This is a genomic window from Dendronalium phyllosphericum CENA369 (assembly GCF_016056275.1).
Taxonomy (GTDB): domain Bacteria; phylum Cyanobacteriota; class Cyanobacteriia; order Cyanobacteriales; family Nostocaceae; genus Dendronalium; species Dendronalium phyllosphericum.
Genome location: NZ_JAECZA010000002.1, coordinates 3,133 through 118,475, shown reverse-complemented (window position 1 = coordinate 118,475; position 115,343 = coordinate 3,133). Strand labels below are relative to the sequence as shown.

Below are 115,343 nucleotides of genomic sequence, written 5' to 3'. Positions count from 1 at the left end.
TCAGCATCACTAGCTACAGCTTTATCAATTTTCAAAATGACATCAGCAGCTTCATCAATAGGTTTAAGAATTGCATTCGCTTTCGCATATTGACTTTTTGCGCGATAAAAACGACGGTAGAGTTCTGTTAACTTACGCAGTTGATTCATAGTTGTTCCTTCTGGTTCAAAGTAGTAATAAAAATCCAAGTATAGGCGAAGTTTTGCAATAGACACAGATTCGATTTTGTCTTGCTTTCGCAGCCATTTATTGAGGTAATGAAAGACATACAAAGGACTAGTTTCTAAATCTCGTGCTAAATCTGCTAATTTTCCCCAATCTGGATCGCCATCTTTTTTACGATTCGCTTCTAAATGAATAGAGTAAGCAGCCGTGAGCGCATTTAAAGGTGAAAAAGTTCTCGATTTCCAAGGTAAGATACTATCTAAGCGATAATTATCTTGTTTAATCAGAGAACGAATTGCTTGATGTTCTCCATCAATTACAGTTGTTTCATCAAAATCAGCACCACTAATAAAAGGTGGTATAGGTGATTCTGACGCTACAACTTTCACATCCATAATAAGTGGTAATGTGAATGCTAACCAAACTGGCATTACCCAGGATTCTGTATCTGTAGGTTCTCTTCCTGGTGGTAAACCAATAAAGAAGAAAGTTAATGTTTCATCATCGGGATAGCTAATTTTAAACGTCTTATCATCTTCTGGTGCAATATCCTGCTTAATTAACAAATCATCTACTCGTTGATAGTTGTCAATTTTAAAATTAGCAACTTGTTCTTTATAAACAAAATGTTTACGCAGTTCTGCATCAAATCGAGTTTGAGATATCGCATTATAAGCTTTTTGTAAAAACTTATTCGTTTCTGGAGTAAAGAAATAAGCTGGATAAAGATAGAGATAGCGATATTTACGGCCTTCAAAGTCTGCACCAGTCGCGTTAGTCTTACTCATTAAAATTTGTCTCAACATGATTTCAATTGACCAGATTGAGCAAATTTGTCGCTTTGCAGCTTGAGCATTAAACAAAATCTGACGATTACTATAAACTTGCGGTGCAAATAACGTTGCTGACTCCATTTGCTCGGTTACAGTGTAGGGAGAACTAGAAATAGCACAAACATTTTCTCTACCTCTTCCTGTAACTTTTGCAGCGTTATACCTGCTTATCTCTAGTAAAAATTGGTCTGGCTTCGGTTCAACAACTGCACCTGTTGGTAAAGAAATAACTCGAATTACATAAGTGCGTAAATCACTCCAACCATCAGGTATGAAAAATTCTTCTAAAATAGGTTGAATGAGGTTGGAAGTATAGTTAACCATATCTTCCATCAACTCAATATTTTGCGCTAAATCCTTACCTGAATTTTTTTTGTAATATTGAGCAGCTAAATAATACCAATCTAAAGGAACACCCCCTGTTTTTTTTAAGGATTGGATCTGTCTTAAAGCTGGTATCTCTTCTGATAAACCCAAGCATTCAGTTAGTTTCTCAGTCAGGTTTAATTCAGGAATGTTTTTACGTTCAGCTTTAGGGAATTGTTTTTGATATTCATTTGCTTTTTCTTGCCATTTTTCCCAAATACCTCGACATAAAATATCTCCAAATTCTGCCAATCTATCAATTTGAATTTCATTACCAAATACTACATCTATATTTGGTGATAATTCTCCTTGTTGTTGAAAAGCTTGCAAACTTTCACTCCGCTTACCAGATGAGGCTAATTTAGTATCAGGCAGTATATTTCTAGCTGCATTAATGCTGACTTTCATTAATTCATTAGCTTGAAAAAATAGCCAGTAATAATCTGCAAACTTGAAACCTTTTCCATCTCGACTAAAACCTGTTTGTCGCTTCATTAACTGCCGACTGCATAAGGTTTTAATTTTATTTACAACTTGATTGGGAATATCATCGGTATTAATTGCAGGTGCATTACTACTAGCAAGGTATACTACACCATCCGGCAAATACAACAACTGTGTATAGTATTGCTTAGGATGTACATCCATCAAAGCATTATTAATAATATTTGTAAGAACGCCACGATTATCTGATAAAGCATGGTAGCTAAACTTTAGTTGACCATTACTTAAATCATTTAATAGTTCAGGTAGCTTCTCATTTCTGCCATCACTTTCTACATCACGAGGATGTTTTAATAATGAAGCAAATAAATCAGACATTTTCAACAGTCTGTGCAGAATATTCCGCACTCGACCATCTAAACGCGGTTGTAAACCACGAATTTCTAAACCTCGGTCAGCATCACTTCCATCACCAGCGTTGCTACTTAGCCAAACAATATCGTCTATATAATTTTCCCAATCTTCCCCCAAAAAGCTATCTAAACTAAAATCTTGAATTTTTTGTTTGACATAGCCGCGTCTTAAATTCGGTGCATCTGATTTTTTTGCAGGTTCTTTGCGCCAATCACGGTTTATAAACAGACTATCCGTGTCATTATCTTCTAGCCAAATCGGATAGTCTGGAAATTTTTCAAAGTCATGTAGAATATAAGCAGCTACAAATAAGCGAGTTTCTCTTTCTCCACATTGACGCTTGACCGGATTAGTTTCTAATGCTGCTGACTTTAATTGTCTAATAATTCGATATGTAGGAAATAACCCGTTAAGCAGGTGAGATAACAAGGATTGGTCATGCTTACTACGTTCAACATTTTTGCCTTCGGCTCTACGGTCTTCTGTAAATTGACCACCCTTTGCTGTTGCTCCGACTAATTTATGAATTAATTGAGGTAATACATAATCAGCAAAACAAAGAAGTATAGAATCTTCCTGATTTTCTTGTGCTTCCTTAATTGCCTTTTTGAATAGACTAATAGTTAAAAGCTCTTTTTGTACAGGAGTATCTATATTTTCTTCTTCATCATAGTTATCTAAGTCTGGAATTTCTGGATATTCTTCAAAATTATTTCTATTACTCATTTTTCGTATTCCTCTCCTTCAATATCTTGAAATTCTTGAATATTGCCTTGGCGAATAATCCATAACTTTCCAGTTACATCTGCTGCTTCAAGCCCAGCAATTAAGGTTTCTGTCACTGCACGATAATCTTCAAAAATAGGACGCGGTGGTAAACGAACCACTATAATTCCTGCATATTTAGAAGGTTGGTATTTCAGACGATTTCCAAATCCTCTATCTGTCGTTACTAAACACCTAGCTTCACTTCGACAGATATTAATTAATTCCCCATCAGGACTAGAAGTTAAACCTTGTTCTCTTACTGTTGCAACATCATGTCCTGCAAGCCTTAATAAGGTAGCTACTCGCAAACTACCCATATTCTCATCAAGTTTAATATTCAATTTTTTGCTTCCTTTTGCACTCCAATAGGGATTTCTACATAGTTCTCTCTTGCCATTTCTGCACCGTATGCAATACAGGCTAGAATATCTTCTCGTTCTAAGCCTGTATATTCTTCTAAAATTGCCTCCATTGTTTCTCCGCCTGCAAGAAGGTCGAGAATTAAAGCAACCGATATACGATGACCTTTAATACAGGGTTTACCAAAACAAATATTTGGGTCAATGGAAATTCGGGACAGTAAATCGGTCTTGGTCATAACTACTTCTCCAAATTTGTCGTAATTCTTCTAAACGAATCCATTGGTTGTCTTTCTTTACTTCAATGTACTCCCACCCATTGGCTGCACCGCCATTAAACTTTGCTGCTAAGGGACTTGGTTTATCAAATTCTTCACCGTTATAGACGATAGTTCCTGTAGCAGAGATTTCTAAACCATCAATATAGTCACGTTGTAATTTTTTTGCCACTCCCCGCTTTAGTTTGACTCGTACAGACATTCCCTTCCGGGTGATACCTGCATCGAATAGTTGACTCAGCCTTACGTGCGAGTTTTCTGCATTCTCCTCTTGGGTTATATTGTCAAAAATCTGTAACTGCTTAGAAGAGACTTCAGGTTGAGATGGTTTCTGAACTAATCTTTGGCTAAGGCTAAAATTTTTGGTTTTCAGATGTTCTGGCAACCACTCTAGAAACAAGTGGCGTAAGCTTTCTGGCATTTGTGAAATATCGCTGTCGTTCAGGTGAATGTACATAGGAAGGAAGTCTCCATGAGGCGTTTGTTATGACCATTTTGGCATTGACCTCATAAAAAAGCAATGTCTCTATAGCTCTTATGATTAAGATGTTTCTATTGCCATCTGAATAGCCTTTTTGTTTGAACAGGGGTAACATGGTCTACTATATATATGGAGAAAGGAAAGCAGTTATAATGCTGCATGAGTATAAATACTCAAATAATACCTTTTAGGGATTGAAATTCTATTGCCTTCTGATTTCGGGCTAGACCCTTTCTCCACAACTTTTTAACAAATCCAGCCTTCATCGTTTTTAGGCTTGCGAAACCAAAGTAGAGTTTCCAGCATGAGTGCAGATTTACCAAATGCTATGGTGTAGGGTGGTGACTTTTTATCATCGCTGCTATATTTATCTGCTAAGGAGTATGCTTGAAAGTGGATAGGTAAACCTAACTTGGCTCTTAGGTAAGCGCGATCGCAATCTGAAATAAAGCATACTAAACCCCTACCTGACACAGCATCACTTATTTTATTAATTCCGCTACCTTGAGGCTGGCGAATCTCTAAGTTTTTGAGAACTTGGACTTTACCAGACTTAGCAATATCGTTGATATCTTCTGGATAGTAAAATCGCCAGTCTTCTCTTACTTCTCGATAGCCAGTCAATTTCAAACAGCATAAAGCTTCTTGAAAACGAGTAGTTGTAACTCTAGATTTCTCAGCCTGTTGTATAAATTCCTTTCTATCTACCCATTCAAACTTAAAGTTGCTGAGAATACCCGGTAAGTTATAAGTTTTAAAACGTTCATTTTCTGGTTCTTCTGGATTTGTATCATCGTAAATTGCACAATCTAACTGGCTACTTCCCCGAAAACTTCGTGCTTCATCAATAACTTTCTTTTTCTTTTCTTCTAAACATTGATTTATTTGGTTATATTTGTGCCAAATGTTGACATCAAGCGCAGCTTCAATAGCCTCTTTGAAGTTTTTCTCTGCTTCAGGATATTGATGAGTTAGCCTTCTTAATTCCTGATGAACACAAGCTGATTGAATCGCACCCCAGCGTTTTGGATATTGCTTAAATTCATTTACAAATGGATAACTTGAACGAATAGCTTCTGTAAAAGTTACTCGATCGTAAGTTTCATTGTCTTGAAACGGGGATGAATTAATTTCAAATAATCTTTGCACAATAAACTTAGGGATTAAAGCATAAGCATGATAAGGATGAGGGTGAAAATCTTTATGTCTACCTATTCTGCCAAGGCGTTGAATAAAATTACCTGCATCTGCACCTTCAAATACCAAGAAATTGATTCTAAAATCTACACCTACATCGATAGTGGATGTTCCTATCAGCAAATCGGCTTTCTCAACTGACTCAGCTTTTTCTGTCTCGCCAGTTAAACCAGTATTTTCTCTAACTTCTAAGTCTAAAGGTTTGAAAATACCTTTGAAATGCTTAACCAATTTCTTAACCGCAGCAATTGAATTGAGAATAATCGCACCTTTGCTACCTGGATAATCTTGAAAAAACTTTAAAATGACTGATTCAGAATTTTCTATTAACCAATCATAACTAGATGAGAGATTAGGTTCTAGTGTTTTTGGAAAGAATAAAGTTATTGGTTGACTAATTTGCCGCCATTGAGTGCCATTTACCGAAAAACAATATTTCTCTTTTTTAGCTGGCTCAATTGGTTTATAATTAAGTCCAGACTTATCACAAAAATCTAGCAATAAATCATCGGGCGTTGCAGATAAAAACAAAAATTTTTTACCTGGAACAGTATGCTTAATTAACAATATTGCATTAAATATACTTGCAACTTGAGCCGAAGAAAACACATGAAATTCATCAAATATAAACAACTTATAATTATCATCTATTTTACTGAATAGCTTATTGGCGTTTTCTCCTTTTGTTTTACCGTCTTTTTTAAAACGCCTCAGATAGCGAAAATCGTGAATATAGTAAAAAATATCGGGATTAGTCAACAAAATTTCAGCTTGGTTAGAAAGATTAGTTAATCCAGACTGTTTACTTGGCAGTTTATTTGTTTCGATAAAATCTTCCAAAATAGCTGCATTTAGTCGATAAATCTGTGGATCTTTCTCTGGTTGAAATTTGTCCTTATAGTTTTGTACTTGCTTTTGCTGATCTCTGGCTAACTCGTTAGTTGGGTAAGTAGCCATTGTAGATACACCATCTACCATTGCTAAGAGAAACGCGGCCAAACTTTTACCATCGCCAGTCATTGCTGTGTTGAAAACTACATCAATATTGGGGTCACGTAACGCTTCTAACGTTTCTCTCTGATGCCAAGAAAGCGACCAATCATCCGGTAATTTCACTCCAAGCGTGGATACAGTTTGTGAGTAAACGGCTTTCAGATTTATGGTGTAATTTTCAGACATATACTCAATGAAGTTCCTAATATGCAGAGTCAAAAGAATTTCTGCCACCAATGGTGGCAGTTTTGATTTATGTGCTAAAAGACCCGTCTAATTTCTGCAACCATTGGTTGCAGTTTTTTATATGAATGTAAAAATCTTCAGTTAATTTCTCGCACTATTGGTGTTGGTGCGAGTTTTTTGCTTTCCTGAAATAGTGTCCGTAACTGGTTGTTAAAACCTATATTGGCACGCAAAATAGAAGTTGGCAAGATAGTAAGCGTACAAAGTACACGGACACTTTTGATGAGTCGAAAAGGTCAATCTATTACCCTGTCGATATCAGAACACGATAAAGCTGAGTTAGAAAACTTAGCTCTGGAATTTGGTATGATGTGGGGCGATCGCCCGAATATCTCCAAACTCATAGAAGCGATCGCTCGCCATCAGTTAATTATTGGTAAAAATCATGACTGGTCAGAAGGGCGTATCCGTGCCCTTGACCGCGCAATGCGCCTATTAACAGACAATGGGCAAAACGAGCAAGCGCAGATAATAGCACAATTATTACTGGAACGTAGCGAAATACCGATGCCTCTACGTGCCGAAATCGAAAGTTTCTTAGGGAATTTAGCCCCACAGTGGCGTTTGGAAATTGACCGTTATATCCTACGCCAGCAAGCGTTTCAACTTAGTTATCAAGATGCGGCACAACGAGTGTTTAATTTTACTGTTCGCTATGCCAAAGTTACACTCCACGAAAAGCGTCAATACTTAGATTGCTGGTGTGAAGAGACAGAAGGTAATTTGGATGTCGAAGAATTGCGGCATAATTGGAGTTTGCGTTTAGACCGTATTCAAGACGCTGCTGTTTTACCTATTGCTGGTGAGTGGCGTACTACTGGGTTAGCACAGTTAGACGTAGAAATGCATTTACTAGGTAATTTAGGTTTTGCTTATCAAGCCAAACTAGAAGACAAGACCAATGAATGGCTACCAGACACACAACGTATCAAACGAGTTGTCAGAAGTGTCTCTAATACCTTTTGGTTCATTCGGGAAGTTATGCAATATGCACCAGATTGTGTAATTGTCGCACCAGAAAATGTCCAAGCCCTCATCCAAAATAAAATTAAAGCTCTTTATAAAAATTATGGTTTAGATGTATCTTCTTAAAATCTGCTGTCATCTAAATCGCTTTCCCTGCTTACTGAGGTGTCCGCCAAATTTTGATAATGTTATCAGCACTACCACCACCAGCGATCGTCTGTCCATCGGGACTGAAAGCTATGGAATAAATGTAGCCAGAATCCTGTTTCAAAGTGCGAATTTCTTGCCCAGTTGCCAGATTCCATAGTTTGATAGTGTTGTCATTACTTCCACTGGCAAGGATCTTGCCATTTGGACTGAAGGCTACAGAATTCACTTTCTCAGAATGCTGCTTGAGAGTGCGGATTGTCTCTCCTGTCTCCAAATTCCACAATTTAATTGTCTTATCTCTACTGCCACTAGCAAGAGTCTTGCCGTCTGGACTAAAAGCGACAGAAAGCACTAATTTGCTATGACCTTCTAGAGTGCGGATTTGCTTGCCTGTGGCTAAATTCCACAGTTTGATCGTCTTGTCCCAACTACCACTCGCAAGGGTCTTGCCATCTGGACTAAAGGCGACAGATGCAACCGCTTGGCTATGTCCTTCTAGGGTACGGATTTGTTTGCCTGTGGCTAAATCCCACAGTTTAATTGTCTTATCCAAGCTGCCGCTAGCAAGAATCTTGCCATCTCGACTAAAAGCGACAGTAGTAACACCGTCGGTATGTCCCTTTAAGGTGCGGATTTCCTGGCCAGTTGCCAGATTCCATAGTTTAATTGTCTTATCTTTACTGCCACTAGCAATCGTCTTACCATCTGGGCTGAAGGCAACAGTCCAAACCCATTCAAAGTGACCTTTAAGGGTGTTGATTTCTTGTTTAGTTACGAGATTCCACAGTTTAACAGTCTTATCATCACTACCAGTGGCAAGGGTTTTGCCGTCAGGGCTAAAGGCGACGGAATTCACATCACTGGAATGTCCTTTAAGAGTAACAGTTTGGGAAGAATCTGAAGACTGAGTAATTTGTTGTGGCAAAAACTGCAAATAAGAAATTCCTACTAATCCCAATAACACAATGGCAACATTAACCAACAAAGTTTTTTTGAGTTTGTTATTGAGTAATTTTGAGGAAACTAATTTATGAATTGTTGGCGAAACTGTTAGTACGGTTGGGGGCGCTGTTTGTAAGGTTGGGGGTTCTAGTAATAATGAGGGCTGTTTCAAGTCCCGGATGACTTCATCAACCGACTGATAACGCTTTTGGATGTCTATTTTTAACAGTTTGTCCAAAACTTCAATCAACTTGATGCTGAGAGCTGTTTTATTTTTACCCGAATTCTGTAAATATTGCTGCCAAGAATCAACCCAACTATAGCCTTGTTTAAGCCAAAGTTGCGATGGGCGAACCCTAGTCCATAAATGAAAGCAAGTTACACCTAAACTAAAGAGATCGCTTGCAGGGGAAGCTTTGCCATCCTGCATTTGTTCGATAGGGGTATAACCATGCGAACCGATGGTCGTTCCCAATTGAGTGTGTACTTTTACCGTCAGCTGTTTTGCAGAACCAAAATCAATTAGTACTAATCGCCCATCACTGCGACGACGAATAATATTTTGTGGTTTAATATCTCGATGAATTACGCCGCGATCGTGGATAAATTTCAAGACGGGCAATAAATCTAGCAACAGTTCTAAAATTTTGCTTTCGCTGTATCTTATTCCTGAGTGCAATTCTTGGAGTAAATTTTGCCCATCAATAAACTGCTGTACTAAAAACAAGTAATTATCTTGCTCAAAGTAAGCTAAAAGTGCAGGAATTTGGTCGTGTTGTCCTAAATATTGCAATTTTTGAGCTTCTTCTTGAAATAACTCAACTGCTTTTCTCAAAGCTGCACTTTCTCTCACTTTTGGTGCAAATTGCTTGACAACACACCATTCATTCAACTTATCTACGTCTTCAGATAGATACGTTCTGCCGAATCCACCTTCATCAGATATGACTTTGATGACACGATAATGTCCCCTTAATAGCGGTGTTAATGGTGTGTTGCAACTCTGGCAAAGCAGATTGCCATCAGGATTTTGAGGTTCGGGACAATCGGGATTCAAACAGCAGAGCATACTGGGAATCCATGTGCGGGTTGTGTATATGTTAATTGCTTAAGTATAATTTTGCTATGAAATTGTTATTATTGTGATTTTTAATCAAAAAAATAATATACATGTAACTAAACAATTTAAAATTAAATAATATCTGGCTTTTTCAGGCTATTATTAATATCCTGGTTGTTTAATATGTATTACTACACTTAAACTATATGTTCTCAAGAACCCACGAACTTAACTCTGACTGAGAAGATGCTGTAACGTTGGCTTGTAAAATTTATATCATATATTGTGATGTTTTAGTGAAGTTAATTTAATATATTCCAACTTGTTTTTCTGGTCTTTAGCATTAGTAAGTAAATGCAAGTATCTCTCTAAGGGAATAAAACTAGCTATACCGATAAAAATGAGGAGTGAAATTATGGCAGAACAAGGGAACAAAAAACACCGATTCAGATTTAAATTAGCTTTAATTTTTTCCATGAGTAGTATGGCGATCGCAGCAAGTTATATCCTGCCTATAAGTGCGATAGAAAGCCCAAAGTACTCTGAAGAATTCAGACTTGCTAAAACACCAGATGAAAGGGAACCAGATGCGGTACAACAAGGAATCGACCAAATTCCTACTTCTCAACCGCCTGTATCTCCCCAACCCAACCAAACTATTGATTCGCCCATACCTGCTAACGTACCGTCTTCACCAGAAAACACCGCTCCAACACCTCAATCTCCAGAAGGTGGTTCTACTCCCGCCCCATCTGCGCCGATAGATTCCAACCCAACGCCTCAGCCTTCACCAGATAATTCGACTCCCGCACCATCTACACCTAGAAATTCCAACCCAACGCCTCAGCCGTCACAAAATAATACTCCAAGACCTTCTAGAAATAGGAACTCTTACCCCACGCCTCAACCTTCACCAAATAACTCTACTCCCAGACCATCTAGACCAATTAATTCCAAACCAATACCCCAACCTACAGGAGGTCGCAAGCCAGTTACTCTACCGACTAGAAATGGCAATCCAAATCCTGAAAGTTCGCCTGTTTCTCAAATACCTAATGCTAAGCAGATTAACTTTGTAGATATTGCTTTTGGTATTTTATCTAAAGGCGATTATAAATCTAAAGGCAGATATTTCCACTTCTACCAGTTTGAAGGCAGAGAAAACCAATTAATTCAAATCAGGCTAGTTGGCAGTGCCGACCAACGCCGCTCTAATAACTTGAGTTTACGTCCTTTCATGTTTCTGCTCGATCCAAATAATAACGTGGTCTTGAAAAGAAGCAGTACGCAAACAAATGATGACGCATTTATATTTGCTCGACTACCGATGAAAGGTACTTACACAATAGCAGTTACCAGCCAAAATCCTGGAGATACAGGTCGCTATAGTTTGGCTTTAAGAAATGATAGAGCTAGTTATAGCCTAGATGAATCAGATCGATTGACTGCCCAAAGCTCAACTCTCAAACAAAATGGCAGTCCATACAATGTATCTAAATTTGAAGGCAAAAAAAATCAGCTTGTAAGTATTCGTGTAGATAGTGTCAATGAAGAATTTTCGCCTTATATAGTTTTACTCAATTCTCAAGGAGAAAAAATCGCAGTAGATAATGAAAAAGATGGTGTGTATAGTGCGTTCATTGACAGAGCCAAATTACCTAAAGATGACACATACTATGTAATTGTCACATCCAACAATCCACGAGAACGCGGCACATACCGATTGACTATTTTTTGATATTGCAGCCATTTCTGAGTCAGGGGTAGTAGGAGAGCAGTTTGGTAGGGTGCGTTACGCTGACGCGATAACGCACAATCAATCATGTTCGGTGCGTTAGGACTTGCGTCCATAACACACCTATAAAACTACTAGAATTGAAACTATGCTGGCCATACTTGTGTATACACCGTAGGGGAGCAGGGGGAGAAATAAACTGTTACCCCAATCTCTAATCCCCAGTCTCTTTTAAATATCAACAACTGATTTTTTAGAATTTAATGTTAGAGCGCTATCCATAATCAATGTTCTTTTGGCAACTGCATTTATGAATAGCGCTTCGTACTGCTCAATTGCTTGCTCAAAAGAATAGCGCTCTAGGGCAAACTGTCTTCCTTTGTAACCGAGCTGTGCTGTCAAGGCGGAATTATTATATAAGTCTAGTACTGCTCCTGCCAGTGCCTCTGGTGATTCTGGCTCAACAATTACACCGCCGCCACTTTCTCTAATTGCTTTGGCAGCAGTACCATTAGCGGGTACTGAACCTACTATGGGACGACCGCTTGCTAGCAAAAGCGGTATTTTGGAAGGCATATTAAAGGAAATTACATTACGCTTTTGCACAATTAAACCCACATCGGCAGCTGCTAACATTTGCGGTAGCTGTTCTCGTGGCTGCAATGGTAGTAGCAAAACGTTATCAGCCTCACAAGAGTGACAATATTCCTGCAATCTTGCTAAAGCGGTTGATTCGCCAGCGATGACAAAGGCAATTTCTTTTATATGACGCAAGCGAGCAGCTGCGGCGACTACTGTCTCTAAACCTTGCGTTAGTGCGATGTTGCCAGAGTACATTACGACAAATTTTCCATCAAGTTGATGGGCAGTTCTCCAAGAGTTTTTCTGTTTTGATAGGGGGCGAATAAAATTGACATCTACCCAATTAGGAATGCAAACGATTTTCCTCGCAGGTACACCCTTACTGACCAAATTCTTAAAAAAACCATCAGCAATGACGCTGATGTTTTGTGCATTTCGGTAAGCAAATTTCTCTAGCGCTTCACAAGCTTTAATCATCCATTTATTTCGTATTAATCCGACGCGCACGGCTGCTTCTGGAAGAATATCTTGGACATTTAGCACTACTGGGCAGTTGTATAATCTCCCTAATAAAGCTGCTGGCAACGCAACCATTAATGGCGGCACTGTTAAAAGAATTACATCTGGCCGTTTGCCTCTGAAAGCTTGCGGTAAGCTAGTAACGATAAAACTTAACTCTAAGAGAATCCGATCTATCAGATTGGGTTTGGATTTTATCCGTAAATAACTGCGCTGAACAGTCACGCCTTTTTTTTGTTCTGTAACATACCACTTACCCTGATACCCAGGATAGATTTCGCGTTGAGGATAGTTAGGCATCCCTGTAATCACCCGCACTTGATGACCTCGCTCTACCAGTCCTTCTGCCAGTTCGGTCATCAGGGGTGCTATTCCAATCGGCTCCGGATGATAGTTGTAGGAATAAATCAGAATGTGCATGAGCTATTTATAAATTTTTTGCAATCGGTCTAAGAGTGTCAGGTGTTTTTTTAATCCCAATAGATACTACCATTTACTGTAGCGATCGCCTGTACCAAAGTTAAGATAAATACAAACGTTACGTTCTTGCCTTGACAAATCAAGCATATAAAAATTAAAACATCAATTTTGTTTGTACAGTTTAAAGATTGTCTATTGGGTATAGGCTTCAACCTCTAAGCTTAACAACAATCAGCTAGAAAGCTTATTTTAATTAATACTTAAATTAAGTCGTGTAGATTGTAGCATTGTATGCAAAATTTTTTAAATTTTGACTTTTTGATTCATAAAAACTTTAGATTTTACTAGAATAAATACTGAAATACTTCAAATTAAAGTAGCCATATTTAGTCAGGATTTTGTCTGCAACATATTTGCTTTAATGAAGATGCGATCGCCTGCAATGCCTTGAGCCTGCAAACGAGAGATCGTCTGCTCGTCTAGCGGTGCAGCTGGCCCGTAGTTCAGCGGGCGTTGCTGAATAAGGGGATGATTGAGGCTGACACGGGGACGCGGAGACACGGAGAAGCGGGGATTATGGTTGATGTAAATTCCAAAATCATCCCACAATTATGCAACGCTGTTCAGCGCAGTAGCAACCTCACTAGCAGCAGCTAAGTCTGCGTGAGGAAAGAGATTAGGATCGGCTAGACCGCAGACAAAGCTAACAGCGATAATCTTAGTTAACTCTGTGGCATGGGTTAGTGGCGCAATATCTTTTACTCGTTGAGCGAACAAATCAGCAATTCGGTAAGCAGACATTGGTGAAGGTGCGATCGGGCGATTATGCTTAATTATCCAGAAAAATGTATTAATGAAAGTGAAAAGAGGAAGAACTTTGTTTAATTCCCTTTCTCCTCAAAGCGAAGCCAGGCAACAATCGCAGCATAATAGCCAAGTTAGGAACAGTTAAAAGGAAAAAGCTCAATGGTTGACGAAAATGGATCGATTCGCACTCTCTCAGTTGATATTGGCGGTAGTGGTGTCAAAGCTATGGTTTTGGATATCACAGGAAATCCTCTAACGGAAAGAGCGCGTGTGGATACACCTCAACCCGCTAAACCAGAGGTTGTAATTAATGCAATTGCAGTCTTAGCCGCAGCTCAAGGCGAGTTTCATCGGGTTTCAGTGGGGTTTCCTGGTGTTGTGCGCTGCGGAGTTACAGAAACAGCAGTCAACTTACATCCAGATTGGATAGGGTTTGACTTAGAAACAGTCTTATCAAACCGTTTAAAAAAGCCTGTACGCGCAATTAACGATGCAGATATGCAAGGATTTGGAGCGATCGCAGGTAAGGGTGTAGAACTAGTAATTACCTTGGGTACGGGATTTGGTTCGGCTTTGTTTGTGGATGGTAAATTAGTGCCAAATATGGAAATGGGACATCATCCATTTCGTAAAGGTGAGACTTATGAGGAACAACTCAAGCGTGCAGAGTTAGAAAAAATTGGTGAAAAAAGGTGGAATAGGCGTTTAGAAAAAGCGATCGCATCTTTGCAAAAGCTATTCAACTATGATTACCTTTACATTGGTGGTGGTGAAGCCGTAAAGGTAAATATCCAGCTACCTTTAAATGTGAAACTTATTCCTAATGTCACTGGCTTATTAGGCGGTATTGCTTTGTGGCGCGATCGGGAAAGTTGATATCCTCCTACCACTAGACATCTGATAAAAGGGAGTAGGGAGTAGGGATTGGGGAGTAGGGAAACTAAGCCGTCCCCTTCGGGGCGGGGTTTCAACCTATCTTGTGCAATACAAGGATTTTTCGCGCCACTTGCGGGCGAGGCTTTAACCTTTTTCGGGGCTAATTTCTTCCCCTACTCCCTACTCCCTACTCCCCACTCCCGCCCCGAAGGGGAGGTGAAATGCTGTCAGGGCGAACGACCGTTCGCCCCTACTAAGGGTTTCGGGCAATGCAGAATTGATTTTCACTTTTATGTCTACTGTATTGCGAGTAGCGAATACAGTGGGGGATTTTAAGAATTACCCAAATACTGTTGAGTAAAAAGTAAAATTAATTCCACTCAGCATCTTTTAGATCGGTTCTCTGACTTTATCTGACACTGTTGTAAAGATAATATTTACGCGATAGAGTAAAATAAATCTATCCAAATTCAACTCTTTAATTAATAATGCTAGCAGCAGAGAAAGTTGAATTTGGATAAGATGAAATCCGCACTTAAAATTTATGGTATCGATATTGCTACAGTTTCTTATCGTCCTCTAGAAGGATATAAATTGTGGATAAGCTCTTCCGCTTTGAAATTGCACATAGACTAAAGTTGACTGTTGACAGCCAATAGTCAGCGGTCAACAACCACTATGAGTATTTCTAAAAATAAAATGCGCTTTAGCTTATCAATGTCAGGCAAAGAAACTGAAACTAAAAGCCAAATTTCTCACAAAATATCTAGGGCGATCGCTATTATTGAATAATGCCTGGTTGTACTGAAGTAACTCTGACTTGACCTGTACAAGGGTTAATTTGTTCGGGCAATGTAAAGTGATGGTAGGCGTTTGGAGGTGTAATCTGAATTTTTTCAGATGTTGGACAAGATTGACCGACATCTCTGACTTGATTGTAAGCAATCTCGAATGAAGCTTGGCCGTTTGGGGCCAGAGTTACTTGTCTTGGAGACTGCTGTTTTGAAAAATATGTACCTTGAGAACGAATAACTTTTACACCTTTTAGAGGTCGATCTTTGGAGTCTAGCAACGCAAATCCCGGATAACCATAGAGGTTGCAGGGCGACGATCCCTTATTCGTAAAAGCATAAATAACTGCGACATTTCCCGCACCAGCATTTGTAGACACCTTACTCACCGATAATTGGGCAGTTTGGCAACGTGGAGGTTGAGAAGCGAGGTGCGTTTGTGGGCTAAAAAGTTGTGTAGTTGCTGGTTGTTGTTTCGTAGCTAACGAGGAATTTGTACAACCAGCGATCGCGGCTGTGAAAATCAGGAATATACTGCTAGAAGTAGCTAACTCTCTGTAACATTTAGGAAAAGATTTCGCATTATACCTGAAAAATTGGCGTTGCATATTTGCGAGATGATTTTGTTCGTGTATTTTCTGGTCAACATTCTTAACTACAAATTACGAATTACGAATTACGAATTACCCTTCGGGTTCGGCAGTTCCTCCACTTGGGGAGACCCCAAGACCGGACTGCCTCACGAATTACAAAACTGTAACCATATAATTGCGTCCTTCCCATTTACTGCTTTCAATCCAGAAAAAAGTAAAGCTGATGGACTGTTGCTGCTTTTCAGAAATAGAGATATCTACAAAGTTTATGCCTAACTTTGTGGAAATAGAAGGCGTATCTTTTACGCTTTGCCAATTATCATCTGACCAATGCAATTCAAAAGCTGCTAAAGCGTGAATTCGCAATGTCTGACCTTTTTTGACTTGGCTTATCTGTCGGTTAAACTTCCAAATTTCTATTGATTTACACTCTTGTCTTTCACCTAAATAGCGATTTGCCACCTCTGGAATAAAATCGAACACCCGACCGTCATGATTTGACCGTAGCAGCTTAATATACTCTGCGTGCGCCCACATCAAAGGCATTGCAGAACCTGTGGGTTTTCCTAAATACATGTGGACATCAGGCCTATCTGCTTCATCCCAAACTTGCTCTGGCAGCAAACAAGTATGTGAAGCAAATCCTTCCATCGCCTTAATATATGTTTTGACATCGCCACCAGCAGCTAGTTCGTAATGTCCTCGTTCCCCAGCCAAGAGAGGCCAAGCACGTCCTTTGCCCCAACTAAGATAAGGACTGCCATCTTCTTGCTGTCCGTAGCCGTCGTGGTTGTAGCGATGCCAACAAGGGCCAACGGGTGTATCTACTTTTAAAACTGCATCGATTACTTTGACGGAATCAACAATAATCGGGTCATCAGGTTTGCGAATTCCATAGCGCACTAATTGCAGAAATCCGCCATCGACAATTTCCTTTGCAGGAAATTCTGCTGGTTTACCAGGTGACTGACTGCTAATGAAAATAGTTCCTTGGTTAGGATTTTCATTGGGGTGGGGATTATCAATCTTCGCCGGAGTAATCCGAATATAATGCTGTTTAATGCCAGGAACTAAGGTTCCTTCGGTAGTAACCGTCCAAGCTTCAATGTGAGATTCCAAAAAATCGGCGTATTCTTGGATGAACTTTGCTGTTACTTCATCCCCACGTTCGCAAGCAAATCGAGCAGCGCAAATGAGAGCGGCAATATTAGATGCCAGTGTTGATGGTGAATAACCGCTGTTTTCTTCCCAGCGTTCTTGATGTGTAACAGGGCCGTATCGGATTAAATAACCCGCCGCCCGTAGAACCATTGGATAGACATCGAAGTTTGAGCAAGCATTTTTCTGATGCAATAGCCGTGCTAGGAGAATGGGAAACGCTACCTCATCAAGCTGGATACCTTTCCAGTAAGGTTCGCCATCAACCCAAAAATTTTGGGCAAAACCCCCGTCTTCCTGTTGGCTAGTCGCTAGGTAAATCAGCGATCGCATTGCTGTATCAGTTTCACCAGCAGCGACCAAACCTGCAACACTGCTAACCAGATCCCGCGTCCAGACAAGGTGATATCCTCCTTCGTCTTGGTCGTCCTTGGCTTCACCCCAAGGAATGGCAAGGGATGCAATTAAAGCACCTGGATAAGCTTTGTCTTCATGGGCCAAAAGCAGACTAATGCTGTTGTGATATAACTTGCCTTCATCGTAAGAAACATCTTCTAACGAGTGGATGCCGTGGCGCGATCGCTTCCACTGTTCGATATAGTGTTGCTTCTGCTGTTGAAAAGGAACGTTGAGCGACTGAAAGAGTGTAGAAATTGCATTGTGCAAGTTTGTGCCAAATGCCAGCCCTAAAGTGAACTCATTACTATCATCTAAATCTAGTTTTCCAGTCAAGGCCACATTGCCATTCAAAGCACTGTCAAACTCCCAATCCATTTGGAAATTGTCAGCTAAATCAGTCCAACCATCACTTTTACCGACGTAACCACAGGAAAGACGGCTAAAGGGAACTGTTGCACCTAACGCCAGCCATGTTCCTTCTTTTTCGGCTGCTAGGATATGATATCCGCTAACTTCTACAGCGTAACCATTATTACCTTCACCTCCAACATTTAAATGCGGCGCACACAAAGCGTATAGTTGGAGTTGGGAAATAAACTCGTCCTCTCCTGTTAATTTTGTGTGTTGTAAAATACAGGACAAATGCGGATCGGCAATTACTTCTTTAATTACAGCATAACGTCCTTGGGGGTCGGAATTAGTGATGCGGTATCCTAACCCATGAGTCCACATAAATTCCATTTTGGATTCGAGGCGTTGCTCTTCGTGAAAAAAGCTTTTCCCATCAGAAATTAGATACTGTAAATCCCGAATTTGAGGTTTGTCTACTGTCGGATAGTAGACTTCTGTGACAATCCCGTTCCAGATAGTAAACCAAACGCGACTTGAGGTAGAGTAGGCTGTTCCGACTCCATCTTTACTAGCATGAGTCCACCGAGGAGTAATACCGGGTGAGCCAAAAGCCTGTCCTTGACCAAGAATTTTTACCATAGTTTGATTGTAGCGATCGCCTTTGAGTGCTTTTTGATAATCGTGTAGTTGATATTTAGCTTAATTAAGAATTGATTAAGGAAATTTGTGAGTGGCGGCTAAAGATTTAGCTTCAATAAAAATTTGTTTGATTTCCGGATGTTGTTGGCGAATTTTTGCTTCTAAACTTTCTACAGTTAATGCTATTTCTTCACCTGTAAGATTTTTAGAAAATTGAATTTCTAAGTTGAGTAATACTTCTTGAGGAGCAAGCTGCATTGTGAGCACGCGGATAACTTCTTGCACTCTTGGTTCTGTTTTTGATAAATAACGAATATTGGCTATAGTTTGAGGATTGGCACTTTCACCAACTAATAATCCTTTACTTTCCCTAGCTAACAATACTGCAACGACAGCCAAAATAACACCAATCAGAATTGAGGCAATACCATCAAAATAAACATTGTTAAATAAATGTCCTAAAAAGATTCCGAGGAAGGCGACGAGTAAACCTAAAATAGCCGCAGTATCTTCAAATAACACGGTGAATACTGTCGGGTCTTTACTGTTTTTGATTGCTGGCCAAAATTTTTGCTTTCCTTTGGTTGGTAAAAACTCTCTTAAAGCTACAGTCCAAGAAAAACCTTCGAGTATTATTGCTATACCCAAAACAATGTAATTCCACATTGGGTTTTCTAAAGGACTGGGGTTAATTAAATGAATAATTCCCTCATAAATTGACATGCCACCACCAATGGCAAAAATCAAGATAGCAACGATTAAAGTCCAGAAGTAAAGTTCTTGACCGTAACCAAAGGGATGGCTATCATCTGCTGGTCTTTGGCTCATGCGAATTCCCAGCAGCAATAACAATTGGTCGCCAGTATCTACAATTGAATGAATCCCCTCAGATATCATGGCAGAACTGCCAGTAATGGCGGCGGCGATAAATTTAGTAACTGCGATCGCTAAGTTAGCCCCCATCGCCGCAAAGATTGTTTTTTTGGATGAATCAGTTGCCATGAATGTAAATATTAGCTATCCAGAAACTTGCAATTCGCCTATTTTATCGGTAATTTCCCAGAGAGTTTGTTTTCCTTCCCGCCAAAAGCGCAATGCAACTGTAGCATCTCCCACACTCAGATTTGTCAATTCTAAATCTGGCAAACACTCTGGAAGTGAGGGCTGTACTTTTAAATGTCGCTGTGGTGCATCAGCTTCGAGTCCCAAAATGGTACGCATGAGTAAAAGAATCGAACCAGCAGCCCAAGCTTGGGGAATATTAGCATCTGGGTAAGGTACGGGAAAGTTGTTATCTTGGCGTTCAATACCAGCAAACAATTCTGGCATCCGCCCAGCTTGAAAATAACTAGCAGCAGCAAAAATACCTTCAGCGATGCGGTTAGCTTCTGCGTGGTAGCCGTATTTTTTTAATCCGGCGGCAATAATGGAGTTGTCGTGCGGCCAAACACTTCCCCGTTGATAACTAATTGGGTTATAAGCTGGATTTTGGGCGCTAAGAGTCCGCACACCCCAACCACACCACATATCTGGTTGGAAAAGTCGCTCTACCAGCTTTTGCGCTCGTTCTTGGGGTACAATACCAGACCAGAGAAGATGTCCGGGATTGGAAGCAATCGATTGAATTTGCTGTTTGTTTTTATCTAAACCAAGACAGTAAAAGCCTGCTGATTCCATCCAGAAGGAATCGTTGAATCGTTGATAAAGTGCTTCGGCTTTTTGCCTGAGCTTTTGCGATCGCTCTTTTTCTCCCCAGACATCATAAATTAAAGCTGCTTTTAGCCAAGCATCGTAGACGTACCCTTGTACCTCACATAAAGCTATTGGCGGTTCGACTAACTGGCCATTCGGATAAACCATTGAGTCACCCGAATCTTTCCAGCCTTGATTGTCTAATCCTTTGGACGAACGAGTTAAATATTCTACAAACCCGTCTCCATCAAAGTCGCCGTATTTATCAATCCAGGTTAGTGCTTTCTCTAATGGCGCTCGACATTCATCCAGCATACTGCTGTCGGCGTTCCAAGAATAAGTTTCAGCTAAAGTCACAATCCAAAGAATGGTTGTATCTACCGTGCCATAGTAAGGATAGTAAGGCAATTGCTTGATTTTAGTTAGCTCGTCTTGGCGCAGTTCGTGCAGCATCTTGCCTGGTTGGGCATCGCGCCAGTCGTCTATCTCGGTTGCTTGTAGTTGAGCTAGTCTGATCAGCGTACCGCGAGCAAAATCGTGATAAACTGCCATCGTTTGCAAGCTGGCAATAATTGCATCTCGTCCAAAGACAGCTACAAACCAAGGAATACCAGCCGCAGGCATCCAAAATTGCTGGCCGTTGTCATTTACTTCAATCCGCAGCGCCCCCATATCGATTAGCGCCTGCTGATAAAATCCTTGAATTTCAGCATTAGACGATCGCAACTTTGTCGCATGAGTCAGAAATTCGTCCCTAATATTTCCGGCTTTTGTGCTGTGAGACACAGTGCAAGTTTGTTGAGGTTTGAGAACATGTCCGTTGGCTTTGGCTGTAAAGTTGATACAGGTATGCCATGTTTCGTTAGGAGCGATCGCTACATCAAACATTAGCCGACCATTAGCATACCTTGCTGTTGAAATCGTGCAGACTGTTTCAGTTTCAATACCTCGTAGAAAAGAACCATTTCGGTATTCAGTCGAAAGTATGCCATCTTTCCATATTGTTGCTGTCTCTCCCCGCGTCACAATGTTCTTGGCTTTTACTTCAAAAATATCCGCAAAATCCGAACGAATCGCCAGCATCAGTTGAAACTCAACTGGTTCTAAATGATAGTTTGTAATATCGATATCTTCGTGCATTCCCCCAACAATGTCACGCCGAATAGTTACAAGCAAACTACCATCAGGTAAAATGCCTTTGACAGTGGTCAATTGCGGGTTAGTAAATTGGTAAAGCGCACTATGATGTGTGATGTTACTAGAAGCTAGCAACGAAAGTGGGTAACGATTCAGAGAAATCTCATAGTAAGAAATTAAGCGCGTATCGCGGACAAAAAAACCTTGAGCTTGATTGTCATCGATGGAACCATCACTAGCTGTAACTAAAAATGAAGAACCATCGTTAATCGTAATTAAACCAGAATTGACAATAACTTTTGTTGGCATCAACCATTCCCCGCAAACCCTGGATACAAAGTCATGCCACCGTCTACAAAAATTGTTGCCCCGTTGACATAATCTGAGTCATCAGAAGCCAACCAAACTGCTGCTTTAGCAATATCTTCCACATCACCAACTCGTTTTGCTGGAATCAGTTGTAGTAACTTTGCCTCTGCCTCTGGAGTATCCCAAGCTGATGTATTGATGGGGGTTTTAATTGCACCAGGGGCAATACTATTAACGCGAATTTTGTGGGGAGCAAGTTCTTGGGCAATACTTCGCATCATCATATTAATACCGCCTTTGCTAGCAGCATAATTAACATGACCCGCCCAAGGAATCACCTCATGCACTGAACTCATGCAAATAATTTTACCTGCCGCACAAGAAATATCAGGTTTCACACCTCGACGCAAGAATTCTTTTGCAGCTTCCCGCGCGCACAAGAATTGTCCGGTGAGATTGATCCCAATGACTGCATTCCATTGGTCGAGGCTCATATCTACAAGAGGTGAATCTTTTTGCAAACCTGCGTTGTTTACCAAAATATCAATAGTACCAAATTCCTGGAACATCTTGCTAAACATGGCTTTTACTTGGTCTTCTTTGCTGACATCCGCTTGAAAAGCAAATGCTTCTCCTTTTGCAGCCTTGATATCATCGACAATTTTTTCGGCTGATTCACCTTCAGAATGATAGTTGACAACTACTGCTGCACCTGAAGAAGCTAAATAGCGAGCTATAGCTTCACCAATGCCAGAACTAGCACCTGTTACAAGTGCTTTTTGACCTTTGAGGAGGTAAGGAGAATAGCTCATAGTGTTTATTTAGATTGTAGGGCTTAAGTATAATTAATATCGAAAAACTGACAGTAAAATTTAGGTGGGATAAGCGATCGCACAGCCTAATTGATTATAGAGCTGCTTGCCCAACTGATTCTGACATTACTATACTAAATTATACTTTTAACATACTTAAAATATTACAGCAGTTTATGTGAATTCTGGCATTACTGTAGAGGTTGGCAGCGGCGATCGCTTCTAGCTGTTGGGGTAATAAACATATCTAACTAAAGATTGAAAAAAATTTCATTTTTATTTCATTATTTGATGATATTTTTATTTTAAGTAGTCAGTAGCACTTTGTATTTCCATAAAAATATAGATTTGATGAAAATTAATTTTTTTATATCGTTTTATTAATAAAAAAATTAATTTTTGTGCTCAAAAATTAAGAGATTGAAGCAGACTTCAGAAGTAAAAATAAGAGCAAGGGATATTCAAAACCACAAATGTATTCATGAGTTTTCTGCCAAAAGAAACCTTACCGCAAAATTTTTGCTAGTAGCAGGCTAAAAATCATAGATTGGATGAGGAATTTAAAATTAAATTCCGGACAGCAGTTTTACAGAGGAAACTTCCCTAACCATTTTCCTCCTGAATCTTAAATTTTGTTTTGATAAAAATTGTTTTAAACTCTATTTATCGACTTTTCATAGTGAGTTTTACAATAATAGATATAGTCAAGTTTACTAATATTTATTTAATTTTAGATAAATCATACCTAGGACAGTGTGTTTTCTTCTATTTTTTAGAAAAAATTTATTTAAAAATAGATACTTTTAAAGTATTGTTATTCTACTAGCATTTGTAAAAAGATACATAAAAAACTTAACGCTTAATCTTATTTTGACTAAAAGAAGCCTTCATAGCCTTTTGATACCATCAGGAAAAAGCAATGTCTGCTCTGCCTCTCAATAGCCAAAATCTGCCATACCCCGACCCTATGCACCCCATCATCGTCCACTTTGTGATTGCGATGGTGTTTTTTTCATTTTTCTGCGATCTAGTTGGCTATTTTACCCGTAATACGCGTTTGTTAGAAGTAAGTTTTTGGAATATGTTTGTCGCTTCGGTAGCCATTTTCCTAGCGATTATCTTTGGTCAGTTTGAAGCAGGTTTAGCCCAAGCCTCTCTAGCAGCCCAACCAACCCTAAATTTTCATACAGTTCTGGGTTGGTCGCTAGGGGCGCTTGTTGTTGCTATTACAGCTTGGCGTTTTGTGATTCGCAACCGCAATCCTTTGAAGATATCACCTGCTTACCTTGGTGTAGCAACATTTTTGATTTGTTTAGTGTTCTTGCAAGAATATCTGGGAAGCAAACTCTTTTGGGTATACGGGTTGCATGTTGAACCTGTAGTTGAAGCTATGAAGCAAGGAGTCTCACGATGAACTCGCAACTAATCGACCAATTGAGATTGCGGCTGGGTGCAAACGGACTACCTTACGAAATTCCTATGCATCCGCAGTTGGTGCATTTAACGTTAGGTTTATTCATCATTGCCATCTTATTCGACATAGCAGGAACGCTTTTTCCTATAGAACGACCTATCTTCAAATTTCTGGCCCTTCCTGCCATTCGTTCTAGCTTCTTTGATGTTGGCTGGTACAATCTAGTAGGAGCAACCGCTGTCACCTTTTTCACCGTTGCATTTGGTTTTTTCGAGCTACTACTAGCAAACCCAGCAGTTAATCAAAAGAGCGATTGGGGATTGAGTCCTGGTTGGACAATGCTTTTACATGGTATAGGTGGTATTTTACTGCTGGGGATCTTTGTTGCCATGACTGTATGGAGAGGTTTGCAACGCTATCGCTGGCGCAAGGATACCTCAAGACAAGTGCAGTGGAGCTACTTATTAGCAGGTGTTGCCATATTAGGTATTTTGTATGCCCACGGAACTTTAGGGGCGCACCTGGGTGAGGAGTTCGGGATTCACGTTACGGCGGCTGAGTTAATCCGAGAAGGCGCAAACCAAAATATACTGCTCAAATAATTAAACGAGAATTTCTCGAATTTTATGTTTAGATTTTTGGAATATTTAGTAATAGCTGCTTATATAGCAGTGTTGCTCGTTGTCAGTCACTGGATTGGGCAGTTGTCCTATTCTTGGATGCCTCCTGAAGCTACAGCAGAAGCACAAAAGGTAGATTATTTATTTAGCTTTTTAGTCTCAGTAGGAGCGTTCATCTTCCTTGGGCTTGTTGGCATGATGGTGTATTCGGTACTTTTTTTCCGAGCATCTCCAAAAGACTACAGCGAAGGACACCCCTCTAGAGGTGATGTGAGGCTAGAAATACTGTGGACAGCAACCCCAACTATACTAGTGTTGTGGATTGCTTTCCAAGGTTTCAATATTTATCAGCAGTTAAATATCTTAGGTTTACAGCAAATTGTACATTTGCATCTGCCTCTAGAGACTGAAAAAGTCTATGCCGCAGAAATCAGCGATGTTCCTAAACCCGCATCTGAAACTATTGAAGTCTTTGTAAAGCAGTGGGATTGGTCTTTTCGCTATCCAAATAATGTCACCAGCCACGAATTACACCTACCCGTAAACGTTTCTACTCGTTTAAATATGCACGCCAAAGACGTACTCCACAGTTTTTACGTCCCAGAATTCCGCTTGCAGCAGTATATTGTCCCGGAACGCAATATCGATCTCGTACTAACGCCTATTCATCCAGGCAAATACCATTTAAAAGATTCTCTATTCAGCGGTACTTACTTTGCTTTGATGGAAACGAATGTATACGTTGAATCTCAACAAGCATATAACCAATGGCTTACCCAGACTGCTGCTGGCGAACCAACTCCAAGCACAAATCAAGCAGTTGCAGAGTATACCCAACCACCAAAGACATTTTTTAAAACTAGTTGGTACACTGTCACACCAGCTCGATCTTCCGTTGTTGCTGGTGAAAGGAAAGTGAATAATGACACATGATTCTCCTGAAAATATGACTGGGGCTAGCCATTCGGAAAACTCTCACAAAAATCTAAATAACTGGCGGTCATACTTTAGCTTCAGCACCGATCATAAGGTGATTGGCGTTCAATACATACTGACAACCTTCATTTTCTTTCTCATCGGTGGGCTGTTGGCAATGATTATTCGTGCCGAATTACTCACCCCGGAATTGAATGTCGTTGACCGTCCTTTGTACAACGGCTTATTTACCATGCACGGGACAATCATGATTTTCTTATGGATTATCCCGTTCAACGCTGGTATTTCTAACTACTTAGTACCGCTGATGATTGGAGCGCGGGATATGGCATTTCCTCTGCTGAATGCCATCTCTTTTTGGATGATTCCACCAGCGAGTATTTTGTTATTATCTAGCTTCTTGCTACCCAATGGAACCGCGCAGTCTGGTTGGTGGTCTTATCCACCAATTAGTTTGCAAATTCCGCCCAATCAACCTATTAACGGTGAATTCCTGTGGATTGTGAGTTTGCTGCTGATAGGTATTTCTTCAATCATGGGAGCCATCAACTTTGTCACTACCATTTTTTGGATGCGCGCCCCAGGAATGACATTTTTTCGGATGCCTGTGTTTGTTTGGTCAGTTCTCAGCGCCCAGTTGTTGCAGCTAATTAATTTGCCTTCTTTAACAGCTGCATTGCTACTGCTTTTATTTGACCTCGCTTTCGGGACAAACTTCTTTAAACCTCAAGAGGGTGGCGATCCAATTCTTTATCAACACCTATTTTGGTTTTACTCTCATCCAGCAGTTTACATCATGGCGCTGCCAGCCTTCGGGATTTTTGCGGAGGTTCTACCTGCTTTTTCTCGCAATCCCTTGTTTGGCTACCGGTCATTAGCAATTGCTTCTTTAGGCATTGCTTTAGTGAGCATCTTTGTTTGGGTGCATCACATGTTCACCAGTGCTACCCCTAGCTGGATGCGAATGACTTTTATGGTTACTTCGATGTTAGTTGCTGTACCTACTGGGGTAAAAGCATTTGGTTGGACTGCTACAGTTTGGAAAAGCAAGCTGCACTTAGAGACACCCATGCTGTTTGCGATGGGAGGTGCAGCGATGTTTATTTTCGGTGGTGTGACTGGTGTGATGCTTGCAGCAGTGCCATTTGATATTCACGTTCACAACACCTACTTTGTAGTGGGTCATTTCCACTACATTGTTTTCAATACCATCACAATGGCAATCTTCGCAGCCATTTACTTCTGGTTTCCCAAAATCACTGGAAGAATGTACGCTGAAGGTTGGGGCAAGCTGCATTTCTGGTTAACCTTTATTGGTGCTAACCTCACCTTTTTCCCTATGCACCCACTTGGCATACAGGGCATGGTGCGCCGAATTTCCTCCTACGACCCACAGTATCAAGGATGGAATGTTATCGCTAGCCTGGGGGCATTTTTACTAGGGGTATCTACGCTACCCTTTATTGCTAACATTGTGGGTTCGTGGTTATACGGCCCAAGAGCGGTTGATAACCCTTGGCACGCCACCGGTTTAGAATGGACAACCTCCTCACCCCCCCCGCCAGAAAACTTTGAGGTGATTCCAATTGTCAAAAGACCTCCCTACGACTACGGCGATCCCAAATACTCAGTAGTGGAACCTACTGACGATGACTAGTCAGGACGCTAGGGATTGGGTATTGGGAAAACTACAGACGCGATTCATCGCGTCTCTACTGCGAACTCTTGTACAGATGCGATTAATCGCTTCTTTCCAAAATCATGCAACGTCGCATATTTCAACTTCGTAACATCCAACAAAGTGGCTCCATTCATATAGATGAAAGTCCCATTCGTTTTGAGCGGTGGCGACGACGTTTACCAAATTGGTTACAACGCTTTTTGCCAAGTGGTGGTGGTAGTCATGAAGACCATCATGGCAAAGGAATGTTTGGGTTTACGGTGTTCTTGCTCTCTGAAAGCTTAATTTTTTTGAGTTTTATTTTGATATATATTGCGCTGCGAACTACGCACTCAAAAGATTGGCTACCACCTGGTGTGTCGGGGCCAGAATTGTCTCGTGCTGTAATTATTAGCACAGTGGTGCTGCTTTCCAGTAGCTTTGTTATTCAACCAGCAGAAAATGCTCTCAAGCGGGGCAGGCTAAATAAATTTCGCTGGCTGTGGCTGATAACGATCGCCATGGGAACCTACTTCCTAATTAATGTGTTAATCGAATGGAAAAACCTCGATTTCAAGCTCACTACAGGGCTAGTTGGTTCTACATTCTATTTACTAACAGGCTTCCACGGTCTGCACGTTCTTACTGGTGTTATTCTGCAAATAATTATGCTTGTCCGCTCCTTCATTCCCAGTAACTATAATAAAGGTCACTTTGGTGCAAGTGCGACAACTCTATTTTGGCACTTTGTTGATGTAATTTGGGTCTTTTTGTTCTCACTTCTCTATCTGTGGAAAGCATAAACATATTCAATTTTAATCACTTTTAGGAGGAAAGGTATGAAGTTACTAGCACAAGAATTACCATCCCAAAGAACAGTTCAAGAAACTCCACCTCCTGGTACAAACCAAGACCCGCTGATTGCACATAGTCTCCAAAAAGAACAGTATATCGGCATTTTTGGATTAGCGATCGCTCTAATTGCTGCTGTAGGATTTTTTAGCCGCAGAGTTGAATACGCAATTATATTTGCTATTGTTCTCAGCGCCGTTATTATTGCTTTCTTTTTACTTGTATAGCCAATCATTTATTATTTATTTTCTGCTGATTGGCAGGATAAAAAATATGAATTGAAATGTTTAGCAATTTAATCCTTGGAGAGTATTTTATGAGCAGCCAAGTTTATCAAACAGTGATTGTCGGCGGTGGTTTTACTGGGTTATTTACAGCATTACACCTAGCTCACGAACATTATCCTCGCTCTGTTATTTTGATTGATAAAGAGGAGCGCTTTTGCTTTAAACCGTTGCTTTATGAGTATTTTGATGGCGAGATGGATACCTTCCAAGTAGTACCGCGTTTTTCGGAATTGCTTAAAGGTAGCGGTGTGATTTTTGTTCGAGATACGGTGCAGTCAATAGACCTGCATCAAAAGGCAGTCAATTTAGCTTCAGGAAACTCCTACAATTACAGCAACTTAGTATTAGCTTTAGGCAGCGTCACTGGATATCATCATGTAGAGGGAGCCAAAGAAAACGCCTTTCCATTCTGGACGCAAGCAGATGCGATCGCGCTCGATCGTCATTTACGCGATTGTTTGCAAAAAGCAATCCAAACGGAAGATATAGAACAACGCCGCAAACTATTAACAGTAGTTGTAGTTGGTGGTGGTGCTTCCGGCGTAGAAATGGCAGCCACTCTAGGGGATTTTCTTCCAGAGTGGTATGGTGCTTTGGGAGGCGATTTTAGTGAAATCCGGGTGATTTTACTCAATCACGGTCAAAACATTCTTGATGGCGATATTAACGATCCACTACGTCCAACTGCCGAAAAAGAATTACAAAAACGCACTGTACCAATTGAAATCATTACGGGAGCAGAAGCTACTGCTGTCCGCTCCAACGCAATTGAATATCAGAGCAACGGTCAAGTTCAAACATTGCCAACATACACCACAATCTGGGCAGCTGGTACTTCCATCCATCCCCTGATTCAAGAGTTACCGATTCCTAAAGAACATCGGGATCGGCATAACCGTCCCTTAGTCACTCCCACCATGCAATTGCTCGACTTTCCAGAAGTTTTTGCTGGCGGTGATTGTGCGGCAGTTCGGGATTATTCACTACCACCTACAGCCCAAGTAGCTTATCAACAAGGAGCTAATATTGCGAGGAATTTGAAAGCGATCGCTTTCGGAGAAGAACTCAAACCTGTTAAAGTTAATATCCGAGGAACGCTTTTGAAATTGGGAATAAATGATGCTGCTGCTAACTTATTTAATGTTTTTGAAGTTGCAGGCGAACCCGCACATTTAATCCGTCAGGGCACTTATTTAACTCTATTACCAACGCCAATTCATGATTTTAAAGCCACAACTGAATGGGTAGATGAAGAGATTTTTCACCAACACATCGACCCGCAAGATGTAGGTAAAAAAGTCGTGCAAGCAGTGGAAATAGTTGGTGCAGGAGTGGTTGGTGTTTTAGTGGCGAGAAAATTATTGCGAATGTTGGGAGACGAGGAGAAAAAAGAATAGAGAAGAGGAATTAGGAACAGGATAAACCTTTTATCCTGGGCTTAATTCCTAATACAAATATTTTTTAACAGAAAATTGTCAGTACAAAGGCTGTTGAGTATGCTTAGTCAAACTCACGTACAAGTGCAACGAATTCGAGTTGTTAAATTAACAGTGACAAACTGCGATCGCTCTTTGAATTTCTATACACATGCACTCTCGTTTGAACTCGTTTCCGACATCACTATTGCAGGACAGGATTACAGCGACTTAGAAGACTTGTCTGGAGCCAAAATTCGCATTGTCACCTTGCGACTAGGTGATGAACTTATCGAGTTGATCGAATATCTCAACGTTCCGGGGAAGCCTATCCCCAGCGATTCCCAAAGTAACGACCTGTGGTTTCAACATTTGGCAATTGTCGTCAGTGACATAGATCGCGCCTACGCACAAGTGCGTTCATTTCCCATCAAATTCATTTCAGTTGCTCCCCAGACTATACCACCTGATAATCAAGCATCTGCTGGTGTGCGTGCTTTCAAGTTTAAAGACCCTGACGGCCACGATCTAGAGTTAATTTGGTTTCCTCCTGACAAAGGAAAAGATAAATGGCATCAAAACAGCGCTCGCTTGTTTTTGGGAATCGATCATAGTGCGATCGCAATTTCTCACACCGAGCAAAGTCTACACTTTTACTGCAACCTTTTGGGAATGCAGGTGAATAGCCGCAGTTTCAATAAGGGTGCGGCTCAAAATCGCTTGGATAATTTGCCAGAAACCGAAGTCCGAATTACAGCACTGCGGCCAGTTCAAGATGGTATGGGAATTGAATTACTCGATTATATTGTGCCTGGAAAAGGTCGGCCGATACCGAGTGATTGGAGGGGTTACGATATTGCGCGGGTGGAAATTGAGCTTGTTGTCAATGATATCGAGCAGGCGGTAGAGATACTGCGGCAGAATGGGGTTCATACTGATAGTTCATTGCCTTACCCACAAGGTTGTTTAGTTAAAGACCCTGACGGACATGCAATATTGATAATAGGCGATCGCTCCATTGCAAGGTAATGATATTCAAATATTCTCAATTTGAAATTCTCGTGGGTTTTTCAAAATAAAAATCTCATTTTCTTTAACTAAATCACCCGTACATCTTACAGGTAAGCGTTCTTGATAAGATTTTATTGCCAAAATATAATCATGGTCGAGCAGTACAGTTTTGATTTGGCGTAATTTCTCAAAAACTGGACAAACAATAGTAACTTCACCACTTAATTTATCTGCATTAGGATTTGCTATTTGCGTAACAAAGCCTTGAATTTTGAGATGAGGATAATTATTAATAAATTCACTTAAGATTTCGAGGTAAGAAAGATTTTCTGAGGATGCTATTGTTTGAGTAAGTTCGCGAACTCTCGGAACATAATCTCCTAAATTTTTTGTATTTGGTAGTAAAATTTCAAATTCTCCTTTTTCTGCTTGCTTGTGCCAAATTGTCGCATTATCAAGAAATGGTCGGTCTTCCTGCCAACCGTGAGATTGTAAATACTCTTTGAGTTGTTGTGGTTCTATATTTTTGATAATTTCCGCATCTTGCACAGTAACTTTCATGGTTGTACTCCTTGACCGATACCTTGCATAATTGACTGGAGAGCAGCGACTGTAAATTGATTATTTCTTGGCATGGTGACAGTTACAGTCAATGTATTTTGTGTTTCTGGCATGAATCGCAGCGATAACCAATAGCCACAATACCTCATACAAAGTTCTGCTGATGATTGTTGCACCCACTCGCCTAAGTTGTTGGGAAGTAAAACTACAATTAAGATTCTAGGAACGGCAAAGTCAACCATTCGTAAATCATTGTAGTTTTTCAGTTTGACAGGGTAGCGCATAGCGTTATCGTTGAGGACATCCCTTGATGTTGATTTTAGCTGTAATTCTAAGCGAGGCGCACGGATGCGCCCCATAAGACCCGTGGCTGCTATTCCCCAGTCTACGCTGTCGTCGTCTACGGCTGGTTTGTAGAGAGAATAACCTGCAACACTGGTGATGGCTTGGAGATACCCCTCTTCTGTCACTCTCCGTGAGGGCGATTGCTAGAAGTCTCACGAGGCAATCAATACAACCTATACTATTAGAAAAAAATTGCTCTTGAATTTGTTATTAGAAAATAATCGCGCGATCGCTTGCTGTACAAAAGCTCTAGAATTCAGAAATGGCAAATGTTTTCGGAGACTGACAGAAGAGGGGTATGCGTTGCTAAATTGTTCTTTCTGTTGATTGATGTCCATTACACTACAGGTACGGTTACTTAGTTCAATATCCTGACGGACATGCAATATTGATAATTGGCGATCGCTCTACAATTGCTGAAGACTGAATCAGTCGTATGCTGTTGATTGCAGAAGAATATGCGAGAAATTCTGAGAAATCAAAAGCAATGCATTAGACGATACAACCCTTAATAAATAAATCATGCTTTTGTCACAATTTTGCAATACCTTTGTCAATACCATGTGTGATGCTATAGCTCAAGGTTAGGAAATAGGCTGACTGCATACCAAACCTAAATAATTCAGAGGCTAACGAAGAGAATCACTATAAGGTACAAACCCTTATAAAGATGACTCTGCAAATTAAAGTTGCAAAATCTCACATTGTTGTAAGGAGCATAAAGATGAATTGGAAAGTACTTGCTTGTCTCCCTGTTTTGACTCTAGTTACCGCTCTACCTGCTTACTCTTTAACTAGTAATAAAACTCACAATGCGGCTACTGCTACCCGCGTTGCTCAAAATACCCAGCCAGCTAGCACCATGAAAAAGCCTAATGCTGTGCAAAAGGTTAGTGCCAAGCGCAAGTCTAATAATGTAGCAAAGCGTAGTAACGTCCTTACAGTAGGTAGCAAGGGAGAGGCAGTCAAAACCGCTCAGAATTTTTTAAAGCAACAAGGATTTTATACTGCTAGTGTAAATGGTGTCTTCGATCGCAAAACACGTGCAGCAGCGATCAAATTTCAGAAGTCTAAAGGATTAAGAGCAGATGGAATAATTGGCCCCCGGACTATGGCACTTATGAAATAAAGTAATTTACTTAATCTCTTGGCTAGAGTTCGAGTAATCCCGTGAATAGGCACTAGCAACTAAAACCGCGATACCTTCGGTTAGCTTTGCTAAAGCAATCAACAATTAAGTAGATAAACAGAAATATTTACGAAACTCAGTGCTGAGTGCTGAGTAACAAGAAGATTACTCAGCACTCTTCATAGTCATTGCGAACGAAGTGTTTGGGGACTATTCATCCGAACATGATATTACAGCAGAATTCAGAGATCAAATGCTGTATGTTTAACTACTTAAGCAGTAAATCAAATTATCTTTGTAGACGGGCAATTACACAGTGCATAACTTTAATTTCATTAACAATTCGATCCAGTTCTGTGGATAAGAGAGTTTGTTCGCGAACGGCTTGTAATGTAGGAGTTAAAGTGTTGGAATTTGTAGCAATTTCTGATAACCGAGCGGTATGCAGCTGTTGAATTTGTTCGTGAATTGCTTCTAGATAGCTATCTAGGGCTGGTAACGGTTGGGGTAGCTGTTTTTGCCGAAGGGCATCTGCTAAGTTTTCTAAAATTTGGATAATTGTATCGGCAAGTCGTTTGAGTTCGGTAAATTGGTAGTCGCCGCTAAATTCTCGCAGATGTTCTGCCAGGGTTGTCACCGAACTAAAAAAGCCACGAATATATACCATTAGCGTCATTACAGGTTCGATTTCTCCTTGAAGGTGACGAGGTTCGCTGAATAATCGTTGAGCTGCGGCTGTAGCATTGACGTTCTCTAGTGCAGCTTGATGGCGTAGAGTATTAATAGAATCAACAGATGCATCCTTTTCGGGATGAAGATAGTTAGCTATTACTTGCTGAAAATAAACAAGATTGGCTCGAATTGTTTTTTCCAGTTGTGCGGGAAGTTGCTGTCGTTCCCAACGAGGGAAGAGTAAATAGCTGCCAAGCAGTGCTAAGATACCCCCAATAAAGCTATCAACGATACGCAATAGTCCTACTTTCCAGTCACCTGCACTAATAAGATGGAGTAGTAAGATGATGGCGGGAGTCAGTAGTATGATGAATATGCTGTAGCTTAACGATCGCACTGACATTGCAGTAACTACAAGCAGTAAAAAACAAACTGCGATCGCCAACTGATTTTTAATGAGTAAAACTAGAGTAATACCGACGATTCCGCCTAAAATAGTACCGATGACTCTTTGAACTGTTGTCTCAGATGTTCCACCAAAGTTGGGTTTCAGGGCAACTAAAGCAGTTAGCGTTATCCAATAACCTCTAGGTAATTGCAATATCGAAGCAATTAATTCCGCGAGCGTTACGATTAGCGCGAGGCGCAACGCATGACGCAAGAGAACTGAATCAAAAGTGAAGTTATTTCGCAGCGTATCAATAATTATAGAACGCTGCGATTGCGTTGGAGGGGCAATTTCTCGCCGGGCTATGCTACGCTTGCCCTGTTTTAAGTCTTTAACGATGTCTGCATCAGTATGAATTTGTTGTGCCAAGTTTTTCAGGCTAGCTTCAATCTTCTCCAAATTGACTAAATCGAGATATTGAACTGCTTGAACATCTATCGTTTGTTTGAGGACTTGAGAGCGTATAACTTGCCGCTGATGTTTTAATGCCTCGATTGTCCGATCTAAATCTCCCAAACTAACTGAGTTTTTGCCTTTAGCGATCGCTTTTGCTAACATTGCTAGAGCAATTGCCAACTGTTCTATAACTTGCTGAATTTCTTTCTGTAACCGAAAAAATAATTGACCTTCGGATGCAATCGCTAACAGTTCGTTCAAAGCGATAACAGAATTGACAATTTGATTTACATCCTCGATTAATACGAGTAAGTGATTCCCTAGGACGTTAGCTCCTTTTTGGCGAGTCCAGATAGTTGTCCAAACGCTACGGGCGGATGTCAAGTCTTGAATGACGCTATCTTGAGCTTGCAAAAATCGCTGTGCCCATTCCCGATTATTTTGGGAATCTAATACTCTCTCGCTTGCCAAGTCCACAAATTTGCTCAACGAGAGATAACTGTTAGCGACTAGCTGTCTTGTAGATACATCAGGATGTATTGCCCACAGTCCTGATGACAACGCAGTTGTCCAGACACCACCAGCCAGACATAACGCACAATTTTGAATCAGAGTAGACAAATTAGAAAATGAAGCAAATTTAGCCAGCGCGATGACAAACATAATTGAAGTCACCAAGCTGACAGATGCAGCTACGTTACCATATAGACCTGCTAAACCTGCTATAAATATTACAAAAAACGTCGCTGGGATAGATAACCAGAGATTACTGCTAACTAAACTGGCTATGAGGAAAACTACAGTTATCCCAATGGTAGCTGCGATCGTCGCAGTTACTTTCTGACGATAGGTTCCGTCAACATTTACCATCCCAACGAACCAAGCTGCCATAGTAGCGATCGCACTTGTCGCAGCATGACCAGTAATAAATCCAAGTCCAATCGGCCCAACTAGTATTAAAAGACTACGCAATCCTGAAAAAATGTCCGGCTTACCCGGCTTGAGTTGAAACTGCTGCAAAAACCAATTGAGAGGATGTTTATTTGTAGGTGGCATTATATAGCTGGGGACTGGTGACTGGTGACTGGTGAGACAGCGCTGCGGGAGGGTTTCCCTCCGCAGGCGACTGCGTTAGCAAGAGCGTTAGCGAGCTTGCGAGCGTCACCCGAAGGGTGACTGAGTGAAAAGTCTTTTTGTGTCTAGGTTTGATCGCCTGTTGATGTCTTAACACTACTGGCGACGGCTATATTAATTGGTAATTCGTAATACCCTTCAAGAAGCCGCGCAGAGCGCATCTACGTAATTCGTAATTAAGACATACTTAACAAGCTTGCTACTAGCAGCAACAATCTGTTATTTTACTGCCCAAATAATACATCTTTTCCCAATTTGGCATTATTAGGCTGACGACTATAAATCAAAAAAGTACAAAGTGCATCTTAGAGAATTTTAGCCAGATATAACTCTGTAGAGGAATATACCTTTGAGATGATTCAGCTAGAATTTTTCAGATTAATTTTCATCTTCTCAAAATAAGAGCATCTAGCGAATATGCACTAAAGGCTAAAATTGCGATCGCCCAATGCTGCGATTATCATATGCGCCATAGGTACTACAAATAAACAATAGTTCTCCAAAAAGTGTCTTTCATCACTTAAAAATCGGGAAAACAGAACAAAGATTTTCCTACTCTCATTGTGGACGCAATCTACCGTTGGGTTCTAGCTTCTGTTGGACAACTCAAGTAAATATGAAAAGATTATGAGAATGACGTAAAATATGAAAAAATTATAAAAATGAAAAAAAAATGAAAAAAAATGTGGAAATGTTTTCCGCTTCAGATCCGCCTAGCTTACCTGAAGTCCATCGCAGTATCCCAGTACCGACTCAACGAAATTTCTGGCGCAAGCTTGTAGCTTATGCCGGGCCTGGATACTTGGTAGCGGTGGGCTATATGGACCCTGGAAACTGGGCTACCGATTTGGCAGGAGGTGCTCAATTTGGGTACACTCTTTTAAGTGTAATTTTGCTATCAAACTTGATGGCAGTATTGTTGCAATCACTGTGCGTTCGCTTAGGTGTAGCAACGGGTAAGGATTTAGCACAAGCCTGTCGGGACTATTTCCATCAACGCGTCAGTTTTGTTCTCTGGGTGCTTTGTGAAATTGCGATCGCAGCTTGCGACTTAGCCGAACTTTTAGGGAGTGCGATCGCTCTACAATTATTGTTTGGCATTCCTTTAGCAATTGGTGTATGTCTGACAGCGGTCGATGTCCTGATGGTGCTGCTATTGCAAAACAAAGGGTTTCGCTACATTGAAGCAGTCGTTGTCAGCTTGATTGCGTTGATTTCTTTGTGCTTTGCAGCTGAAATAATTTTTTCTCGGCCTCAAATCGAGAATGTCATGCAGGGCTTTATTCCCAATTCCCAGATAGTCTATAACCCGCAGATGCTCTACATTGCAATTGGCATTTTGGGAGCGACTGTAATGCCCCATAACCTTTACTTGCATTCGTCAATTGTACAAACTCGGCGCTGGCAAGAAAACTCACAGCAAAAGCGGGAAGCCATCCGATTTGGCACACTTGATTCAACCATTGCACTCACGATTGCTCTATTTATTAATGCTGCTATTCTGATTTTGTCCGCAGCTACCTTTTATACTTCTGGAAATCATCACGTAGCCGAACTCCAGGATGCTTACAAACTGCTCTCTCCGACATTGGGTGTGCCATTAGCCAGTACTTTGTTTGCATTTGCGCTGTTGCTATCTGGGCAAAATTCGACGCTAACCGGAACCTTAGCCGGACAAATCGTGATGGAAGGTTTTCTGCGATTGCGTTTGAAGCCATGGTTGCGTCGCCTATTGACTCGTTTTCTGGCAATTGCACCAGCATTAGTAACAATCTTATTGTTTGGGGAAGGCAGCACAACCAATTTGTTGATTCTGAGTCAGGTGATTCTGAGTCTGCAACTGCCTTTTGCAGTCATTCCCCTAGTGATGTTTACAAGCGATCGCCGCATTATGGGTGAGTTTGTTAATCCTCGTTGGCTGAAGGTACTAGCTGGAGGCGTTGCAACCTTGATTGTTGGGCTAAATCTTTGGCTGTTGTGGCAGACGGTTTCAGGTGGTTTTCAGTAAACTAAGCTAATCTAATCTGCCTTTAAGTTGCACAATCCTTTGCCTTAGAAAGACGCGGGGACGCGGAGAAGGGGAGACGCGGAGAGAAGTATGGAATCATCTAAAAATGAGAGCATCTAGCGAATATGCACCAGGGCCTACAACTGCGATCGCAATCAACATGACGCAGTACATAAACGCTTTTTCCCAACTTGGCGGTTCGCCTTGTCCTAAAGGCCCTTGATATTGATCGGCAGGAATTAAGTAAGGATCTTGGGCAACAAACGGCTTACCTCCAGAGATGTGTAGATACGCAGCGAATACCATTGAGCAAAGAATGGGTAAGGTTGCTAAGAGTGTGAGCAATCCAATAATCAGAAAAATTCCACCGCCGATCATGGAAGCAGCAGATAGAAAGCAAAAAAGTACAGGCATTTTTAGAGATTCAGCCCACTGTCGAAGATGCGTTATCTTTGGATACCCGTGTAGTATAAACAACCCGCCAACGCTGACTCTTAACAGTAAAAGTGCCAAGCCTGGGAGTCCGTTAGGATACACACGATCGAGCGAACTTAACAGGTATGGCCCTAGCTGTGGGTAATTAAATGCAGCTAGAAAAAAAGCGATCGCCACACCCAGCGCAAATTTATAAATCATTGCTGTACACCACGGGTTTTGAGGTCGATAGCATATAAGGATTTGCCCGCTGTGATAAACAAGCGATCGCCTGACTTCCCGCCGAAAGTCAGATTAGTGCTTGTCTCTGGCACGAAAATTTTTCCCAAGCGAGTACCGTCAGGGGCATATACCTGCACGCTGTCTTGAGAACTACTAAAAACATTACCATGTTCGTCAACCCGAAATCCGTCAGGTTGTCCTGGCTCAATGACTGCAAAAACGCGACCATTTTTTGCCCATCGACCATCTACAACTTCGTAGACGCGGATATGATGAGGCCCGCCAGGAATATTAAACCCAGCTGTATCTGAAACATATAGTAAGCTTTCGTCTGGACTGAAAGCTAATCCATTAGGACGCACCATGTCCGTGACTACAGGATAAATCTCATTAGTTGCTGGGTCGAAGCGGTAGACGTAACTTCCGGGTTGTTCTTGTTCGCCGCCATAACCTTGGTTTGGCTCGGTGATACCATAGGGCGGATCGGTGAACCAAATTGTGCCGTCACTTTTCACTACCAAGTCATTGGGACTGTTAAGACGTTTGCCTTCGTAGCGATCGACTAAAATCTTCCATTCCCCATCGCCTTCGCGGCGGATAATGGCACGCAAACCAGAGGAACACGCAACCAAACGACCCTGCAAATCGCGGTAATTACCGCTTTGATAATCAGATGGGTCTCGCAATACACTCACGTTGTCGTTAAAACTCCAGCGCAATAGGCGATTACCGTGAGCATCACTCCACACAACACTATCGTCTTCGTGAAAGTAAACAGGGCCTTCGCTATGGACTGCACCGTTTGCTAGCTTCTGGAGTAAAGCCTCTGGAGCTACAATAGCACGCAGGCGATCGTCGTAAATCTCAATGACTTCAGCCATAATAATCTCCTGTTATTTAACTTGGTTACCGATAATAAATAGCAGGTTCAAGCTCATACCAAATTGCTATTAAGGTACACTGGCATTTTTTGTAAAAAACTGGGCGTATAACTTATGACTATATGTTTATTGCTAATTTTTCTCTTTAATTCTTCAAGGAGTTGGTATAAAGATAATTTTATTTAATGAATCTTGATTTACCTCAAACTATAGATATAGATTTTGTGAGTATTTTATTAGTCTTGAATTCCTATGGCTAACAAATAATTTATTTTCTAAATAGAAATAGTTAATAGTTAAAATTATAGTTTTTATAGCATATTATATAAAAAGTTATAGAATAAGTTATCTATCAAGCAAATATTAAGTTGTAGTGGCGTATTAATCCTTAAATGTTGCAATAAATTTTCTTTTGTAGGGAGCATATTACCCGGCGAATAGGACAAAGTAGAAGCCGATATTACAAGAGGTTGCTAATGAACAAAATCAACTGTGTCAGTTTTTTAGAGCGCGTTAACCGTTACTTAAACCACCACTAAATTGATGCTTTACCCCTAATTCTGTACTGTCTCAAACTATTAAATACTTACATAGTCATAAAACAACAGTAATATAGCGGGAGGATATATCCGCCGCTTTTTGGCTTCCCTACTTAATCTTTACTGCAAAAATCACTTTTAAATATTAAATATGCCTGATTTATATGATATACAAACAAAAATGAAATCAAAATGAAATATTAGCCCACCTTTAGTTATAAACAAAAAATAGACCGTTAGAGAGAATCTAAACTTTTAAATATAAATTGATAGTTTTAATTAACAGTAATCAATCTAGTGCCAAAACTTCCTAAAATTAAAGTTAGAGTCTTAGTAGAAACAAGTATTGTCAAAATTTCTTCTATATCCCCAGGCTGAATTTATTATTTTAGAGATATATTATTCATAAATTGATAAAATCAGAGATAATGACACAAAGTAAAGCTTCTCAGCAAAAACTATCTGAATATTTCCTAATAAAATTGCTGGGGATAAAATTACTCATAATTACAGAAAAAAATGGCGTATGGTTGGTCTTCAAGGTAAAGTCGCTGTAGTTACTGAAGCAGGCTAATAGGTTCGAGATAAAGATAATTTGCAACTACCGCATATATGACAAACATTACTGAGCGCTACGACATCATCATTATCGGTACGGGAGCTGGTGGGGGTACACTGGCTCATCGTCTCGCACCCACAGGTAAAAAAATTCTCGTGCTGGAAAGAGGCGACTTTTTGCCAAGAGAAAAAGCTAACTGGAATCCACAGGAAGTTTATCAAAAACATCGCTACCATACAGATGAACAGTGGTATGACAAAGAAGGCAAAGCTTTTAAGCCCCAGACAGGTTACTGGGTTGGCGGTAATACTAAACTCTACGGTGCAGCCTTAATTAGATTTCGGGAGCGAGATTTTGAAAAGGTAATTCACAAAGGAGGAATTTCTCCAGAATGGCCGCTCAAATACTCAGACTTTGAGCCGTATTATACACAGGCAGAAAAACTGTATGACGTGCATGGCAAGCAAGGAGAAGACCCCACCGAACCACCTCGTAGCGAGCAATATCCTCATCCGCCAGTCAGTCACGAGCCGGATATGCAGCAATTGGCTGATGGCATCCGCGAACTAGGTTATTACCCATTCCATTTACCACTGGGGTTAAAGCTGAATGAAAGCGATCGCGCAAATAGTCCTTGCATTCGCTGCGATACTTTTGATGGGTATCCCTGTCTCGTACACGCAAAAGCCGATGCTGATGTCAACGCCATTCGTCCTACTCGCGAAAAGTACGCCAATTTCACCCTCAAGACCAATGCCAAAGTCTTACGTCTGCACACCAGTGAGTCGGGGCGAGAAATTACGAGTGTAGAAACTGAAATTGCCGGAGAGCGGCATTGGTTTTCCAGCGATATTGTGGTTGTTGCCTGTGGTTCTATCAACTCGGCTGTCTTGCTGTTACGTTCTGCTAACGACAAACATCCCAATGGATTGGCAAACAGTTCCGACCAAGTGGGGCGGAATTTCATGAAACAGTTGGAAACCGCGATCGTTTCCATACATTTAGATGTAAATCGCGCCAGCTTTCAAAAAACGATCGCCGTCAACGATTTTTATTGGGGAGAACCAGATTTTCCTTATCCAATGGGGATGGTGCAGAATACAGGCAATGTCTTAGCTGATATGATTCCTGCCGAAGCACCACCACTGATGGCTCCTTTTGTCAAGTTGGTTCCCCACTATGAGCTACATTTGCTTGCCGAGCGTTCGGTAGGTTGGTGGTTGCAAACAGAGGACTTACCAGACCCAAATAATCGCATTCGTGTAGTGGGTGATAACATTCACATTGACTATACGCTGAATAATACCGAAGCAAGCGATCGCTTAATCCACCGCTGGACATCTGTATTAAAGTCAATCCCTAACTCTGCTAAACACGTCCTGCCATTTAGCATTTATCCTCGTACTCATATACCAGAACAAGCAGTAGCCCATCAATGCGGTAGTTGTCGATTCGGTACAGATCCCAAAACTTCAGTCCTCGACCTGAATTGCCGTACCCACGATATTGATAATCTCTATGTGGTAGATAGTAGTTTCTTTCCGTCAAACTCCGGTGCTAACCCGACGCTGACGATTATGGCCAATGCATTGCGAGTTGGCGAGCTGCTTGCAGCAGAGCTTCGCTAACGCATCGCTGAACGAGTGAAATAGATACAAAATGTTACAGAATGCAGCCATCCCCCGAAGCCTCTAGGTTTCTAAAGCGATCGTCAGGTTTTAGGGACTGACATAAATTAAATTATTCCATTTGGAGCGCGAAGACGATGAATAGGCTCTTTCTCCCCCAGCTACCCCAGCCTCCCCAGCTCCACGCCACTTGCTCTATGCCGGGAAACCCGTCCACCGCAGTGGCTCCCCAGCTTTAACAGCGATGGAATAGTTATTTACTTGGAATTCCCTTATGAGAGAGCCACCCAGAGATTCATTGCTTAATTTGCTATTACCGCTGGCACTCATCTTCGGGTTAGTTTTAATCCTGAGTTTGAATGTGGGAGAAGGTAGGGGAGACGCTTTAACAAGTCCTCTGGAGATGTGGCTGAAAGTCATTGTCGGTTATTTGGCAGCAGGGACAGAAATTGCAGCAGCAGTTGTGATTGGCACAGCGGTAATTCGAGGTATTGCTACCTATGGGCGAATATTGTTTGCTCGTTCTAAACAACATTTCGATGCCACAGAAGCAATTCGTCTACAATTGGGGCGAGTACTAGCATTAGGGCTAGAATTCACCGTTGCCAGCGATATCTTGCGGACAGCAGTAGCACCTACTCGCCAAGATATCTTGAATTTAGGAGCAATCGTTCTCTTGCGAACGCTACTAAATTATTTCTTAGAGCGCGAGATTCAGCAGGGGGAACAACGCCGCTTGCCTGAGCCAGAGCTTGATAGGAGTATACGATGAAACCTCACCGTTCCAGCTTAAAACCTTTGGAAGGTGCGAATCGCTCGCTCCGCAGCCGCCTTGATTGGAAGGGTGAATTGGCACTAGCCACTGCTCCGACAGTGGTCGTATTGAGTATGTTAGCTCTAGTTGAGGTACTAACCCGCCAGCGCTTGTTGTTTGCGTCCTTGGCCTCTAGTGCCTTTCTGATTTATCTCGACCCGCAACACGGTACAAACACAGCGCGAACTCTAGTCATTTCTCAAATGATGGCAGCTGCGATCGGTTTTACGACTTACATCGTGCTAGGTTCGGGCTATGTGTCTGGTGGAACCGCAATGCTCATAACAATTGTGCTGATGATTCTGTTAGATGTAATGCATCCTCCAGCAGTCGCTACATCCTTAAGTTTTGCCTTCAAAGCTGGTAATGAAAACAACTTAGTTTTGTTTGGTCTAGCAGTGGGTATCACAGGTCTATTGGTTGTACTAGAACGCTTTGCCCTGTGGCTTCTGGCATACCTAAGCCCGAAGTAGTTTCATGCTTGTCTATTGTCAATACTTACGAGTTCAATAGTTTTAAGGAGAGAATGATGAACGAAGAACACCCTCTTACTAACCCGGAAAATGAAAGCCAAACGACTCCAAATGCTCATCCTATCGCCACAGGATTAGCAGCAGCAGGAGGTAGCGTATTAGGAGCTGCACTCGGTCGCTCAATCGGTGGTAAAGTTGGTGCTGCCATTGGTGGAGTTGCAGGAGCAATTACTGGTAGCGTTGCAGCCAATCAGCTAGCAGAATATGTCGAGGAATTTGCTGAAGAACTCCAGCCCACAATTGGATTGGGATTAGGAGCCGACCACAAACCAATTGAACTACCCCGTCACTATACTTGGGAAGAACTACAAGCGCTATCAAAACCACAGGGTGGAGAGATTCAAGTCATGGAATAGAGCAGGGGGAGATGGGGGAGATGGGGGAGGCGAGAAGAATACTAGAATGTCTTGGATGGAGAAATTGAGTACAGTTCTTTTTGGAGTTGCCAGAACAATCTGATGTTATACCAATTTGAAAAAAGAATCTGAATAGATGCAAGCCTGGAAACCCAAATTGAGTCTAACTTTCTTAATTACGAATTACGTAGACGCGCTCTGCGCGGCTTCCCGAAGGGTATTACGAATTACGAATTAGTATTATTTCATACCTTGTTGTTTAAACATTTCCATTAATTTCCGCTTGCGGGCGTGGCTTTGTACTAGTTGTGTCCGATAACTTAACCAGTCTGCTTTTTTCCCAGATGCCAAATAAGCAGCACGTACTTTTTTTAACCACTCAACAGCATAATCATAGTGTTCTGCTTTACCCCGATCCATAATTTTTTCGGCACGGTGACGGGCATTGACAATCACCCAATCAGGATTGTGAGGGATAGCAGCATTCATCACTCGGTGTATTAATTCAGAATAATAGGAACTCAGTTCGGTAACGATCGCGATCGCTTCATCAATTAATCCCTCATGCAAAAAAATATCTACCTTCGCTGCTACTGTTTCCCAACCTTCCAAGGTACGGATGATTTTCAGTAAGTCAATTTTGACACTTTCCCAGTTTTTCCCAGCTAGTTCTGCTATCTTTTGGTAATCAAAAAATGAAGGCTTAACTTGAAAAGCAGCTTTGGTAGCTGATAAAGCAGCTTCACGATTACCCAACTCCAAGGCTAGATCGCTTGTCCAAATTCCCAATTCATACTGACAATTTCCTGGCAACTTTAATCCACTCAGGGCTATGTCTAAAGCTTGCTGCAATGAGCCTTGCTCGGCAAGTGTTTTCGCTAGGGCAAAGGCTTCTTCGATTGAGTTCATCTCGGTTTGAGCAGCCTCAATAGCTTCTTCTACCCTGCCTAACCTACCCAGCATTGTCAGATATTGTTGAGTTTGTCCTTCGGCTGAGGCTAAGTACAAGTATTCTTCGTAACGTTCTTGACGTTCGAGGATTTTCAGGCGAATTAAAGCTAAATCATCGGCGTAATCTGGTACTTCTGCTTCCCAAACTCCTCTTTCGGTGATATTTCCTTCTAAAACACTCACCAATGCTGGTTCATCCCAGCCTTGGTGCAAAGCCTCTAAACTCATGTTAAAATCAGCATTCCATTCATCTTGCCATGCTTCTAAATTCACCTGGATATCAACTTTTTCTTCTGGGGTAAGTTCAACACTGAGAATGGCTTCACACCAAGCATGATTTAATTCCTTAACAGTTTCATCGTTGTCACCACCATATTCTGCAACATCCTCCCAATTATCTACACAGGCAGAAGTTATCGCTGACAAAATAGCGATCGCACTATAACCGTCTCCCCGTTCGCAAAAATCTCTAGCTGTTTGGATGACGCTGGGCAATTCTTCACTAATCGGATCGTCCTCGTAGCCATCTTCCCAGTAGCGCACTGCATCTCGAAGAATTTGGCGTACTTGCTGTCCATAGGGCTTGGTATTAATACTATTCAAGCGTATAGGTTTGTGATGTTGCTTGGAAGCAGGAGCGCCCGTCCAACTGATATGGCGATCTATCGCCTCAATCAACTGTGGGTATCGGGCTACTAACTCTTGTACCAGCCTTTGGGTTTGCAGGCGATCGAGTGAATCGAGTAGTTGTTCTAGGGTGGGGCGTTGCTCAATAATTTCTGGCTGACGCACGCAGACGAGGATCGTCGCTACGATGTGTTTGCACCAACCATCAAAGTTGTAAGCACAGGTACAATTTGCTGAAGTTACACTTTGCTCGTCAAAACTCAGGCTGACGCGATAAGGTTTAGCTTCACCACCTTCAACTTCTGCTTGCAGCTGGTAACTTCGTTGAGTAACGGCAGTGACAGCACCTGCCTCATAATAAGCCTCACCCCGTTGGAAAGATTTGGTGTTGGTATTACGACGGATGGTGAATTCACTGATTTTGGGAATAGACATCGAGCGATCGCCTGTGAAAATCTTATACGTGAATGAATTTTATATCTAGCTTAGGTATTAAGATAATCTGTTGTTAGGTAACTCAAAGTAACAGAAAATCTTTCATCTAGTAGTATTGGTATTTTATGTCACTAATTACTTAATTTTTAGCTCAATATATTTTGGCATCAGAGGAGAAAATTGTCCCAACTAACATGACATTCTTCAAGAAATAAAAGGATTATCTGCAACCTGACCTGTATATCATACTTTGTCAGCAAATTTATAGGCGTAGTATTAAATAAGATAAGTACATATTTTTTACTATAATAATACTCAAAACATAAATCTCTTCACCTGCTAACGTAAATCATAATTTGACTTAGCAACTCTTAAATGATGAAGGGGTTGCATTGATTGCTTGTCAAGTTGAGAATAAATATGCGAAGCACACGGGGAAACTAACGTGAGTCATGAATTTGATTACGATTTAGTGATTATAGGCGCTGGTGTAGGCGGACATGGCGCAGCCTTACACGCTGTCAGCTGCGGTTTGAAAACAGCAATTATTGAAGCCGCTGATATGGGAGGAACCTGTGTCAATCGGGGCTGCATTCCTTCTAAGGCGCTGTTAGCAGCCGCTGGACGTGTGCGGGAGTTACGCAATGCCCACCACCTGAAGTCGCTGGGAATTCAAATCGGTAGCGTAGATTTCGATCGGCAAGCGATCGCCAATCACGCTGGCAATCTCGTCTCGAAAATCCAAGGCGACTTAACCAACAGCCTCAAACGGCTAGGAGTTGATATCATTCGGGGTTGGGGGAAAATAGCTGGAACGCAAAAAGTCACCGTGACTAGCGATGGCGGTGAAAAAACCATCACAGCCAAAGATATTATCCTTTCCCCTGGTTCAGTCCCCTTCGTGCCTCCAGGCATTGAAGTAGACGGCAAAACTGTCTTTACCAGCGACCAAGGCGTGAAATTGGAATCTCTCCCGGAATGGGTGGCGATTATTGGTAGCGGTTACATCGGCTTAGAATTTTCTGATGTTTACTCAGCTTTAGGGTGCGAAATCACCATGATTGAAGCCCTAGACCAGTTAATGCCAGGATTTGACCGCGATATTGCCAAACTCGCCGAACGGGTGCTGATTACTCCCCGCGACATTGAAACCAAAGTGGGGATTTATGCCAAAAAAGTCATTCCTGGTTCTCCGGTAGTCATTGAGTTGGCAGATTTCAAAACCAAAGAAGATTTAGATGTCATCGAAGTGGATGCTTGTTTAGTTGCCACAGGACGCATTCCCGCAACCCAAAACCTCGGTTTAGAGTCTATTGGTGTAGAACTAGATCGGCGGAATTTTATCCCCGTCGATGACCGCATGGCGGTGCTAAGTGCGGGTGAAGTCGTACCGCATTTGTGGGCAATTGGCGATGCCAACGGCAAAATGATGCTGGCACACGCCGCTTCTGCCCAAGGCATCGTCGCTGTCGAAAATATCGTCGGGCGATCGCGCATAGTAGACTATCGCAGCATCCCCGCAGCCGCATTTACCCACCCAGAAGTTAGCTATGTCGGGATGACAGAAACCGCCGCTAAGGAATTGGGTGAAGCTGAAGGCTTTGAGGTCGGCATCAGTAAAAGTTACTTCAAAGGCAATTCCAAAGCCTTAGCAGAAAACGAAGCCGACGGCATAGCAAAGGTTGTGTATCGCAAAGACACAGGTGAAGTCTTGGGCGTTCACATTTTCGGATTGCACGCCTCAGACTTGATTCACGAAGCCTCAGCGGCAATTGCCAACCGTCAATCTGTGAACACCCTCGCTCATTTAGTTCACGCTCACCCCACACTATCAGAAGTGCTGGACGAAGCCTACAAACGAGCGATCGTTTCTTAGTTAGTTGTCAATTGTCAGTTGTTAGTTGTTCTTTGTTTACTGACCACTGACTACTGACTACTGACCACTGACCATTGTAAAGACGCGATTAATCGCGTCTCTACTGACTACTGACCACTGACTACTGACCAAATTATGCAAATCCGCCGCCGTTCGCCAAGCCCCGCTATTAATGTATCCGTATTGCGCTACCAAGTTGCTGTGCCAGATGCAGATCCAAATAATATCTTGGAAGAAATAGTTTGGCATAAAGAAATCGAAGTAGACCAAATGCGGGAAAAAACACCTTTGGTGGAATTGCAAAAACAAGCACTCACAGCACCCCCAACCCGTGATTTTGTTGCAGCATTACAGCAAGGTAAGACAAATCCCGCGTTAATTGCAGAAGTTAAAAAAGCTTCTCCTAGCAAAGGTATTTTACGAGAAGATTTTGACCCGGTAGCGATCGCCTTATCATACGAACAAGGCGGTGCAAGTTGTCTTTCTGTATTGACTGATGTCAAGTTCTTTCAAGGCAGCTTTGACAATTTAACCAAGGTTCGCGCTGCCGTAGATTTACCATTATTGTGCAAGGATTTTGTTATATATCCTTACCAAATGTACTTAGCTCGCGTTCGAGGTGCAGATGCTGTTTTATTAATTGCAGCTATTCTTAGCGATCGAGATTTACAGTACTTTATTAAAATTGCCAATGCCCTTCAGATGGCAGCTTTAATTGAAGTCCACAGTCTAGAAGAACTTGACCGCGTACTAACATTAGATGGTGTATCTTTAGTAGGAATTAATAATCGCAATTTAGAAGATTTTACTGTTGACTTACAAACTACTAGTCAACTGGTAGCAGCCAGAAAAGAGCAATTACAGGAACGGAAAATACTGATTGTCAGCGAATCGGGATTACATAATTCAAATGATTTGAGTGTAGTAAAAAAAGCAGGTGTATCCGCAGTTTTGATTGGAGAGTCTTTAGTGAAACAACCAAATCCAGAATTAGCGATCGCTAATCTCTTTTCTAAATCTTCATCTGCATCTACATCAAGTCAATAACCAAATATTTGTTTATTATGTAACAATTCATTAGCAAGAGACAAAATATCTTGACTACAAAATCCAACATGTGAAATCTCAAATGAACTACATGGAGCAAATTCCTCTTCCTTCACCTGTCCACTACGAACTTCTACTGCAACTCTTAGAAAGACAAACTATGTCAGCAGTCAGTCAAAACCCTGATTTGCGCCGTCAGGTAAATCAACTAATTATTACCCTCAGGAAAGCAGCAGTGCAACAAAAACAACTAGAAGAAATTTGCCAGTTTTCTTCTGTAGGAGTAGATCATCGTTGGTCAATCAACCATCATAACGCCGAGAAAGTTGTCACTTCTGATTGAAACAAAACAAAGTTAAAATTTCAAATTCAAAAAATCTTTTTTATCATAGCCATACAGATGTTAACAATTAATTGATTATTTTTGTCCAACTTTTATTAGTTGGATAAGTTTTCTGCAATCGTCTGAGGAGTTCTAGATAAAAATAGCTAATCGCTGAAATTACCAAAATTAAAAGAGCGAGTTAATTATTTAACTCGCTCTTTTAATTTGTATTTAAATGAGTAGAAATGGTAAGAGACAATTTTCCGATCTATCAGCCTTAATATAAGGCATGGATGTGACATAATTTAATTCTCCTGCACGAGCTACTCATACCTAGGCTGTCTCTAGCCAATCGTAGATTTGTTCTAGCTGTTCTAAGGTAATCAACCCGTACTGCCAAAGGATCATTGGTAAAGGGCCGGGATCTTGCTCGCGGTGACGCAGAGCGACCGCCAGCGATGCTGCGGAAATTGATAAATCTTCTTGCAAAAAATGAATCAGTCGAGAATACGTTGATGGTGACATTTGTAACTCACCTCCTTGCCAGTTTTGTATTGTCATATATGGATTTACCATTACTCAGTAACCCGCAGCTAATATTTCATTTGTGACTAAACAATGACCGGATAAACACCCCTACAGTTTTGCCTAATATTCTTCAAAAAGGTGGTTTTATCTAAAAAATAGGAGATATCGGCCCCAGTCCTGCTTATTTGCTCAGTTCTTTAGCTGCAAGTTAGTCAGGTCAAGTTTGTTTTACCTTTGTTACTTTAGTGTTTTATTTAATTACACATACAGTAATAAAGATTCCATAGCCTATACTCTCCTATGAGCGACTATTTATACGTACACCAAAAGGAGGATCTTTATAGCTAAACCTTTGACATGTGATTTTACATTAGAAATAGGACTATTTCCTATTTTTGACATGATACTAAATAGTAGCCTCACAATTTAGCGTTTTACATGTACTTGATGCTTTTTTTACAGAAAAATCATGAAGTGAGATTTTACCAATTCGTACAGGAGAAGGCATTCCAATATTTATCTCCGCAAAGCTCCAGATACTTGAAATTCAATTTTGACGCGATCGCCTTTTTTCAACTTTAATTCTTTAGCTCGTCCAGAACGCAGTTCAATCACCGTGTCGATAGCAACATTAGGCCCATAGGTAGGACAAGGCTCACTAGCGCAACCAGGTGCAGAAGCTTCAATATACTTCACCACTCCATTTTGTAAAAATACCATATCCAAAGGAACGGGCACATTTTTCATCCAAAACCTGACTGGTTGTGCAGAAGGAAACTGAAATAGCATCCCCCGATTATCTGGTAAAGCTGGTCGATACATCAACCCTTTTTCTTGCTGTTCTTGAGTCTTGGCTACTTCTAACTGAATCGTCGTCCCATTAGGCACAATTGCCTTAGCGGAAATTGGTAGTGTTTGCCCGACAGGTGCTTGTGCTTGCACTGTAGTGTTTGGAGTTGCCGTAGGAGATTTAGCATTTGTCTGTATAGAACAGCCCATTAGAAAAATACCCAATAGCATTGGTGCTATAGTTAGCCAACGTATCATACAATTTTCGATTTTGTAATTTAGATTTCGATTTTACAGAATTTGAGCCAGAAAGCCCACGGTTTTTAGTTGTTTTATTTGGGGCTGGGGATTGAGGAACACAAATTGAGACACCTAGCAGAAACTTTGCGAATAATCTGCCTGGATCAAACTTTGTACTATGTGTCTTAATTACGAATTACGTAGACGCGCTCTGCGCGGCTTCCCGAAGGGTATTACGAATTAATATTTAGGATTCTCTCAACACGTACCCTACGCCTCTAACTGTTTGAATTAACCGCTTTTGACCTTCATCTTCGATTTTTAAGCGTAGGTAGCGAATATAGACTTCAATCACATTCGACTCGCCCATAAAGTCGTAACCCCAGACGTTCTCTAGGATTTGTTCGCGGGTTAAAACTTCGCGGGGATGTTCCATTAAAAACTTTAATAGTTCAAATTCCTTCATTGTTAAATCAATTACCCGACCGTTGTGTATGGCACGGCGGGTTGCTATGTCTAAAACGAGTTCGCCAAAGCGTAACTGCTCTGTTGTGTCGACATCAGGTTTTAAATAAAGGCGAATTAACTTTAAAAAGTCTTCTGGGCGGTAAGGCTTGAGGATGTAGTCATCAGCCCCAGCTTCTAAACATGCTACGCGATCGTCAACTGTATCTCTTGCCATTAATACCAGCACAGGCGATCGCGTACCAGCACTTCTCAGATTTTTGCATAAAGAAAGCCCTGATTCGCCTGCGAGCATTCGGTCTAAAACAATTAAAGCAGGTTGGCGATCGCGGCAATATTGCAAACCGCTTGTCGCGTCGTGAGCTAAAATCGCTTCGTAGCCAGCTTCTTGCAAATCAAAAGAAAGCTGATTTGCCAGACTATCATCGGTTTCAATCACCAAAACACAGGGATTATGAGCAACTGTCATAACAATATTAAAATGTTGGATTTTGGAGCCAGTTCGTTCTAGTCGCGCAACTGGCGCGATTATACAGACTTTCGAGAGAAAATCTGTACATCAGCTAGAAGTTTAATTGCAGGTTTTATGCAATGGATTAATCCTGAGTCGAAATGTTGCCTAGGATTTTTTGGTAGATTCAGGTATAACCTATTCAGTTCCCCAATGCAATTTTAGTCACTAATTCCAAATACCATTTTTACAGTAGTAATTCTGGAAAAAAGTCAACAGCCTAGACTCATAATCACTGAACTAAGGTAATTCTACCGAAGTGGGTTTGGCTATATGCGGCAGACCCCAACCGAGTTTTTCTCGCAAAATGCGGAAAAATTCTGGCGGTTGTAGCCGAATAAAGCGAACACTGTATTGCGATCGCTCTAAATATACCCGATCCTCTGGAAAAACATAGCACCCTCCATTTCCATCTACCACCATCACCAAGCGAGGGATATTGACTGGGTAGATAGTCACTGGTTCTGTATCTGGAAATACTAACGCCCTAGAAGCTAAGGAATGGGGACAAATGGGTACTAACTGCAATACAGGTACGCCAGGAGTCACGACTGGGCCGCCAGCACTTAGGGAATAAGCTGTAGAACCAGTTGGTGTAGAAACGATTACACCATCTGCGGCAATATCTACTGGTGCATGTCGCCCCACTGCAATTTCAAAATGGCACATAGAGGTCAAGGGTTCTCTATGTAACACCATTTCATTCAAGCAAAGGGCCTCCCACAGTACAGACTCTTCACGCAGTACCTTAACTGTGAGCATCGCTCGTTCTTCAATTTCATACTTACCTGCCATTACCTGTTCCATTGCTTGGGGCAGTTGGTTTAGGTAAGCTTCCGTCAAAAATCCCATATGTCCGGTATTCACTGTCAGCAGTGGGATGCCGCAAGGAGCAACCTGGCGCGACGCTGCTAAAACAGTGCCATCTCCCCCTAGAACTACTGCAAACTCCATTTCTGAGTCAAAGCCAGGGGGCGTTAGACCGTCAATTGGAGTGTGGCACACAGGGCTTTCTGGGGTAGAGTAGCCCAATATGCCACCGATACTCGATGTAATAGATACATTCCAACCGGCTGCGGTTAGCTTGTCTTTCAGCTCGATAGCAACGCGACTCGCTATCGGTTTTACGTCATTGTAGATAATGCCTGCTTTCGGCACACTTAAATATCCAAGTTTTGGCGATGCTCTGTCTTATGTAATCGTTACATATTTTGGTCAATATTGTTAACTGTCAGTTGTTTTGTTATTAGTTGCCACTGACCACTGACCACTGACTATTGACTATTGACTTTTTTAAAAGGAGTCTTTTTATTTTTCTCCTTTTTGGTTTGATTTTTCTCGTAGTCTAGCTCTTTGAGCTTTTTCATAATTCGACTGAAGTACTCTTGCAGATAGCTTTCGAGAGTGGTGGTTTGTTGTTGGTCTACTCCAAAGACTTTGTATACTTCATCCATTGGAGCATTTAAAGGTTTACCACTTGCTAAGACTTCGGTAAACTCCAGTCTGTCTGCTACGTTCCATCCCCACTGAAAGAAGCGAATAATGCGGCGCACAAAACGCAGTAGGTTGATTGGCATCCGCGTTACTCTAGCTTCTTTGCCAGATAAGCGTTCGCAAAGACTAATGATTTCTTCTGCACTCCAAGCGCGAGTACCTACAACTGGGAAAGCTTGTTTTTCCGTTTCTGGCACGTTCAAAGCACGGATAGCAAACTTAGCAATATCCTGAGTATCCATGTAGGCAATAGGCGAAGAATTACCAGTTACCCAAACTGGTTGTGCTTCCAAAATGGGAATTCCATATTGACCGATTAACCCTTGCATGAAACCAGCCAACCGTAAGATGGTGTAATTTAGACCGGACTCAGCTAAAAAAAGTTCTGTACATCGCTTAATTTCCATCAGCGGTACTTCTGGATACTTCTCGGCATCAAGAATAGAAAAGAAGATAAAACGCTCTACACCCGCAGCTTTTGCCGCTTGGATTAAGGCTACTTGACCATCCCAGTCCACCTGTTTAATAGTCAGAGAATCTGTAGCACGAGACGTTGCAGCATCAATAACAGCGGTTACACCTTCCAGCGCTTCCGTAAGACTTTGGGGATTACATAAATCTCCCCGTACTAATTCTGCACCCCATTCTTTGAGAAAAGCAGCTTTTTTGGCGCTCCGCACAAGACAACGTACTTTATACCCCTCATCGATAGCGCGACGAGCCACTTGTCTTCCTAAGGTGCCAGTAGCACCAACGATTAATAATGTCATGAAGGTCGTAATATTTTTTTAACTTTTATAAAAAGAATCTTAACAGAATTATTTCTAGTAACAAAAGGTTACATTTTTTTTAAGAAACTGAATTAATACAGAGATACTAGCAGGAAAAGCGTAGTCCGTTTTCCGGACACGCTATTTTTCTGGAGAGGAAAGCCTCTCCTTTGTTGAAACACCTTGCTGGCAAGACTATTCTTCTGCTCCCTGAATTTTTAGTAATAAAGCGCCTAAAGCCCAGCCGACAAAAATTAAACCGAAAGACAACAGAGCTGCATTTAAAATTTCGCCGCCCATTAGCGTGTTTCTCCTTTGCGAATGATTATTTGCAATTTTTCTAAAGGTCGTCCTTTAGATTTCCTGTTTTTTGGACTTGACTAGACTTGATGGTTCAAATCTAATTTTTCATAGTCCTCCCAGGTATTTGAGTTTTACGTCTACCAAGTGCTCTAAGCAAAATCGGGTAAACTAGGTCTACCAGAAGCTTTTCAGCGAACAGCGACGTTGAATTAGACCTGTGTAAATAATTCTAAACTAGTTTTACGGTCAATCTGGAATTTTCAAGGTAAGGGAGCAAGGAGGAAGACAATACCTGGGTAAAGAAGAAGATCCCGTGCTTTTGGTTTTGACTCCTAATTCAGCACTTTCAAAGCAAGAGTCAGAATTCAGGAGATGTGGCTCATAAGTTGTACTTTAGCTTTTAACTTTTGAATTTTAGATTGTCAGCAGTTAAATGTATCAAACAAATCAAACTAAAGTGGTAAATTTACAAAATAAAAATAGACCAAGATTAGCGCTGACGCTAGGAGACCCAGCAGGAATTGGGCCGGAAGTAATTTTGAAAGCTTTGGCAAATCCAGATGTGATGCAAAACTGTGATGTGGCAGTGGTAGGTAATCGCGATCTGCTGGTACGGACTTATAAGCAACTAAGTTTAAATGGGAATTTAACGCCTTTGGTAAATCCCGATCGCTTGACAATCGTTGATGTACCCTTAAACAGAGAAATTGAGAGTGAGATTGTCAGCGGAACGGGTAATGCAGCCAGTGGTGCGGCTAGTTTTGCCTATATGGAATATGCGATCGCCCAGACTCTTGCTGGTAAATTTGATGGTATTGTCACAGCCCCGATCGCTAAATCTGCTTGGAAAGCCGCAGGGTACAATTATCCGGGGCAAACAGAACTTTTGGCAGAAAAGTCTGGAGTTGAGCGCTTTGGGATGTTATTTGTAGCGCGATCGCCTTATACTGGTTGGACGCTCCGTACTCTGCTTGCTACCACACATATACCCTTACGTCAAGTAGCCGACACATTGACACCGCAGTTGCTGGCAAAGAAACTGGATTTACTGGTGGAGTGTTTAGAGAAAGATTTCGGCATAACTAAAGGGAGAATTGCGATCGCAGGTTTAAATCCCCACAGTGGCGAACAGGGACAACTGGGAACTGAGGAACAAGAATGGTTAATTCCCTGGTTAGAAAAAGAACGGCAAAACCGCCCAAATTTTCAACTAGATGGGCCAATTCCGCCGGATACGATGTGGGTTAAACCCGGTCAAGCTTGGTATGGCAATTCTCAGATTCAAAATCCTGCCGATGGATATCTGGCACTTTACCACGACCAAGGCTTAATACCTGTGAAATTGATGGCGTTTGATAGAGCAGTTAATACTTCTATTGGTCTGCCTTTTGTAAGGACTTCACCCGACCACGGGACAGCATTTGATATTGCAGGTAAGGGAATTGCTGATGCAACGAGTATGCAAGCAGCGATACATTTAGCAGCGGAGTTGGTGAGTCAAAGACTGGCTACGAAAAATTAGGACTTATTTATTGTTTTAATTTGTTTTGAGGAAGGAATTAAGCCATGACCCAAGCCTTACGCAAACTAGTTACATTCGATGAATTTGTTGCTAAATATCCAGATAACACTCTAAAACGTTACGAACTACATGATGGAGTAATAGTCGAAATGCCCCAACCAACAGGCGACCATGAAGAAATTATTGTATTTTTAACCACAAAGATTACTTTAGAATATAGTCGTCTGAGTCTGCCTTATGGCAGACCAAAAACAGTATTAGTTAAACCGCCTGAAAACGAATCAGCTTACTCACCAGATGTACTGATACTAAATCTTCCTAATTTGGTTAACGAACCTCTATGGAAAAAAGAATCTACTGTTACTCAAGCAGCATCAATTCCTTTAGTAATCGAGGTAGTGAGTACGGCAGTTGCTTCAAGCCGGGAAACCCGTCCAACGCACTGCCTCACTAATTGGCGTGATGATTATCATAAAAAATACGCTGATTATGAAGAAATGGGAATTCCTGAATATTGGATTGTTGATTACGCTGCTTTAGGCGGTAGAGAGTTTATTGGTAAACCCAAACAGCCTACTATCTTGGTTTGCTGTTTGGATGAAGGTGAGTATCAAATTAACAAATTTCGAGGGAATGACCGTATTCAGTCCTTAATATTTCCTGAGTTGAATTTGACCGTACAACAGATTTTTGAAGCTGGAGGAACGATTATAAGTTAACAAATATGGAAGTACAACCAAGGCAGATTAGGGCTTATCTCACAGTAGATGGAAAAAATCTTTTTGATGAGTGGCTTAATTCTCTGCGCGATAGAAAAGCAAAAGCTAAAATTAGAGCAGGACTTGACCGAGTTGAAGATGGTAACTTAGGAGACTATAAGTCTGTTGGAGAAGGTGTGTTTGAGCTGAGAATTGACTATGGCCCTGGCTATAGGATCTACTTTGCACAAGAAGAAACAACAGTTATTTTGCTTTTATGTGGTGGTGATAAAAGTACTCAAGAACAAGATATCAATAAAGCTCAAGAATATTGGCAAGACTATAGGAATAGAGACGATGCCTAAAAGTACAAGTTATCACGAAATACTTATTGAAGATTTAAAAGACCCATTAGAAGCAGCATCATATATTGAAGTTATTCTAGAAGAAGGCGACCCTATAATATTAAGCAAAGCGCTGAGAAATCTTATTGAAGCGCAAGGCGGAATTGATAGGTTTTCTTCTCAAGTTCAGCAATTCTACCAACAACTCGACCAGATGCTATTAGAAAAAGGAAAAATTGAATTTGATTATCTGAGTAGCTTATTAGATGCATTGGGATTATAGCTTGCAGTCAAAGTTAAGTCAGCTTGAGAGTTTTTAGATTTGAATATAGCCGAAACGATACTTACATAAGTTACCAGTTTTTTATTTATATGATTTTATAAATTATTATCAAAGCTATTTTTTACATATTCAGTAAGAAGTCATTTTTACTTTACCAAATAAGTTTTAACAAAAATAAAAAAGCAGCTAAGAACTGCTTTGATAAAATTGCTAACTTTTTTGTACGCCAAATCTACTATTAGCTAACCAAAGCTAGCCTGTCAGTATAATCTTCAGCTTCAGGAAAAGACTCTGAATTGCAATCTAACTTTGACTGAATATCTTGTATGATACCTTCCCAATCTGCATTGGGATTCCACTTGCGTTGAATCCTGATTTTGGTTGCTGGATCGTAAAGCCGACAGAACACGACGTTTTCTTCTCCTGGTGTTGCAGCAATAATTAGAGGCTTAGAAAAGTCTTGCACTTGCGATGCAGCTAGCAAGAACGTTTTAGCAAAGTTTGTTTCAATACCAGTTCTCACAACATAAATTTCATCAGCACTGACAAAAATATTTAACTTTTTGTTGTCTTGACCTCTGAACTCTTTTGTGGTTACTCGCAATTCAGTCACATATCCAGTTAAACCTCTGTACTGAACAGCAGTCTTCGTGTCTTGCTCGTTATTGTAGCGATACCAAACATATTTTTCTCCATTAATTTCTCCCCGATCAACATACAAATAAATAGGTTCAGGAGGATTACATAAGCCTAATTCAATTTTATAAACCATTAAATACTCTCCAAATCGTCTGAAGATCGATTATTAGTTAATCTTTGTTAATGTAATGTCACTTGTCTCTGCTATGAATATTCAAAAATAACACTATGATTAAATTTTGACATCGGTAAAAATATTGGCTTGAATAGTCTTCTGATTAAAGGAGGCGATCGCAACTACCTTGATATCTACGTAGCGATGCAGAAGACATATAAACTCTTCCCGAACCTATACCCTGCAAATAAGAATCAAGTCTCTGAAAACCTTATCGGTTAATCGCTTTAGGTCTTGAGTACATTATTAATATCTATTAAAAGATGGTTGATTAAGGATGAGATACTAATCTATGCAGTATTTCTGTAATTTAAAACTAATAGCCGAAAGCCCTCACAACAATCATTTAATTGAATATTTAATTTGAGACTCCAATGTAGAAGATATAATGCATTGACTTCCTGGCTATTTCTAATTCTTCTCTTCACGGGTTCTCTTCATGCAGTTTAGAAGACTCAGCAATCAATAGATAAGACAGGGAGACAAATAATGAACAAAACATTTGCAACCATTGACGGCAATGAAGCTGTCGCCCGTGTGGCTTACAAATTGAATGAGGTAATCGCTATTTATCCCATCACCCCCTCTTCAGCAATGGGTGAATGGGCAGATGCTTGGTCAGCAGAAAATCGTCCCAACCTCTGGGGTACAATTCCCAGTGTTGTGCAGATGCAGAGCGAAGGCGGAGCTGCTGGGGCTGTGCATGGGGCGTTACAAACAGGTTCTCTGAGTACTACCTTCACGGCATCTCAGGGGCTGTTGTTGATGATACCCAATCTCTACAAAATTGCTGGTGAATTAACTAGCGCTGTAGTTCACGTTGCCGCACGTTCTCTAGCTACTCACGCCCTGTCAATTTTTGGTGACCATAGCGATGTGATGGCAGCTCGTGCCACTGGCTTTGCCCTGCTGTGTTCGGCTTCGGTGCAGGAAAGTCAAGATTTTGCGCTTATTGCTCATGCGGCGACTCTAGAAGCACGAGTATCATTTATGCACTTCTTTGATGGTTTTCGGACATCTCATGAAGTGCAAAAAGTCAAGCTGTTGTCGGATGAAGAATTGCGATCGCTCATTCCCGACCACCTCATAATAGAACACCGCGATCGCGCCTTGACCCCAGACCGCCCAGTATTACGCGGTACAGCCCAAAACCCCGATGTCTACTTCCAAGCCCGTGAAGGCGCTAACCCTTACTACAACGCTTGTCCCGAAATTGTCCAGCGCAATATGGATAAATTTGGCGAACTCACGGGAAGGCATTATCAAATTTATGAATACCACGGCGCTAGCGATGCCGATCGCATCATCGTTCTCATGGGTTCTGGCTGCGAAACCGTACATGAAACCGTAGATTATCTCAACGCCCGTGGTGAAAAAGTGGGAGTTGTGAAAGTGCGACTCTACCGCCCCTTTGATGTGCAAAGATTTGTCGCAGTATTACCAAACAGTGTAAAAGCGATCGCAGTTCTCGACCGCACCAAAGAACCAGGTAGCGCTGGGGAGCCTTTGTATTTGGATGTGGTAGCGGCAATTCATGAAGCGTGGGGAGAGGACGCGGGGACACGGGGATGCGGGGACGCGGGGAATGTTTTTAATAGATTCTCCGCGTCTCCTAAAATCGTTGGTGGTCGCTACGGTCTTTCTTCTAAAGAATTTACGCCAGCGATGGTGAAGGGAATTTTCGACAATCTTGCCCAGGCACAGCCGAAAAATCACTTTACTATTGGTATTCATGACGATGTTAGTCACACATCTCTGAATTTTGATGCTAACTTCTCCACTGAACCCGATAACGTTGTTCGCGCCATGTTCTACGGCTTAGGTTCTGATGGCACTGTCGGGGCGAACAAAAACTCAATCAAAATTATTGGTGAAGAAACTGACAACTACGCCCAAGGTTACTTTGTCTACGACTCGAAAAAATCTGGCTCGATTACTGTCTCACACCTCCGCTTTGGGCCGCAACCAATTCGTTCGACTTACTTAATAGACCAAGCTAACTTTATTGGTTGCCATCACTGGGGATTTTTAGAAAAAATTGATGTTCTCAAAGCTGCGATTCCTGGGGGGACTTTATTACTTAATAGTCCCTATGATGCGGATAGTGTTTGGGAATATCTTCCTTTGAATGTGCAGCAGCAAATCATTGATAAACATTTGAAGTTTTACGTTATCAATGCTAGCCAAGTTGCCCGCGACAGTGGCATGGGCGGACGCATTAATACGATTATGCAAGTGTGTTTCTTTGCCTTAGCGGGGGTCTTGCCCCAAGAAGAAGCGATCGCTAAAATCAAACAGGCAATTGAAAAGACTTACGGTAAGAAAGGCGCGGAAGTTGTCCGCATGAATTTGCAAGCTGTAGACAATACTTTAGACAACTTGCATAAAGTAGATGTCCCAAGTCAAATTAGCAGCGCTATCCAAAAACAAGCTGCTATTTCCAACAATGCGCCGGAATTTGTTCGAGAAGTTCTCGGACGCATCATGGTGTGGGAAGGTGATGAACTGCCTGTTAGTGCATTACCCGCTGATGGTACTTTTCCTACAGGTACAGCTAAGTGGGAAAAACGCAATGTCGCTGAAGAGATACCTGTGTGGGAGCCGGATGTCTGCGTGCAGTGTGGTAAGTGCGTGATGATTTGTCCTCACAGTGCCATCCGCGCCAAAGCTTATCAACCGAATGAATTAGTTAATGCACCGTCAACCTTTAAATCAATTGATGCCAAAGATAAAGACTTTGCCAATCAAAAATTTACCATTCAAGTTGCTCCAGAAGACTGTACGGGATGTACCATCTGTGTAAATATTTGTCCTGCCAAAGATAAATCTGAGCCATCGCGCAAAGCAATTAATATGGCACAGCAGTTACCTTTGCGCGAACAAGAGCGGAAAAACTGGGATTTCTTTTTAAATTTACCTAATCCCGACCGACGGCAGTTGAAATTAAATCAAATTCGCCAACAACAACTGCAAGAACCTTTATTTGAATTCTCTGGTGCTTGTGCGGGTTGTGGTGAGACACCTTATTTAAAATTATTAACACAATTATTTGGCGATCGCTCCGTAATTGCCAACGCTACAGGTTGTTCTTCAATCTACGGCGGTAATCTCCCCACGACTCCTTGGACGACGAACTCCCAAGGACGCGGCCCGGCGTGGTCGAATAGTTTATTTGAAGATAACGCCGAATTCGGTTTCGGCTTCCGCCTGTCGCTGGATAAACAAACAGAATTCGCCACAGAATTACTGCAACAGTTGAGTGGTGAAATAGATGAGAACCTTGTTCGCGCGATACTCAACGCCGAACAAAAATCTGAGGCTGATATTTGGGAACAACGGGAAAAAGTAGCGCTGTTACAACAAAAGCTGCAAGAAATTGTTAGTAGTCAGTGGTCAGTGGTTAGTGGACAACTGACTACTGACAACGGACAACTGACAAAAGTCAAACAACTCCTAAGTGTTGCTGATTACTTAGTAAGAAAAAGCGTTTGGATTGTTGGCGGTGATGGTTGGGCTTATGACATTGACTTTGGCGGTATCGACCATGTGCTAGCCAGCGGTCGCAATGTCAACATCTTAGTCATGGATACAGAAGTATATTCTAACACAGGCGGTCAATCTTCCAAAGCCACCCCACGAGCAGCAGTGGCAAAATTTGCCGCCAGTGGTAAGCCTGCGCCGAAAAAAGACTTAGGTTTGATTGCCATGACCTACGGTAATGTCTACGTAGCGAGTGTAGCTATGGGTGCAAGGGATGAGCATACTTTGAAGGCATTTTTAGAAGCAGAAGCTTACGATGGCCCATCATTAATTATTGCTTACAGCCATTGCATAGCCCACGGCATTAATATGACCACAGGCATGAATCATCAAAAATCGTTGGTAGAATCAGGTCGTTGGTTGCTGTATCGTCACAATCCAGAATTACAAAAACAGGGTAAAAATCCCTTGCAATTGGATATGCGATCGCCTACACAATTAGTAGAGCAATCAATGTATCAAGAAAATCGCTTCAAAATGCTTGCTAAGAGCAAACCCGAACTAGCCAAACACTTACTAGGACAAGCGCAAGCAGAAGTAGATGCGCGCTGGCGGATGTATCAATATTTAGCAGAGCGTAAAATACCTGAAAGCAACTCTAATATCGTATCCGGTTAAAGACTTATCATTTAGACTGACGCGGAGATGGGGAGACCCAGGGAGGCGGAGAATTTTTAATTTTAAGTGATTTACCGGACACCATATAACAAATAAAGATGCATTCACAATGTAAGCCAATGCATTAATAATGCAAGCCGACGCATTCACAATGTAAGCCAATGCATTAATAATGCAAGCCGACGCATTCACAATGCAAGCCGATGCATTCACAATGTAAGCCGATGCATTCACAATGCAAGCTGATGCATTTACAATGCAAGCCGATGCATTAATAATAAACATAGTAGCGATCGTTAATTCTGCATTGCCCGAAGTAGGGGCGAACGGCCGTACTCTACGAGAACGCTAAGAGCGAACGCCCTTACATCATTCTGGAGATGTCTGGTATAACTCTAATATTTCACAAGCGAGCCAGATTCCTGTGTGCGAATACTTGGTTGCGGATAGTCTTCTTCGGTGAAATAGTAGTAGCTGTAAGGTTCGTTTTGAGAAATTACACCATTCACAACTTGTCCTAGGACATTCTGACCTGATTTTTCCAAAAGTTCTTTAGCAAAAGCTGCATTAACCGCATCAACCACACCTGGACGAACTACAAATAAAACACCATCTGCCATTTGACCCAGAGTAGCAGCATCAGCAGCAACATTCAATGAAGGAGCGTCAACAATTACAAAATCATAGTTGGCTACAAAAGTTTCCATTAAGGCTGCCATTCGTTTCGAGTCCAATAAAGAAGCAGGACTTGGAGGTACTACTCCAGAAGTTAGAACATCCAAATTATCCATCACATTTTTGATAGCCTTTTTGATTTCAGCCTGCCCTACAATCAAATTGCTCAAACCTTGGCTATTCGTTAATCCCCAGATTTTATGCTGAGTTGGACGGTGTAAATCTCCATCAATTAGTAAAACTTTACGCTCCGTCTGAGCCATTGCTACAGCCAAATTAGTTGCAACTGTTGACTTACCTTCTTTGGGTACAGAACTAGTGACAACAATAACTTTTAATTCTTTATCGGCATTCATAAATTTCAGATTTGCCCTCAGCATCCGGTAAGCTTCACTCATGGGAGAGCGAGGAGTATCTCTAACAACAATCTTTTGGCTATCCAATTCCAGTTCTTCATAACCGCGAAGGGCTTTTTTCGGCTTACCAGCAACAGGAATTATTCCTAATAAAGTCAAGTCGAGTAATTCTTTAGCCTCATCAACAGTTTTAATTGACTTATCTCTTGCTTCCAAAACATACACACTTGCCAAAGCAGCTATACTGGATAATAGCCCTGCAATTAAGTACAACATCTTCAGAGAAGTGGTTGGTTCTTCTGGAACTTCAGCTGGAGATATTAGACTTGCATTACCTACGTTTTGATTTTCAGCTATTTGGCTTTCTTGCAGCTTTTGGAGCAAAAGTGAATAGGTAGATTGCGCGGCTTGTACTTTACGTTCTAACTGGCGCTGATATTGTTCTAATCTTGGTAAATTGTTGAGCCTTTCTTTATAAGCAGTTTGTAATCTGAATAAAGTATTAACTTGGTTTGCTAAACCTAAACGAGTTGATTCTAATTCTACAAGTTTTCCAGAAAGTTGTTGTTGCAACAATCCCAATTGAAAGTTTTGATTTGGTTGTGGTTGAGTTGTTCCTGCAACCATTGTTATTCGTTGTTGCAGTAGTTCTTTTAAAGATTTTAATTTTTCCTTTAAATCTATAATCTGCGGATGGTCATCTTGCAAAACAGTGCCTTTAGCTGCTAATTGTGATTCTAGCTGTTGGATTTCTTTGAGAAGGTCTTGCACCCCCGAACTTTGACTAAGAGAGGTCATTGTTACTGCATACTGAGCATTCATACCCAATTGCTTGCGGATGGCTTGAGATTGAGCATCGACATTAGCTAAGTTATATTGAGTTGCACTAATTTGTTTTTGTAATTCTGCAATGATTCCCACTGCCTGATTTACTTCTTCTTGTAGAGAAACAACTTGGTACTTTTCTTTAAACCTTGCAAGTTCTGCTTCTGCTTTACGAACAATTAATTCAGCATTGGGTACTTGTTTTTCTAGAAATTTGCGAGCTGCTGCTGCTTGAGCTCTATGAGCAGATATATTATGTTCTAGATAAATAGCCATTATGGTATTTACAACCTTTGCGGCCGTGCCTGGATTCATATCTTTAAAAGATATATCGAGCACATCTGCTCCTGTACTTTCTTTCACAGTCAGTCGCTTCAAGAAAACCTTTGATTTTAACGGTAGCCCATGCTCATCTTTCAGTTTTAGCGTGCTTAAGGTTTTGTTTACAACTGGAACAGAGCGAATAACTTCTGCCTCTGTATAGAGAGGATTGCTTTTATCTTGGACTAATGGCTCTAATTTACCTATTTCTGTTCCTACACCCGTGAGGGTAGAAGTAGTATTTGTCCTTTCAAATTTTAACTTTCCTTCTGCTAAATAAGTAGGCTTCTTGAAAATTGCAACAATACTCAAAAGGACAAAAACAGATACGAAAACAGTTAAAGCTGACAACCAACGGCGTTTAACAATCAGCCAATAATGTTTAAAATTGGGAGATGATTCGATAGTTTTCATAAATACCTTCTGTGTTTGATGATTGATGAATGCTAACTAATAACTCCTGTAGCAATCCTAAATGATAGCTACTAAGTAAAAATTCAGGAGTCAGAATAGTTTAAGAATCAGGCGAAGATTTGATACATGAGTATCTTACTTGATACTAAAATCCTTATAAATTCTGACTTCTGACTCCTGGGTGCTGAATTCTTACGTTACTAACAACTGACAACAAATTTTATGTTGCCAACACTCGCTTCAAAGTTTTAAGTATAATGACTAGATCGAAAACTAGACTGAATCGAGTAATATATTCCATATTTAACTCTAGTTTTCGAGGCATAATTTCGTGAATGTAGAAATTTTCTGAGTTATTCATATCTTCTAGTAATTCACTTTCATTGTGGAATTTCATTGAAGCTAGATCGGTTATCCCTGGAAGTACTTCTAAAACTCGGCGCTGTTCAGAAGTATACAAAGCAACGTATTTTGGTACTTCGGGACGGGGGCCTACTAAGCTCATTTCCCCTTTAATGACATTAAATAGTTGAGGTAATTCGTCTAGCTTATACTTTCGCAAGAATCTACCACTTGAGGTAACTCTTCGATCGTTAGCAATTGTAATTTGTTTGCCTATTTTTTCGGCTCCCTGTATCATGGTACGGAACTTGTAAATTTTAAATTCACGCCCAAAACGTCCGATTCTAACTTGCCGAAAAAATATAGTTCCTGGAGAATCTATTTTTATCCATATTGCGATCGCGATCAATAAAGGCAGCAAGATTACAACACCTAGCAAGGAGAAAAATAAATCAAAAACTCGTTTTGACATAATTCCTAGTAATTCGTAATTTTTAATGAAGGGCAGGGTTTTGAAGTTGCTCAAAGCAAAGTTTTTTTCACGACTTCAATGACACGAGTTTGGTCTGCTTCGGTCATTTTTGTATATATTGGTAGGCTAACTATGCGTTCGTAAGCATGGGAGGCGCAGGGAAATTTTTCTGAGTGCAAGTGATATGTGTCGCGCCAATAGGGCTGCAAGTGCAAGGGAATATAATGAACGCTACAACCAATGCCTTTTGCAGCCAGCTGTTCAATGAAAGTGTTGCGATTCACTTTTGCAGATTCATCCAAACGAATCACGTAGAGATGCCAAGAGTGAGTATCGCCATTGAGGGGTTTTGCTGGCAGATGTAAAGGCAAGGCGGCTAATTCTGCATCATATCGCTTGGCGATCGCAGTTCTTTTTTCCTGAAATAACCAAACTTTCTTTAGTTGATGAATACCCAAAGAAGCCGCCAAATCAGTCATGTTGTATTTAAAGCCAGGAGCAACTACCTCGTAATACCAAGAAGGTTTGGTCGAGCTGTAACGGTCGAACACATCGCGGCTGATACCATGCAACCGCATCACACGACAGCGTTGAGCAACTTGCGGATTGCGGGTAACTAGCATTCCTCCTTCACCAGTGGCGATTGGCTTAGTGGCATAAAAACTATAGACTGTGGCATCGCTATCTAAACTGCCAATTAATTTACCTTGGTAGGTTGTTGGGATAGCATGGGCAGCATCCTCAATTACTTTCAATCCATACTTGCGAGCGATCGCCAGAATTGGCTCCATGTTACAAGCAAGTCCGCCAAAATGCACGGGTATAATGGCTTTGGTTAGGGGAGTAATAGCTGCTGCAATTTTGATAGGATCGATGTTGAGAGTCACCGGATCGATGTCAACAAAAACTGGATTTGCTCCCAGATAGCGAATTACTTCCGCAGTCGCCGTAAATGTATGGGTTGTAGTGATGACTTCATCGCCATGACTAATACCCAATGCTTCTAAAGCTAAGTGTAATCCGGAAGTGGCAGAATTAACTGCGATCGCTTCGACTCCATACCCAATAAATTCAGCAAAATCTCGTTCAAAACGTTTTGTTTTTGCTCCTGTTGTTAACCAATTAGATTTTAAAGAGTCAACAACTTCTGCAATTTCTTCCTCTCCAATATCGGGTAATGCAAAAGGTAAAAAATTCTCCATATAATTATATTTTCACGTTCCCCAACGTTTCATAACCCTATAGATAATTGACTTCACTTCTAGATTTATTTAATTGAAGCTGTTCTGAATGCGATAATCCTAAAACACGGTAGTAGATGTTTGTATAAGAATCAGCTACCTTTTGCAAACTGAAGTTTTCCCGTACATGCATTTCACTGCGAGTACCCATTAAAATCCTCTGGTCTGGAGATTTGAGAAGTTGCAGAATTGCTGTAGCTAAAGCTTTGGCATTGCGAGGAGGAACCAATAACCCATTCCAACCATCTCGCACTATATCCTTACAACCAGGTGTATTCGTTGTAATCAAAGGCAGTTGCATTGCACCAGCCTCTAATAAAACCCGTGACATTCCCTCACGATAACTAGGTAAAACAAAGATATCGCTCAAAGATAATAATGTCGTGATGTCATTACGAACACCAAGATAAGAAACAAATTCAGCTTGTTGTTGAACTTCTTTGATTGGTATCGCTTGCCGTCCTTCTGAAGAAAAAGGGCCAATTAAAATAAACTTGACATTTGGCATTTTCTGGCAAACTATTCTCGCTGCATCCAGATATTCTCTTACGCCTTTAGCAACAACAAGACGCGCAATCATGGTGACAACTAACTGTCCTTCTAAACCTAATTCTTGGCGAACTACTGCTAGTTGTTCGGGGTTGGGACGGTTTTTTATTAACTGTTCGATATCAATACCCGAACCTAAAACTAAATCATCACAGCCATCTTTGACCATTTGATGCTTGCGGAAATATGCGCGATCGTCAATATTTTGAAATACTGTGATTCCTGCTGCCGCAGAAGCTTGTTTTTGCAAATGTCGATATATAGGTCTCAGTGTCAGTGCTAATGGAGAATTAGAAGAGAAAATGTAGCCCATCCCATTAATTGTACGCACTCTTCCTGGTATTTTAGCCTTCATACCGATAATAGGTGTTATCATCGCTGGCTTAGTATCAAAACCATGCACAACATCTGGTTTATATTTACTAAATAAGTTGAAAATTTGAGTGCGAGCTTGTATGTCTGCTAGTGGATTTATTTCCCGTTCTAGTGTGTATTGAAAATAGGGAATTTGATACTTTGCAAAAGCATCGCCATTTTCCGAGCCAACAGCTCCAACATTAAAGCCTCTATCTCTAAGTGCTAACAACAAAGGAATGCGGAAACGTATATCTTCTCCACCAACATGCCAAATAGTTTTTGGTACAGTATTCATGTCATTTTTAAGAAGCTTTTCTTAACTAATCTGAGCGCCCAAAGATAGCGATCGCAATGGTATTTGCACTCGATAATAAGAACAATACCAAGCTACAAAACGTTCAATTCCTACTTCAATTGGCGTGCTAGGTTTAAAACCTACATCTCTAATCAAATCATCAACATCTGCATAGGTAATGGGAACATCACCAAGTTGCAGCGGCAGCAAATTTTTTTCTGCTTTCATTCCCAAACAGTTTTCTAACACTTCTATGAAGTGCATTAATTCGACGGGTTGATTATTACCTATGTTGTAAATCTTGTAAGGAGCCTTACTAGTTCCTGGGTCGGGTGCATCTCCCAACCAAGCAGTATTTGCTTGAGGTATTGTATCTGTCACGCGGACAATACCCTCTACGATGTCGTCTATATATGTAAAATCTCGCTGCATCTTACCGTAATTAAACACATCTATTGGCTGTTTTGCCAAAATTGCTTTGGTGAATAAAAACAGCGCCATATCTGGACGACCCCACGGGCCATAAACAGTAAAGAAGCGCAATCCAGTTGTAGGCAAATTATACAAATGGCTATATGTATGAGCCATCAACTCGTTGGCTTTCTTTGTAGCAGCATACAGACTAACTGGATGGTCTACATTGTCGCGAACAGAAAAGGGCGTTTTGGTATTAGCACCGTAGACTGAACTAGAAGAAGCAAATACTAAATGTTTAACACCTGAGTGACGACAACCTTCAAGAATGTTAGTAAAGCCTACCAAGTTGCTATCTATATATGCATGGGGATTTTTAAGTGAATAGCGGACACCTGCTTGAGCTGCTAAGTTAACGACAATATCGAAGCGTTGTTCTGCAAACAACTGGGAGATACTTGCATTGTCTACTAAATCTAGTTTGTGAAAACTAAAGCCTGATTTTCCCTCTAGTTGGACTAGGCGCTCTTTTTTGAGGGAGACATCATAGTAATCATTGAGATTATCTAGTCCTACAACCTCGTCACCTCTGGATAGTAACCGTTGACTGAGATGGAATCCAATGAAACCAGCAGCACCAGTAACTAAAACTTTAACCATACATTTTCTCCTATAGACTTGAGTAATGAATATTGCTTGGCAGAGTCAGAGAATCAAAAACAGATTTGACATCTAACAAAACTCCTCCGGGACGCAGACAAGCAAGCAATTTGTCGCTAGACATGTCTAGGTAAGCTTGATGACTGACAGCCAAGACAATTCCATCTAGATTGGATAATTCTTGCCAGTCTGTAAGCTGGATGCCATACTCTCGCTCGGCTTCGTGGCTATCAGCTAGAGGGTCGTGTACGAGGGGATTAATCCCAAATTGGCGTAACTCTGCAACGATATCGGGAACGCGGCTGTTTCGCACATCAAACACATTTTCCTTAAAAGTTAGACCGAGAATTCCGATGCGCGCTCCTTTAATAGATAGGTTAGCTTTGATTAAAAGCTTGACTAAATGACGAGCAATATGGATTCCCATACTGTCATTGATCCGACGGCCAGCAAGCATAACTTCCGGATGATATCCTAGTTCTTCTGCTTTGGTAGTTAAATAATAGGGGTCAACACCAATACAGTGGCCGCCGACAAGTCCTGGAGTAAATGGCAAAAAGTTCCATTTGGTTCTTGCTGCTGCTAATACATCGTGAGTGCGGATATTCAGGCGATCGCAAATTAAGGCTAACTCGTTCATTAAGGCAATATTCAAGTCTCGCTGAGTATTTTCAATCGCTTTCGCCGCCTCAGCTACCTTGATGGAAGAAGCACGATATACGCCAGCATCAACAATGGTTGCGTAAACTCTCGCCACCTTTTCTAAGGTTTCAGCATCTTCGCCAGCTACAACTTTCACAATCTTTTCTAGAGTATGAGCTTTGTCACCTGGATTAATTCTTTCTGGAGAGTAGCCCAGTTTGAAATCAACACCCTGCTGTAAGCCCGATACCTTTGCCAGAGTCGGGCCGCAGATGTCTTCTGTCACTCCTGGATAAACTGTAGATTCATAAACTACTGTTGCTCCAGGTTGTAGTACTTTACCAACCAGTTCGGATGCTTTAATCAAGTAGGATAAATCTGGTCGATGGTTGCGGTCAACAGGGGTTGGGACAGCAACTACAAAAAAGTTACTGTCTACTAAGTCGAATGGTTCTGAAACGATATTCAGAGTCGTGTTGATTAACTCCTCTTGGGAGATTTCACCTGTAGTATCAATGCCTTTTCTTAAATTTGCAACTTTCTCGACATTGACATCAAACCCAATAGTATAGGGGAATTTTTTGGCAAATGCTAAGGCTACAGGTAAGCCAACGTAACCCAAACCGATAACTGCAATGCGATCGCTCATATCTTAAAAGTGTAATCAGAGTAAATATTGATGTTTGATTCGATGGATTTGCTCAAAAATGTGAAATTTCAAAAGTATTGGATTCAGGGTACAGTCGCTAATTCCAGAGCTATCTATCCGAATGTCAGTCTGATTTAATCACGCTAATCGATTAAATTTCTCCAGATTTAATCTAAATATGCTGAAATTATCAATAACAATCTAGCTGTTAAAAGTTATTTTAACCTCAGTCAAACTAATTTTATTATCAAAATAACAGCATTACTTATTTAGCGTGTAATGTATTATTGTTGCTGAATAATTAAACAATTTAACAGTCAATAACAGTGGATAGATGCCAATTTGGCATTAGTTTTAAAGATTATTTTTGAGTTTCACATTATCTGTTATTAAATAAAAAACGATAAAAAAAATTACATCTTTCAGACACAAAATATGAATCAATACAGTTCAGTTAACGTTTTTATCTTTTAAAGAACCCCCCAACTTCCTAAAAAAGAGGAGCTTAACTAAACCGTATTGAAATATGAGTTTGAAAACGAATCTTCAAAGATTGAGGAATATCAAGCAATCTTCCCTTTTTTTTCAAATAAATTGTTGGCAGATGAACGTTATCAGTTAACACTTAATAATTTTCTTCTAACCATGCTTGAAACATCAATACATTCCAAAGAATGTATTGCCAGTCTTTTTCACCTGTAATATGCTCTATCCACTTTTGTCGAATTGATTGTGGATTCAAAAACCCTTCTTGTGTTAGCCGATGTTCGTCCAGCAATGCTTCTGCCCAATCTCGTAAAGGGCCGCGTAGCCAAGTATGAATCGGGACGCTAAACCCTTTTTTGGGACGCTCAATCAAGTGTTTAGGCACATATTTATATAAAACTTGACGTAATAGCCACTTGCCTTGGTTGTTACGAATTTTCATCGAAAGTGGTATGCGCCAAGCGAATTCCACTACTCGACTATCCAATAGTGGTACGCGTGCTTCTAAACTCATACCCATACTGGCTCGATCGACTTTCACCAGGATATCATCAGGTAAATAGTTCACTGTATCGAGGTACATCATACGTTGAGTAAAGTCGCTTAATGGGCAATGGTAGCGATTGCTAAAGCTTGTTGGAGGTTCTAAAGCACCTATTACTACTGGTTCTTGACAGTGAGAGATCAGCCTTGTATAGATAGCGTCGGCATTGGGGAGGATCAAAATCTCAGCGAGTGTCTGTAATTTATTCCCAAAAGGCGAATGTTTGAGTTTAGCTAATGATGGGCTTGTTAAAGCACGTGCAGCAGTCTTGCGTAACGTTGGAGGTATCCAGCCGATTGTCTGCCAGATGTTGCGAGCTTTGAAATAACGCTTATAGCCTGCAAATAGTTCATCCCCACCATCGCCAGAAAGACTGACTGTTACATATTGTCTAGCAAGCTGAGATACGAGAAAAGTAGGGACTTGAGATGAGTCGGAAAAGGGTTCGTCGTACAAAATCGGTAGCTTAGGGATGACTTGCAGTGCTTGTTCTGGAGTGACATACATTTCTGTATGGTCTGTATTTAAGTGCTTGGCTACTGCTTTGGCATACTGTGCTTCGTTATAAGCATCTTCATGAAAGCCAATAGAAAATGTTTTCACTGGTTGGCTACTTTGAGCTTGCATCAGGGCTACTACAGTTGAAGAATCAACTCCCCCAGATATAAAAGCACCCAATGGTACATCTGCAACCATTCTTAGACCTACTGCTTCCAATAGCAGGGCTTCTAGTCGAGCTACTGCTTCCGAGTCTGAACCGCTAAATGGTTCTGCAATTCCTAACTCTGCAACTTCCTTTATAGACCAATAGGTTACAGGATTGGGATGAAATTGGCTACCATTCCAGGTCAAGACTGTTGCTGGCGGTAACTTATAGATACCTTGATAGATTGAATATGGTGTGGGAACGTAACCATACTGTAGGAACAATTTTAAAGCATCACGATTGATTTTAGCTTTAAAAGCCGGATGAGCTTTTAGGGCTTTTAACTCCGAGCTAAATAACAAGGTTTGACCCATCCAACCATAATAGAGAGGCTTTTCACCTAAGCGATCGCGTCCTAAATGCAAAAGCTGCTCTTGACGATCCCACAAAGCAAAAGCAAACATCCCATTGTAGCGTTTGATTGCCCCATCAACTCCCCACTGACTAAAGCTAGCCAGCATTACCTCTGTATCAGAATGACCTCGAAAACGATGTCCTAATGATGTGAGTTGATGTCGTAGTTCTAGAAAATTATAAATCTCGCCGTTAAATACAATTACATAGCGATCGTTAGCCGATAGCATCGGCTGATGCCCTTCTGGTGAAAGGTCTACAATCGCTAGTCGTCGATGTCCTAAAGCAATCCCTGCCGATTCATCTACCCAAATTCCTCCATCATCTGGGCCGCGATGAATTAGCGAATCTGACATCTGTCTGACTATTGCTTGCATGATGTCATCAGAAGTTTGTCGGGAAGAATCAAAAAAACCAGTAATGCCACACATAAATTACTGCTGATATCCACACATGAGAAATTAAGGAAATGCCTAAAACTTTTCACTTCAGCATCTCTGAATAAATTGCCTCGTATTGATTTACAACAGCGTCCAAAGAAAAGTTTTCTATCGCCCGCTGCCGCGCCAACAATCCCAGCTTTTGCCGTTGTTCGCTGTCCAATGCCAGTAATTCTTGCCATGCATTTGCCAGTGCCTCAGAATTTCTTGGAGGTACAACCCGTCCGCTATCTCCCACAATCCAGCCAGAATCTCCCACATCAGTAACGACACAGGGTACACCACAAGACATTGCCTCTCCTAAAATTAGAGGCCATCCTTCACCATAGGCTGAGGAAGAAGCAGCAATATCTAAAGCTGCGGTCAAACGAGCTATATCTGTGCGTTCTCCAAGTAAGTGGACTCGATTAATAATTCCTAACTCTTGAATTAATCGATACAAAACCTGATTCTCTAGAGTCACATCCGTTCCAATTAACAAAAAGTTGGTTTCTGGATATTTTTTCAGTAAAATTGCAGCAGCTTGGAGAAAATTAGCATGATCTTTCATTGGATGATAACGACAAATCAATCCAATCAAAAAAGCGTTTTTAGATAAACCTAGCTCTTTACGAACGCTCAATCTCGCTTCAATTGAGGGAATGAATACTGAAGTATCAGTTCCATTCGGAATTACACAGCCGTTTTGGTTATCATAGCCTAATTTTTCATGCTGCAATTTCCCAATTTGAGAAACATAAATAATTTTGTTGGGAACTTGAGACATGGCAGCACATAATTTAATAATAGCTGCTGTCATTTTTTTGGTCAGGGCTAATGAGTAAATCGAACAATGAATACTCCATAAAATAGGTATTTTAGGATAAATGAAATAACTCACTAATAGAGCTGCGAGATTGCCATGATACATCCAGCCTTGGATGAGATTTGGTTTAAGTTGACGAACTATGTGAATTATTCGCAAAATATTAGCTGGCGTTGGTAGCATTCCTTGTTTCATACCAATGGTATAAACAGGAATCCCCAAGGCTTCAATGCGATCGCCCAATCTCTCACCATCCATTAGAGAAATTACAACTGGATTAAAATTCTCCCGATTAATTTTAGAAAGTATCCGATAAAGGATTATTTGAGCACCACCAGTTGACAGTCCGGTACTAATATAAACAATTGAAAATCTACTCATACTTGAATCTCCATTGTCCCTCAGCAAGTCCTAACATTAACGACCAAATAATAACTGACTTTGGCTGATAAAAAGTAAAGTCAGCACTTTGGCAGATCAGAAAAAATGCAAAAATAAAGAATGATGGATAACAATTACTTTGAAAGGTTTGCCATACTCTTTTCAATAGATAATAAAAGATAAATAGAGATAGAATACCAAGTCCAAAACCATACTCTATCCAAATGTTGTGAAAATGTTCCGGTAATTGAAGCTGTCCATAACTATCGACAAATAAAATGTTTGCAGATTTAATTAAAGAAGGTGTGGCATTAAATCCTACTCCAAAGATAGGAATGCGTTCAGATTGCAATAATTTCAGAGCATTATTCCATATTAATTCTCTTGAATTTAGAGTAGAAATTTCATCCAAATTAGTACGGTTAGCAATCAAAGATGCATATAAATCTCCACCATAAGTAAGCAAGATAACAACAAAAATAGATACTAAAATTCCAATTGCAATGTAATACTTAATTTTATTGGCTGTTGATAGTTGTCTGGAATATATTAAAAATAAAATCAGACTCACCAAAATTGATGTTCTACTAAATGTTAAAAATAAATAAGTTAGAGAAATGAATATTATGAGTTTGTATTTTCTCATCAATGCAATTAAGCAAACTATACTTGCTACTTGACTGGAACTCGCTACAGTCATTCCCGCAGCATAAATTCTATTCAATTCTCCTAACTGTTGTCGGGCAACAAATATGCTACTCAATACTAAAATAATGAATAAAAAGATTAATACGCTCTCACTTGTTTGAATGCCGAGTCGATAAACAAGTCCCTTCGCTAAATAAAAAACGATGATAAATCTGAAGAGATAAACTAGAGCATCTATAATATATTGTTCGCCTAAGTCGAGAGCATTGAGAAAACTTAGTGAAATGATAAATGTTAAAATTAATATAAATAAAAAATCATTTTTCTCAAGTTTTATTAAGCCTGAAAAAAAACAAATACCAATAGAACATATAAGTAAGAAATCGTACCAGCCTAGAAATGCTTCATGCCACAATTTATTGACAAATATTAAGCCTTCATCTGGGAATATCTGTGTACTACGGAGACTCATATAAACAACTAAAGACAAAATTGCAAATGGAGCTAATTTCAAACATTGATTGAATCTTTCTAAAAGAGAAATTGATTGATATGAATCAGTTTTATTGTTAATTTTGCTATTGAAAATCATATTTTGCTTGTAAGATTTAATTTTTTGTCAAGACAAGTTTTATTTTGAAAACAAACTTACTCAGAAAACTCGATGATGATTTTGGATTTAAAACTTGTAACAATTATTTTTTTTGAGTTTAGAAAAAGTTCTTTTTTGGCTTTACTAAACTCTTTCACGTTTCATTTGCATATATCATATAGACGTTTACAAGTTATATGCAAAAAATATGTGTTTTAGTTTGGTTTATGACTTATGTATTTTTCTCATCTCTCATTTTTTTTGCTTTTGTTATCATATTTTCAATGCTGAATCCCAGAGGCTTTTTATTCTTTATCTTTTTTTGAGCTGAACGAATTGCTTCTTCAACTCCAGAGGCTATTTTGTTCTTCCACCAATTTGTTTGCTCGCTATAACACCAAACATACTCATCTGTAGTTGAGAGTGCATAATATGTATTGTGTTCGAGCCATTTTGCTCTTTGCTGCGGAGTCAGGTAATAACTGATAAATGATTTTTGCGGTTGGCGCAAAGCGAATAATTCATCTATGAAGACAGCTTGCCCTACTTTAACCTGACGGGCATATTTTGTCTTATTTTTTGAATCTATCAATGTCAATGCTAATTTTTTTATTAAATTATATCCCCAATAAAAATCCTTTTTACTTTCATTGTAGTAAGCATCTTCGTCCCCATCAATAATTAACGTATTTGGCTCAATGGCATCTAACATGCCGTTAACAAATGCTGGGAAAAGTCCGTAATTATTTTTAGAAAAATCAGGTAAATCGTCGCGATCTAATTCTACAAACTGGCTCAATTGAAAGAGGGTAAGAAGCTTAACACCTGGTAATTCTTGTTGGATAGCTTGAATAAACTGTGCGCCTCGCTTGCGTACTTGTTGCTTATATTCTTCAAAAGATTTCTCCGTAGCATGAGGAAGCTTTGGATATAGCCACGGATTTACACCATAAGATTCATAAGTTTCTGGATCGAAAGCAATACCTACTAATTTTCCATTACGTGCCGTTTTTGCAAATAAACGGAGATTAGATTCTGATGCTTTCCAGTCACTTTCGCTAAACCAATCCCAGCCTTCATCTGTCGTTGCCCACATCGCCAAAAAATTATCGGTGAACTTAGAAAATTTAGTGGTTTTAAGACTTTCTATATCTTGAGTAAAATCTTTGGGATTGTAAGGCTCGTGTAAGAAGACTTTCTTTCCAGCTTTCAGACGAATAATAACACCATCAAATGGACGTTTTTCCATTTGTTGAATATTTTTATTCAGAAAAGCAGGATATGGTGCATCCCAGCCATAATGAATAAATTTATAGGGTTTTGATTTGGGTTGGGCAACTGCAAAACAAAAGTAGAAAAGTGTTATGCACAAAGTAAGTGCTACGACGTTATAAAATCGTCGTCTAGGGTATTTGATTCTCAACATAACTTCCTTTTTATCTCGATAAAAATGTGTTATTAACTCTTTTTTCCGCTTTAGATATGGGATTGCAAAATAAACTGAGCAAAGCAGCTTCAGTTTTTAAAACTAATTGTTGTACTGAAAAATGTTCAACGATTCGTTGTCGAATATGCGCTCCATTGAAATTGTTAGTACCAAGATTTTCTATTAATTTCTTCATCCCGTTTTTCAATGCCTTTGGATTTTTAGGTGGCACAACTATGCCTCTATCACCAACAATCCAAGCAGAATCGCCCACATCTGTGACTACACAAGGTACACCACAGGCCATCGCCTCTCCAATTACATTAGAAAATCCTTCGGTATAGCAAGAAGAAGAAACAGCAATATTCAGAGCATTATGTACCGCAGACATGTCTGCACGTCCTCCTGTCCAGAGAACTTTATCAGAGATGTTTAATTCTTTTGTTAACTGATACAGTTCGCGTGTATAAGTTTCTGAACCAACACCCACACAGACAAAGCGTACATCTGTTCTTTCTTCAGCTAGTAAAGCTGCTGTTTTGAGAAAAGTAGGATGGTCTTTTATCGGGTTTATTCGTCCCACCAAACCAATCAAAATTGTATTTTGGGAAATTCCCCATTCCGCTCGTACTTTTGCCCCAGCTTCTCGGTCGGGCTGAAAACGCTCGGTGTCAATACCATTAGAAATGACGAGCATTTTGTCAGCAGAAACTTGATGAGTCAGGTAATATGCTTGACCTGCATAGGAATTGACAATAATTAAGTCTGTCAAGTGTGATAAAAAATTCTCTAATCTAAAAATTAGCTTGCTCAACCAATCATAATCTTGAAGATTTCCTTTAGATTCACGTATTCCCCAAATTATTTTTGTTGCAGGTAAAAAAGGCTTTAATAATATAGCAATCAAATTTGATTCTGCAAGATATCCATGCAATACATGAGGACGTATTTGCTTAAGATGCCAAATAAGCGACCAAAAGAAACTAAATAAATGCCAACGTCCTCGTTTCTCTAAACAGATGACTGATATATTAGTATCTTTTAAATCTTTTTCTAATGGCCCGCCAGGGTAAAAATATAAAATACTAACATCAAAGCCTTGCCGATCTAAGCCTTTTGCTAGCGTCACTAATTGTCTTTGTGCTCCGCCGAAGTTAAGATCCCGGATAATAAAAGCAATTTTCTTCATTTTGCTAAATAAATTCTCCAAAGAATTTTAATTTTTTAGATAATAGTTGGCAACATAGCCTCGCTAGATTCGATAATTTACTATGTCATTTTTTGTAATTTCGGTTTGATGGATATTAGTAATTACCTGAGTTAATAATTCTTCCCACATTCCCATGATTTTTTCTAGATTGAAACGTTCGGTTACTTCTGGCGCACGAGCAGCTAAACGTTGGCGTTCTTCCTCATCAGATATCAGTCGTTTAATTGCTGCGGCTAAAGCTGACACATTTTCATTAGGCACTAAAATGCCATCTATTCCATCACGAATAATTTCTCTTGGCCCATTGGGACAATCTGTAGAAATCACAGGTAGTCCACAAGCCATTGCTTCGCAAAGAGCGTTAGGAAAACCCTCAAAGCGAGAGGACATGATAAAAATGTCTGCTTGCTTGAGAAATTCATAGGGATTACTCACTGCTCCAAGAAGATAAACGCGATCGCTTAGTCCCAACTGATTACGCAATAATTCCAAATCTGAGCGCAACGAGCCTTCTCCGAGAATGGTTAACGTCCATTCTGGATAACAATCTTTAAGTTGTGCAAAAGCTTGTAGTAATAAATCAAAACCTTTTGCTCTAACTAAACGCCCCATCGCAATGAGCGATCGCTCTTTCAAAAGTTTGGGCGATGACTCTTTGGCGATCGGCGGTAATAAAACCATGTTAGGGATAATACAACCACTAGCTTGCACTTGAGATGGAAAATAATTCTTGGCTCTCTTAGTTTGAAAAACGATTCGAGCTGCGAATGGATAAGTCCATTGCCTTAGTTGTCTCCAATTCCTACCTAAAGATTTCTCTGCCGGATCGTTACGTTCAGAAACTATTACTGGTATTTTTAATCCTCGTGTTGCTAGTAAAGTTAGTATATTTGTTGTAGACATAAAGCTAATTACTGCATCTGGGTGACTGTTATTAATTGCATCTCGCAGTATTTGGATACGTTGGAAATTATTCCAAATACCAAGAATTGTGTTGTTAGAATCTTTCGCTATATTTAAAGGAATATAAGAAACTCGCGGATCTAAATCAAACTGGGCTTTTTTTGGAGCCTCAAATGTCAATAAACTCACTTGCCATCCCCTAGCTGCCCAGTAATTTGCCATGATTGATATCACGCGTTCGGCCCCACCATAGCTTAAAGAATAAATAATCAGTGTTAATCTCATTTAAAACTTAAATTTCCTTTACAGGTTGACGATTTTTGAGTTTTTTATTAGCGTTATACGTTAAAAACAAGAAAGAAAAAACATAAACACAGGTTGTTGACAAAGCAATACCTGCAACACCAAACCATTTCATAAATAAATAGTTCAAAAATATATTTATAATTAAATTACCAGCAGAACCCCACATTAATATATAACTGACTTGCATTGCTGAAATTAAACGTACAACTAAAATACTTGCTATATAAAAAGGTACTTGTAGGGCAAAACAATTTTGGATTTGAGCTACTAAATGAGTATCATTAGCTGTAAACGAACCTCTTTGAAAGAGTACCCGAACTATTAACTCAGAAAACACAAGTAACAAAGCTGTGAGTATGGTAGTAACGATAAAGATCGACTGCATATACTGCTTAAACGTCCGACGTACACCTGTCCAATCGTTACAGGCTATCATTTTGGAAAAATAGGGAATGACAGCAGTACTTAATGCGGTAGTGGCTAGAGTTATCGGCAAGGCAATTACCTTGTTACCGTAGTTCAATGCTGCTACGCTACCAGCCGGCAACATTGCTGCCATAGATTGATCCACTAAACTTGTACTACACATTAAAAAACTTCCTGCAATCATGGGACAATATTGACCGACAACTTGACGCAGGTTAGTATCAATCCCATACCATTTTGGCCACCAGGAAATGTTTTGTCGGTGTAGTCCTATTCCTAAAATAGTTATTTCTAGTACGGCTCCGCAGACTAATCCTATTGCTAAAGCAAAAATGCCCCAAGATTTCAGCATTAAGAGCAAGATGATGCTAACAGTTGGAGTGAGAATTGGCGATAAAGCTGCTAATGCGAAACGCTCTCCTGCATTCAATACAGCACCCCAAATGATAATAATCCCATTCAGTAAAACAAGAGGCGCGATCGCATAGAACAAATGAAAAGTCAGCTCTAACTTTTTAGGACTAAAGCCAGTTGCAATGTATGGTAAGTACATAGGTGCTGTAACTACCATCAATATCGTCATAATTCCTAGTAGCCCTAAGCCACTGATTGTAGCTCCAGAAAAAAGCCTTTGAGCAGCTTTTTTACCTTCTTGCTCCCGTACTTTCATATAAGTAGGTATGAGAGCGCTATTAAAAGAACCAGCGATAACATTGATAATAAAATAAGGAACTAGTAAGGCAATTAAATAAGCATCTACGTCGTCTCCGGTACCATATCTTTGAGCAACCACTAATTCTTTACCAACAGCTGCCACTTTTACCAATGCTGTCAATAAACCAACTGTTATTGCTGCACCAAAAATTTGGCGATTGATAGAGCTACTTGTTAGCTTCTTCCATAAATAAATTAAGCTTTGCAAACGCCACATGCTCATATCGCTGTTCAGAAAATTACTTGACAATACCTGCGTCTTTGCCTAGATACACATTGCTATTAATCTCACCGCTGAGTCTATAGCTTTTCAAATAACCACCCTATAGTAGGCGCGGTAAGGGTAATTTAGATAAACTTGTATACATCTTTAGCAAGTGTAAATATAGCTTGCCTTTGATTGTAATACTGCTAATGCAATTGAAATTTTTGACAACCTCTCCACCAAATTTCTCTTTAAATTGATTAATCCCTAGTTTTTGGAGGTCTGTATTTCCGGTATACCAGCCTCCAAAATCATAAATCCCAATTCCGTCATTTTTAAATCTCAATATATCCTGCCAGTGATGATAACGATTTGCTCGTCCTAAAAGTGACTGATAAGATGTATTCTCGTCATTTTTGATAGATGCAGAATGTAAAAAAAAACTCTATTTTTATGTACATAGTAAGCGTGCCAAACAAAAGGACTACCGTTTTTTAACTTTACATGTGAAATGTCAATTAAACCAGCATCCGCGCGCTTTTTTAACCATTGCCTATCAATTTTTACTAATCCTTTTTGGATAGCGAATAAATCGTAAAAATCAGCAAATTTATTGATTAAATCGGAGTTAATATGATTCCAATACTCATAATTAACTTCATCTTTCTGTTCTGCTCGTCTAATTTTATATCTGTCATTACTACTGATCCTGTGCCAAAGCTCATTATGGCTTTTGGTTAGGTCTATCAATCTTGTTTGTACTTCCTGAGATTGAGCGCCTGCAATTGGATACTTCCATTGTTTGTAATAAATTACGTCTACATTATTTAATTTTTTTGGTTCTTCATCAAACCAAACTTCTCCTACTGAAAAAAATAGTTTTCTTTTGAGTACTAACATATGCTTTACTTGAAAGTATCACTATTAATATGGTTGTTTTATTCCAACTATTTTTATCTCTTTAAGCCCAAGTATTAGTCTTAAATTTGACTTTCAAGCTAATTTGAGTACTCCTTCCATCTACACAAGCTATCCACTTATTTCGATCGATCTGATGAGGATCGATATTGTGCATACCTGCTTTATTCCAACCGTATCCACTTGCCTTAATAATTGGATTGTTTTTTACTGCTTTTTCTTGATAATTTGCTGTTGTTAGCTCTGTTATTTCAAATGCTAGAACTTGTTTTCCATAGATATACTTGCAATCTTGGGTATATCTAAAAATTTTTTCATCGAATACTACGACTCTACCCGCTGGTCTAGCGATTTTTGCATTCCCATTGACTACAGGACTCTGAGGATGTTCAACCCAAGGGCCAGTTGGTTGCTGAGAATAGTAGAGACGTAAAATATTTCTTTTTTTTGATGTTGCTATAAATAGCCACCATAAATCATTATGTTGAAAAATTGTAGGATCTACAAAGTCTTTTCCAGAAAGTAAAGTTTTACAAAATATCCATTGTGTTGGAAAACTGGTTGCTTTGTATAAACGAACCGAACTTGTTTGAGCAGTTTCTGGAATCATATAGTACTCATGATTCCATTTAAATACATATGGGTAAGATAAATGAAATGGTTCTTCCAAAACAATTCGTTGATAGTTCCAATTAAAACTATCTTGGCTAGTTGCTAATCCAATATCTCCTTTATTAGTATGGGCATTGAGAACTTCAAAAAACATATACCAAGTTTCATTTTCATGAATCATGAATGGATCGGCAACAAATTCTGCTGGTACATCTGTGACATCTTTAGCAGTCAAAATCGGATTATTTATACTTTTGGGAGAAACCAAGTTTAAAGGCGATTCGCCCGTATAAATTGCAATTGACCACTCTGAATCGATGTTGATAATTTTTTGGAGCAGCTTTTTTACTAAATTAGTTCCTTGCACAATAGTTCTCCTTAATTACACTTATCTTTTCACAACAGAAGCTTCAATCTCTTGAACGTAGTTCCTATTCATATTATTTTCTTTTGCAGCATCAGCTTGATGATTTGCTGTTGAATAATCAGGGGTATATCCAGGGATTAGCTGTTCGAGTAGAAATAGGATAGAAAGTGCATCATTATAGGCTGCTGCTTTACACAAATCTTCTACAATAACCATTAAGTTTTTAGGAATAATCCGACTAGCGTTTTTAACTACAAATAGTTTTTTATGTTGGGTTGGTTCGTATTCTTCTCCTTTAATAAAGAGTTCTTCAAATAACTTTTCTCCTGGTCGTAATCCTGTAAATACAATGTCAATATCTTTGTTTACTTCATACCCGGAAAGACGAATTAATTCTTGTGCTAAATCAACAATTTTGACAGGTTCGCCCATATTCAGCATTAGAACCTCACCACTGTGACCAAGTACCCCTGCTTGTAAGACAAGTTGCACGGCTTCTGGAATGGTCATGAAATAACGACAGATATCAGGATGAGTAACAGTTACTGGCCCACCTGTAGCAATTTGTTTTTTAAAAGTGGGAACTACACTACCACGACTACCCAAAACATTGCCAAAACGCACAGTAACATAATGCTTTCCACTTTCTTTTGCAGCTTGTAGTACTAACATTTCAGCAACTCTTTTACTAGCACCCATTACATTAGTGGGATTAACTGCTTTGTCTGTGGAGATCATGACAAAATGTTTGACATCGTATTCTAGCGCTAGTTCTAGTAAATTTTTTGTCCCAATTACATTGTTAGTGATTGCTTCTGGTGGATTTAATTCCATTAAAGGGACGTGTTTATGAGCCGCAGCGTGAAAAATTACATCAGGTTGGAATCGCTCGAAAGCATATTTTAATCGAGAACGAAACCGAATATCAGCAATAAAGGTGTAAATATGAGGAGCCTTTTTTAGCGATTTGCCATCTTTGTTGAGTACTTGAATAAGTTGTTCTAGTTCTTGTTGGATGTTGAACACAGAATTTTCTCCATGTCCAATCAGTATGATTCTGGCAGGCTGAGATTTGAAAATTTGACGGCACAGTTCGCTACCAATTGACCCACCCGAACCTGTAATTAGTACTGTTTTGCCGTTGAGAAATTTAGACACTCGCTCTATATCGGTCTGTATCGGTTCTCGTCTGAGCAAGTCCTCTATCCTGACATCTCGAATGCTGTCTACTCGCACGCGACCATTAAGTATTTCATGTATACCAGGTAAGGTGCTAGTTTGCACTCCAGTAGCTTTGCAAATATCTACAATTTCCCGAATGACTTTCCCCGTAACTGTAGGCATTGCAACGATCGCTTTCTGAATATGCAGAGATTGCACCCACTTAGGAATTTGGTAGCGATCGCCTAGTACAGGAATCCCCCGAATACGTGCGTTTAATTTTCGAGGATCGTCATCAATGAAGGCCACCGGATAAAGTCCCAGTTGGGGATTTCTTTGCATTTCTTGAAGGAGGGACACTCCAGCACTGCCAGCACCAATAATTAGCACTCTTTGTTGTGAGTTAAATACTGGTTCTCGTTGGCTAACTCTTTCCACAGCTCGAAAACTGAAACGAAGTGCCCCAATCAAAATACACGATAATAATCCATCAATAAATGGTAGCGATCGCGGTAGTGTATCTGTAAATGGAAATTGATTTAGAATATTTGTCAGAACATCAAATAGCATGATTTGGATGACTACTGCACCCACCATCAACATAGCTATATATATTAGTTCCTCAATACTGGCATACCGCCAATAACGCCTATAAAAACCAAAACTTCCAAATACACTTAATTTGACTACTAAAAATAATATTGTTGCAATTGCTAATTCTAATATATATGTTTGGATATCGAGATCGCCATCTAAACGTAGGAGCAGAGCTAATAAGGGTGTAATTGAAAAAATAATCAGATCGCAAATTAACAAATGACTATTTTTCAGCTTTAGCAGTTTGTTCAATAAACTGTTAATCATTTTTTTTCCAATTATATGAGGAATCAAGGACAAGAGATTCAACACTGTCAAATCCTCCATAGCAATTTACAGAATCATCTTATTTGTCAATCAAGCTCAGTGTCAGATTATCAAGCCTCATTAATTAGGCGATCGCGCTATATCTGACTTCGCCATACCAGACTTATTTGTAGGCAGTTTTAGTCTGTAAGTGTTTTAAGGACTTAGCTCAAAATCCCACTAATAACTACCTAAAAATTCCATCAATATATCTAAAAATAGACGCATTAACTGTAAAACATTAACAATTGTCTATTTCCAAATCTACTTACTATGTGGCAAATATTTTTAGTTAAGACCACATAGGAATAACTGACATCCAAAATACATTTTTCTGGCTATTGATACTGGAAAAATTCTGATTTTAGCCGTTAAAATTCCTTGCGATGCAGTTTTTCATCTTCGTTTTGCAACTGTTTCTATCAATATCTAAGGTAATGAAGCAATAGGAATTCGGTTTGATTTCTGAAACTACTTGCGTAGGGAAGGAACAGGAAACAGAAAAGAAAGCTCTTTGATGTCTACTGAGTTTTTTCAAAAATCAAATATTGCGTCATACTAGACTTTTTATTTTCATAACCTAACACTTAAAGTTAACTAATATACATTAACTTAGTTATTACCAACCATAGTATTGTTATTGTTGTATGAAACCATAAATTTTGTACCAGTTTTATCCTAATTCTGTCACGCCAATTTGACACAAACTTTTTGAAAACATAAAAACTATTCAAAATAAGCTGTCGCGCATTTAATTTGCACATCTTTTCGTGTTGACTGTTGAACGCCAGTTTGCAAGGGCGGAGGGAACTTCCCTATCCTTCGGGTTCTGCTTTAGCAGTACGGGTTCACAGTCGCCTGCAAAGGAGCAGGTTAGCAGGTTTTGCCTAAAAGATGATAATGCAACTTGTAGGTGCGACAGTTTAGCTTACAGCAGTTTGTAAGTAAATAAAGAGGAGTCAGAATAGAATGTCACGCTCGAAAAGATGAAACTTCGCTTTTGGCAGGGTGTAGGGGGTGGCGCAACGGGTGTAGTGGTTTAACACGATTGAATTTTAGTGCCTCAAACAAAACGACACTCCAATTTATTCCCTACACCCCACACCCCACACCCTACACCCGCTCATCCTTATAAATACTAGGTTTACCGTTAACAAGCGTGCCATTCGAGTCAGAATACCCCATACCTGAAATCAGGGGTTTCAAATACGATGCTCTGCCTTTTGATTACTCCATGCTTAAAAGCACTTTCTTTAGAACTCGACTCAGGAGCGATTCGCACATTTGCCATTCTGGCTCCTGAGTTCTGAGTTCTGAGTTCTTTTTAGTAATGATTTATTTCTTGGAGTTCTACAAAAATTACATAGCAGCATACTTCGCAAATTTTTACTAAGTATGCTGCTAGATTAATTGGTGAATTTATTTCTGCCACCAAATATAGAACTTACGCTTTGTTTAGCTATGTGTAAAAAACAGGCAATACCTAATGACAACTACTAGTTGTTTGCGTCTTTGTTAACTAACCTTTGCTTCCAAAGACTTAAGTAATTCAGTATTCACCCCTGATTCACGAGTCAGAGCAATTTTGCCAGTACGAGCTATTTCCCTCAAACCAAATTTTTGTAATACTTGAACGATCGCCACCATCTTACCAGGATCTCCAACAACTTCCAGGGTTAGAGAGTCTTCTGCCACATCTACGACTCGCGCCCGAAAAATCTGAGCCAATTCGATCACTTCTGAGCGGTTGCTGCTAGTAGCATTCACCTTCAGGAGCATCAATTCTCGCTCTACGCATGGAGTTTCGGTAATATCCTGTACCTTAAGGACATTGACCAGCTTATATAGTTGCTTAGTGAGTTGTTCGATTACGCGATCGTCACCAGGTACAACCATCGTAATCCGGGAAACTCCTCCCTGTTCGGCTGGGCCGACAGCAAGGCTTTCTATATTGAAGCCGCGACGGGCAAATAAACTAGAAATGCGGGATAGAACACCCGCCTCATCTTCTACTAAAACTGAAAGGGTATGTTTCATCTTCGCCAACACAGAGTCAGGCAACATCTTACGTAATGCAAACACTAGCTAAGAGTTGCCCTAAACGTACTGTTTTAAACTGCTAAATTGTAAATGCGATCTTTTATCTTATACTTAATCTTTGCACTGATTACACCCTCAAGAGAGAAGTTATCTACAAATCTTACCGAAAGTATAATCTTCCCAGAGTGCATATCTTTTCAACGGCAGATGTGAATTGTCTGTAAAACACTTATCTTCATAATGTCATGAACCTTTGATAGGAGCACAAAAATTTATGGGTTGGTTAAAAAGACTTTTTGGATTAGAAAAACCTGAAAATGCACAAGTGAATCCTGCTCCCCAGCCAGTACCACAAGCTGTTAGTACTGATGTTGCTACCGCTACTCAATCAATTCCACCAGAGCGTTTAGGATTGAATGGAGAATACGACCAAAGTGGGTTAGCAAAGCGAGTAGCGTTAGCATTCGATCAAGACCAGCAACTGGATGATGTTAATACCCTGTGGGTTGCTCAGACAGGCAGTACTGTAGTATTGAAAGGACAAGTTCCTAGCCAAGATATTCTTAACAAAATGATTTCTGTAGCAAGATCGGTGAATGGTGCTACAGATGTTGATACTAACCAAGTTACCATTAGCTAATAAAAGCAGGGGAGCAAAGGCAAATAACTCCTAACTCTTGTACAGACAAGGGTTAATCGCGTCTGCACAAGAGACGCGATTAACCCTTGTCTCTACTTATTGCCAAAAGATTTATCGAGCCAAGCCAAAATAGCTTGGTTAACTTGTTCTGGGCATTCATCGTGAGGACAGTGCCCTACATCCTCTAATTCAAGTAGTTCCAATTTATTGTTGTACTGAGTAAATCGATTCGCAAGTATTGGAGGAACAAATCGGTCTTTTTGTCCCCAAATCAGCAGCATTGGAATTGTTAAGGTTGGTAATACTGTTTTGACACTAGGGCTAAAGTTAACAGCGATCGCAGCTTTGAATAAAGCGCTAAAAGCACGGGCAGAACCTCGGTCTTGGGGAGGGCCAGCTAAAATTTCTATCAATTCATCAGTAATTGCCTCTGGATTAGCATAAGCAATACTAGCCCAACGGCGGAGAATACCGGGTCGGCGCACGAAATGAAACACTGGTTTGAGTAACAGTGGAGAAGCAACGACATTTTTGATCGCTTTGACCACAGGTCGCAAAACAATAGGAATAGCTTCTTGTTCCAAAGATGGATCGGGCAGACTCATCATGACTATTCCTTGCACCATATCGGGATGTGCAGAGGCAGCAGCCATAGAAATCAGCGAACCATTAGAATTCCCCACTAGCACCACTGGCTGACGGATAAAAGCTTTCCAAAAATCATACACCTGCTCTACCCACAGTTCTATACTGTAATTTACTGGAGCCTTTTGCGAAGCCCCAAAACCCAACATATCTAAAGCGTAGACTGTGTGGCGATCGCCTAACACCTCTAGATTATGTCGCCAATGACCAATGGAAGCACCAAAACCGTGCAGCAGAATTAAGGGCGTTCTATTTTGCTGTTCTTTCACGGGTCGGATGTAAGTATAGCGAGTTTGCCAGCCGCGCCATACCCAATCTCTTTGATTACCAACTCTTTCTTGCCAGTGTACCGTAGCGGTCACACTCGATCTCCTATTCATTAGCATTGTTCTAATTCCAATATAGGGGATTGGGGATTGGGGATTGGGGATTGGGGATTGGGAACAAGAGACAAATAATAACTACCTCTACCTTCTGACTTGAAAAAGGGTGTGGGGTGTAGGGTGTAGGGTGTGGGGTGTAGGGGAAGAAACCTTTTTCATGCATGGCGGTGAAACTTGTTTTATTGGGACTGCCTCCTGACAACTGACCACTAACCACTGACTATAAAATAATCGTTACAATATTTAACAGTTCTCTAGGTTGTGTAATTTAGATTAACTATTGCAGAGAAATTCTCTCAGAGTGAGTAGAATGACAAATACAACAACTAACTACTCTAGGAATTAGCTACCCTAGAATATAGACCGATTTTGAAGTCCTCAGTTATTTTTAAGTATTGTGCTTCTGAGGCATACCAATCAAAACCAAGTCAATCAAGTCCAAACACATACCTAACTAAAGAGCTCCCACTAATCATAATGCCTGTGATTGAGAAAAAAAGAACTCGCGATCTGCCCCAAATTAACGAACGCATCCGCTTCCCGAAAATTCGTGTCATTGATACTGATGGCTCGCAACTGGGAATCATCACTCCACAAGAAGCACTACAACTAGCTGAGGAAAAAGAGCTAGACCTAGTGCTGCTGAGTGACAAGGCTGACCCGCCGGTTTGTCGGATCATGGACTACGGGAAATACAAGTTTGAGCAAGAGAAGAAAGCGCGGGAAGCCCGGAAAAAGCAGCACACAGCTGATGTCAAGGAAGTGAAGATGCGCTACAAAATAGAAGAACACGACTATAACGTGCGTGTGAAGCAAGCAGAGCGCTTTTTAAAAGATGGTGATAAAGTCAAAGCTACTGTGATGTTTCGGGGTCGAGAAATTCAACACAGCGATCTGGCAGAAGATTTACTCAAGTGCATGGCAACTGATTTGGAGCCGTTTGGTGAAGTACAGCAAGCGCCCAAAAAAGAAGGGAGAAACATGATGATGCTCCTTTCGCCCAAAAAGTAATCCTCTAGATTTTCTAGACACCAACTGTAATGCACCACTGAAAATAACAAAACGATCGCCCGATCGTTGAAATTTGTCGAAAATTGATAGTCCTGAGCGCTGAGTGGGAAACATAATACTCAGTTGCTTGGGACTTTTGCCATTTTCAGGGGACTGGGGATTGGGTACTGGGGATTGGGTACTGGGTACTGGGGATTGGGGATTGATTATTTTTCTTGTCTCCCTCATCTGCCTCATCTCCCCCATCTCCCCTGCCCCCTGCTCTCTTACATTGTGCGGTGACATCTGAAAGTAAAACTGCATGGAACTCAAAAATGACTTGTTTGCTGCCAATAGAGGCATGGCACGGCTGTTACAGTGGGTGAATTTAAGACCAGAAGAAGGCGATCGCACTTTTTTGATGTTTGCCTTTTATACAACTGTCTGTGTGGGATTACGCTGGGCAGAGGATAGTACAGTAGCGCTATTTTTAGATCAATACGGGGCGGGGCCGCTGCCTTGGATGTACATTGCCAGTGCCGCGATGGGTGCGGCAATAGTCTTTATATATTCTTGGTTGCAAAAGATTTTTCCTTTACGCTGGGTAATTGTGGCGATCGCACCCTGCATGGTCGTGCCCTTGATGTTATCAGTTTTATTGCGTTGGGGAATACATTTTTCATATTTATCTGTAATTCTTGTATTTCTGATGCGGCTGTGGGTAGATGCACTTTACGTCGTCAATGACCTCAATACATCCATCGTCGCTAACCAACTATTCAATATTCGTGAGATTAAGCGTACCTATCCACTGGTAAGTAGCGGTCTATTGATGGCAGATGTAATCAGCGGCTTTAGTTTGCCTTGGTTGCTGCAATTCGCCAAGCTTAATAAAGTGATTGTTATCGCCTGTGCTGTGATTGTTTTGGGAGCGGCGATTTTAGCCTATTTAAGTCATCACTATCAAGCATCTTTTCCTGATGCCCCACAACGACTAGTTACTCAAGAACAAGCTTCTCGACACCGACGCATTCAAGCTCCACTCAGGCGCTATACATGGCAGTTATTTGCTTTTGTCGGGCTTTTGCAAGTGATTGGGCTATTGGTAGATTTTCAATATCTTCGGGAATTAAAGTCTAATTTAGGCGAACAAGAACTTGCTAGTTTCTTGGGTTTATTTGGTGGCATTGTGGGGCTGTGCGAGTTGACAACGCAGTGGTTTGTCTCCAGCCGGCTGATCGAACGTATAGGAGTGTTTTTCACTGCTGCCCTTTTACCAATATCTGTAGGTTTTATAGTACCAGGAGCGATCGCATTACTGAATCTAGTGCCAGGAGTACAAGCGCAAGGTATTTTCTGGGGATTGGTAAGTTTAAAGTTCTGTGATGAATTGCTGCGCTACACCTTTGTCATTAGTAGCGGCCCGGTACTCTACCAACCGATTCCCGAACGAATTCGTAGTCGGATGCAGGCATTATCTGGTGGAACTGCCGAAGCGATCGCCACCGGTTTTACAGGATTATTAATTCTGGTGACTGTGTTTGTTTGCGAGCGGTTTGTTCCGTCATCACTCCAAAAATGGGTATTGGTCATAGAAACGGTACTAGCAGCAGCCACCTGTTTAAAAGTAGTTTGGGTACTGCGATCGCGCTATGTCGATCTGCTAGTGTTGAGTGCAGAGCGAGGCGAACTGAGTGCCACAAATGTCGGTTTGCGTGTCTTCAAACAAGGGGTAGTCAAAGCTTTAAGAGAAAAGGGCAGTACGGCAGATAAACACTCTTGTATCGAACTTTTAGCTCAAATCGATCCCCAAGGAGTGTCCCAAGTTTTAGCACCTCTGCTGATCGACTTAAATCCAGATTTGCAGCGTCAAAGTTTGGAAGTGATGCTCGTGACAGGCGCAAATCATACTTATGTGGTGGAAGTCCGCTCTTTGTTAGAACAGCCTCAAGGAACTGTCGATCCCGAAGTTTTTGCCCTGGCATTGCGTTACGTATGGTTGGCTGAGGCTAATCCTAATTTGAGTCAATTGGAAGATTACCTGCAAGCGCGACACCATTCACTAATCCGCGCTACCGCTGCTGCCTTAATCTTGCGTCAGGGAACGCCTATACAAAAGGTAGCAGCTACCAAAACTATGCGCCGGATGCTGACTCATAAGCAAGAACGAGAACGAATAAATGGAGTCAAAGCCCTTAGAGAAGCAGTTTATTTACAGGCTTTGCGGATTCACATCCCGAATTTGTTGCAAGATGAATCTTTACGGGTGCGCTGTGCCGTCTTGGAGATGATTGCGGCTACCCATTTAGAGGAGTACTATTCTGCACTGCTGGCGGCACTTTACTATAAGTCAACCCGCACTACCGCTATGCGTGCTTTAATTCGCCTAGAAAACGAAGCTTTGGCAATGCTGCTGCAACTAGCAACTAATAATTACAAGCCGGAAATAGTACGTATGTATGCATGGCGCACCATTGCTCAAATCTCCACTTTAGAAGCAAAGGAAACTTTGTGGCTGCACTTAGAGACATCTTGGGGTGCTACTAGGTATCATATTCTCCGCAGCTTACTAAAAATTCAGAAACAACCAGATATTACTGTACTAGACCGATTCCAGCACAGTCGAGTAGAACATTTAATTGACCAAGAATTAAAGTTTTTAGGTGAGATTTACGCTGCTTATCTAGACTTGCAAACCCACCAGACATTAGAAAATCATCAACCATGTGAGAGAGTGACGATTGTTTGTGAGTTACTAGAACGCGCTCTCCAAGAATTGGAATTGGATGTTAAGGAAAGGTTGCTGTTGCTATTGAGGTTACTTTATTCTCCAGAAAAGATGCAAGCAGCAGCATTTAATCTGCGCTCTCAGTCAGCAGTAAATTTAGCGCGGGGATTAGAAATTTTAGAGCATACAGTGAATCTGCCCACAAAATCTTTACTGTTGAACATTTTAGATAAGCGATCGCACCAAGAAAAACTGCACTATCTAGTGGAAGCAAAGTTCGCCCAATACGAACAAATGGCAGTTGGTGACAGGCTTCGCAAGATATTGACACTGGGTAATTTTCTTTCTGACTGGTGTTTAGCTTGCTGCTTTCATGTTGCTTTAGTTAGCCGTATCCGACTCACCAGTGGCGAGATTTTGGTAGCGTTGCGCCATCCTACTGGCTTTGTGCGAGAAGCTGCGATCGCATATCTTAGTGTAGTTTCCCACCGCGTTATGCTAGAACTATTACCCAAATTACAAAAAGATTCCCATCCACTAATAGCAGCTCAAGTCAAGGAGTTAATGAAAAAATATCCGATCAAAAATTAAAATCTTTATTCCTTGTTAACTTGGTAAGTGAAGTCAAAAATCGAAGAGTATCAGGAACAGCTATGTATGTACTTATTGGTGGAGCGGGCTTAGTGGGCTTAAGTTTAGCGCAAAAACTGGTAGAACTGGGGCATACTGTTGCTGTGATTGACATCGATCCTACCGCTTGCCGCTATGCCCGCGAACAAGTGGGAGCAATGGCTTTTGAAGGTAGCGCTGTGAGTACAGAAGTCTTGTTAGAAGCAGGGATTCGCAAAGCTGACTCCTTAGCGGCTGTTCTCCGCAGCGATGCTTTAAACTTGGCGATGGTGACTCTCGCTAAACACTACGGCGCACCCCATATTCTGACTCGTATGCGCCACCCCGATTTTGCCGAACCGCTGAGTCTAGCAGGAGCCAATCATATCATTAGTACTGTCGATCTAGCAGTTTCAACGATGGTGAATGCGATCGAATATCCTCAAGTAGAATCGATGATGCATTTTGAGCAAGGACAGATTGAAGTGTTAAAACTTTCTATCCCCAATAATTGCTATGTTGTTGGTCGTAGCATTGCCGAAATTGCTCAAAATTCAATGTTTCCTAGTGGCTCTTTAATTATTGGCTATCAACCCCACCCCCACGAAGATTTGATGATTCCTAATGGTAGTACGGTAGTGGAACCAAACTCGACTGTGCTAATGGTGACAAAACCAGGGTCTTTACATCAAGTTATCGATTTTATTCAAGGTTGTAAATAGAAGGCAGGAGGCAGGAGGCAGGAGGCAGTCCCGATGAAAAAATTTTCATCGCGATGCATAAAAATGGGACTGGGAACTAGAAACTAGTATTTTTACTCAGCACTCAGCTATATCAATCATCTTCTAGTTGAAGTAATTGTTCGTCAAGGGTTTGGATGCGCGATCGCACTATTTCTTCTGAGAGAATTCGCTTACGCAGTGCTTCATTGAGCGCTCCTTTTTCTGCTAGTAATAAACGGCGGCGGATGGCTTCGAGTTTACTAAGATTACTATTTTTGCTTTTCAAATCCTCTGGACGGCGATTATATAATTCCCGCAATGCCTTTTCGGCTGCTGCGATGCGGACTTGATAACCCGAACGCATCTCTTCATAGACAGCTTTTGGCAATACCCCAGACCGCAACAAGCTATCTAATTCATCCTGTGCTGCTTTACCTGTCATCAGTTGAGCTTGCAATTCTTCAACTTGCTGTTGAGCTTCTGAAAATTGAGATAATTTTAAGCGTTTTACCAGCCAAGGCAAGCTTAAACCCTGACCGACTAATGATATTAGCACGCTGCCGAAAACTAAAGTGATGAAATATTCTCGTCCTGGTAGTGTGGTAGGTAAGCTCAACGCTAAAGCCATGGAGAGCGAACCTTTGATGTTGCCTAAAAAGAGTAAATGTTGCCAAGGCAATGGAATTGGGCGGTCAATCCAACGAGCCACAGCCATCAGCGGATAGACTGAAAGAATTCGCCCCACTTGATAAGCCAAAACTGTCAGTAGAATTGCAGGTAAAGTCCTCAAAAGCATTAATGGGTTTATTTGTAAACCAATTAGTAGAAAAATAAAGGTGTTAACACTAAAACTGGCATATTCCCAAAAACTGAGTAAGGTAATGCGATTAGAAGCGGAAGTATCCCGAAAAAGCCCAAAATTACCGAAAATTAAGCCTGCTACAACTACAGCCACAGCACCTGAGACATGCAGAAATTCTCCGACTTGAAAAGTTCCTAATGCTACTGCCACAGTCAGTAAAAGACTGCTCAGGGGATCGTCTAAACGGGCAAATATAGGTATGCTCAAGTAGCCTAAGACTAACCCCAAAAGGCAGCCTCCTAAAGCGATAAATAGCAGTTGTTCGATTCCCTGTAATAAGGTGAGCGAACCTGTGGAATATATTTGCGAAATTAGATTAAACGAAACTAAAGCAGCAGCATCATTAAATAAAGTTTCTCCTTCAACGATGGTTGAAAGCCGGGAAGGTACAGGTATATCTTTAAAGACAGCAATCATGGAAATTGTATCAGTGTTCGCTAGGATTACTGCTACAAACACAGCGGGTATCCAAGCTAGCCCCAGTTCAAATTTCAAGAGAACGGCAATAATCACAGACGAAAGTATAGCTCCAGGGCCGGCCAAAAGGGCAATAGGTTTGAATGTGCTTCGCAGGCGGCTAATATCTGTATTAATACCAGCTTCAAAGATCAGAATCGGTAAGAAAAGATTCAAAACTAATGAAGGATCTAAACCAATGCGACGAGACAATAACTCAGTAATTGGTAATCCAGCCAACACTAAACCCGTAACATAGGGAATATGAAGCCGCCGGGATAGCAAGGCTACAGCAGTGGCAATCAGCAGGAGAATAATGGAAATATTAACTAATTCAGCAACATTCACTTTGATTGGGGAAAGTTATTTTGACTTTGCGAGAAATTCTCACCTTACTCATGCTACATTAGCAGCCTTAAGGCTTGATTTCAGGTATTTGGCAAGAATGTAGAATCAAGGCTTACCAAAACTAGTGGTCTGTCCCATTAGTTGTGAATGATATGGGGACGCGGGGAATTTTAAAGCTAGCAAAATTAATGCGATAGTCCAGTAGGGGTGAAAAGAATAATGTATTTTTGTACGCCCTGCCCTGACATCAATTGGCTTCAAGACCCGATTAGTTTTCCCTATACCCTACTCCCTACCCCCCACACCCTTCTGATTGACTGAGCGATCGCAAATATTCAGCATACTTGGTTTAATCAAACTCTCACAATTTTGGAAAATAATAGATTAAGTGGGGTATCACAAAACTCACTTAATTTCCTCATTTGCTCTCGGAAAATATGACTCATCCTTTCCTTGAACGCTTGCGTAGTCCAGATAGCCCAGTTATCGTATTTGATGGGGCGATGGGAACGAACTTACAAACGCAAAACCTCACCGCTGATGATTTCGGCGGGCCGCAGTATGAAGGTTGTAATGAATACTTAGTCCATACCAAACCCGAAGCTGTCGCTAAGGTTCACCGCGACTTTCTCGCTGCGGGTGCGGATGTGATTGAAACGGATACTTTTGGGAGTACGTCGATTGTACTAGCAGAATATGACTTGGCAGACCAAGCCTACTACCTCAGCAAAACAGCCGCAGAACTAGCAAAGCGTGTCGCGGCTGAATTCTCGACTCCCGAAAAGCCTCGGTTTGTGGCGGGTTCCATTGGCCCGACAACCAAGCTGCCAACTTTGGGACACATTGACTTTGACACAATGAAAGCATCTTTTGCCGAACAAGCCCAGGCGCTGTGGGATGGTGGTGTCGATTTATTTATTGTCGAAACTTGCCAAGATGTGCTGCAAATTAAAGCAGCGCTAAATGGGATTGCAGAAGTCTTTGCCAAGAAGGGCGATCGCCGTCCGGTGATGGTGTCTGTAACAATGGAAAGCATGGGTACAATGCTGGTAGGGACAGAAATCAGCGCAGTACTGACAATTTTAGAACCTTATCAAATTGATATTCTCGGTCTCAACTGTGCCACTGGCCCAGACTTGATGAAACCACATATCAAGTATCTGGCAGAACATTCACCTTTTATTGTTTCCTGTATTCCAAATGCGGGTTTACCTGAAAATGTCGGCGGTCAAGCTTACTACCGTCTAACGCCGACAGAATTACGCATGGCGTTGATGCACTTTGTTGAAGATTTGGGTGTCCAAGTGATTGGGGGTTGCTGTGGGACGCGTCCAGAACACATTCAACAATTGGCAGAAATCGCCAAAGACCTCAAGCCAAAAGTTAGACAGCCTAGTTTAGAACCAGCAGCAGCATCAATTTACACCACTCAACCTTACGACCAAGATAATTCTTTCTTGATTGTTGGCGAACGTCTCAACGCCAGTGGTTCCAAGAAATGCCGCGAATTGCTGAATGCCGAAGATTGGGACGGACTGGTGTCAATGGCTAGGGCGCAAGTCAAAGAAGGCGCACATATTCTCGATGTTAACGTCGATTATGTGGGACGCGACGGCGTGCGAGATATGCACGAGTTGGTTTCGCGGATAGTAAATAATGTTACATTGCCATTGATGCTCGACTCCACAGAATGGGAAAAGATGGAGGCGGGTTTAAAGGTGGCTGGGGGTAAGTGTTTGCTAAACTCCACCAACTACGAAGATGGGGAACCGCGTTTTCTGAAAGTCTTGGAGTTGGCGAAAAAGTACGGTGCTGGTGTAGTCATTGGTACTATCGATGAAGATGGCATGGCGAGGACAGCCGAGAAAAAGTTTGCGATCGCCCAGCGCGCTTACCGTCAAGCGATAGAATACGGTATCCCGGCTACTGAAGTATTTTTTGATACCCTGGCTTTACCAATTTCTACTGGAATTGAAGAAGACCGAGAAAATGCCAAGGCAACAATTGCAGCCATTCGCCAGATTCGTCAAGAATTGCCAGGAAGCCATGTAATTTTGGGTGTATCCAATGTTTCCTTTGGTTTGAACCCGGCGGCGCGAATCGTCCTCAACTCAATGTTTTTGCACGAGGCGACGACAGCAGGAATGGATGCAGCCATTGTTAGTGCTAGCAAAATTCTACCGCTGTCCAAAATTGAGGAACGGCATCAAGAAGTTTGTCTGCAACTGATTTACGATGAGCGGAAATTTGAAGGAGATGTCTGCGTTTACGATCCCTTAGCAGAAATTACCACATTATTTGCGGGAGTATCGACAAAACGCGATCGCGGTGTGGATGAAAGTCTACCTATCGAAGAACGCCTGAAGCGCCATATTATCGATGGCGAACGCATCGGTTTAGAACAACAGCTAGCAAAAGCTTTAGAACAATATCCTCCCTTGGAGATTATCAACACTTTCCTACTGGATGGGATGAAAGTTGTCGGGGAGTTATTTGGTTCGGGAAAAATGCAGCTACCCTTCGTCTTGCAGTCTGCGGAAACCATGAAGGCGGCGGTGGCATATTTAGAACCGTTCATGGAAAAATCAGAAGCAGGCAATAATGCTAAGGGGACGGTGGTAATCGCTACAGTCAAAGGTGATGTCCACGATATTGGTAAAAACTTGGTGGATATTATCTTGTCGAACAACGGCTACAAGGTGATTAACCTGGGGATTAAGCAACCAGTGGAAAATATTATCCAAGCTTACCAGCAGCACAAAGCTGATTGTATTGCCATGAGTGGTTTGTTGGTGAAATCCACTGCTTTTATGAAAGAGAATTTGGAGGTATTCAACGAAAAAGGCATTACCGCCCCAGTAATTTTAGGTGGTGCGGCGCTAACTCCCAAGTTTGTCAGTCAAGATTGCCAAAACACCTATAAAGGTAAAGTTGTTTATGGTAGAGATGCCTTTTCTGACTTGCACTTCATGGATAAACTAATGCCAGCAAAAGTTGCTGGTAAATGGAATGATTTCCAAGGATTTGTCGATGAATTCGTTGAAGAATCCCAAAACGGACATCAGGAAGTAGTTGAGAAACATAAGGCTAAAAAAGAAAAATCTGCTGAACCCAAGGAAGTAGATACAAGGCGTTCGGAAGCTGTAGCCTTAGATATCGAACGTCCGACACCGCCTTTCTGGGAAACCAAGTTGTTACAGCCTAGTGATATTCCTTTAGAAGAAATATTCTGCTACTTGGATTTGCAAGCTTTAATTGCTGGACAGTGGCAATTCCGCAAACCAAAAGAGCAATCTAAGGAAGAATATCAGGCTTTCTTGAATGAGAAAGTATATCCAGTTTTGGAAAACTGGAAGCAGCGAATTGTTGCAGAAAATCTGTTGCAACCCCAGGTGATTTATGGGTATTTTCCTTGTCAAGCTGAGGGGAATTCTCTACACATATATGATTTTGAAAAGCGATCGCAGCAGGTTGCAAGTTTTGAGTTTCCCAGACAGAAATCGGCAAAAAGGCTGTGTATAGCAGATTTCTTTGCACCGAAGCAGTCGGGGTTAATTGATGTCTTCCCAATGCAAGCGGTAACTGTAGGGGAAATTGCCACAGAGTTTGCCCAAAAGCTGTTTGCCGATAATCAATACACAGATTATTTGTATTTCCACGGCTTGGCGGTGCAAATAGCGGAAGCATTAGCTGAGTGGACACACGCTAGGATTCGTCGGGAGTTGGGTTTAACTGCTGAAGAACCGGATAATATTCGGGATATTTTGGCACAGCGCTATCGTGGCTCGCGGTATAGTTTTGGGTATCCGGCTTGTCCGAATATTCAGGATCAATACAAGCAGTTGGAGTTGTTGGGAACTGACAGAATTAACCTGCATATGGATGAAAGCGAACAGCTTTATCCAGAACAATCTACAACAGCGATTATTACTTACCATCCAGTAGCGAAGTACTTCAACACGTAATACCAATTCGTAATTCGTGAGGCAGTTGCCGTCTTGGCGCTTTGCGTCGATGGCAAACTGCCGTTAGCGCAGCGTTAGCGAGGTACGAGCGTCACCCGAAGGGTAATTCGTAATTAAGAAATTCGGATACGATCTGGATTTAGGGGTTTGAATGTGTTGCCCTTGTTTGGCGAATTGGGATAACTTCTTGAGCTAGTGGAAATAGAAGAGGGGGAAGGTTAAAGGGATAGTTTTTCCCACCTTCTACCTCTTTACAAGTTATAATCGCGATTTTGCAGTAAGTTAGCGATCGCTTCTACTAAGCGAGCTGGTTCTACTGGTTTGGCAATATGCTTGTTAAATCCGGCTGTTAGTACTTGTTGTTCGTTCATTTCTCCAGCATAGGCGGTAAGGGCGATCGCGGGAATTTGCCCTCCCTGTTCTGGTGGTAGAGTTCTTACCTGTCGTATTAACATACAGCCATCAACTTCTGGCATCCCAATATCGCTTAACAACACATCTGGTAGGGACTGGCTTAAAGCAGCTAAGACCTCAGTTGCTGATGTTACTGCTGTTACATATGCGCCATACTGTTCTAGCAAAAAGGCAATGAATTCTCGCGTATCCGCATCATCATCGACGATTAAAATCTTGACACCATTTAAATTTGCAGTTGGTTCAAAATCTTCACTATCGAGTTTGCTTTCTGATAAATCTTTGAGCAGCGGTAGCCTGACGCTAAAAGTTGCCCCTTGATTTTCGCCTAAGCTTTCTGCTTTGACTGTACCTCCATGCAGTTCGACTAAGTGACGGACAATCGCTAACCCTAACCCCAGCCCGCCAAACTTTCTAGTAGTGGTACTGTTTTCTTGACGAAAGTAGTCAAATACATAAGGCAGAAAATTCGGGTCAATGCCTTTACCTGTATCATTAACAGTTATCTGGGCTTGAGTAGCGATTTTTTCGAGTCGGATATCTACTCGTCCGCCTTCGGGTGTAAACTTCACGGCATTTGAAAGCAGATTCCAAACGATTTGCTGCAATCTACTAGAATCACCTACAACTTTCCCAATATTTGGTTCTAGCGCTGGATGTATTTGAATGGACTTAGCCTCTGCTGACAGGCGTACCGTTTCCATTGCTGCCGAAATCACCAATGTGAGATCGACGGGAGAACTATTCAAGCTGAGTTTGCCTTGGAGAATCCGGGAGATATCGAGTAAGTCTTCGATTAGTTGAGCTTGTAGCTTGGCATTGCGCTCAATGGTCTTGAGTGCTTGCGAAATTGTTTTTTCATCGAGTTTTTTAGTTTGGAGTAGCTTCGACCATCCAAGAATTGGGTTGAGTGGCGATCGCAATTCATGGGAAAGCACTGCTAAAAATTCATCTTTAATTCGGTTGGCAGTTTCGGCAACTTCCCGTGCTGTCTGCTCGGCTTCATACAGGCGGGCGCGTTCCATCGCTTGGGCGCACTGCTGTGCTAGCGATCGCACAAAGGCGCGGTCGTGCTGGCTAAATTCAGGCATTTCGGCAAAAGCTAGGGACATGCCACCTACAGTTCGTCCTTCAATTGTTAAGGGAATTGAAATCCAACTGTCATAGTTGTATCGAGCATAGGCGTAAGCTAGATGTGAGTAACGAGTTGTCCTAGTTGTTGTCGGCTCTTGCCACACAGGTTCTCCCGTTCTGACGGCTTCTGCTAGGGGTACGGGTGCATTAATCGAAAATCGCCGCCATAACTCTATTAGTTCCGGTTGATGGCCAACAGCCCGAATAATTTCCAATTCTGTGCCACTTTCTGTTACTAATGCCACTAAAGCAGAACTAGCCCCCAAAGCTGCCATCCCTTGCTCGACAATTACCTCAGCTACCTGTGCTACACTTAGAGATTGCGAAAGTGCGGCAGTTAAAGCTTGCAGACGGGCAGTCCGAGCCGCAGCTAGAACAGCAGCTTGTTGCGATCGCTGTGCTTGCGCGAATAGTTGAGCGTTATCAACGGCTATGGCAGCACGGCGAGCCACATCCTCAGCTAACATCAAATCGTTATGGTTGTAGCGACGACCCGAAGAAGATACTAAAGTTATCGCTCCCAGTATTCGTTCGCGGATCGTCAGCAATACAAACATCGCAGATTTAGGAGCTAGCTGTTGTAATAGTTGTAGATGCTCGGCATCACAGGTTGCTGCTTGCATCTGTTGCTCGGAAATGTCATGGTTAATTTGTGACTTTCTCGATTGGATTACCCGACCAACACCTCCAGCTTGGTTTAAATCTGGGGGATAATTTTTTAATTGTTCTACCAATTTTTGTTTCGAGGCATCGGCGTGAGCTGTTGCTACCCGACGAACTGATTGATTGTCAGCAATAATATCAACTACACACCAATCAGCAATTTCTGGCACTACCAACTGTGCCAAACTGGTAAAGGTGGTTTCGTAGTCGAGCGATGCAGCCAAAATACTAGTAGCTTGAGCCAAAAAGCGCTGCTTGTCTTCTTCGCGTTTGCGATCGGTAATATCCCTAGCAGCTGCCTGCATCTCGATAATTTCTCTAGTTTGGGAGTCGCGGATAGCTCGAATGGTTGATTCTAGCCAAATGTAATGTCCGTCTTTGCGTTGAGCTCGATGAGTAACGGTGAAGATGTCTGGCAAATTCGCATCAATTGGATACTTTTTCACAATTTCAGCTAGATCGTCTGGATGAACCAATTCACTGCTAGGACGAGCTATTAGTTCTTTCGGTTTGTATCCTAATAATGTGTAGCAGGCTGGTGAGATATACAGCAAAATTCCATCTACTGTATGACGCGAAATAATATCAGTGGAATTTTCTGCCAGCAGCCGAAAACCTGCTTCATTTTCTCGTAGCGCTGCTTCTGCTTGTTTGCGGCGATTAATGTTGCGGAAATAAAGGGCTAACCCTGTGGGAGAAGGATAGGCGCGGACAGCAAACCATGCCGCAAATGGTGGATAGTAATCTTCTAGTTCTAGCGGTACTCCTTCGGCAACTGCTCTTTGATAAAGTTGACCAAAGCTGGTTTCGGTTAGTTCGGGAAACTCTTGCCATAAATTCTTGCCCAGCAGTTCCTCGCCAGAACGCCCTAAAGTTCTGCTGCCTTCGTGATTGAGGTAAGTAAAATGCCATTCGCGGTCAAAAGCGAGAAAACCATCGCTAATACTTTCTAAGATATTAGTAATTTGTTCTTTGGCCGCTTCCGCCTCAACACGGGCTGCTTGTTCGCGCTCAAGTAAGTTTTCGCGCTCGGCATCAGCAAGCTTGCGTTCTGTGATTTCTTCGCAGATTGCACCTACCCAAGTAATGTTACCCGGTAGTTTAATTGGATAGTAAGTCACCGACCAATACCGCTTTTTGCCTGGGGCTGCGGGTGTTTCGCCACTGGCTTCTTGGGCGATCGCGGATTGTCCTGTCTCAGCTACACGACGGAAGGCAGCTATCACCTCAGCACCAATTCCAGGCAGCACCTCCGCAACAGTCTTACCAATATGTGCTGCTTGGGGCAAACCGTTAATTTCAGCTAAAGCATCATTCAATCTCACATATCGGAGTTTTTCATCCCAGATGCCAATGCCTATAGGTGCGTTATTCACAAGCGTATCAAGCAAAGTATTACTTGCTACTAAGCGGGTTCGCTCGATTTCTAGTTGCGCTAACAGCTGTTCGCGTTCTATCTCGGCTTGCTTGCGTTCGCTAATATCTACGCACATCCCTACCCATTCACAAAGTTGGCCTGTGTCGTCGAGTATGGGTACGCCGCGAGCGACTACGTAACGATATTCACCGTCATACCGTCGTAGCCGATACTCGCCAGATACGTGAGTGCGGTTAAAAAACCCCTGTTTCCAAACAGCAAGCATGGATGTGCGGTCTTCTGGGTGCAGGGCATTAACCCAACCCCACTGTTTATATTGTTCGAGAGTTTGTCCGGTAAATGCCTGCCAAGTGGGAATTTCTTCTACAATGCTACCGTGAGGTGATGCTGTCCAGACGATGGACGTAGTTGCCTCTGCCAACGAACGGTAGCGAGCTTCACTTTTGCGTAATAATGACTCTGTTTGCTTTTGCTCGACGAATTGACCGATTTGAGTTGCGATCGCCTTCATCACTTGCAGCAAATCAAAGTCAGGCTCTGGCATTTCCCGGCTGAAAAACTCAATCACACCTAAAATCTTATTGCCCGCCTGAAGCGGAAATCCAATGGCGGCGCGTTCCTGGCTCCAAACAAATTGACCGCTGGCCCAAACCTGACCGGGTAAGCCTTCACCAAAGGCAAAGCTTGAGCGTTGGTAAAAGGTGGGAAAATCTTCTAGTTTAAAGGAGGAGGAACGCCAACTGCTGATGCAGTGCAGAGAATTAGTTTGATGGTCTACACTCCAGATTCTACCAACTTGCCATCCTAAACTTTCGCATAGAGCTTGCAAAATACTAGGAATGGCATTGCTAAACGCGATCGCTTCTGCAAGAATCCGGGTGACTGCATACTGTGCTGCTAAAAGTTGTTGGGTACGTTTGTACTGAGTAATATCCTTAGTTAAGATTGATACGCCTTTGTGTGAGGGATAGATACGCTTTTCCAACCAAAGATGCCGTTTGGCATCGAAATACTCAAACTGCACGGTGACTTGCTCTGCAACAGCTCGATGCAACTCAGCAGCAAGTTGGCTATTGACTGTTTCCGGAAACAACTCCCAAATACTTTTACCTAAAAAGTCTTGTTTATCGATCTGGGCTAGTTCGGCTAGTTTGTCATTGACATAGACGTAGCGCCATTCACAATCCAACATCACAAAACCATCGCAGATCCTAGCCAAGACCTGTTCGATGTCTTCGGGAATAATTCCCCAAACTTCAGCACTCACAGTTTCTGTCCTTATGCTTAAAAGTATTTGGCTAATAGCTCCTCACCAGCCTCTCCCATCTGATGGAGTAACTCTTGAATCTGTTTCATAGCCAGTGGCGAAGGTTGCGTCCGTCCGTTTTCCCAACGATTTATGCTATGAAACGAAACTCCCAACATCGTTGCCAGCTTTACTTGTGACAGATTCAGGTGTTGCCGAGTCTCACGAACTAACTGGGCAACTCTTGGCTGTTCGATTGCAGGCATAAGGTAATTATATTTTTAATTTTTTCTAGCTTATGGACTATAGCAGCTGCTATATATCGAAATACATCCATCTAAGGATATAAAACTTGTGAACAGGGTGTAGGGGATAGGGTGTGGGGTGTAGGGAGTAGGGAAATTAAGCCACCCACAAGGGGGAGCCAGTCTCGTGGGCGGGTTTCCCACGCCACTTGCCACAACGGGGGGAACCCCCTTTCGGGTGACGCTCGCAGGCTCGCTAACGCTGCGCTTCTCTCCGCAGCACTGATTCACCGCAAGGCAGTGGCTCGACTTGAGAGAACTGGCGTTGGGGTTTCAACCTTCCTTGCAATATAAGGATTTTTTGTCCACGAGGGGGAGAAACGGTGACACAGAGATATTTATTGAATGAATTTTAAGAGCGTCCCCGCGTCTCCGTGTCCCCGCGTCAGCTTATCTTAGTGCCATTCACCCAAAACTAAAGTTTTATTTCATCCCCCACACCCCACACCCTGCACCCCACACCCTGTTTTCTGTAACGGTAGCTTGACTGTAAAAGTTGCGCCTTGTCCTTCTCCGGGACTTTCTGCCTGAACTGTACCGCCGTGAAGTTCTACTAAATGACGCACAATTGCCAGTCCTAAACCCAGTCCGCCAAATATCCTGGTTGTCTTAGTATTTGCTTGCCGGAAATAATCAAAAACGTAAGGCAAAAATTCCGGGCTAATTCCCTTACCTGTATCAATAATTTGGATTTGGGCATAATTGTCAGTTGTTTGTTGTACTTTGCAATCAACTGCTGCCGCGTCTACGTTATCCTTCATCGCCGATCGCTGACTGCTGACTACTGACAATTGCACCTCTATTTGTCCCCCTGTGGGTGTAAACTTAACAGCATTCGAGAGTAGATTCCAGATTACTTGTTGCAAGCGATCGCTATCGCCTAGCACTGGGGCGAGATCGTTGCTGAGTGCTGTGTGAATTTGAATTGACTTAGCTGCTGCTGCTAAACCCACCGTTTCTAGGGCGGCAGCAATTGGAGTTCTTAAATCCACCTCACCAACATTTAAACTCAGTTGACCTCGTAAAATCCGCGAAACATCAAGTAGGTCGTCAATTAGTTGAGTTTGTAACTTGGCATTGCGCTCAATTGTTTCCAGCGCCCGACTTCTAGCAGTTTCATCAAAATTGCGAGTTCGCAGTAACTTTGCCCACCCCATGATGGGATTGAGGGGAGTTCTTAACTCATGGGAAAGAATGGCGAGGAATTCATCTTTAACGCGGTTGGCTGTCTCAGCCTGGGCCCGTGCGGTCTGTTCTGCTTCGTAAAGTTGAGCGCGGGCGATCGCTTGGGCACACAACTGCCCTAGAGTCAACATAAATCTCCGGTCTTGTTCGTTAAATGTTTGAAAAGTAGCAAAGTTTAATCCTAGTGCCCCAATCGCTTTTCCTTCTTGGATTAAAGGAATACAAGCGTGAGCAAAATGCCCGTGTTTAGCTGGAATATCAGCTAAATTGGGATATCTTGCGATCCAAGCTGTTTTATTTTCGACAAAGATCGGTTGTCCGGTTTGTACTGTTTCCGCAGACGGGCCAGCAATAGTCAAAGGATAATTTGTCCAGGCATCTACAGTTGATTGCGGATAGCCGACTGCTTGCACAATCTTTAGAGAAGTACCTCGCTCATCTAAAAGCAGAACAGAACCCGCTTTCGCTCCCAAGGCGGCAATTCCTTGCTTCACAACTACTTCAGCTACCTGCTGGGGAGTTAATGCTTCATTCAGGGCAGCGGTGATTTTTTGTAAAAGCGCTGTGCGGGTGACAGCTTGTTCGGCTGCTTGTTTAGCTTTTTGAGCTTCTTGGTAGAGTCGGGCGTTATCAATTGCTGTCGCCGCCCGACGAGCAATATCTTCTGCTAAGGCTAAATCAGCTTGTTCGTAGTGACGACATGAATCGACTGTGACAAAAGAAATCGCTCCGAATACTTGTCCGCGAGAACGGAGTGGAATCACCATAAAAGAAACAATTCCGATGTTTCGCAGTTGCCGTAAATATTCTGCTTCTTGGCTGTCTCCTCCAAGAGAGTCAGAATCAGCATAAAAAATCGATTGTCCTTGGCGCAACTTCTGCAAAAAAGGATGCTGTCCGCCGACTAGGGAAGGAAAACGCTCTCGTAATTTGAGGAGAATATGCCGTTTTGTCGGGTCAGCTGTGGCGATCGCAATTTGTTGAATTGAGCTATCTTCTCTAAAAATATCTACAATACACCAGTCAGCTAAGGTAGGAACTGCCATATTCGCTACGCTAGCGAGGGTGATTTTATAGTCCAAAGAGGCAGCGAGTGAGGCGCTGGTTTCAACTAAAAATTGTTGTGCTGCTTGCGCTCGTTTGCGTTGGCTGATATCTTCAATAATGCCTAAGGCATACTTCGGCTGTCCGTTAGCATCGCACACTACCGATGCAGTTAAGTTTACCCAAACAATAGAACCATCTTTACGGATGTAGCGCTTTTCTAGAGAATAACCCTTAATTTCCTTAGCTAATACTCGTTGAGCTTGCGTCCAATCGGCTTCTAAGTCATCAGGGTGAGTAATTTCCTCAAAGTTCATCTGGGTTAATTCTTGATGACTGTAGCCAGTAATCTCACATAGGGCAGGATTAATCTGAAGAAATCGCCCATCTAATGCGACTTGGGTGATGCCTACAGTTGCTTGGTCAAACATTGCCTGAAATCTTTCTTCGCTCTCGCGTAAGGCAACTTCTACTTGCTTGAGCGCTGTGACTTCTGCCAAAATAATCCCCACTCCTACTGTTTCTCCCAGTGCATCGCGGACTGGATAATAGTTACCCAACCAGTAACCGTAACGTCTGGGTTGCTCTTTCGTCTCACCGCTGATTTCCACATTCAGCAGAGGTTCTCCCGTATCTAAAACGCGCTGTAACTGTGGTTCAAATTCAGCTGTCATCTTGGGTAAGACTTCTGGAAATTTGCGTCCGAGATGCTGTTCGACGCTCAAACCGTTCATATCAGCAAAGGCCTGATTGATCCGGATATATCGCAGTTCCCGATCTAAAAAACAGACGGCGACGGGGGCTGCTGCTAGCAAGGCATCAAGCAGAGATAGCGATTCGGCGTAATGCAATAAAGTCTGATGAATATCTTGATAAAGTTGAGCATTTTCAATTGCTAAGGCAGCACGCTGGGCAATATTCTTTGCTAAAGCTAGGTCGCGTTCGCTGTAACGACGAGCTGATTGGGCGCTGACAAACGTGATGCTGCCAAGTACTTGTCCTCGTGTTACTAACGGCACAATCATTACAGACTCTATCCCCATTTGGCGAACGACTTGTAAGTGTTCGTTATTTCGAGTTATTGCTACTAGTAATGAGTCAGATACTTCTGGGATTAATTCGCTTTGCCCGGTTTGCATTACTTTCGCAATTGGAGTTGCACCTTTAGGATCTGGTGCATATTGTTGCAGTTGAAGTGCCAGATCGGCTTTTGATGGGTCTGCGTGGGCAACGCTGAGGCGACAAATGGAACCATCTGCGTTTAAAATTTCGACGCTACACCAATCAGCTAGTTGGGGAACTGAGATTTTACTAATCTGTTTTAAAGTTTCTTCGTAATCTAGTGATGTAGAGAGGGTACTATTAATTTCGGCGATGCATTGTAGCGCTTCCTCAGCTTCGTGCAATGCTTGCTTGGTTTGTTTTAGTTGCTTAATATCTATTTCTGTTTCTCGTTTGATATCGCTAATATTTACGGCTACAGAGGTAATGCCTTGAATGCTATTTTCTGCATCCTTGAGCGGTTCAACTCGCACGTAGTAACGGGTTTCTTCATCCAGCGTTACACAAACCTCTTCACGAGTTGAAACACCTTTTTGCACTACTCCTTGCTTGATTGCCGTCAATTGTTCTGCTATTGGCGTGGGGAATAATTCATAGTCAGACTTGCCTAGTGTTTGCTCAGTAGTTTCTGTATTCTGAGGATTGTAAATCCATTGATAAAGCAAATCTCGATCCTGCTGAGAGACAATGATATCTAAACTGCTTAATGCCGATCGCAAGAGTTCTTCACTCACTTTCAGCTTCTTGAGATTCACCTCTACTTGCTGTTTAGCAGTTCTCAATACCTCAAATAAAAGGCTCAAGAGCAATCCTTGCGAAATAAACAATTCGACTCGCAGAAGATCGCGGGGGTGGAAATTTAGGTTATACGTTGGAGCAAGAAAAAAGTAATCGCTGAGTAGAACTGATAATAAAACTGCTAAAATACCTGACTTTAAACCTCCATACCAAGCACTCACGATTACGGTGCTAAAAAACACCAAAAAAGGAGTTCTGCTAATGTTCAGCCACGGGTCTAGTACCAGCATCAACACTAGCGTTAATGCAACAATTAATACAGTACTTCCATAGCTTCGTAATGTAGAATAGTTAATATAAAGCATGAAAAATAAACTTGAAAATTTAGAACAACCAATGCTTTTCAAGGGGATTAATCGTACATTAAGCTAGTTTGCAAATTTTAGTAATTTATCTTCAGATAGATTTATACGTAACTTTAAAAATACTTTAGCTAGAGGCTACTTCTTGATTCTATTGGTATTTTATATTAAGTAATTAAGATAATTTGCAATAGCAATTTGTTGTTAAATTTGCAAATAATTATTTGAATAGAGGCAAATAAATAAGATTTACCGCAGGTGAGAACACATTTAAGGCAGTGCGGTATTTAGGAATTTACCTATGAGCCATAGCTATAGCCAAGTCAGAAATCAAAATATATTTCAGTAACCAGCGATCGCTGAGAAAGAATTTTTGATTAACATCAAACAATGTGGATAGAAAAAATCATCAATTTAAATTAACGTATTTATTCTGATTTCACAAAAAATTCTTGAATGCAATCTCACCAAACAAAGGATAAAGCACCAAGAAGTATTTACAAGTTTCATCCAATGCTCTTGTGCAATTGTGCTACTAATTTATCGATATGTTGCGCTTGGTGAGTTGCCATCAAAGATATTCTTAACCGACTTGTTGGCACTGTAGGAGGACGAATCGCTGGTGCAAAAATTCCAGCTTTTGTAAGTTCCTTGCTAACTCGCAGCGCCTCTGTAGCACTTAGCAATTGCAAACAAAGTATAGGTGATTCTGAAGGTAGCAGTTTCAGGTTTGGTAACTGTTGTTGCAGTAACTGTTTTAAATAATTTAAATTTCGCCACAATTTTAGCCGCCGTTGTGGTTCTTGTTGCACTATCTCAATCGCTGCTAGTGCTGCGGCTGTATCTGCGGGAGATAGTGCAGTTGTGTAGATCCAAGTGGGGGCGCGATTTCGCAAAAAATCAATTAAGGAGGCGCTTCCTGCCACGTAACCCCCCAAACTACCCAAGGCTTTACTCAAAGTACCAATTTGAATTAACTGCCTTCCCGTACACCCCAAATGTTCGACACATCCTGCGCCAGTTTTTCCTAATACTCCAGTGGCATGAGCTTCATCTACGAGCAGCATACAGTTAAACTCATCAGCCAGATCCAACAATGGTAGTAAAGGACATAAATCGCCATCCATACTGAAAACACTATCAGTCAGAATCAAACAGCGTCGGTAGTGCTGTCGTTGCTGACTTAACTGTGCTTTCAGTGCTGCAACATCACAGTGGGGATATTCGATAACTTTTGCACCACTGAGAATTGCCCCGTTTTTCAGACTCGAATGGTTGTAGCGATCGCTTAAAATTAAATCGCGTTTACCCACCAAAGCCGTAATTGCACCCAAATTCGCCAGATACCCGGAACTAAATACCAGCGCATCTTCTGTTTGCTTGAGAGATGCGATCGCTTCTTCTAACTTTTTGTGTAATTCTCGATGTCCGCTGAGTAATCGAGAACCAGTACTACCAGTACCACATTCTTGAATAGCAGCGATCGCCGCCTGTATCAAGCGTTCATCCCCAGCCAATCCCAAATAGTCATTACTGGCAAAATTAATTACCTCTTGCCCGGCTAAAAGTACCGTTGCACCCGATTTTCCGTGGATTGTCTGTACCGAACGATACCAATCTGCCCGATGAATAGTTGCCAAAGATTCTTCTATCCAAGCATAAGGGTCAGTCATGGGAGGATGGGGGCAGAGGGGCAGAGGGGAAAAATTATAAATAACTAAATCAATAATGGCTATTTACAACTGACAACTGACCGTTGTACAGACGCGTGTACGCTCGGAAGAGCGGTGAGGGAGTCGCAATCTTGGCGGTTCCCGTCGATTGTGAACTCTCGAACCCGGAGGGCTTCTCGTAAGAGTATAATCGCGTCTCTACTGACCAACTTCGCTGCTGCTGAGATGGGCGATCGCTTGTTTGATCCAGTCTTCCACATAGGCATCTTTCGGTAGTCCGATGTCTTCGCTAACCACATGCAAGGCGTGACTAACTTCATGGGCAGTATATCCCAAGGCAAAGAGAGTCATTTGCACTTCTTCGAGAATTCCCGGTGCTGGGCCGCCTGTGGCGACGAAGAAGCCTGCTGATTTGCGCCACTCGATTAACTTGCTTTTTAATTCTAAACAGATGCGTTCTGCGGTTTTTTTGCCAACACCTGGGGCTTGAATTAAGACTTGGGTGTTAGCTGCAATAATTGCTTGAACTAAATCTGGCAATTCTAAAGTGTCCAACAAAGCGATCGCTAAAGCTGCGCCAATACCGCTAACAGTCAACAATTGGCGAAATAAATCGCGTTCTGCTGGCGAAGCAAAGCCATATAGTAACGGCACTTCATCACGAATTTGGAAATGGGTAAAAATTTGCGCGACTCCTCCTGAATCAGGTAACTGCTGTGCTAAACGTTGCGGAATTTGCAAATCATACCCCAATCCATTCACTTCTAAAGTCAAAACAACGCGATTACCGCTAATTGTTTGAATACCTGCGACGATTCCTTTGAGATAGCTAATCATAAGAAACCAAAATATTTTAATCCTTCCAGAATTCCACCCGCACAAAAATTTTGTGCTAAGTAACGATGGTCGGCAGGATGCTCGTTGTGCCACTGGAGTAACTCTTTTCGAGCATTTCCGACTATGATTCCCCTTTCATTGCCTACAGCAAATAAAGCAATATCATTACCTGAATCACCGCAGACAATTGTTTGTTCGGCTGCAAATTTCCACTTTTGGCGCAGAAATTGCATTGCTTGACCTTTATCGCTGGTAAGGGGTACAATGTCAAGGTCTATTTCGCTACTATAAATTAACTTTACATTTAATTTATTTTTTTGTAACTCTGTTTCAAGCCGTGGTAAAATTCCTGCTACAGATTGTTGAAGGAAGAAGCTGACTTTGAAAGGACGCTGTTCTGAGTCTGGTTGCGGCTCTAACTCCGGAAATTTTTCAGTAATAGATAAGATAGTTTCGCGGTTCCAGCCAGGAGAGAGGATTTCTGACCAGCTGGAATCTGCATTCTCAGGGCCATTGAGGTAAATTTCTGTACCCACAGCCAGAACAAGAGCATCTGGTTGCAAGAGATTTTTTTTTACTTTAAGTTCTTGGTAAAGTTGAGGCGATCGCCCAGTAGAATAAACAATCTTAGTGCCGAATTCTTGACGATGTTGACTTAGCAATTCATTCAGCTTCGGTAAAGCGTCGTCATTTCCCACAGTGCGATATACGAGGGTATCATCCAGGTCGGTTACAAAAAGAAATGGTTTCATAATTTTGATTAACTCAAGTTAGTAGTTGCCAAAATACCTGAAAATATCAAAACGGGCCAAATGTTAAGATGCGTAAACTAATTCTCGCTCGTGCAATCCGAGTTAACTTACCAGATTTTGGCTCTTATGTATTCGTACTAATGTAATAATCCTTTCGCAAATAAAAAAATAACCAGACTTTTTCATCTGGTAAAAAGTAAACGAGTCATTTATTTTCCACAAAAAGTAGAACTTTAAAACCTTGTGGCACTTCAATATTATTCATCGCTCAAAGTTTCAATCAACAAATCTACTTGTTGCTGTCGCTGCTGCAAAAAACTTTCACACTGACGCAAATACTCAACAGCTTTGGCAAATCGCTCGAAAACCTCTTCCAATTCCAACTCACCCGCCTCAATCCGAGCGATAATTTCCTCTATTTCGACAACCTTTGCTTCATAATTCCAACCTTCCATCGAATCAGAATTAGAAGCACTCTTACGTTTAACCATGCAAAACTTGGTGTCCTTGGCGGTTAGTTTATTTTCATATTTACTTTAACCTCCACGATACAATCAATTTAACCATCTCTAGCACTTGCGATCGTGGTTAACACCTCCCCACAACATTCGACTCCAAGCAATCCTTCATATATTCCGCCTCTTGAAAGTGGCGATCGCCTCACGCGTCCGGAATTTGAGCGTCGCTACAATGCCATGCCTAATCTCAAGAAAGCCGAACTGATTGAAGGAGTCGTTTACGTGGCATCACCTTTGCGCTTTGAACCCCACGCCGAACCGCATGGTAATTTAATGGGCTGGTTGTGGTCTTATAAAATTGCAACGCCTGGTGTCAGATTAGGTGATAATCCAACTGTGCGGTTAGATTTAGATAACGAACCCCAGCCTGATGCCATTTTATTAATCGATGCAGCTTGTGGCGGATTGTCTTATATCGGTGTTGATGGTTACGTAGAAGGTGCGCCAGAATTAGTAGCGGAAGTTGCCGCAAGTAGTGCTAGCAAAGATTTACACGAGAAAAAACGCGCCTACCGTCGCAATGGCATCCAGGAATATATTGTTTGGCAGGTTTTTGAAAGTACTGTGAGTTGGTTCAGCTTGCAGGATGGTGAATATGTAGCGCTCTCACCAGATGCGTCAGGGATAATTCAAAGTCAAGTATTTCCAGGATTGTGGCTGGATGTCTCAGCATTAGTTGCGGGAAATATGCAACAGGTGTTGGCAGTATTGCAAAAAGGGCTAGCTTCAGATGAACATCAAGCGTTTGTTCAGCAATTGAACAATAGCTGATAAAGTGCTGAGTGCTGAGTGCTGAGTAGAAAGCCAATTTTTTCAAGGTTTTGAGCAATCAACAATGTCCTAACTGTCTTGGCGGTTGCTATACTTTAACGTGAGTCCGAGATTAGGATACTGAAGCATAGCGATTGCATTTGTTATTTCGGCGATTGCATTTGTTATTTCGGCGATTGCATTTGTTATTTCTGCGAACTCATTTGCTATTTTGGCGAACGCATTTGTTATTTCTGCGATCGCATTTGTTATTTCGGCGATCGCATTTGTTATTTCTGCGAACTCATTTGCTATTTCGGCGATTGCATTTGCTATTTTGGCGAACCCATTTGTTATTTCGGCGAACGCATTTGTTATTTCGGCGAACTCATTTGTTATTTTGGCGATCGCTAGTTCAATTCTCATCTAATGAAAAGCGGGCATCATTTCAAGCTATGCGATCGCCTCTGGAGTGAGAAAAGTCTATTTACCAGAGGGAAGCTTTAGTTCGATGTTTAATTTGTTCCCTATTTCCATAACATTGTTTGCAAAGTCTGTCATACCTGCGATCGGGGCAGCAGCTACACTAGCAGCAGTTAGTAAAGCTAGTAGACGCTTTTTGAGTTTGGGTAAATTGCGTTCTTTTTCTGGCTTTTGAATTTCTGCTTCTACATCATCAATATCAATGATGATGTCTTCGCGGGTAATGTCTTTGCTGATTGCTTCCGGGAATTGGGCGGCAGTTTGGCGCAGGTTGCCGATTAGTTGCAGAATTTCGCTGATGTTTGCGCCGCTTGTTTGGTTGAAGTTAGAGGCTTGCTGTCTGGCGTTGTCTTTGACTTGGTTGGCAAAGTTGCCGATGTTTGCGCCTTGAAGGTTGTTTGTGAATTGAGGATTTTCTGACACAGCATTTGCCTCGGCTTTATTATTATTATTAATTTTAATTTCTCTGCTGACAGCTAGTTTAGCAATATCTCGCATATCTTCGTATGCAGTCCTATCATCTAAATCATTATCTCTTTTTTGTGATTTTCGACGCGATTCTAATGATTCATAGCCATCTAAAAGTTGACGCAAATCGAGTTTTAATTTTAGTTTGCCAATGGTGATTGTGCTTTCACCCATTGCCTCAAGTCCTAGAAGTTCTTGGTAGTCAAGGGGCGGATGTTTGGGATGGTTGGGGACGGGAACCCATTCGGTGATTTCGAGATTGGGAAGACTTTTGTGAATTTTTTGGAAGACATCGCGGAGGATGCCGAGAAATAAGCGGCGGGTTTCTTTATGTCCGCTAATGGTGATGAAGATTTTTTTGTCTTCGGGATCTGCTTTGATGCGAGCGATGTTATAGATTTCGTTGTTTTCTTGATATTGCAGCATTACGCCACTGCGCCAATAGATTTGGTTATGAATTTTTTCGTGGGTGATGACTATGAAGCGGGAGATGATGCTTTCGGGGAGAACTTTGTAATGGTATTGAAATTCCAAGGTTTCGTCGTCAAGTTCTGTTTCGTCTGGTTGGTCTTTAGGCAAAAGTCCCGGAATCAGAAATTGTGGTGGGTAACATTCTAGTGCAAAGCAAAGCTCAAATTCTTTCATCAGCCCGATCAGATAGTCGTGACGCTTGGTGGGGTATCGCTCTGGATTGAGGATGCGGGTGAGATCGGTGGGGGTGAAAATGCCTTTGGTTTCAGTTTTGAGGTTTTCATCGCTCAGGAGCGCGTAAATGCCTTCTGTCACCCAGTTGGGTTTGAGGACGTTGGTATCTTTGAGGATGGGATGATCGCGGAAGTTGAGAACTAAGCCGAGTCGATGCAGCAAGTCGATTAGTTGCTCTTGGTTTTGTTCTTCGGGAATCTCTTTTTGGTGGCAGATGCCGATGTAGCGGTTGTAGCTGATGAAGTCTTCAGTCATGGATTCGAGTTTTTGTTTAACCTCAAACCATGTCAGGGGTAGAAGGTCGTAGACTTCTTTGAGGTTGGCGATTTGCTGCAAAATTGCGGTGCGAAGTTCATCAATGCCGATATTGTCTTGGCAGGAGGTTTCGATTATCGCTTGGATGTTAGGATATTTTTCGCGTAATGCTTTGCGGTTGATGTCGAGGGGTTGTTCGTCTTTTTTGTTGCCAACGATAATCACGGGGGACTGTCCGCCGAAGCTTTCGATTAGTTTCAGCCAATATTCGATGCGGTTTTCTTCTTCGCTGGTGCGACAATTACAAACGAGGAGATAGAGGCTGCGCTTAGTCAGAAAAAACTGATGGGTGGCATGATAAATTTCCTGTCCGCCAAAGTCCCAAACATTCAGGCGGATGTCTTTGCTATTGACCTGCACGTTCCAAGTTTCTACATTGAGTCCGTCGGTTTGGGGTTGATTTTTATCATATTCATTGCGGATTAGTCGCTTGATGAGGGATGTTTTGCCGACGCTACCTTGTCCGATAAGCAAGAGTTTGGCTTCGTTGAGTGGACGCACTTCACCGCTACGGAGTAATTGCAAGTAATTGAAAATGTCTTTAACTGAACCAACATTATTAGAAGATCCTAAAATCTCTGGTGAAATAGGAAGCGGATTTCCCCGTAAATCTAGTTGTTTCAATTTCGGCAAACTTTCGAGCGCCTCTGGAATCTGGGTTATTTGGTTGCGACTGAGGTCAAGCTGCGTCAGATTGGTTAAATTAGCGAGCGCCTCTGGAATCTGGGTTATTTGGTTGTGACTGAGGTCAAGCTGCGTAAGATTGGTTAAATTAGCGAGCGCCTCTGGAATCTGGGTTATTTGGTTGAATCTGAGGTCAAGCTCCCTCAGATTTGTTAATTGCGCGATTGCTTCTGGAATCTGGGTTATTTGGTTGTAACTGAGGTCAAGCTTCCTCAGATTGGTTAATTTAGCGATCGCATCTGATATTTTAGTGATTTGGTTATCAAAAAGATTAAGCTGCGTCAAATTGGTTAAATCAGCGAAAGCCTCTGGAATCTGGGTTATTTGGTTGGATCTGAGGTCAAGCTCCCTCAGATTGGTTAATTTAGCGATCGCATCTGATATTTTAGTGATTTGGTTATCA

At 41.3% G+C, this 115,343-nt stretch carries 86 protein-coding genes (1 of these 86 running past the window's edge); 31 read left to right on the top strand and 55 right to left on the bottom strand.

Annotated elements, in window-relative coordinates; all coding sequences use genetic code 11:
• The 5 genes from cas10d to cas3 form a co-directional block, all read right to left on the bottom strand.
• On the bottom strand, positions 1 to 2,948 hold the 5' portion of the coding sequence (cas10d, locus tag I8752_RS01490; RefSeq protein WP_214430555.1) for a type I-D CRISPR-associated protein Cas10d/Csc3. 349 nt of this gene lie to the left of the window's left edge; the window shows 2,948 of its 3,297 coding nt (coding positions 1-2,948); its start codon is at positions 2,946 to 2,948; its stop codon lies off the left edge, out of view.
• Positions 2,945 to 3,331, bottom strand: coding sequence for a DUF5615 family PIN-like protein (locus I8752_RS01485; protein WP_214430554.1), 387 nt, complete (start codon positions 3,329 to 3,331; stop codon positions 2,945 to 2,947). The genes cas10d and I8752_RS01485 overlap by 4 nt, the downstream gene beginning before the upstream one ends.
• Positions 3,328 to 3,588 carry a DUF433 domain-containing protein gene (locus I8752_RS01480; RefSeq protein WP_214430553.1) on the bottom strand — a complete coding sequence of 87 codons (261 nt, stop codon included), beginning with the start codon at positions 3,586 to 3,588 and terminating at the stop codon, positions 3,328 to 3,330. The genes I8752_RS01485 and I8752_RS01480 overlap by 4 nt, the downstream gene beginning before the upstream one ends.
• Positions 3,551 to 4,084, bottom strand: a complete 534-nt coding sequence (locus tag I8752_RS01475; protein WP_214430552.1) for a hypothetical protein — start codon at positions 4,082 to 4,084, stop codon at positions 3,551 to 3,553. Before I8752_RS01475 ends, I8752_RS01480 begins: the two co-directional genes overlap by 38 nt.
• Positions 4,085 to 4,354: 270 nt before the next feature.
• Positions 4,355 to 6,484, bottom strand: coding sequence for a type I-D CRISPR-associated helicase Cas3' (cas3, locus tag I8752_RS01470; protein ID WP_214430551.1), 2,130 nt, complete (start codon positions 6,482 to 6,484; stop codon positions 4,355 to 4,357).
• Positions 6,485 to 6,766: 282 nt separating this feature from the next.
• Between cas3 and I8752_RS01465 the strand changes: the two genes are divergently transcribed.
• The gene (locus tag I8752_RS01465) at positions 6,767 to 7,636 is read left to right on the top strand and encodes a helix-turn-helix transcriptional regulator (protein WP_214430550.1); all 870 of its coding nucleotides are present in this window, start codon (positions 6,767 to 6,769) and stop codon (positions 7,634 to 7,636) included.
• 31 nt (positions 7,637 to 7,667) lie between these two features.
• On the opposite strand, the gene I8752_RS01460 is transcribed toward I8752_RS01465, so the two are convergent.
• Complete coding sequence (locus I8752_RS01460; RefSeq protein WP_214430549.1) at positions 7,668 to 9,671, bottom strand: serine/threonine-protein kinase; 2,004 nt, start codon at positions 9,669 to 9,671, stop codon at positions 7,668 to 7,670.
• A gap of 406 nt (positions 9,672 to 10,077) precedes the next feature.
• On the opposite strand from I8752_RS01460, the gene I8752_RS01455 reads away from it, so the two are divergent.
• On the top strand, positions 10,078 to 11,400 hold the full coding sequence (locus I8752_RS01455) for a PPC domain-containing protein (RefSeq protein ID WP_214430548.1): 1,323 nt from the start codon (positions 10,078 to 10,080) through the stop codon (positions 11,398 to 11,400).
• Between the two features lie 228 nt (positions 11,401 to 11,628).
• Here I8752_RS01455 and I8752_RS01450 read toward each other — a convergent pair whose 3' ends face one another.
• From I8752_RS01450 to I8752_RS01440, 3 genes are all read right to left on the bottom strand, one after another.
• Complete coding sequence (locus I8752_RS01450; RefSeq protein ID WP_214430547.1) at positions 11,629 to 12,918, bottom strand: glycosyltransferase family 4 protein; 1,290 nt, start codon at positions 12,916 to 12,918, stop codon at positions 11,629 to 11,631.
• Between the two features lie 390 nt (positions 12,919 to 13,308).
• Positions 13,309 to 13,527 (bottom strand): hypothetical protein, encoded by a 219-nt coding sequence (locus tag I8752_RS01445; protein ID WP_214430546.1) that lies wholly within the window; start codon positions 13,525 to 13,527, stop codon positions 13,309 to 13,311.
• The gene (locus I8752_RS01440) at positions 13,528 to 13,719 is read right to left on the bottom strand and encodes a hypothetical protein (protein ID WP_214430545.1); all 192 of its coding nucleotides are present in this window, start codon (positions 13,717 to 13,719) and stop codon (positions 13,528 to 13,530) included.
• Positions 13,720 to 13,884: 165 nt separating this feature from the next.
• On the opposite strand from I8752_RS01440, the gene I8752_RS01435 reads away from it, so the two are divergent.
• A complete protein-coding gene (locus tag I8752_RS01435) occupies positions 13,885 to 14,601 on the top strand; it encodes an ROK family protein (RefSeq protein WP_214430544.1) in 717 nt (238 codons plus the stop codon).
• Between the two features lie 781 nt (positions 14,602 to 15,382).
• Here I8752_RS01435 and I8752_RS01430 read toward each other — a convergent pair.
• From I8752_RS01430 to I8752_RS01410, 5 genes are all read right to left on the bottom strand, one after another.
• Complete coding sequence (locus tag I8752_RS01430) at positions 15,383 to 16,000, bottom strand: DUF4232 domain-containing protein (protein ID WP_214430543.1); 618 nt, start codon at positions 15,998 to 16,000, stop codon at positions 15,383 to 15,385.
• 138 nt (positions 16,001 to 16,138) lie between these two features.
• Positions 16,139 to 18,532: a glycoside hydrolase family 15 protein gene (locus tag I8752_RS01425; RefSeq protein ID WP_214430542.1), complete on the bottom strand. Its 2,394-nt coding sequence runs from the start codon at positions 18,530 to 18,532 to the stop codon at positions 16,139 to 16,141.
• 75 nt (positions 18,533 to 18,607) lie between these two features.
• Positions 18,608 to 19,534 (bottom strand): cation diffusion facilitator family transporter, encoded by a 927-nt coding sequence (locus I8752_RS01420; RefSeq protein WP_214430541.1) that lies wholly within the window; start codon positions 19,532 to 19,534, stop codon positions 18,608 to 18,610.
• A gap of 15 nt (positions 19,535 to 19,549) precedes the next feature.
• A complete protein-coding gene (locus I8752_RS01415) occupies positions 19,550 to 21,670 on the bottom strand; it encodes an amylo-alpha-1,6-glucosidase (protein WP_214430540.1) in 2,121 nt (706 codons plus the stop codon).
• Positions 21,670 to 22,482, bottom strand: coding sequence for an SDR family oxidoreductase (locus I8752_RS01410; protein ID WP_214430539.1), 813 nt, complete (start codon positions 22,480 to 22,482; stop codon positions 21,670 to 21,672). Before I8752_RS01410 ends, I8752_RS01415 begins: the two co-directional genes overlap by 1 nt.
• Before the next feature lie 919 nt (positions 22,483 to 23,401).
• Between I8752_RS01410 and I8752_RS01405 the strand changes: the two genes are divergently transcribed.
• The 8 genes from I8752_RS01405 (at position 23,402) to I8752_RS01370 (ending at position 30,695) form a co-directional block, all read left to right on the top strand.
• Entirely contained in the window at positions 23,402 to 23,896 is a 495-nt protein-coding gene (locus I8752_RS01405) for a DUF2231 domain-containing protein (protein WP_214430538.1), read from the top strand.
• Complete coding sequence (locus I8752_RS01400; protein ID WP_214430537.1) at positions 23,893 to 24,498, top strand: DUF2231 domain-containing protein; 606 nt, start codon at positions 23,893 to 23,895, stop codon at positions 24,496 to 24,498. Before I8752_RS01405 ends, I8752_RS01400 begins: the two co-directional genes overlap by 4 nt.
• Before the next feature lie 24 nt (positions 24,499 to 24,522).
• Positions 24,523 to 25,449 carry a cytochrome c oxidase subunit II gene (locus I8752_RS01395; RefSeq protein WP_214430536.1) on the top strand — a complete coding sequence of 309 codons (927 nt, stop codon included), beginning with the start codon at positions 24,523 to 24,525 and terminating at the stop codon, positions 25,447 to 25,449.
• Entirely contained in the window at positions 25,439 to 27,109 is a 1,671-nt protein-coding gene (gene ctaD / locus I8752_RS01390) for a cytochrome c oxidase subunit I (RefSeq protein WP_214430535.1), read from the top strand. The genes I8752_RS01395 and ctaD overlap by 11 nt, the downstream gene beginning before the upstream one ends.
• A gap of 104 nt (positions 27,110 to 27,213) precedes the next feature.
• Entirely contained in the window at positions 27,214 to 27,915 is a 702-nt protein-coding gene (locus tag I8752_RS01385) for a cytochrome c oxidase subunit 3 (protein ID WP_214430534.1), read from the top strand.
• A 36-nt stretch (positions 27,916 to 27,951) separates the two neighbouring features.
• Positions 27,952 to 28,191, top strand: a complete 240-nt coding sequence (locus I8752_RS01380) for a hypothetical protein (RefSeq protein ID WP_214430533.1) — start codon at positions 27,952 to 27,954, stop codon at positions 28,189 to 28,191.
• 89 nt (positions 28,192 to 28,280) lie between these two features.
• Positions 28,281 to 29,648, top strand: a complete 1,368-nt coding sequence (locus I8752_RS01375; RefSeq protein ID WP_214430532.1) for an NAD(P)/FAD-dependent oxidoreductase — start codon at positions 28,281 to 28,283, stop codon at positions 29,646 to 29,648.
• A 99-nt stretch (positions 29,649 to 29,747) separates the two neighbouring features.
• Complete coding sequence (locus I8752_RS01370; protein ID WP_214430531.1) at positions 29,748 to 30,695, top strand: VOC family protein; 948 nt, start codon at positions 29,748 to 29,750, stop codon at positions 30,693 to 30,695.
• Between the two features lie 6 nt (positions 30,696 to 30,701).
• Here I8752_RS01370 and I8752_RS01365 read toward each other — a convergent pair whose 3' ends face one another.
• Entirely contained in the window at positions 30,702 to 31,238 is a 537-nt protein-coding gene (locus I8752_RS01365) for a hypothetical protein (RefSeq protein WP_214430530.1), read from the bottom strand.
• Positions 31,235 to 31,708 (bottom strand): DUF4365 domain-containing protein, encoded by a 474-nt coding sequence (locus I8752_RS01360; protein ID WP_214430529.1) that lies wholly within the window; start codon positions 31,706 to 31,708, stop codon positions 31,235 to 31,237. Before I8752_RS01360 ends, I8752_RS01365 begins: the two co-directional genes overlap by 4 nt.
• Before the next feature lie 599 nt (positions 31,709 to 32,307).
• On the opposite strand from I8752_RS01360, the gene I8752_RS01355 reads away from it, so the two are divergent.
• Positions 32,308 to 32,712, top strand: coding sequence for a peptidoglycan-binding domain-containing protein (locus I8752_RS01355; RefSeq protein ID WP_214430528.1), 405 nt, complete (start codon positions 32,308 to 32,310; stop codon positions 32,710 to 32,712).
• Positions 32,713 to 33,001: 289 nt separating this feature from the next.
• On the opposite strand, the gene I8752_RS01350 is transcribed toward I8752_RS01355, so the two are convergent.
• Positions 33,002 to 35,284: an FUSC family protein gene (locus tag I8752_RS01350; RefSeq protein WP_214430527.1), complete on the bottom strand. Its 2,283-nt coding sequence runs from the start codon at positions 35,282 to 35,284 to the stop codon at positions 33,002 to 33,004.
• Positions 35,285 to 36,035: 751 nt separating this feature from the next.
• Here I8752_RS01350 and I8752_RS01345 point away from each other — a divergent pair.
• Entirely contained in the window at positions 36,036 to 37,370 is a 1,335-nt protein-coding gene (locus tag I8752_RS01345; protein WP_225895385.1) for an Nramp family divalent metal transporter, read from the top strand.
• A gap of 96 nt (positions 37,371 to 37,466) precedes the next feature.
• Here I8752_RS01345 and I8752_RS01340 read toward each other — a convergent pair whose 3' ends face one another.
• Both I8752_RS01340 and I8752_RS01335 read right to left on the bottom strand, forming a co-directional pair.
• Complete coding sequence (locus I8752_RS01340; protein WP_214430526.1) at positions 37,467 to 38,006, bottom strand: DoxX family protein; 540 nt, start codon at positions 38,004 to 38,006, stop codon at positions 37,467 to 37,469.
• Complete coding sequence (locus I8752_RS01335; RefSeq protein WP_214430525.1) at positions 38,003 to 38,908, bottom strand: SMP-30/gluconolactonase/LRE family protein; 906 nt, start codon at positions 38,906 to 38,908, stop codon at positions 38,003 to 38,005. Before I8752_RS01335 ends, I8752_RS01340 begins: the two co-directional genes overlap by 4 nt.
• Positions 38,909 to 40,059: 1,151 nt before the next feature.
• Here I8752_RS01335 and I8752_RS01330 point away from each other — a divergent pair.
• The 4 genes from I8752_RS01330 to I8752_RS01315 all read left to right on the top strand — a co-directional run bounded on the left by I8752_RS01330 (position 40,060) and on the right by I8752_RS01315 (position 43,337).
• A complete protein-coding gene (locus tag I8752_RS01330; RefSeq protein WP_214430524.1) occupies positions 40,060 to 41,634 on the top strand; it encodes a GMC oxidoreductase in 1,575 nt (524 codons plus the stop codon).
• 274 nt (positions 41,635 to 41,908) lie between these two features.
• Positions 41,909 to 42,406: a DUF1622 domain-containing protein gene (locus tag I8752_RS01325; protein WP_214430523.1), complete on the top strand. Its 498-nt coding sequence runs from the start codon at positions 41,909 to 41,911 to the stop codon at positions 42,404 to 42,406.
• The gene (locus tag I8752_RS01320) at positions 42,403 to 42,921 is read left to right on the top strand and encodes an HPP family protein (RefSeq protein ID WP_214430522.1); all 519 of its coding nucleotides are present in this window, start codon (positions 42,403 to 42,405) and stop codon (positions 42,919 to 42,921) included. The genes I8752_RS01325 and I8752_RS01320 overlap by 4 nt, the downstream gene beginning before the upstream one ends.
• Before the next feature lie 53 nt (positions 42,922 to 42,974).
• On the top strand, positions 42,975 to 43,337 hold the full coding sequence (locus tag I8752_RS01315; RefSeq protein WP_225895384.1) for a glycine zipper domain-containing protein: 363 nt from the start codon (positions 42,975 to 42,977) through the stop codon (positions 43,335 to 43,337).
• 240 nt (positions 43,338 to 43,577) lie between these two features.
• Here the strand turns inward: I8752_RS01315 and I8752_RS01310 are convergent, their stop codons facing one another.
• Positions 43,578 to 45,350 (bottom strand): SWIM zinc finger family protein, encoded by a 1,773-nt coding sequence (locus tag I8752_RS01310; RefSeq protein WP_214430521.1) that lies wholly within the window; start codon positions 45,348 to 45,350, stop codon positions 43,578 to 43,580.
• Positions 45,351 to 45,795: 445 nt separating this feature from the next.
• Between I8752_RS01310 and lpdA the strand changes: the two genes are divergently transcribed.
• The 3 genes from lpdA (at position 45,796) to I8752_RS01295 (ending at position 48,616) form a co-directional block, all read left to right on the top strand.
• The gene (gene lpdA, locus I8752_RS01305; protein ID WP_214430520.1) at positions 45,796 to 47,226 is read left to right on the top strand and encodes a dihydrolipoyl dehydrogenase; all 1,431 of its coding nucleotides are present in this window, start codon (positions 45,796 to 45,798) and stop codon (positions 47,224 to 47,226) included.
• A gap of 135 nt (positions 47,227 to 47,361) precedes the next feature.
• Complete coding sequence (trpC, locus tag I8752_RS01300) at positions 47,362 to 48,273, top strand: indole-3-glycerol phosphate synthase TrpC (RefSeq protein ID WP_214430519.1); 912 nt, start codon at positions 47,362 to 47,364, stop codon at positions 48,271 to 48,273.
• A 91-nt stretch (positions 48,274 to 48,364) separates the two neighbouring features.
• The gene (locus I8752_RS01295) at positions 48,365 to 48,616 is read left to right on the top strand and encodes a DUF5340 domain-containing protein (RefSeq protein ID WP_214430562.1); all 252 of its coding nucleotides are present in this window, start codon (positions 48,365 to 48,367) and stop codon (positions 48,614 to 48,616) included.
• 315 nt (positions 48,617 to 48,931) lie between these two features.
• Here the strand turns inward: I8752_RS01295 and I8752_RS01290 are convergent, their stop codons facing one another.
• The 6 genes from I8752_RS01290 to petM all read right to left on the bottom strand — a co-directional run bounded on the left by I8752_RS01290 (position 48,932) and on the right by petM (position 53,695).
• A complete protein-coding gene (locus I8752_RS01290; RefSeq protein ID WP_214430518.1) occupies positions 48,932 to 49,159 on the bottom strand; it encodes a DUF2949 domain-containing protein in 228 nt (75 codons plus the stop codon).
• Between the two features lie 483 nt (positions 49,160 to 49,642).
• Positions 49,643 to 50,173 carry a DUF192 domain-containing protein gene (locus I8752_RS01285; RefSeq protein WP_214430517.1) on the bottom strand — a complete coding sequence of 177 codons (531 nt, stop codon included), beginning with the start codon at positions 50,171 to 50,173 and terminating at the stop codon, positions 49,643 to 49,645.
• A 229-nt stretch (positions 50,174 to 50,402) separates the two neighbouring features.
• A complete protein-coding gene (gene nblR / locus I8752_RS01280) occupies positions 50,403 to 51,089 on the bottom strand; it encodes a response regulator transcription factor NblR (RefSeq protein WP_214430516.1) in 687 nt (228 codons plus the stop codon).
• 282 nt (positions 51,090 to 51,371) lie between these two features.
• Complete coding sequence (locus tag I8752_RS01275; RefSeq protein WP_214430515.1) at positions 51,372 to 52,289, bottom strand: NAD(+) kinase; 918 nt, start codon at positions 52,287 to 52,289, stop codon at positions 51,372 to 51,374.
• 116 nt (positions 52,290 to 52,405) lie between these two features.
• Positions 52,406 to 53,395 carry an SDR family oxidoreductase gene (locus tag I8752_RS01270; RefSeq protein ID WP_214430514.1) on the bottom strand — a complete coding sequence of 330 codons (990 nt, stop codon included), beginning with the start codon at positions 53,393 to 53,395 and terminating at the stop codon, positions 52,406 to 52,408.
• A gap of 195 nt (positions 53,396 to 53,590) precedes the next feature.
• Positions 53,591 to 53,695 carry a cytochrome b6-f complex subunit PetM gene (gene petM / locus I8752_RS01265; protein ID WP_006199111.1) on the bottom strand — a complete coding sequence of 35 codons (105 nt, stop codon included), beginning with the start codon at positions 53,693 to 53,695 and terminating at the stop codon, positions 53,591 to 53,593.
• A gap of 436 nt (positions 53,696 to 54,131) precedes the next feature.
• On the opposite strand from petM, the gene pdxA reads away from it, so the two are divergent.
• From pdxA to I8752_RS01245, 4 genes are read left to right on the top strand one after another with little or no spacing between them, the layout of a single operon-like run.
• Complete coding sequence (pdxA, locus tag I8752_RS01260) at positions 54,132 to 55,220, top strand: 4-hydroxythreonine-4-phosphate dehydrogenase PdxA (protein WP_214430513.1); 1,089 nt, start codon at positions 54,132 to 54,134, stop codon at positions 55,218 to 55,220.
• Between the two features lie 44 nt (positions 55,221 to 55,264).
• On the top strand, positions 55,265 to 55,939 hold the full coding sequence (locus I8752_RS01255) for a Uma2 family endonuclease (RefSeq protein WP_214430512.1): 675 nt from the start codon (positions 55,265 to 55,267) through the stop codon (positions 55,937 to 55,939).
• 5 nt (positions 55,940 to 55,944) lie between these two features.
• Positions 55,945 to 56,283 (top strand): type II toxin-antitoxin system RelE/ParE family toxin, encoded by a 339-nt coding sequence (locus tag I8752_RS01250; RefSeq protein ID WP_214430511.1) that lies wholly within the window; start codon positions 55,945 to 55,947, stop codon positions 56,281 to 56,283.
• Positions 56,276 to 56,545 (top strand): helix-turn-helix domain-containing transcriptional regulator, encoded by a 270-nt coding sequence (locus tag I8752_RS01245; protein WP_214430510.1) that lies wholly within the window; start codon positions 56,276 to 56,278, stop codon positions 56,543 to 56,545. Before I8752_RS01250 ends, I8752_RS01245 begins: the two co-directional genes overlap by 8 nt.
• Before the next feature lie 238 nt (positions 56,546 to 56,783).
• On the opposite strand, the gene I8752_RS01240 is transcribed toward I8752_RS01245, so the two are convergent.
• The gene (locus tag I8752_RS01240; protein ID WP_214430509.1) at positions 56,784 to 57,317 is read right to left on the bottom strand and encodes a hypothetical protein; all 534 of its coding nucleotides are present in this window, start codon (positions 57,315 to 57,317) and stop codon (positions 56,784 to 56,786) included.
• 531 nt (positions 57,318 to 57,848) lie between these two features.
• Between I8752_RS01240 and nifJ the strand changes: the two genes are divergently transcribed.
• Positions 57,849 to 61,517 carry a pyruvate:ferredoxin (flavodoxin) oxidoreductase gene (gene nifJ, locus I8752_RS01235; protein WP_214430508.1) on the top strand — a complete coding sequence of 1,223 codons (3,669 nt, stop codon included), beginning with the start codon at positions 57,849 to 57,851 and terminating at the stop codon, positions 61,515 to 61,517.
• Positions 61,518 to 61,912: 395 nt separating this feature from the next.
• On the opposite strand, the gene I8752_RS01230 is transcribed toward nifJ, so the two are convergent.
• From I8752_RS01230 to ilvN, 17 genes are all read right to left on the bottom strand, one after another.
• Entirely contained in the window at positions 61,913 to 64,108 is a 2,196-nt protein-coding gene (locus I8752_RS01230; protein WP_214430507.1) for a GumC family protein, read from the bottom strand.
• 220 nt (positions 64,109 to 64,328) lie between these two features.
• Positions 64,329 to 64,922: a sugar transferase gene (locus I8752_RS01225; protein WP_214430506.1), complete on the bottom strand. Its 594-nt coding sequence runs from the start codon at positions 64,920 to 64,922 to the stop codon at positions 64,329 to 64,331.
• Positions 64,923 to 64,972: 50 nt separating this feature from the next.
• Positions 64,973 to 66,124, bottom strand: a complete 1,152-nt coding sequence (locus tag I8752_RS01220; protein ID WP_214430505.1) for a DegT/DnrJ/EryC1/StrS family aminotransferase — start codon at positions 66,122 to 66,124, stop codon at positions 64,973 to 64,975.
• A gap of 37 nt (positions 66,125 to 66,161) precedes the next feature.
• Positions 66,162 to 67,364 (bottom strand): glycosyltransferase family 4 protein, encoded by a 1,203-nt coding sequence (locus I8752_RS01215; protein ID WP_214430504.1) that lies wholly within the window; start codon positions 67,362 to 67,364, stop codon positions 66,162 to 66,164.
• A gap of 21 nt (positions 67,365 to 67,385) precedes the next feature.
• Positions 67,386 to 68,438: an NAD-dependent epimerase gene (locus tag I8752_RS01210; RefSeq protein WP_214430503.1), complete on the bottom strand. Its 1,053-nt coding sequence runs from the start codon at positions 68,436 to 68,438 to the stop codon at positions 67,386 to 67,388.
• A 10-nt stretch (positions 68,439 to 68,448) separates the two neighbouring features.
• The gene (locus I8752_RS01205) at positions 68,449 to 69,729 is read right to left on the bottom strand and encodes a nucleotide sugar dehydrogenase (protein WP_214430502.1); all 1,281 of its coding nucleotides are present in this window, start codon (positions 69,727 to 69,729) and stop codon (positions 68,449 to 68,451) included.
• 625 nt (positions 69,730 to 70,354) lie between these two features.
• Positions 70,355 to 72,250, bottom strand: coding sequence for an asparagine synthase (glutamine-hydrolyzing) (asnB, locus tag I8752_RS01200; RefSeq protein WP_214430501.1), 1,896 nt, complete (start codon positions 72,248 to 72,250; stop codon positions 70,355 to 70,357).
• Between the two features lie 52 nt (positions 72,251 to 72,302).
• Positions 72,303 to 73,445 (bottom strand): glycosyltransferase, encoded by a 1,143-nt coding sequence (locus I8752_RS01195; protein WP_214430500.1) that lies wholly within the window; start codon positions 73,443 to 73,445, stop codon positions 72,303 to 72,305.
• Complete coding sequence (locus tag I8752_RS01190; protein ID WP_214430499.1) at positions 73,438 to 74,685, bottom strand: O-antigen ligase family protein; 1,248 nt, start codon at positions 74,683 to 74,685, stop codon at positions 73,438 to 73,440. Before I8752_RS01190 ends, I8752_RS01195 begins: the two co-directional genes overlap by 8 nt.
• A gap of 232 nt (positions 74,686 to 74,917) precedes the next feature.
• Positions 74,918 to 76,111, bottom strand: a complete 1,194-nt coding sequence (locus tag I8752_RS01185; RefSeq protein ID WP_225895383.1) for a hypothetical protein — start codon at positions 76,109 to 76,111, stop codon at positions 74,918 to 74,920.
• Positions 76,112 to 76,121: 10 nt separating this feature from the next.
• A complete protein-coding gene (locus I8752_RS01180; RefSeq protein WP_214430497.1) occupies positions 76,122 to 77,300 on the bottom strand; it encodes a glycosyltransferase in 1,179 nt (392 codons plus the stop codon).
• Positions 77,301 to 77,363: 63 nt separating this feature from the next.
• Positions 77,364 to 78,509 carry a glycosyltransferase family 4 protein gene (locus tag I8752_RS01175; protein WP_214430496.1) on the bottom strand — a complete coding sequence of 382 codons (1,146 nt, stop codon included), beginning with the start codon at positions 78,507 to 78,509 and terminating at the stop codon, positions 77,364 to 77,366.
• A 7-nt stretch (positions 78,510 to 78,516) separates the two neighbouring features.
• Positions 78,517 to 79,893 (bottom strand): murein biosynthesis integral membrane protein MurJ, encoded by a 1,377-nt coding sequence (gene murJ, locus I8752_RS01170; RefSeq protein ID WP_214430495.1) that lies wholly within the window; start codon positions 79,891 to 79,893, stop codon positions 78,517 to 78,519.
• A gap of 363 nt (positions 79,894 to 80,256) precedes the next feature.
• Entirely contained in the window at positions 80,257 to 80,775 is a 519-nt protein-coding gene (locus tag I8752_RS01165; RefSeq protein ID WP_225895382.1) for a hypothetical protein, read from the bottom strand.
• Positions 80,776 to 80,836: 61 nt separating this feature from the next.
• Positions 80,837 to 81,772 (bottom strand): glucosamine inositolphosphorylceramide transferase family protein, encoded by a 936-nt coding sequence (locus I8752_RS01160; protein WP_214430494.1) that lies wholly within the window; start codon positions 81,770 to 81,772, stop codon positions 80,837 to 80,839.
• A gap of 21 nt (positions 81,773 to 81,793) precedes the next feature.
• Positions 81,794 to 83,797: a polysaccharide biosynthesis protein gene (locus tag I8752_RS01155; RefSeq protein WP_214430493.1), complete on the bottom strand. Its 2,004-nt coding sequence runs from the start codon at positions 83,795 to 83,797 to the stop codon at positions 81,794 to 81,796.
• A gap of 1,554 nt (positions 83,798 to 85,351) precedes the next feature.
• Positions 85,352 to 85,873, bottom strand: coding sequence for an acetolactate synthase small subunit (gene ilvN, locus I8752_RS01150; protein ID WP_214430561.1), 522 nt, complete (start codon positions 85,871 to 85,873; stop codon positions 85,352 to 85,354).
• 277 nt (positions 85,874 to 86,150) lie between these two features.
• Here ilvN and I8752_RS01145 point away from each other — a divergent pair, with 277 nt between their 5' ends.
• Positions 86,151 to 86,516 carry a BON domain-containing protein gene (locus tag I8752_RS01145; protein ID WP_214430492.1) on the top strand — a complete coding sequence of 122 codons (366 nt, stop codon included), beginning with the start codon at positions 86,151 to 86,153 and terminating at the stop codon, positions 86,514 to 86,516.
• Positions 86,517 to 86,608: 92 nt separating this feature from the next.
• Here I8752_RS01145 and I8752_RS01140 read toward each other — a convergent pair whose 3' ends face one another.
• Complete coding sequence (locus tag I8752_RS01140; RefSeq protein ID WP_214430491.1) at positions 86,609 to 87,523, bottom strand: alpha/beta fold hydrolase; 915 nt, start codon at positions 87,521 to 87,523, stop codon at positions 86,609 to 86,611.
• A 498-nt stretch (positions 87,524 to 88,021) separates the two neighbouring features.
• On the opposite strand from I8752_RS01140, the gene infC reads away from it, so the two are divergent.
• The 3 genes from infC (at position 88,022) to I8752_RS01125 (ending at position 92,593) form a co-directional block, all read left to right on the top strand.
• Positions 88,022 to 88,555 (top strand): translation initiation factor IF-3, encoded by a 534-nt coding sequence (gene infC / locus I8752_RS01135; RefSeq protein WP_214430490.1) that lies wholly within the window; start codon positions 88,022 to 88,024, stop codon positions 88,553 to 88,555.
• Positions 88,556 to 88,856: 301 nt separating this feature from the next.
• Positions 88,857 to 91,853, top strand: a complete 2,997-nt coding sequence (locus I8752_RS01130; RefSeq protein WP_214430489.1) for an NTP/NDP exchange transporter — start codon at positions 88,857 to 88,859, stop codon at positions 91,851 to 91,853.
• A gap of 62 nt (positions 91,854 to 91,915) precedes the next feature.
• The gene (locus tag I8752_RS01125; protein ID WP_214430488.1) at positions 91,916 to 92,593 is read left to right on the top strand and encodes a potassium channel family protein; all 678 of its coding nucleotides are present in this window, start codon (positions 91,916 to 91,918) and stop codon (positions 92,591 to 92,593) included.
• Positions 92,594 to 92,705: 112 nt separating this feature from the next.
• On the opposite strand, the gene I8752_RS01120 is transcribed toward I8752_RS01125, so the two are convergent.
• Positions 92,706 to 94,259 (bottom strand): cation:proton antiporter, encoded by a 1,554-nt coding sequence (locus I8752_RS01120; protein WP_214430487.1) that lies wholly within the window; start codon positions 94,257 to 94,259, stop codon positions 92,706 to 92,708.
• 437 nt (positions 94,260 to 94,696) lie between these two features.
• On the opposite strand from I8752_RS01120, the gene metH reads away from it, so the two are divergent.
• Positions 94,697 to 98,224 carry a methionine synthase gene (metH, locus tag I8752_RS01115; protein ID WP_214430486.1) on the top strand — a complete coding sequence of 1,176 codons (3,528 nt, stop codon included), beginning with the start codon at positions 94,697 to 94,699 and terminating at the stop codon, positions 98,222 to 98,224.
• Between the two features lie 251 nt (positions 98,225 to 98,475).
• On the opposite strand, the gene I8752_RS01110 is transcribed toward metH, so the two are convergent.
• The 7 genes from I8752_RS01110 to xseB form a co-directional block, all read right to left on the bottom strand.
• Positions 98,476 to 103,080 carry a PAS domain S-box protein gene (locus I8752_RS01110; protein WP_214430485.1) on the bottom strand — a complete coding sequence of 1,535 codons (4,605 nt, stop codon included), beginning with the start codon at positions 103,078 to 103,080 and terminating at the stop codon, positions 98,476 to 98,478.
• 17 nt (positions 103,081 to 103,097) lie between these two features.
• Complete coding sequence (locus I8752_RS01105) at positions 103,098 to 103,325, bottom strand: helix-turn-helix domain-containing protein (protein WP_214430484.1); 228 nt, start codon at positions 103,323 to 103,325, stop codon at positions 103,098 to 103,100.
• 467 nt (positions 103,326 to 103,792) lie between these two features.
• Positions 103,793 to 107,758 (bottom strand): PAS domain S-box protein, encoded by a 3,966-nt coding sequence (locus tag I8752_RS01100; protein WP_214430483.1) that lies wholly within the window; start codon positions 107,756 to 107,758, stop codon positions 103,793 to 103,795.
• 503 nt (positions 107,759 to 108,261) lie between these two features.
• Positions 108,262 to 109,428, bottom strand: coding sequence for an 8-amino-7-oxononanoate synthase (gene bioF, locus I8752_RS01095; protein WP_214430482.1), 1,167 nt, complete (start codon positions 109,426 to 109,428; stop codon positions 108,262 to 108,264).
• A gap of 198 nt (positions 109,429 to 109,626) precedes the next feature.
• Positions 109,627 to 110,265, bottom strand: a complete 639-nt coding sequence (ruvA, locus tag I8752_RS01090; protein WP_214430481.1) for a Holliday junction branch migration protein RuvA — start codon at positions 110,263 to 110,265, stop codon at positions 109,627 to 109,629.
• The gene (locus tag I8752_RS01085) at positions 110,262 to 111,017 is read right to left on the bottom strand and encodes a sucrose-phosphate phosphatase (RefSeq protein WP_214430480.1); all 756 of its coding nucleotides are present in this window, start codon (positions 111,015 to 111,017) and stop codon (positions 110,262 to 110,264) included. Before I8752_RS01085 ends, ruvA begins: the two co-directional genes overlap by 4 nt.
• Before the next feature lie 257 nt (positions 111,018 to 111,274).
• Positions 111,275 to 111,508, bottom strand: a complete 234-nt coding sequence (xseB, locus tag I8752_RS01080) for an exodeoxyribonuclease VII small subunit (RefSeq protein ID WP_214430479.1) — start codon at positions 111,506 to 111,508, stop codon at positions 111,275 to 111,277.
• A 93-nt stretch (positions 111,509 to 111,601) separates the two neighbouring features.
• Here xseB and I8752_RS01075 point away from each other — a divergent pair, with 93 nt between their 5' ends.
• Positions 111,602 to 112,306 (top strand): Uma2 family endonuclease, encoded by a 705-nt coding sequence (locus I8752_RS01075; RefSeq protein ID WP_214430478.1) that lies wholly within the window; start codon positions 111,602 to 111,604, stop codon positions 112,304 to 112,306.
• A gap of 69 nt (positions 112,307 to 112,375) precedes the next feature.
• Here I8752_RS01075 and I8752_RS01070 read toward each other — a convergent pair whose 3' ends face one another.
• Positions 112,376 to 112,711: a hypothetical protein gene (locus tag I8752_RS01070; RefSeq protein WP_214430477.1), complete on the bottom strand. Its 336-nt coding sequence runs from the start codon at positions 112,709 to 112,711 to the stop codon at positions 112,376 to 112,378.
• Positions 112,712 to 112,768: 57 nt separating this feature from the next.
• The coding region (locus tag I8752_RS01065) for a COR domain-containing protein (protein ID WP_214430476.1) at positions 112,769 to 115,343 on the bottom strand (2,575 nt) is incomplete at its 5' end.

Excerpts from the sequence above, each read along its gene's own strand:
- I8752_RS01370 (WP_214430531.1), top strand. The coding sequence starts at position 29,748 with ATGCTTAGTCAAACTCACGTACAAGTGCAACGAATTCGAGTTGTTAAA.
- infC (WP_214430490.1), top strand. The coding sequence starts at position 88,022 with ATGCCTGTGATTGAGAAAAAAAGAACTCGCGATCTGCCCCAAATTAAC.
- I8752_RS01245 (WP_214430510.1), top strand. The coding sequence starts at position 56,276 with ATGCCTAAAAGTACAAGTTATCACGAAATACTTATTGAAGATTTAAAA.
- trpC (WP_214430519.1), top strand. The coding sequence starts at position 47,362 with ATGCAAATCCGCCGCCGTTCGCCAAGCCCCGCTATTAATGTATCCGTA.
- I8752_RS01230 (WP_214430507.1), bottom strand. The coding sequence starts at position 64,108 with ATGAAAACTATCGAATCATCTCCCAATTTTAAACATTATTGGCTGATT.
- I8752_RS01155 (WP_214430493.1), bottom strand. The coding sequence starts at position 83,797 with ATGATTAACAGTTTATTGAACAAACTGCTAAAGCTGAAAAATAGTCAT.
- I8752_RS01385 (WP_214430534.1), top strand. The coding sequence starts at position 27,214 with ATGCAACGTCGCATATTTCAACTTCGTAACATCCAACAAAGTGGCTCC.
- I8752_RS01320 (WP_214430522.1), top strand. The coding sequence starts at position 42,403 with ATGAAACCTCACCGTTCCAGCTTAAAACCTTTGGAAGGTGCGAATCGC.
- I8752_RS01290 (WP_214430518.1), bottom strand. The coding sequence starts at position 49,159 with ATGACAATACAAAACTGGCAAGGAGGTGAGTTACAAATGTCACCATCA.
- ilvN (WP_214430561.1), bottom strand. The coding sequence starts at position 85,873 with ATGAAACATACCCTTTCAGTTTTAGTAGAAGATGAGGCGGGTGTTCTA.
- bioF (WP_214430482.1), bottom strand. The coding sequence starts at position 109,428 with ATGACTGACCCTTATGCTTGGATAGAAGAATCTTTGGCAACTATTCAT.
- I8752_RS01070 (WP_214430477.1), bottom strand. The coding sequence starts at position 112,711 with ATGAGAATTGAACTAGCGATCGCCAAAATAACAAATGAGTTCGCCGAA.
- nblR (WP_214430516.1), bottom strand. The coding sequence starts at position 51,089 with ATGACAGTTGCTCATAATCCCTGTGTTTTGGTGATTGAAACCGATGAT.
- pdxA (WP_214430513.1), top strand. The coding sequence starts at position 54,132 with ATGTATCAAACAAATCAAACTAAAGTGGTAAATTTACAAAATAAAAAT.
- I8752_RS01460 (WP_214430549.1), bottom strand. The coding sequence starts at position 9,671 with ATGCTCTGCTGTTTGAATCCCGATTGTCCCGAACCTCAAAATCCTGAT.
- I8752_RS01130 (WP_214430489.1), top strand. The coding sequence starts at position 88,857 with ATGGAACTCAAAAATGACTTGTTTGCTGCCAATAGAGGCATGGCACGG.
- I8752_RS01220 (WP_214430505.1), bottom strand. The coding sequence starts at position 66,124 with ATGGAGAATTTTTTACCTTTTGCATTACCCGATATTGGAGAGGAAGAA.
- I8752_RS01330 (WP_214430524.1), top strand. The coding sequence starts at position 40,060 with ATGACAAACATTACTGAGCGCTACGACATCATCATTATCGGTACGGGA.
- I8752_RS01165 (WP_225895382.1), bottom strand. The coding sequence starts at position 80,775 with ATGTTAGTACTCAAAAGAAAACTATTTTTTTCAGTAGGAGAAGTTTGG.
- I8752_RS01335 (WP_214430525.1), bottom strand. The coding sequence starts at position 38,908 with ATGGCTGAAGTCATTGAGATTTACGACGATCGCCTGCGTGCTATTGTA.
- xseB (WP_214430479.1), bottom strand. The coding sequence starts at position 111,508 with ATGGTTAAACGTAAGAGTGCTTCTAATTCTGATTCGATGGAAGGTTGG.
- I8752_RS01250 (WP_214430511.1), top strand. The coding sequence starts at position 55,945 with ATGGAAGTACAACCAAGGCAGATTAGGGCTTATCTCACAGTAGATGGA.
- I8752_RS01225 (WP_214430506.1), bottom strand. The coding sequence starts at position 64,922 with ATGTCAAAACGAGTTTTTGATTTATTTTTCTCCTTGCTAGGTGTTGTA.
- I8752_RS01450 (WP_214430547.1), bottom strand. The coding sequence starts at position 12,918 with ATGCACATTCTGATTTATTCCTACAACTATCATCCGGAGCCGATTGGA.
- I8752_RS01210 (WP_214430503.1), bottom strand. The coding sequence starts at position 68,438 with ATGGTTAAAGTTTTAGTTACTGGTGCTGCTGGTTTCATTGGATTCCAT.
- I8752_RS01365 (WP_214430530.1), bottom strand. The coding sequence starts at position 31,238 with ATGAAAGTTACTGTGCAAGATGCGGAAATTATCAAAAATATAGAACCA.
- I8752_RS01345 (WP_225895385.1), top strand. The coding sequence starts at position 36,036 with ATGAAAAAAAATGTGGAAATGTTTTCCGCTTCAGATCCGCCTAGCTTA.
- I8752_RS01465 (WP_214430550.1), top strand. The coding sequence starts at position 6,767 with ATGAGTCGAAAAGGTCAATCTATTACCCTGTCGATATCAGAACACGAT.
- I8752_RS01205 (WP_214430502.1), bottom strand. The coding sequence starts at position 69,729 with ATGAGCGATCGCATTGCAGTTATCGGTTTGGGTTACGTTGGCTTACCT.
- I8752_RS01295 (WP_214430562.1), top strand. The coding sequence starts at position 48,365 with ATGGAGCAAATTCCTCTTCCTTCACCTGTCCACTACGAACTTCTACTG.
- murJ (WP_214430495.1), bottom strand. The coding sequence starts at position 79,893 with ATGAGCATGTGGCGTTTGCAAAGCTTAATTTATTTATGGAAGAAGCTA.
- I8752_RS01240 (WP_214430509.1), bottom strand. The coding sequence starts at position 57,317 with ATGGTTTATAAAATTGAATTAGGCTTATGTAATCCTCCTGAACCTATT.
- I8752_RS01375 (WP_214430532.1), top strand. The coding sequence starts at position 28,281 with ATGAGCAGCCAAGTTTATCAAACAGTGATTGTCGGCGGTGGTTTTACT.
- I8752_RS01440 (WP_214430545.1), bottom strand. The coding sequence starts at position 13,719 with ATGTCTGCTTACCGAATTGCTGATTTGTTCGCTCAACGAGTAAAAGAT.
- I8752_RS01190 (WP_214430499.1), bottom strand. The coding sequence starts at position 74,685 with ATGATTTTCAATAGCAAAATTAACAATAAAACTGATTCATATCAATCA.
- I8752_RS01415 (WP_214430540.1), bottom strand. The coding sequence starts at position 21,670 with ATGCCAACAAAAGTTATTGTCAATTCTGGTTTAATTACGATTAACGAT.
- I8752_RS01475 (WP_214430552.1), bottom strand. The coding sequence starts at position 4,084 with ATGTACATTCACCTGAACGACAGCGATATTTCACAAATGCCAGAAAGC.
- I8752_RS01180 (WP_214430497.1), bottom strand. The coding sequence starts at position 77,300 with ATGAAGAAAATTGCTTTTATTATCCGGGATCTTAACTTCGGCGGAGCA.
- I8752_RS01100 (WP_214430483.1), bottom strand. The coding sequence starts at position 107,758 with ATGCTTTATATTAACTATTCTACATTACGAAGCTATGGAAGTACTGTA.
- I8752_RS01285 (WP_214430517.1), bottom strand. The coding sequence starts at position 50,173 with ATGATACGTTGGCTAACTATAGCACCAATGCTATTGGGTATTTTTCTA.
- I8752_RS01310 (WP_214430521.1), bottom strand. The coding sequence starts at position 45,350 with ATGTCTATTCCCAAAATCAGTGAATTCACCATCCGTCGTAATACCAAC.
- I8752_RS01315 (WP_225895384.1), top strand. The coding sequence starts at position 42,975 with ATGATGAACGAAGAACACCCTCTTACTAACCCGGAAAATGAAAGCCAA.
- I8752_RS01480 (WP_214430553.1), bottom strand. The coding sequence starts at position 3,588 with ATGACCAAGACCGATTTACTGTCCCGAATTTCCATTGACCCAAATATT.
- nifJ (WP_214430508.1), top strand. The coding sequence starts at position 57,849 with ATGAACAAAACATTTGCAACCATTGACGGCAATGAAGCTGTCGCCCGT.
- I8752_RS01425 (WP_214430542.1), bottom strand. The coding sequence starts at position 18,532 with ATGGTAAAAATTCTTGGTCAAGGACAGGCTTTTGGCTCACCCGGTATT.
- I8752_RS01395 (WP_214430536.1), top strand. The coding sequence starts at position 24,523 with ATGTTTAGATTTTTGGAATATTTAGTAATAGCTGCTTATATAGCAGTG.
- I8752_RS01430 (WP_214430543.1), bottom strand. The coding sequence starts at position 16,000 with ATGCAACGCCAATTTTTCAGGTATAATGCGAAATCTTTTCCTAAATGT.
- I8752_RS01355 (WP_214430528.1), top strand. The coding sequence starts at position 32,308 with ATGAATTGGAAAGTACTTGCTTGTCTCCCTGTTTTGACTCTAGTTACC.
- I8752_RS01435 (WP_214430544.1), top strand. The coding sequence starts at position 13,885 with ATGGTTGACGAAAATGGATCGATTCGCACTCTCTCAGTTGATATTGGC.
- I8752_RS01185 (WP_225895383.1), bottom strand. The coding sequence starts at position 76,111 with ATGTTGAGAATCAAATACCCTAGACGACGATTTTATAACGTCGTAGCA.
- I8752_RS01325 (WP_214430523.1), top strand. The coding sequence starts at position 41,909 with ATGAGAGAGCCACCCAGAGATTCATTGCTTAATTTGCTATTACCGCTG.
- I8752_RS01270 (WP_214430514.1), bottom strand. The coding sequence starts at position 53,395 with ATGACATTATTAATCGTTGGTGCTACTGGCACCTTAGGAAGACAAGTG.
- I8752_RS01380 (WP_214430533.1), top strand. The coding sequence starts at position 27,952 with ATGAAGTTACTAGCACAAGAATTACCATCCCAAAGAACAGTTCAAGAA.
- I8752_RS01455 (WP_214430548.1), top strand. The coding sequence starts at position 10,078 with ATGGCAGAACAAGGGAACAAAAAACACCGATTCAGATTTAAATTAGCT.
- I8752_RS01350 (WP_214430527.1), bottom strand. The coding sequence starts at position 35,284 with ATGCCACCTACAAATAAACATCCTCTCAATTGGTTTTTGCAGCAGTTT.
- I8752_RS01340 (WP_214430526.1), bottom strand. The coding sequence starts at position 38,006 with ATGATTTATAAATTTGCGCTGGGTGTGGCGATCGCTTTTTTTCTAGCT.
- I8752_RS01175 (WP_214430496.1), bottom strand. The coding sequence starts at position 78,509 with ATGAGATTAACACTGATTATTTATTCTTTAAGCTATGGTGGGGCCGAA.
- ruvA (WP_214430481.1), bottom strand. The coding sequence starts at position 110,265 with ATGATTAGCTATCTCAAAGGAATCGTCGCAGGTATTCAAACAATTAGC.
- I8752_RS01405 (WP_214430538.1), top strand. The coding sequence starts at position 23,402 with ATGTCTGCTCTGCCTCTCAATAGCCAAAATCTGCCATACCCCGACCCT.
- cas3 (WP_214430551.1), bottom strand. The coding sequence starts at position 6,484 with ATGTCTGAAAATTACACCATAAATCTGAAAGCCGTTTACTCACAAACT.
- I8752_RS01085 (WP_214430480.1), bottom strand. The coding sequence starts at position 111,017 with ATGAAACCATTTCTTTTTGTAACCGACCTGGATGATACCCTCGTATAT.
- I8752_RS01215 (WP_214430504.1), bottom strand. The coding sequence starts at position 67,364 with ATGAATACTGTACCAAAAACTATTTGGCATGTTGGTGGAGAAGATATA.
- I8752_RS01145 (WP_214430492.1), top strand. The coding sequence starts at position 86,151 with ATGGGTTGGTTAAAAAGACTTTTTGGATTAGAAAAACCTGAAAATGCA.
- I8752_RS01420 (WP_214430541.1), bottom strand. The coding sequence starts at position 19,534 with ATGGCAACTGATTCATCCAAAAAAACAATCTTTGCGGCGATGGGGGCT.
- metH (WP_214430486.1), top strand. The coding sequence starts at position 94,697 with ATGACTCATCCTTTCCTTGAACGCTTGCGTAGTCCAGATAGCCCAGTT.
- I8752_RS01125 (WP_214430488.1), top strand. The coding sequence starts at position 91,916 with ATGTATGTACTTATTGGTGGAGCGGGCTTAGTGGGCTTAAGTTTAGCG.
- I8752_RS01105 (WP_214430484.1), bottom strand. The coding sequence starts at position 103,325 with ATGCCTGCAATCGAACAGCCAAGAGTTGCCCAGTTAGTTCGTGAGACT.
- I8752_RS01400 (WP_214430537.1), top strand. The coding sequence starts at position 23,893 with ATGAACTCGCAACTAATCGACCAATTGAGATTGCGGCTGGGTGCAAAC.
- I8752_RS01255 (WP_214430512.1), top strand. The coding sequence starts at position 55,265 with ATGACCCAAGCCTTACGCAAACTAGTTACATTCGATGAATTTGTTGCT.
- petM (WP_006199111.1), bottom strand. The coding sequence starts at position 53,695 with ATGGGCGGCGAAATTTTAAATGCAGCTCTGTTGTCTTTCGGTTTAATT.
- ctaD (WP_214430535.1), top strand. The coding sequence starts at position 25,439 with ATGACACATGATTCTCCTGAAAATATGACTGGGGCTAGCCATTCGGAA.
- I8752_RS01195 (WP_214430500.1), bottom strand. The coding sequence starts at position 73,445 with ATGAGTAGATTTTCAATTGTTTATATTAGTACCGGACTGTCAACTGGT.
- asnB (WP_214430501.1), bottom strand. The coding sequence starts at position 72,250 with ATGTGTGGCATTACTGGTTTTTTTGATTCTTCCCGACAAACTTCTGAT.
- I8752_RS01410 (WP_214430539.1), bottom strand. The coding sequence starts at position 22,482 with ATGAGCTATTCTCCTTACCTCCTCAAAGGTCAAAAAGCACTTGTAACA.